Source organism: Luteibacter sp. NPDC031894 (assembly GCF_050273135.1).
In the GTDB taxonomy this organism is placed as follows: domain Bacteria; phylum Pseudomonadota; class Gammaproteobacteria; order Xanthomonadales; family Rhodanobacteraceae; genus Luteibacter.
Map to the genome: position 1 here is coordinate 1,069,391 of NZ_JBNNMV010000001.1, position 112,354 is coordinate 1,181,744.

The window sequence follows — 112,354 nt, forward strand, 5'->3', positions numbered from 1 at the left end:
TGACCCAGCGCGGGTTTCGCGTCACCGTCTACGAAAAGCGCTCCGATCCGCGAAAAGCCGGTTTCCTCGGCGGACGCTCGATCAACCTGGCCCTCGCCGAGCGCGGCCTGCACGCGCTGCGGGCCACCGGTCTGGCCGACCAGGTCCTCGAACAGGCCGTGATGATGCGCGGGCGCATGGTGCACGACCCGGCCGGTCACAGCGGCTTGCAGCGCTACGGCGTGGACGACTCCGAAGTGATCTGGTCGGTCTCGCGCGGCGGCCTCAACACCCTCATGCTGGATGCCGCGGAAGCCGCGGGCGCCACCGTCCATTTCGACCAGGGCCTCGTCGGCGCCGACCTCGAGGCGGGGACGCTGCGCCTGCGCGATGCCCAGGGTCACGAGCGCACGGTGGAGGCACCGGTGGTCATCGGCGCCGACGGTGCCGGCTCGGCCCTGCGAGCCGCGATGCATGCGCACGCGCCGCTGGGCGAGCGCGTCGAAGAACTCGGACATGGTTACAAGGAACTGGAAATACCGCCGGGCGTGGATCCGTCGGCACCCTTCGCGATCGAACGAAACGCCTTGCACATCTGGCCACGCGGCCACTACATGTGCATCGCGCTGCCCAACCGCGAAGGCAGCTTCACGGTCACGCTGTTCCTGCCGAACGACGGCGCGCACCCGAGTTTCCGCACCATTGCGGGGGTGGGTGCCGCGGAGGCCTTCTTCCGCACCGATTTTCCCGATGCGCTCGCGCTCATGCCGGATTTCGCGGCCGACTGGGCGGCGCACCCCGTCGGCACGCTGGGCACGCTCTACCTCGACCGCTGGCACATCGGCGGCCGCGCGCTGCTCATCGGCGATGCCGCGCACGCCATCGTGCCCTTCCATGGGCAAGGCATGAATTGCGGCTTCGAGGATGCGGCGGAACTGGCCGAGCTCTTCGCGGCGCAACCGGACGACGCCGCGGCGGTCTTCGCGGCGTTCGAAGCGAAGCGCAAGCCGAACGCCGACGCCATCGCGCAGATGGCGCTGGAGAATTACGTGGAAATGCGCGACTCGGTGGCGGATCCGCACTACCTGCGCAAGCGCGAGCTCGGTGCGCTGCTGGCGGAACGCTCGCCGACGCATTACCTGCCGCGCTATCGGATGGTCACCTTCACCCACCTGCCCTATGCGTACGCGCTGGAGCGGGGGCGCGCGCAGGACGTGCTGGTGGAGCAGTTGCTGAAGGGGCACGACACCGTGGCGTCGGTCGATCTGGACGCCGCGGTGCGCACCCTCGAGGCGACCCTGCCGACCTTGCCTGCGCAGGCCTTCGAACGCGGGTGACATCACGCTCCGCAGGCATCGCGGACAGGGTCCGCTCCCACCGAGCAAAGCCGATCGCGCCACTGTCCGCATCGCTGCAACGGAGCCAGCCTGGCGGGAGCCGGCCCTGTCGGCGATGGCGGCTCGATGACGCATGGACATCCACGCGTCCGCCCGCAACAATCTCCGGATGATTTCCGCCGCCGACCCCGCTCCCTTGCTCGAAGCCCGCGCCCTCAGCTTCCTGCGCCAGGACGAGCCGGTGTTCGGGCCGCTGGATTTCGCGTTGCATCCGGGTGAGATCGCGCTCGTCGAAGGCGACAACGGCAGTGGGAAGACCACGCTCATGCGCGTGCTCACCGGCATGCTGCGTCCGGGCGAAGGCGAGGTGCGACTGGACGGGGCCGCCTTCTCGCTGGACACGATGGCCGGGGCCGTCGCGTTCCTCGGCCACCACCTCGGCTTGAAACTCGACCTCTCCGCCCGCGAGAACCTGCGCGTGAGCGCGGGGCTCTACGGCCAGCGCGAAGGCACCGACGCCGCCTCGGCGCTGGCGGACGTGGGGCTCGCGGGCTTCGAAGACGAGCCGGTGCGCCGCTTGTCCGCCGGTCAGAAAAAGCGCGCCGCGCTGGCCCGCCTGCTGCTCGTGCCCGCGCGGGTGTGGCTGCTGGACGAGCCCTACGCCAACCTCGATCGCGAAGGCATCGCGCTGGTGAACCGCCTGCTCGAAGCCCATGCCGCACGCGGTGGCGCCGCGCTGGTCACCAGCCACGGCGCAGTGCGTTTCGCCGGCGGCGAACCTCGGCGCATCCGGTTGCACGCATGAGGCCCGGCAGCACGCCCGCCGCTTGCGCCGCGCTCCTGCGGCGCGACCTGACCCTGGCCTGGCGGCGCCGAGGCGACATCGCCATGCCGGTGCTCTACGCGCTGATCGTCGCCACGCTGTTCCCGTTCGCCCTCGGGCCCGAGCCCACCCTGCTCGCCCGCATCGCCGGCGGCGTGGTCTTTGTCACCGTGGTGCTCGCCGTGCTGCTCTCGCTGGACCACCTCTTCCGCGCGGACATCGACGATGGCTCGATGGAGCAGCTGATGCTCGCGCCGCAGCCCTTGGCGCTGCTCGTGGGCATGAAGATCCTCGCCCATTGGATCACGTCGTCGCTGCCACTGATCGTCGTCGCCCCGCTGCTTGCCGGCATGCTGAAGTTGCCGTCCGCGGCCATGCCGGTGCTGGTTTTCGCCCTCGTCCTCGCCACGCCGCTGCTCAGCCTGCTCGGCGCGGTGCTGGTGGCGCTAACGGCGGGATCGAGGCGCTCTGGTATGCTTCTGGCGCTCATGTTGCTGCCGTTGTGCGTGCCGGTCGTGATCTTCGCCGCCGGCGCCGTGGCCGCCGCCCAGGAAGGGCTGCCATGGATCGCGCCGATCGCCTGGCTGGGCGCCGGGCTCGTCTTGGCGGTGGTTCTCGCGCCGCTGGCCTGCGCCGCCGCGCTGCGCATCGCCATGGACACATGAACACGTGCAACCGTGCGGCCCGAAAGCGGGACACACGGTGTTTGAACGAACCTGCGAAGAGGATCGATGGCTAACTGGGTTCCGCTCTGGCTTCACCGCCTCGGCTCGCCGCCGGTGTTCTACCGTTTCGCCGGTGCCGTGAGGCCCTGGGCGCTGGGCCTTGCCCTCGTCCTGGGCGTCGTGGCGTTGTACGGCGGCCTTTTCGTCGCGCCAGCCGACTACCAGCAAGGCGACGCCTACCGGATCATCTTCATCCACGTGCCCAGTGCCTGGATGAGCCTTTTCATCTATGGCGCCATGGCCGTGGCCGCCTTCATCGGGCTGGTCTGGCGCATCAAGATCGCCGAAGTCGTGGCGATGGAATCCGCGCCGGTCGGCGCCGCGTTCACCTTCGTCACCCTCGTCACCGGCTCCCTGTGGGGCAAGCCGATGTGGGGCACGTGGTGGACCTGGGACGCGCGGCTCACCTCCGAACTGGTGCTGCTCTTCATCTATCTCGGCGTGATCGGTCTGTACCACTCGTTCGAGGACCGTCGCCAGGGCGCGCGCGCCGCCTCCTTCCTCGTGCTGGTCGGCGCGGTGAACGTGCCCATCGTGCATTTCTCGGTGAACTGGTGGAACACGCTGCACCAAGGCTCCACGGTGCGCCTGCTTGGCCCGTCGCATATCGAGGCCAGCATGCTCTGGCCGCTGCTGACCATGATGGCCGCCACCAAGCTTTACTACATCGCGAGCCTGTTCGCGCGCGTGCGCGCCGACCTCATCGCCTCCGAAGGTGGCAAGGGCTGGGTGCGCGAGTTGCTCGCTGCCCGCGGCGGGAGCGACGCCGCATGAGCCAGGCCTTCAGCATGGGCGCCTACGGCTTCTACGTCTGGTCCGCCGTCGCCGTCTTCTTCATCGTCCTCTTGATCGACACGCTGGCCCCGTTGGCCCGGCGCCGCCGCAACCTGCGCGAACTCCGCGCACGCATCGCGCGCCAGGAAAACCGTCGCCGGCCGGGAACCCCGCCAAGCAATGAATCCAACGCGTAAACGCCGCCTCGCCATCGTGATCTCGGTCGTCGTCGCCGCAGCGATCGCGGTCGGCCTCATCGTATTCGCCTTGCAGCGGAACATGAGCTACCTCTTCACGCCCAGCCAGGTGCAGGAAGGCCAGGCGACGCAGTACGCCACGTTCCGCCTCGGCGGCATGGTGAAGGCCGGCTCCATCCAGCGCGGCGCCGATACGCTGAAGGTGAGTTTCATCGTCGTCGACGACGCGGGCGCGATGCCCGTCGAGTACACGGGCATCCTTCCCGACCTGTTCCGCGACAACCAGTCCGTGATCGCCACCGGGCGCATGGACAGCGGCCGCTTCATCGCCAGCGAAGTGCTCGCCAAGCACGACGAGAACTACATGCCGAAGGAACTCAAGGACGCGATGGCCAAGGCGCACGAGAACCGCAAGATCGACGACAAGGCCATGAAGGATCCGCAGCCATGATCCCCGAGCTCGGCCAGTTCGCCCTCGTCCTCGCGCTGCTGCTCGCCATCGCACAGGGCGTGCTGCCGATCGTGGGCGCATGGCGGGGCAATGCCGCCCTGATCGCGATGGCGCGCCCCACGGCCGCGGGCCAGGGCGTGTTCGTGTTCGCCGCCATGGCGATCCTGATCTATGCCTTCCTGAGCTACGACTTTTCCGTGGCGTACGTCGCCGACAACTCGAACCTCGCCCTTCCTTGGTACTACCGCGTCACGGCGGTCTGGGGCGCGCACGAGGGCTCGATGCTGCTGTGGGTGTTCATCCTCAACGTCTGGTCGCTGGCGCTGGCCGCCTTCAGCCGCCACCTGCCCGACGTCTTCGTGGCCCGCGTGCTGGGCGTGCTCGGCCTGATCGGCGTCGGCTTCCTCGCCTTCATCCTGTTCACCTCGAACCCGTTCCTGCGCGAACTGCCGATGCCGGCCGACGGCGGTGACCTGAACCCGGTGCTGCAAGACCCGGGCATGACCTTCCATCCGCCCGTGCTCTACATGGGTTACGTGGGCTTCTCGGTGGCGTTCGCCTTCTCCATCGCCGCGCTCCTCGGCGGTGGCATGGAACAGGCATGGGTGCGGTGGGCGCGTCCGTGGACCAACGTGGCCTGGGCCTTCCTCACGCTCGGCATCGTCGCCGGTAGCTGGTGGGCCTATGCGGAGCTCGGCTGGGGCGGCTGGTGGTTCTGGGATCCCGTGGAGAACGCGTCGTTCATGCCCTGGCTTGTGGGCGTCGCGCTGATCCACGCACAGGCGGTGACGGAGAAACGCGGCTCGCTGCCGGCGTGGACCGTGCTGCTTTCGCTGTTGGCGTTCTCCCTCTCGCTGCTCGGCACCTTCCTCGTGCGCTCCGGCGTGCTGACGTCGGTGCATGCGTTCGCCTCCGACCCGCGCCGCGGCCTCTACATCCTCGCCTTCCTCGTCATCGTGATCGGCGGTTCGCTGCTGCTGTATGCGATCCGTGCGCCGAAGGTGGCCACCGGCAAGCCGTTCGCGCCGATGTCGCGCGAGACCGGCATCATGATCGCCAACCTGCTGTTCACGACGGCGGCGGCGATGGTGCTGCTCGGCACCTTGTTCCCGCTGATCGGCGACGCGTTGAACATCGGCCGCGTCTCGGTTGGCCCGCCTTATTTCGGGTTCCTCTTCGTGCTGCTGATGGCACCCGCCGTGTTGCTGCTGCCGTTCGGCCCGTACCTGCGCTGGGGTCGCGCCGAAGGCCACCAGCTCACGGCCATGGCGCTGCGTGCCGCCGTGGCCGCCGTCGTCTGCGCCATCGCCGCCGCCTTCTTCGTCCAGGGCCACCTGCGCGCGATCGCTGGCGTGGCCGGTGCCGTGTGGGTCGGCGCCGGTACGCTCGCCTACGTGATCAAACGGTGGCGCGAGATGCCGCGCGGCCGGCGCTATCCGGCGGAGATGGGCGGCATGCTGCTGGCCCATACGGGTGTCGCCATCTTCCTCATCGGCGTGATGCTTTCGGAATCCCTGAGTGTGGAGCGCGACGTGCGCCTCGCCCCGGGCCAGGTCGAAACCATCGGCGGCTACGACTTCCGCTTCGACGGCGTGGAAGAGACGGAAGGCCCCAATTGGCGCGCCGACGAAGGCATCGTCACGATCCTGCGTAACGGCGACACGGTCGGCACGATGCATCCGCAAAAGCGCACGTATTCGCGCGGGCAGGTGCAGACGGAGTCGGCGATCGATGCCGGCCTCTTCCGCGATATCTACGTTGCGCTGGGCGAGCCCATGGATGCCAACAACATCGGCGGTGCTTGGGCCGTGCGGCTCTACCACAAGCCCTTCGTGCGCTGGATCTGGCTGGGTGGCCTGTTCATGATGGCGGGCGGCTTCCTCGCCGCCTGCGAGCGGCGGTTCCGCGCCAGGAAAGTCGCTGCCGAAGCGACCGCGCCCCATCCGACGGCTGCCGGCCTGAAAGCGAAGGAAACGCCGGCATGAGTCGTCTGTTGCCACTCGTCGCGTTCCTCGTGCTCGTGGGCTTGTTCGGCTTCGGCATCTGGTGGAACACGCAGCACGACCAGCACGAGATCGTCTCGCCCTTGATCGACAAGCCGGCGCCGGCGTTCTCGTTGCCCGTGCTCGGCGAGCCGTCGCGCACGGTGGGCAAGGCCTCGCTGCTAGGCAAGCCGTACTTCCTCAACGTCTTCGCCAGCTGGTGCATCGAATGCGTGCATGAGCACCCGATGCTGATGACCGAGGTGAAGCAACTCGGTCTGCCCATCGTCGGCTTCAACTACAAGGACGATCCGCAAGCCGCCACGGCCTGGCTTGCCGAACACGGCAATCCCTTCGACGTGATCGTCGCCGATCGCGATGGTCGGGCCGGCATCGATTTTGGCGTGTACGCCGCACCGGAAACCTTCCTCGTCGATGCCAAGGGCGTGATCCGCTACAAGCGCATCGGCCCCATCACGCCGGACGTGCTGGAGAAAGAGATCCGACCCGCCCTCGCCGCGCTGGCAAAGGAAGCGCCGTGACGCGGTGCATCCTCCTCTGGCTGGTCCTGTGCATGGTGCCCGCGCTGGCCGTCGCGCAGGCGATCCAGCCGCTGCCCTTCCGCGACCGCGCGGAGGAAGTGCGCTTCCAGAGACTGAGCAGCGAACTGCGCTGCCCCATGTGCCAGAACGAAACGCTGGCGGATTCGAACGCCCCGATCGCGCACGACCTGCGCCGGCAGGTGTTCGAGATGATCCAGGCCGGCAAGAGCGACGACGAGATCAAGGCGTACCTCGTCGACCGCTACTCGCAATTCGTGCTGTACAAACCGCCGGTGGAACCGGCGACCTGGCTGCTCTGGTTCGGGCCGGCCGTGCTGCTGGTCGCGGGCGGCATCGTCGTCGCCATCCAGGTGCGCCGGCGCGCCCGACAGGCCCCGGCGTCCGCGCCGGTCAACGAAACCGAGGACGACTGGTGACTCTCGCGTTCTATCTCGTCGCGGGGGCGATGCTCGTCCTCGCGCTCGCCCTGCTGCTCGTGCCGCTCGTTCGCCAGGGGCGCCGTCACGGCCGCTCGCGCGCGGTGTTCGCCTTGGCGGTGGCCATCGCCGTGCTCGTGCCCCTGGGCAGCGCCGGCCTTTACCTCCTCGTCGGCACGCCGTCCACGCTGGGCGGCGTCGAGCCGGCGAAGGACATGACCATCGGTGAAGCGATCGACCAGCTCCTGGTACGCACGAAGGAGCATCCGGAGGACACCGAGGCATGGGTGTTGCTCGGAAAGACCTACGCCATGCTCAAGCAACCGGCCGACGCCCTCAGCGCCTATGACCATGCCTTGAAGGCGGATCCCAAGAATGTCGCGGCCATGGTCGGATGGGCGGAAGCCGACTCGCTCGTCCGCCCCGACCATCGCATCCAGGGCCGCGGGCTCGACCTGCTCCAGGGCGCCATCGCGATCGAGCCCGACAGCCAGCGGGCGTTGTGGCTGCTGGGCATCGCGCAGTTCCAGCAGGAGCGCTACGCCGATGCGGCGGCCACCTGGCGCAAACTGCAGCCGTTGCTCGATCCGGATTCCAACGTCGCGCATGCAGTCGCCCAGCAGATCGCCACCGCGGACAAGCGCGCCGCGGCGGGACAGCCCGATACCGCGCGTGGCACCATCGACGGCAACCCCTGAAAGGATCCACGCATGGGCGACGCGCGCCGCTACCACCTGCTCCCTTCGCCGTTTCGCATGAAACGTGGCGGCGAACTGCACGGCGCCCGTGTGGCCTTCGAGACGTGGGGCACACTCACGCCCGCGCGCGACAACGCCATCCTGATCCTCACCGGTCTTTCGCCAAGCGCGCACGCGGCAGCGAATGCCGAAGACCCGACGCCGGGGTGGTGGGACGAGATGATCGGACCCGGTCGTGCGTTCGACACCGATCGCTTCTTCGTGATCTGCGTCAATTCGCTCGGTAGCGACAAGGGTTCCACCTGCCCCGCCTCCATCGACCCCGCCACCGGCGAGCCTTACCGCCTGACCTTCCCCGAACTCTCGCTCGAGGACGTCGCCAACGCCGCGTACGAAACCGTCACCGGCCTGGGCATCGAGCAATTGGCGTGCCTCGTCGGCTGCTCGATGGGCGGCATGAGCGCGCTGGCGTACATGCTGCTGCATCCGGGCACCGTGCGTACGCATATCAGCGTGGATACGGCGCCGCAGGCACAACCCTTCGCCATCGCCATCCGCTCGCTGCAGCGCGAGGCGATCCGCCTCGATCCGCACTGGAAAGGCGGGCAGTACGACGGCGACGAATGGCCGGAACACGGCATGAGCATCGCGCGCAAGCTCGGCGTGATCACCTACCGCTCCGCGATGGAGTGGAACGGCCGCTTCGCCCGTATCCGCCTCGATCCCGACGAACGCGATGGAAGCTCGCCTTTCGGCTTCGAGTTCCAGGTGGAGTCCTACCTCGAAGGCCACGCGCGCCGCTTCAACCGCCAGTTCGACCCGAACAGCTACCTGTACCTCTCCCGCGCGAGTGACTGGTTCGACGTTGCGGAACACGGCGACGGCGACGTGATGCGCGGCCTCGCCCGCATCCACGTGGACCAGGCGCTCGTCATCGGCGTGAGCACCGACATCCTGTTTCCGCTGGAGCAGCAGGAAACCATCGCGAAGGGGTTGGAAACGGCCGGCGCGCGCGTGGCGTTCGTCGCACTCGATTCGCCGCAGGGGCACGATGCGTTCCTGGTGGATATCGAGAATTACAGCCGGGCGATCGGCGGGTTCCTGGCGACGATCTGATCCGACCCGCCCGATCGGACGTTTGTTCAAGGCGCCAACAGCCGGTTTGCTATGATTGGCGGCGACCGGCGTCCCCAACGCCACGCATCCAGAGGTTCCAGCCATGATCACGGTCGACTTCCCGGGCAGCCGCAAGCTCATCGAGGCCATCGACGCCTCGGTCATCCAGCCGAGCACCCCGGCCATCACCGATAACCTGCGGAACGCGCTGTGCCGGCTGATCCGGTCCCAGGAGGTGGAGCTGCCGCGGTGCGTGCTCGAGACCGCCGGCGACCACTACGCGCGCCGCGAGCTCTATCGCAGCGAGGAGCACGGCTACAGCGTGGTCGCCATGACCTGGGGCCCCGGCCAGGGGACCCTGATCCACGACCATTGCGGGATGTGGTGCGTCGAAGGCGTCTGGAACGGTGCCCTGGAGATCGTCCAGTACGAGCTGCTCGACCACGAGTCCGAGCGTTACCAGTTCCGCCCGGTCGGGTCGATCCAGGCCGGCCCTGGCTCCGCCGGCAGCCTGATTCCACCGCACGAGTACCACACCATCCGCAACCCGAGCGAAGACGCCGTGGCGGTCAGCCTGCACATCTACTCGGGCCGCATGACCCAGTGCGCCGTCTTCAACCCCCAGGGCGACGACTGGTACGTCCGCACCGAACGCCAGCTGGGACTCGACCGGGTGCATTGAATCCCGCATAATCGCGGTCCCCATGCCGAAATGGCGGAACCGGTAGACGCGGCAGACTCAAAATCTGTTTGTAGAAATACAGTGTGGGTTCGAGTCCCACTTTCGGCACCAGACCATGAAGAACCTCCGCGCAAGCGGAGGTTTTTTTTTTGGTTCCTCGCGGAACCCCCAGCGCCCTAGAAAAAGGCCGCCTGCGTGAGCAGGCGGCACTGGGGAAACACGCGATGGCCTCACGGGACATTCTAGTTATGGGCGAAGCGTCATTTAGAAGTCGTACGTAGCCGTCAGGCGGGCGTAGCGCGGGTTCTGGAAGTACTGACCGAGACCGTAGTTGTTGAGCACGGTCTGCGGCAGCGCTTCATACGTCGCGTAGCTGTTGAGCGGCTTCCGCTCGTTGGTGACGTTGAAGACCGACAGGCCGAAAGCGAGCTTGCCTTCGAAGTACGACGGACGGTAGGTCACCGCGAGGTCGAGCTGACGGTACCAGGGATTGCGCTTGTCGCCCGGGTGCGACGGCTGGCCGTTGCAGTTGTGGTACGACGAGCCGTAACCGATCGGGTCCGGAATCGCCTCGCCGTCTTCGAAGCCCAGGCACGACTTCGGCGCACCGGAGGCGAGACGCAGGTTGCCCGAGACCAGCCATTCGTCCGAGAGCTGGTAGGCACCGTAAGCCTTGATCTGGTGCGTACGATCGTTGGCCAGGAGACCATTGGCGTAACGCATCAACTCGGCGGAATCCCAGTCCTGCGTCTTCGAAATGTCGGTCTGGCCGATGTCCGACTTCGTCTGGCCTTCCGTGTTGCCGTAGGAACGCGAGAACGTGTAATCGAGGCGCCCCTGCCACTTGCCGTCGAACGGATGCTCCAGGTAGAGGTCCAGCGCGTAGTAGGACCGCTTGGCCTTCTGCGTGAAGCCCCAGTCTTCCTGGTTCATCTTTACTTCGGTGCGGCCGGAGCCATCGACGTTGGCCAGGCTGAACGTATTGGTGTCGCCAGGGTTGAAGATAATGCAGCCCGGGACGACCACGGAATCCGGATCGAGGCCTTCGCGGGTCATCTTGTCGGCGATCTTGCCCGTGTCGCACACATCGTCGATCGCCGTGCGCAACTTGCGCACCGTGACCTTGGCACCGGTGACCCAGTCGGAACCCAGAGTCTTGTCGAAGCCGAGGATGGCTTCATCCTGGTACTGCGACTTCAGGTCGCGTGCCGCGACGGACTGCGCGTCGATCGGCTGGCCAAACTCACCATCCGGCGACACGATGCCAGCGCCCAGCGGGGTAAGGCCGGTCGGACGGCCATTCGGGTCGATGCCCGTGTAGTTGAAGTACTCGTACGTATAGGTCGACGACGAAGCGCCGCGCACCGCGACGTTGTTCGGCAGCGCGAGGTAATAGCGGCCGAGGTTGCCGTAGATCTTCAGCGACGAGTCGCCGAACACATCCCAAGACGCACCGAGGCGCGGAGCCCACTGTGCCTGGTTGTTCACGTACGCCTTGTTCTTGTCGTTGAAGTTCTTGAAGCCGTCGTTACGCACGCCGATGCTCAGCAGCAGCTTGTCGTTGACCTGCCAGCGATCTTCCAGATACTGCGCACGCTGGTCGAGCGACATGTTCGTCACGCTCGTGAAGATGACGCGACGCACGTAGTAGCCGTCGCCGCCTGGCGCACCGACGCCCTGTCCGACGCTGATGGGAAGGCCAGGATTGGCGGAGTGGAAGTAGCGCCAGTAGTATCCCGGGCCGCTCGTCGAGGTGCCCTCGTCGATGCCCTTGTAATGCATGTTGTCGATACCGCCGGCGAGGTGGTGATCGCCCAACTGCCATTCCAGGTCGAGGCGGAGGCCGTGGGTACGGCTGCCGGCGCTCGGATCCTGGCTGGTCTGCGAGGAGTTGAGGTTCGTGATCGGGTTGCCACCGTTGAGCGCGGGATTCTGGAGCGCCGGGTTGTAGATGTAAGGCTGCTGGTCGATGTCCGGCGTCGGGTTGTGCAGGTAATCGTCCGTCCACCCCTTGGCATAGGTGGCCGAGAGCGTGATGTCATCGGTGATGTAGGACGTGTACTTGGCGATCGCGTACTTCGACGTGATCTTCGACGTATCCGCATCCGCGCCGGTACGGCCGGTGTTGGTGCGCGTGTCGTAGTCGTAGCCGGTGTAGTAGCCGCGCTGCTCGTCGGTCGAGTGGATGCCCGTCAACTCCAGGATGTTGCTGTCGTTGATGTTCCAGTCGATCTTGGCGTAGATCTTCGGCAGGTTATACGTGTAATGGTTATTGGCGACCGGGTTGGATTCGGCATTCGCGGTGCTGGTGCCTTCCGACTTCTCGGCCTCGGCGGCGAGGAAGAAGAACAGCTTGTCCTTGATGAGCGGGCCGCCGACGTAGGCGCTATAGGTCTGCGTCCACTTGGTGTTGTCCTGGCCATTGCGGTAAATGGCGCCCACCTTGCTCGTGTCCTGGTAGCCGTAACCGGCCGGCAACGGGCGGCTGCCGTAGTAGACGCTACCCGGATCGGAGGCGGCGAACTTCGGCTCCCAGAGAACCTGTGCGCCAAAATGCCATTCGTTGGTACCGCGCTTACCGACCTGCGAAATCACGCCACCGTCGGAGCGGCCGTACTTGGCGGAATACCCGCCCGTATAGACTTCCTGCTGATCGATCGCGCCATACGGCAGGCCGACGCCACCGAGGGCCTTGTACGGATCGGTCGTGTTGTAGCCGTTGACGTAGTACGCGTTCTCCGAGGCACCGGAGCCGCCGAACGACACCGTGCGGAAACGGCCATTGCCGAGCGTACTCTGGCCGGCGACGGCGCCAGGGGCGAGCAACGCGATGGCTTCCGCGTTGCGACCCAACGGCAAACGAGCCAGGGTCTGGGCATTCACGACGGTGCGCGAATCGACCGTCGAAGTATCGATGGGAGGCAGGGCGTTGGCGGAAACGGTGACGGACTCGAGCGACTGCGCACTCTCCGCGGTCGCGGCGCTCGCAAACGAGACGTCCGTGCTGCCACCCACCTTGATCTGGATGTTCTTGCGCGAATCGACGACCGCCCCATCGCGCTTCAGGCTGACGGTGTAATTGCCCAGCGGCAGGTTACCGACACGGTAACGGCCATCGGCATCGACCGGCACATCGCGCGTGAAACCGCTATCGCTCGTCACGGTAACGGATTCGCCCGCCGCGGCCGGCACCTGGCCGAAGATGGAACCACTGGTCGCCTGCGCGAAAACCGTGCAGGTGGCACCCATGCCCAGCGCCAGCGCGACAGCCAGCACCGACGGCCGCACCAACGTGCGCCGCTCGCTTCTCAAGAATTCCATGCTCTCCCCCAAAGGAAAAGTGATTCGAAATGTAAAAGTTGGCGATACCTGCAATGCACCGCTCCTGCTTCCCCAAGCAGAACGTGTCGTATCGCGTCGAATAGAGGTATCGGCTAACCGAGCAAACGATTTGGATGTCCAAATCTTTTACGGGTCGGGGGCAAGACTATGCGTCGGTAGGATGACAAGTCAATAGATGCTGAGGGTAATTTTGAACATCAGCAATAACTTGCGAAACGACATCGCGACCGCGAAATCTTTAAAGCTCTCGCACTACGCGGAAACCCACGCGTGCGTTGCGCAGATCCGCCGACGCCCCTTGCCGATAGGCCGACCGCACCATGTTCGGCGCGCTCCCCCACGAGCCACCGCGGATCACGCGACGCGCGCACCCCGGGTTCACCCATGCCTCCGCCGTGCGCGGCGCGCGCACGTAATTGTCGTGCCAGCAATCGGCGACCCATTCGGAAACATTGCCGCCCATGTCGTAGAGACCGAACGGATTGGGGGTGAAGCTCATGACGGGTGCGGGGCCCCAGTAACCGTCCTTGTAGCCCGTGAACGCGTTGCTCCAGCGTCGGCCAGAACCGGAACGGTCGTTGCCGCCGGTGAGGTTCTCGACGCGCGACGAAGGGTTGCCGTCGCCCCACCAGTAACGCGTCGTGCTCCCGGCACGCAACGCGTATTCGAATTCCGCTTCGCTCGGCAAGCGGTAGGTCTTGCCGCTGCGTTTGGACAACCAGTCGGCATACGCTTTCGCGTCATTCCATGACACGTTGATGACGGGAAGACGATCCTGGCCCGGCTTGCCGGCGTAGTCGTCCTGCCAGGTCGCGGAAGATTCATCGCGAAGACCGCCACTCTGCTCGTCGTAGACGCTGCCGCCACCGAGCGATTGCGACTGCGGCACATAACCCGTCGCTCGCACGAAGTCGCGGAACTGACCGATGGTGACGGAGCTTCGCGCCATGGCGAAGCCCTTCCACACGTCCACCTCGTGCGCAGGTGCCTCGTTGGCGTCGTGACCGGTCTCGCCTTCGGGAGACCCCATGACGAACTTGCCGGTCGGCACAACGACCATGGCGGGCGCCTGTCCCGCGGCATCGAGGAAGCGGTCCGCGAAGACCTGACCGGGTTTGTAGCTGGCATACAGACGGGCGTTCGTCATCCGCTCGTTGAACTCGTCGATGCCGGCGAGATCGGGACTGATCTGTTGCGCCTTGGTCGCCAGTTGCTGGGCAAGCTCGAGGTTACCGGCGTCCAACGCCGTCCGGGCCTGCGCGAGCATGGTCGTGGCATTCTGCCGGCGCATGCCCTCGATGCGTCCGCGCGTGTCCTGCAACGCCTGCGACTCGGGCGCGATCGTCCCCGCCTCGGCGAGTGCGGCATCGGCCGTCGCGAAGTCGTTCTGCGCCACAGCCGCCAGAGCCTTGTCGAGAACCGCGCGCTGGACGGTCGTGATGCCCTGCTCCGCGACGGCGTTCTCGGGATCCAGTTCGAGCACGGCGCGGTAGGTGTCGAGGGCGCTGTCGCCCTTCGGCTGCGTCGTCTTCCCGTCCTGCAACTGGGCGGCGGCCTTGCCAAGCAGCGGCCGCACCTTATCCAGCACGGCGAGCTTCTGCTGCAGCGGCGCAGCCACGGCGGCCGCGGATGGCAGTGCCTTGAGTGCCGCCAGCGATTCCCGCGCGGCCTCCGCATCGCCCAGGGCTATATCCTGTTCGATACCCGCGGCCAGACGGGCCCGTACCTCGTCCATACCCGCCAGCGCCCTGCGACTGTCCCCCTTCTCCTTCAGCGCGGCCTCGAAAAGCGCGGCGGCGCTTTCCTTTCCCCCCACCAGGTGCTCGGCAGCGAGAGCCTTGTCGCCACGGTCGAGCAAGGCTGCCAGTTCCGGCGAATCTGGCGTCTTTTGCGCGGGGAGCTGGATCTCGGTGCTCTTCTCGCGGTGCCGCGCGGCGATCACGGCCGCCGGCGCGAGCATCAGCGGCGGGCCCGCGTCGATCTCCGAGACCACCGCCGGTGGCGCCGCCTGTGGGCGCTGGTCGAAGCCCATCACCGCCGGCTGGCCCCGCAACGGCGACCTTGGGGTGTTTTGCGTCGGCTGGACGTGCAGGGCCTGCGGAAAGAAGTGATAGAACAGCGCGAAGCCGAGCACGGCGATACCGAGCGCGCCGCCTATGGCGCGCTGTCGGCGGACAGTCTCGGTGTTCGGCATGGTGGGCGGTTCCGTACGGGCCTGCTATCGTGCGCTGCCACCTTAGGGAATCGCGCGCGACAGGGCAACACGAAGGTCGACGCGGTCCCGGTACCACAAGGATTCCGCATGACATCGAGCGACGTCGCCCCCGACGCCCCCTGGATCGAACGCCGCGAGGTGCTCGACGCATGGCTAGCCCCTGTCGGGCCGGAGGCCGTCGTCGGCCTCGACACGGAGTTCATGCGACGCAACACGTTCTACCCACAGCTCGCCCTCCTCCAGCTGGCCCACGACGAGCGTTACGCGCTCATCGATCCGCTCGCCGTGCCCCTCCGCGAATCGCTGGAGCCGGTGTTCGCCGCACAGCCCGTCGTCACGGTGATGCACAGTGCCGGCGAGGACCTGGAAGCCCTCGCTCCCTACCTCCCGGACGGACCCCATACGCTGTTCGACACGCAGATCGCGGCCGCCTTCGTCGGCATGGGCCTTGGCATCAGCTATCGCGCCCTCGTCGCGGAACTGGTGGGCGCGGAGCTCGACAAGGGCGAGACGCGCAGCGACTGGTTGCAGCGTCCGCTCACCGACTCACAGAAGCTGTACGCGACGCTGGACGTGGTGCACCTGCACCCGGTCCACGCGATCCTGGCCGAGCGGCTGGCCGAGCGCGGCCGCGGTGCATGGCATGCGGAGGACTGCGCGCGCATGAAGCGCCGCGCGAGCCATCGCGAGGGAGACCCGCAACCGCAGCGGAGCTTCAAGGCAGCAAGCGAATGGCCGCCAGAGAAACAGGCCCTGCTCCGCCGCGTGCTGCGCTGGCGCGAAGCCACCGCGCGGGCGCTGGACAAGCCGCGCTCCTGGCTCCTCGAGGACGTGCAGGCGCTGGACCTCACGGGGAACATTCCGGACGCCCCTGCCAAGTTGGACGAACGAACCCGCGGCACGCGCGCGCTGCGCTCGCCGCAACGCCAGGACCTTTTCGAACTCCTCCGGCGTCCGGTCGAGGCCGCGGAGGTCGAAGCGACCGCGGCGATCATCGGCCACCCGCTTGGTGAGGCAAAGCGCGCGATCAACGAGATGCGCAGCGCCGTCGACACCCTGGCGACGCAACTGGACATCCCGCCCGGCCTGCTCTGCGCGCGCCGCTCGATGGAGGAGTTCGTGATGAGCGGCACGTGGCCCGAGGCACTGGAAGGCTGGCGCCGAGGCGTGCTGTTCGATCGACTGTCGGGGTTGCTTCCGGGCTGAGGGCGCGGCCACGTCCAGGCCATCGGTCACGTATGGTCGCCGCTGCCCGCTGCGTATGCTGGATGGATCATCCTGAGGGACCATCCCATGCGCCCTGTCGCGGCCGTACTCGCAGCATTCTTCGTGGGCCTCGCGTTATCCGGCACTGCCGCATTAGCCACAGGCGACAACGGCACCGCGGCCAGTACGTTCGCAGCCATCCGCAGAGCGAGTCTCGCAGGGGGCGTGGACGAAGCCGGGTATCGCCCCATCGGGGGCATCGAGCAGTGGGTCACGGTCCGCGGGCGTCACAAGGACGCGCCACTGCTCTTGTTCCTTCATGGCGGCCCCGGCTTCACGTCCACCCCGACCAGCTACGTCGAGACGGCGGGCTGGCAGGAATACTTCCTGGTGGCCGAATGGGACCAGCGCGGCGCCGGCAAGACCCTCGCGCGAGCGCCAGACAACCAGGGGCGCCTGACGATCGAGCGGATGGTTGACGATGCCGAAGCGATAGCTGCCGACCTGCGCCAGCGTTACCACCGCAAGACGATCGTGCTGATGGGGCACTCGTGGGGCACGGTGCTCGGCGTCGAGCTCGCCCGCCGGCATCCGGACTGGTTCAGCGTATACGTCGGCATGGGACAGTTTGTCGATTTCCAGACGAGCGAACGGATGGGTTTCGAGAAGACGCTCGCCGACGCCAAGGCGGCGGGCAACGCCGAGGCCGTGAAGGGATTGCAGGCCATCGCGCCCTATCCCGATCCCGCTCATCCGGAGCGCGACCTCGCCCATATCGAGGCCGAACGCGGTTACCTCAACACCTACCGCGGGGAATACTGGACGGGTGACGGTGCCACGTACGCCGGATTGGCGAACCTCAGCCCGGATGTGACTGGCGCCGACCTCGCCGTGCGCAACCGCGGCATGGCCTCGAGCATCCAGGCGCTGTGGCCAGCGGTCAGCCGGGTGAGCTTCGAGGACGATACCCGTTTCGAGCTTCCGATCGTCCTGATCGAGGGGCGCCACGATCGCGCCGTGTCGGCGGAGCTGGCAGCGGCCTGGTTCGGCCGCCTGCAGGCACCGCGGAAGCGGCTCGTATGGTTCGAGGACTCGGCACACCAGATGCCCAACGAGGAACCCGGCAAGCTGCTGGTGACGCTGGTGAACGAGGTGCTTCCGCTGGCGACGGACGGCCACACGCGCTCTCCCTGACCCCGTTGGCAGCATCGATTCCGGCTGATATAGTTATCGCTTCGTGGGGCGGTAGCTCAGCTGGGAGAGCGTCGCGTTCGCAATGCGAAGGTCGGGAGTTCGATCCTCCTCCGCTCCACCAACTCAAGTACATACGGAAAGGCCGAGGATGCGAACCCTCGGCCTTTTTGTTTTCCCGCCCCACCCGTTCCGTCAACCTGCCCTACTCAGGTCCGATCAGGCTCTCGGCGGGAATGCCCAGGTTGCGATGAAGGTTCCGGATCATCTCGATAGTGAGGCTACGCTTCCCGTTGAGCACCTCATACACGCGATTGGCACGACCAATATATGGAACGAGGTCTTTCGCGGTCAGCCCGCCCTGCTCCATCCGAAAGCGTATCGCCTCGATAGGATCCGGGGCCTCGACGGGAAAGTGGTTCGCCTCGTAGGCCTCAACCAAAGTCGCAAGGATCTCGAAACGGTCGCCATCCTCGGTGCCCATCTCCGGCTCGTTAGAGAAGTACGCCGACAGCTCTCGCAAGGCTGCCTTGTAATCGTTGTCAGTGTGGATAGGGCGGATATTCATAGATCCTCCACGGTCTTCGCATCGATCCGATCGTACTCAGCGTGAGTGCCGACAAACTTGATGTAGATAGTCCCAAGATGGGACTGTGGCAAGTCGATGCTATTTACGCCGGAAGCGCGGCCGCCAGCAGCGGTTTCGCCCACTCCGGTGTGCGCCGAAGGCCGTCGATGTCCGTTGGCCATGCGAGTGAGCCATCGGCGATCTCGGCCACGAGTAACGGATCCGGAATCGCCTCGCCCCGCGCCACGTCCATGCTGTTGTCGTACACCTGCAGCATGGCGATCGACGGCATCAAAGCGACGAGGTTTTCGAATGCCGAGACATAACGCTCGCGGATCTTCGCCTCGGGAATGTCGTGACCACCTGCCGCGACCCGCGCCTTGACCCGTGCGATGTGTTGTTCCGGCGACGACAAGCCACAGAACCACATCAACACGTCGTGCGTGCGCGAGGCCTCGGCGATCCTGAGGGGGACGGTGCGGCCGCCGAGCGTGGTCTCGAAAGCGTAGGTAGTACGGCGAGCCACGGCTTCGTCGAGGCGACGCATGCCCTCGTGCCATGCCTCGGCATTCGCTTCGGTCTGGGCGCACCCTGTCGCGGCCACGAGTTCACGGGCAAAGCTATCGGGATTGAACCACGCTAAACCCGCCTGCTGCAGCCGGTAACCACCGATCGAACTCTTGCCTGCGCCGTTGACGCCCGCCAGGACATAGAGGACGGGCCGTCGGCTCAATGCGTCTCCCCGGCTTTGACCTTGCCGGCCAGTCGGGTCGGGGACTGCATCAGCGCGCGCAGGCGATCGCTCGCATCTTCAGCCTGCAACGTGTCGAGGTGTTCGTCGAAGCGGCGCCGGAGAACATCGAGGGCGGACGCCTGCTGCGCGCCAGCATCGTTGAGGGCGCGCAGGATGAGTCCGTATTCCTCGGCGGAAAGGATGACCGCCTCGGGCTCGCTATGGTTCGTCACCACTACCTTGCCCCGGCGGCCGATGGCGCGCATCACGCCACGCCACCCCAGCTTTTTCACGTCGGAAGCGGGGGTTCGCGGAAGATCCTCGAGGGCGTCGAGCTTGAGCGTCAGGGCCATGGGACGATCCTGTGAGGGCTTTAGGGCCAATATACCCCAAATACCCTTTCTGGACCATGCCGCTACACCCGCCCACCACACGCCGCCGGGCATCCTCCCGGCACCCCAGATCGGAACCCGACCATGACGCCTCTCGACAAACCGCTCAAGCGCGAGCTCGAGGTCGATGGTCAGGCCTACACCCTGACAATCGATCCCGAGGGGTTGAAGCTCGTCGCCAAGGGCAAGCGCAACGGCATTGCGCTGGCATGGAAGGACGTGCTGAGCGGCGACGCCGGCTTGGCGGCAGCCCTGCAGGCGTCGGTCCGTTGATTCCCGCGCGACCGCTCGGCATCCACTGACAATCAACCGCGCCTATACCTTTCGGCCTATCTCCCCTGGCCATGTAAACGTATACCGCTTCGGGATGTCGCTGGCACGTTGTTTGCGGTGACAATATCGGGCTCGGTGCCCGACGTAGGGATGTCGCGACACTCAATTTTTACGCCCCCGCAGGAATGCATGTTCGTGGGGGCCGAAAGGAAGCTGCTGGCAGGATGAGACTGAATTCGACGACACACCCGCGCGCCGCGCGGGTGCCGGGGAGGCGTTTGTGCCTCGCCTTGCTCCTCGCCCTTTACGGCCCGCTGGCCCCGGCCGCGAACACGCTACCGGAACGCGACGCGCTGATGGCCATGGCGCGCCAGGAGCGCGACGCGGGACATCGCATCGACGCGCTCGCCCATTGCCAGGCGCTCCTCGACCGCTGGCCGGCCGACCGCGAAGCGCAGGCGCTCAACGTCACTCTATTGACTGAACTGGGCGCCAGTACGCGCGCCAACGAACTCGCGTCGGCGCTGCGGCCAGTGTCGACGGCCACTGAACGACATCACCTGGCCGCGGACCATGTCGCACAGGAAATTCGCTGGGCGGACGGCGAGCCCGCGGACCCGTTCCGGCCTTACGTGGCAGCGGACATCTCCGTGGACGACGCGCGCCGCGTCGCCGACGATCCTCTGCTCCCGGCCGACCTGCGTCAACGCGCGACTTTCGACCTGCTCGTCGCCTTGGCCCGGGCGGGCCGGCCGGATGAAGCCGTCGCCCAGTACGACGCGTTGCACGCACACGACGTCGCCTTGCCGGCTTACGTCGAACGCGCCGCCGCGGATGCGCTTCTGGCAAAGCGCCGACCGGCCGAAGCGGCGAAGCTGTACGAAGACAGCATCGCGCAGGATCCGGGCCCCTACGACGCGAACGAAAGCGAGCCGCGCATCGGGTTGATGTATGCGTACCTCGAATCGGGCGAGACCCGAAAAGCCTTGCAGACCATTGACGCACTTACCGCGAAGGAAACGCCCTGGATCCGCGTCCCCGGCATCGCCCTCCCCGTCGAGAACCAGCGCAAGCTCGATGCCGATCTCAACGCCGCGGCAGTACGCGACTATATCGACATGCACGCCGATGCCTATGGGCGGCTGGAGCCGCTGAACCGGGAGGCTCCGGCAAACGCGTCGCTGCGCAGCGAGCTCGGCATGGTGGAACTCGCCCGTGGCTGGCCACGGCGTGCCCTGGACGACTTCGCGATCGCGCTCACGCTCGACCCGCGCGAAGCCGGCGCCTATATCGGTAAGGCCAATGCCCGTCGTGTGCTCAACGATTACGCGCAAGTGGACGCGGACCTCGCCGTGGCTCGCTCGTTGGCATCCCGCGACGCGCGCGTGGACCGCGCGGAAGCATCGTGGCAGCGCGAACGTGGCTGGCAACTGGACGTCGAGGCCGAGCACGGCAAGGGGTCCAGTCCCGACTTCGGCGATCGCGACAGCACGACACAGGCGACGATCGCCAGCCCGTTGATCGACGACCACTGGCGCGTACTCGCCATCGGACGCTATTCCACGGCCGACCTGCCCGAGGGCGACGTGCGGCGCAGCCGCGCGGGGCTGGGCGTGCGCGGCTATGCGCTAGGCCTCCAGGCCTACGTGCAGGCCCTGCCCTCCACGGATCGCTATGTCGGCAAAACGGCGATCGAAGCCGGATTCAACTGGTCGATGAGCGACCGTTGGGCCTGGGCGGCCGACTACAGCACGGCAGGCGACGACACGCCGCTGCGCGCCCAGTTCTACGGCATCAGCGCGAAGACACTCGACACGACTGTCACCTGGCGTGCCAGCGAACTCACCCAGGCACAGCTCGGCCTGTCGCGCGACGACTTCAGCGACGGCAACCGCCGGACGGGTTGGCTGGCCTCGGTCGTCCAGCGCATGCATACCGCGCCATACCTCGCACTGGACGGGGGCCTCGAGCTGGCCGGCTCGATGAACACCGACAAGGACCGCCCGTACTTCAACCCACGGCGCGACTGGAGCTATGCCTTCACCGGCCGGCTCGAAAACGTGCTCGGCCAGTTCTACGAGCGCAACGTGACGCAGCGTATCGACGTTGCCCTGGGTCAGTATGCCGAGCGCGGTTACGCCACCGGTTGGATGGCCTCGCTCCGCTACGGCCAGGTCATTCAGACCGGACCCGGCTTCCACCTGGGCTGGGGCATCGGCTGGCACAACCAACCCTACGACGGACGGCGCGAGCATCGCGTGGTCCTCGACCTGACGCTGCACTGGGGAGAATGAGAGCATGCGCCCGCTGTTGATCCTGCTGGTCCTGCTGGGGCTCGCGCTTCCCGCGTTCGCGCAGCCGGTCGCCCCCGCGCGTCCGGCCTTGACCGTGCTCGCCTACCACGACGTCCGCGACGATGTCGGCCTCCACGCCGATCGCGACCCGGATGCCATCAGCACCGACCACCTCGTGGCCCATTTCGACTGGCTGAAAGCCAACGGCTACCACGTCGTCAGCCTCGAGCAGGTCGTGCAGGCGAGCCACGGCGGCGCGCCGCTACCGCCCGACGCCGTGCTGCTCACGTTCGACGACGGTCTCGAGAGTTTTTACACGCGCGTCTATCCCTTACTGCGTGCTTACCGGTATCCGGCCGTGCAGGCGCTGGTGGGCTCGTGGATCGACATGCCGGACGGCAAGCGCATGCCGTACAACGGCAGCGATTGCGACCGCTCCTGCTTCCTTACCTGGGACCAGGTGGCGGAGATGCACGCGTCCGGACTGGTCGAGATCGCCTCGCATTCATGGGGCATGCACCAGGGCCACGACGCCAATCCCCAAGGCAACCTCCTGCCGACCGCGGCGTCGCTGAGCTATGACGAAGCCCTGCATCGTTACGAAACCGCCGATGAATACCGTGCCCGCCTCCGCGCCGACCTCGACCGCAGCGCGAGCGAGATAGCCCGCCACATCGGCGTCCGTCCGCGCGCGCTCGCCTGGCCGTACGGCGAATACACCCGCGTCGGCCGCGACGTGGCCGCCGATGTCGGCATGACCGTCACCTTCAGCCTCAGTGACGATGCGCCGAAGCTCGAACCGGGCCGCACCGTGCCGCGGTTGCTGGTGAGCGACAACATCACCGCGAACCGGCTCGGATGGCTGATGCGCCACCAGGCACAGGTGGACGCGACGCGTGCGGTGCAGGTCGACCTGGACTACGTGTACGACGCCGATCCGGCCCAGCAAGACCGCAACCTGTCGAAGCTCCTCGACCGCATCAAGCGCATGCACGTCACGGACGTCTGGCTGCAGGCGTACGCCGATCCCGATGGCGACGGCGTCGCGGATGCCGTGTACTTTCCGAACCGCCACCTGCCGATGCGGGCCGACCTGTTCTCCCGCGTGTCGTGGCAGTTGCGCACCCGCGCCGGGGTTCGCGTCTACGCCTGGATGCCCGTCCTCGCCTTCCGCTTCCCCAACGGTCAATCGTTGCCGACGCTCGCCGGCGAGCCGAAGCCGGACGGCGATCATTACCGCCTGGCGCCGTACGACGCGAAGGTCCGCGCGATGATCGGCGACGTCTACGAAGACCTGGCGATGTACGCCGCCGAGGCCGGGGTGCTGTTCTCCGATGACGCGTACCTTCGCGACACCGATAACCTCGGTCCGTGGGCCAAGAACACGCCGGCGCAGAACACGCAGGCCCTGATCGACTTCACCCAGGCGCTGACCGATCGCATGAAGCGCTGGCGTCCGCAATTGCTCACCGCGCGCAACATCTACGCGCGGCCGATCCTGGAACCCGGTGCGGAAGCCTGGTTCGCGCAGAGCTTGCCGGCGTTCAACCGCGCCTACGGATTGACGGCGGTCATGGCGATGCCGCAACTCGACGACGCGCCCGATCGCCTGGCCTGGTATCGCAAGCTGGTCACCGCGGTGAAGGCCACGCCTGGCGCCATGGAACGCACGCTGTTCGAGTTCGCTGCACAGGACTGGCGCACGCACAAGCCGATCGCCGATCGCGACATCGCCGCCCGCTTGCGCGCGGTGCAGGTCCTGGGCGCGCGACACATCGGCTACTACCCGGACGACTTCGTCAACGACCGGCCGTCGCTCGAAGCCATACGCCCTGCCATATCGGCGTCCGACTATCCCTATCCGGAGCCTGCGCAATGAACGGCGGCATCCTCCACGCGTTGCTCGAGTTCGCCTTCTATTACCCGTTGGTGATGTCGCTCATCTGGATGAGCGGTGGCGTCATCTACTTCCTGCGCTGGGAACGCAAGGAGCCCTCGCGGGTGCGCCCGCGGCCGCTGCCCGACTACCCGATGGTGAGCCTCGTCGTGCCCTGCCACAACGAGGGGCCGCAGGTCCGCGAGACGATCGCCCACCTCGCCTCGCAGCAATACCCGAACTTCGAAATCATCGCGATCAACGACGGCTCGACCGACGACACCGGTACCCAACTCGACCAGCTGATGGCGCAGTATCCCGTGCTGCGGGTCATCCACATGTCCAGCAACCAGGGCAAGGCCATGGGGCTGCGCGCCGCGGCGCTCGCCTCGCGCTCGGACTTCCTCGTCTGCGTGGACGGCGACGCCCTGCTCGACGATTACGCCACGCACTGGATGATGATGCACATGCTGGAGAGCCCGCGCGTCGCGGCCGTCACCGGCAATCCGCGGATCCGCAACCGCTCCGCCCTGCTGGGCAAGCTCCAGGTGGGCGAGTTCTCGTCGATCATCGGACTGATCAAGCGCGCGCAGCGCGTGTACGGCCGCATCTTCACGGTGTCGGGCGTAATCGCCTGCTTCCGCAAGAGCGCGCTGCACGACGTCGGCTACTGGAACACCGACATGGTCACGGAGGACATCGACGTGAGCTGGCGCCTGCAGATGCGTCACTGGGAGATCCGCTATGAGCCCAATGCGCTCTGTTGGATCCTCATGCCGGAGACCGTGCGCGGCCTGTGGAAGCAGCGCCTGCGCTGGGCGCAAGGCGGCTCCGAAGTACTGCTCCGCTATACCGCGCAGCTGTTCAAGTGGCGCCAGCGACGGATGTGGCCCGTGGCGTTCGAATACGTGATGAGCCTGCTCTGGTCGTACACCATGTCGGCGATCATCGTGCTGTGGGTACTGGGCTGCTTCATGCCGTTGCCGCCCTCGCTGTATGTCGACACGCTGCTTCCGCAGTGGCACGGCGTGGTGCTCGGTGCCATCTGCCTCCTGCAGTTCCTCATCAGCCTGCTCGTCGACCGCCGGTACGAAACGCGCATCGGCCGCAACTATTACTGGATGATCTGGTACCCGCTGGTGTACTGGCTGCTCAACACGGCGACCTCGGTGGTCGCGCTGCCGAAGGCGATCCTGAAGCGCCGGGGCACGCGTGCCGTCTGGGTCAGCCCGGACCGGGGACTGCGATGAAAGCCGAAACGATCATCATCCAGCGGCCCGAGCGCCAGTCGACGACGCAACGGGCGGCCTTCGCCACCGTGACCGTGTTCGCATGGCTGTTCTGGGCCTTCCTCTGGCTGCCGCTGCTGACCCTCGGCGCATGGGCGTTCGGCCTACGCAACGCGTGGCTGCAGTTGCACGTGCTCAACCCCATCGGCGATGGGGGCGACATCAACATCATCCTGCTAGTGGCCGTGCTGTGCGCCGCCGTATTCAGCAGTTGGTCCGGCTATAACCACGCGCGCTTCGCCGGTAAGCAGAAGCGCCGCGGAAACAAGCCCGTGGACGTCGCACAAACGGCCGCCGCCATCGGCGCCACGACCCGCGATGCCCTGAAGATGCAGGGCATGCGCCGCACGGTGGTCAGCGTTACGCGGGACGGGTACATGACGGTGGAAGACGCAAGATAAACAGGGGGGCGCCCGACCCCCTGTTCAAAGCGCCTGCAGGACGTACACGCCGAACGCCGGATCGGCGGATATCCATTCGTTCTCGATCCGCCACCCGCCGGCCTCCGCCAGCCGGGCGAAGGATGCCGGCGTGAACTTGTGCGAGTTCTCGGTATGGATCGACTCGCCAGCGTCGAACGAGAACGCCTGCCCCGCCACGGTCACGCGCTGTGCTTCGCGGCTCACGAGGTGCATCTCGATGCGTTCGAACGCGGGATTCCAGATCGCCCGGTGGTCGAAGGACGCCGGATCCAGGTCGCCACCGAGTTCGCGATTGATCCTCACGAGCACGTTGCGGTTGAACGCCGCCGTCACGCCCGCGGCGTCGTCATAGGCGGCCAACAGCACGTCGAGGTCTTTTACCTGGTCGGCGCCGACGATGAAGCGCGCGTCGGAACCGAGCTGCCCGCGCACGGAACGAAGCAGCGCCACCGCCTCGTCCGGCGTGAAGTTGCCGATCGTCGACCCTGGGAAGAATGCCACTACCGGCCTGCCCGCCAGCGCTTTTGGCAGCGCGATGGCGTGGGTAAAGTCGCCCACCACCGGATGCACGACCAACGAGGGATACGCATCGCGAAGTCGCGCGACGGCGCCGTCCAGCGCGTCGGCACTGATGTCGACAGGCACGTACGCCGATATCCACGGCGCCGCATCGAGCAGCATGCGCGTCTTGTCGCTCGCGCCGCTTCCGAGTTCCAGTAAGACCGCACCGTCCGGAATGGCCTCGGCGAGCGCGGGAGCGATATCGCGCAGGAGGGCGGTTTCCGTGCGCGTCGGATAGTACTCGGGCGTAACGCAGATGGCCTCGAACAACGCGGACCCCGTTCCGTCGTAGAAGTACTTCGGTGAAAACGCCTTGGGCGAGGCCGAGAGACCGGCGAGCGTATCGCGCAGGAAGGCCAGTCGTTCGCGATCGGGCGAGGAACCCGCATCCCGTGCCAGTCGGACGCCACTGAACATCCAGCGCTGGCCGTGGCGGTAGAAGTTGCGGTACGACACGCGGGCATGTCCGGGCGGTGTCACGCTGGCGCCGCCACGCAATACCATCTGGCCGCTCATGAACTTGCCGTTGTACTCCCCCACGGCGTCGTCCGCCGCACGGAAGCCGGGGTACGGCGCATAGGCGCTCGACGTCCATTGCCACGCGACATCGGCGACCTGCTGCAGGTCGGCGCGGGTGCGTACGGCATGCTCCCATTCGGCCTCGGACGGCAAGCGCGCACCTGACCAGCGCGCGAACGCTTCCGCCTCGTAATAGCTGACATGGGTCACCGGCGCGTCCGGATCGACCGGCAGCCAGCCGCCCGGCGTCATGTGCGACCACGCCTCGCCATCATGCTGCCAATACAATGGCGCGTCCCAACCCTCGGCCTGGCACTGCGCCCATCCGTCCGACAGCCAGAGGTCGGCACGCCGATAGCCACCGAGGGCCATGAAGGCGAGCCACTGCCCGTTGGTGACGAGTCGGTCGGCGATCTCGAAAGGCTCCAGCCAAACCGTATGCGCGGGGCCCTCGTTGTCGAACGCGAAAGCCTCGTTCGCGACACCGACACGCACCGGACCGCCCGTCACCGAACGAAACCGCCCCGTCGGCCCAGCCACCGGGGCCGCCCACGACGGGTCGAACGCCGGTTTCAGCGGCGACTGGGCGAAGAGGTGCTGCACATCCATCACCAGCAGTTCCTGGTGCTGTTCCTCGTGGGCGAAGCCAAGGCGGATGAGCGCGTCCAGTTCGGCGGACAGGTCGCCGGCGAGGAAGATCCGCATGTGCCGGTCCACGTGGTGCCGGTAAGCCAGGACCCGCTGGCTGGTCGGCCGCGTGAGCAGGCCGCGCAACGGTCGGGGATGCCGCGGCCCGACAGCCTCGTAGTACGAATTGAAGAGATAGCCGAAGTCCTCGTCGAAGACCTCGTAGCCGGGCAGGTTCGGCCCGAGCACGAAGGTTTCGAAGAACCACGTCGTATGGGCGAGGTGCCATTTCGCCGGACTGGCATCGGGCATCGACTGGACGACCATGTCTTCGGGTCCGAGGCCGGCCACGAGGGCTTCGGTCCGGGCGCGCACGGCGTCGTACCGCTCGGCAAGCGAGAGGAGGACTGCAGAGGCGCGAGCGGTGGCGCCGGGCGCCATGGAGGTATCGACGAGGGCTTGCATGGGGGCTCCCTGGGTAACGCCGGTCAGTCCGGGGTGAACTCGATCTGCACGCGGTCCGGATAGAAGGCGAGATGCTCGCGGATCGAAGCGACGGATTCGTGCGGCGCTTCGTAACTCCAGATGGCGTTGATCGATCGCTCCTCGTCGCCCGGCAGGCTGAAGTACGACGCCTCCCCTTTGTATGGGCAATACGTGTGGTGCTCGGTCCGTTGCAGGGAAGCCATGTCGGCGTCCTCGCGTGGGATGTAGAACACGGCCGGATAGCTGGCCTCGCGCAGCGTCAGCGCGTTACGCGTGTCGGCGATGATGCGATCGCTCGAACGAACGACCACCCTTCCCCCCGACTTTTGCACCGTGATCGGATGATCGGGACCGGGAACCTTGACGGGACGTGAGGACATGGCGCACTCCTTCCTAACGGGTTGATCGGACATCCTGCGACCCGCGAGCCCGGAAACCAAGCCGACAAACGGGAACAGGTGACGTTACCGAAGCGCAAAGATCGGTTCTTGGACCGCACTGCGGTTTAACAAACGCCACCGGAGCCGGCCGTACCATGCCCCCATGGCGCTAAACATCCGCTCCGCCCGGCCGATGACCATAGTGTTGCAGGTGGCGGGAGGGTCGCCATGAAAGCGCTCATCGTCGCGGCGGCCGTCGTCGCGGCCCATGCCATCGCCCTGGTCGCCCTGCCCGCCCTGGGCATGTCGATCTCTTATGCGTTCTTCTTCTCGGTCGCGGCCCTTGCCATGGTCAGCGTGGTGGTGGCCTGGCGTCGCTCGGGGGCGCCAAGGGACCGTCGCTGGTGGCTGCTCCTTGCGAGCCTGGCGCTGTGGACAGTGGGCATGTCCCTGTCTGCCCGGCAGAACTACGTGCTGGAGAATTCGAATCCGGCGCCCGGCGACAGCATGTTCTTCTACATCCTCTACGTGTTGCCGGTGCTCGTGTCCGTGTCTTCGGCACCGGTCGCGGCGCGGAAGAAGTGGGCGATGGCCATCGACCTCGTCCTGGCGACCCTGCTCGGCGTGCTCTTCTACATGCGCACTTTCTCCATCGTGTCGCTGGAAGGTGCCATGGGGACGCAGGCGGCCGTGGACGTCGCTTACATGCTCGACTTCGAGAATGCGTGCCTGGCTGTTGCCGCCTTGTTGCGCTACGTGGCGACCGACCGGGCCGAGGATCACTATTTCTTCCGTGGCGTGACCGCCTTCTTCGTCACCTATGCGTTCTCCGGTTACTTCTACAACCACTACGTCGCCCTCGGAGGGCATCCCGAGTTCGGCACGTCGCCGTGGGACACCCTGCTCGACCTCCCGTTCCTGGTGCTCTTCGTCGCCGCCGTGACGCGCATGCCGCAGCGGCACTGGCATCCGCCGGTGTACCTCGTGCGCTTCGTGCAGAGCGCCAGCCCCACGTTCCTCGCGATGAGCGTGCTCGGTTTCGGCCTGATGTTGATTCCCGGCTACCCGGTGCTGGGTATCTGCGGGGCGATCGCGGCGGTCGTCGGCATCGGCCTGCGCGGCACGCTCGCCCAGGTGGACCTGGTGGAAGAGGAATTCCGGCTGGTGCGCAGCCGGGACGAATTGCAGGGCCTCGTCTTCGTCGACAGCCTGACCGGCCTCGCCAACCGCCGCGCACTCGACGAACGCCTGTTGCGCGAATGGCACCGGCCCGGACAGCAGGAGCCGATCGCCCTGTTGATGATCGACGTCGACCAGTTCAAGGAGTTCAACGACCGCTACGGTCACCTTGCCGGCGACGAATGCCTGCGCTCGCTCGCCACGGCACTGCTGGGCCATGGCCTGCGGGCCGGCGATTTCATCGCCCGGTTCGGAGGCGAGGAATTCGCCGTGGTCGCGCCGGGAACGCGCCTGCCCGCGGCCCTCGCGCTTGCCGACGAATTACGGCGGCAGGTCGAAGCGTTGGCCATGCCGCATCCGCAGGGGAAGTTAGGCGTCGTGACCATCAGCATCGGCGTGGCGGCGGCCCACGCCACATCCGAAAGCGGGCCGTTGGACCTCCTCAACGCCGCGGACCGCGCGCTTTATCGAGCCAAGCAATCGGGACGCAACCGCGTGGCCAGCCAGGACGACGCCTTGGCGAATACCGTGCGAATCGACGGCTCGCGCTACCTCGGTTAACCCCGTTTCGCCCGTCCCTGCGTTTCACCGTCATGTCCCCCACAAGGCCGTGCACGATGAACACGCTCCGAGTCACCCTCCCCCTGATCTTCGCCGGCCTGGTCCTCACGGCCGGTCTTTCCGCGCCTCATGGTGCCTCCGCCAGGGAACCCGTCGCTCGTCCCACGTCGGCGGCGGATTGCCAGCCCGGCGCCCTCGCGTACCGGCCGATCACGGGGCGCGTCATGTCGTCGCCCGTCCCCCTGCCGGCGCCGGGCGTGCCGGCACCCCGTGTCATGGCGGAAGCCAAGGTCGCCGGGGTGTCGGCTTTCTTGATGCCACCGCAGCTCGGCGAGGTCGACCGGGAGAACTATGCGCATCGCGAGGCGAATCCGGTACACCTCGCGGCCGCCGAACCCGTGTCGACGTTCGGACTCGACGTCGACACCGGGTCCTACACCAACGTGCGTCGCATGCTGCAGGAAGGCCGGCTGCCGCCCACGGATGCGGTGCGAACCGAGGAATTCATCAACTACTTCGACTACGGCTATGCGCTGCCCGCGACACAGGAGCAGCCTTTCAGCGTCACCACGGAGCTGGCCCCGGCACCGTGGAACGCCGACCGCCAGTTACTGCTCGTCGGCGTGCAGGGATACGACGTGCCCGCCACCGAGATGCCCGCCGCCAACCTTGTCTTCCTCGTGGATGTCTCCGGATCGATGAACGAAACGGACAAGCTGCCGCTGTTGAAGGCCTCGCTCAAGCAGATCGTGCCGAAGCTGCGCGCGCCGGATCGCATCTCGCTCGTGACCTATGCGGGCGCCACGTGCGTGGCCCTGCCATCGACGCCCGGCGACCAGCACGCGAAGATCGCGGCGGCCATCGACGAGCTCGGCGCGGGCGGCTCCACGAACGGCGCCGCCGGCATCGACCTCGCTTATGCACAGGCAGCGAAGGGCTTCATCAAAGGTGGCGTGAACCGGGTGATCCTGGCGACCGACGGGGACTTCAACGTCGGCACCGTCGGTGTCGGTGCCCTGAAGGACAGGATCGCCGAAAAGCGAAAGAGCGGCATCGCCTTGACGACGCTGGGCTTCGGCGAAGGCAACTACAACGACCAAATGGCCGTGGAACTCGCGGATGCGGGCAATGGCAGCCATCACTACATCGACAGTCTCGCCGAAGGCCGCCGCGTGCTCGTGGACGAAATGTCGGCGACGCTGCTGACGATTGCGAAGGACGTGAAAATCCAGGTCGAATTCAATCCAGCGATCGTGACCGAGTACCGCCTCGTCGGCTACGAGAAGCGTCTGCTGGCGCGCGAGGATTTCAACAACGACGCCGTGGACGCGGGCGACATCGGCGCCGGCGCGAACGTGACGGCGCTGTACGAAATCACGCTGAAAGACGCCAAGGGGGCACGCATCGATCCGCTCCGCTACGGCAGCGCGACGGCGACACGCGGATCGGGGGAGCTGGCATTCCTGCGGCTGCGTTACAAGGCGCCCGCCGGCGGTGCGAGCCGGTTGATCGAACGACCGATCGGCGCGAGCGTTGCGCCGACCGCGAGCGATCGCCTGCGTTTCGCCGCGGCGGTTGCCGCGTTCGCCGAAAACCTCCGCGGCGGCAAGTATGCAGACGGCTTCGGCTATGACAAGGTCGCCGCGCTCGCGCACGATGCACTGGGCAAGGACGAAGGTGGGTATCGCGCGGGCATGGTCAAGCTGGCGGAAATGGCCGGCGCCATGCAGACGCAGACGCCTCCGATGCCGTAACCTCCCCCGCCATGGACGCACCCCTGGCCGACGATGGCGGTTTGATGCTCGCCTGGGTGGGCGGGGACGCGGCCGCCTTCGCGACGTTGTATACGCGGCACAAGGGACCGCTCTATCGTTTCCTGCTGAAGACCGTGAAGGATCGCGCGATCGCCGACGAGTTGTTCCAGGAAACCTGGAGCCGCGTGATCGCCGTTCGCCAGCGCTATCGTGCCGAAGCGAAGTTCGGCACCTGGCTGTTGCAGATCGCGCACAACCTGGCGATCGACAGCTTCCGTCGCCAACGGCCCCAAGCGGGTCCGGCGGAGACGGAAGCGGTGTTCGCCAGGCAAGCGGCGCCCGAGCGCGAACAACCGGAGCATGCGTTGTCGGATTTCGAACTTCGCCGGCGGATGCAGCGCGCGATCGCATCGCTGCCCGACGAACAGCGCACGGCCTTCGTGCTACGCATGGAGAACGAACTTTCCCTGGAGGACATCGCCGCCGTGACCGGCGTTGGCAAGGAGACCGCGAAATCGCGTCTTCGCTACGCCATGGCGCGGGTCCGAGAACTCGTGGCCGACTGACATGAATCCGAACACGCCACCGCCCAGCGACGACGACGACCTGCCCGACGAGCGCGAACTGGCGGCGCTCTATGCGCGCCTGCCGAAGGAGGAACCGGGGTCCGCGCTCGATGCCGCCATCGTGGCACGGGCGGCACAGGCGGTGCCGGCACGACGCCATCGTCGCTGGCCCGCCGCCCTCGCGTCCGCGGCGGTGCTGGTCCTGGCCGTGGGCCTCGCCTGGCAGCTACGGGACATGCGACCGAAGACTGCCACGGCACCCGCCGCCGTCCAGGAACGCATACCTGCCCCGGTGCCGGTGCCTGCTCCCGCGCCCGCGCCTGCGGCAGTAGATATGCCACTGGTGGCGCCGAGGGTCGCGAAGAAGGTCGCCCCGGTCCGGGCCCTCCCACAGGTGATGACGGCCGCGCCCATGCTCGCGCCGCGGCGCGTGGACCTCCCTCCGGACGATCGCGTGGGCGAGATACGCCGCCTGCTCGACCACGGCCAGCGCGAGGAAGCATTGCGCCGCTTGCATGACCTGCGTCTTCGCTATCCGCGGTACGACCTTCCCCAAGACCTTCGCGACCTGGAACCTTGAGCAACCCGCTGGACACACTGGCTGCTCCCTGGCGGCACGAGGAAGACATCAGGAAGAGCCGCTTCCTGGCCCAGGCCGCACCGGTCGACACGCCGGCCGCGGCCCTGGCTTGGCTGGAGGCAGCCGGCGATCCCGCGGCGACGCACAATTGCTGGGCGTACCGGGTCGGCGACGCCTACCGTTTCAACGACGACGGCGAACCCGGCGGCACGGCCGGCCGACCCATCCTCGCCGCGATCGACGGCCAGGGCTGCGACCGCGTGGCGGTGCTGGTCACGCGCTGGTACGGGGGCATCAAGCTCGGTGCAGGAGGTCTCGCCCGCGCCTACGGTGGCACGGCCGCCGAGTGCCTGCGCCTGGCGCCTCGGACGCCGATCGTCGCCACCGGGCGCTTGTCCGTGCGCTGCGAGTTCGGCGAGTTGGCGCTCGTCAGCGCGCGGCTGCGCGACATGGAGGCGATCGTGGAGCAGGAAGATTTCACGTCCGACGGGGTGGAGCTGGTGGTTTCGGCGCCGCTGGACAGGCTCGCATCCATCTCGGCACGCCTGGTGGACCTGACCCGGGGAAAGGCACGGCCCCGCCGCCTCGACTAGCCGTTGAATACCGTACCGGCCGGCCCCATTCGTTGGCGAATCGCCTGGAATGAGCCGAAGTGAGCATGAGCGACGAACGCAGGGAGAAGTCACGCAAGATCGGCGCGCTGCGCAACCTATGGCCGTTCCTGAAGCCGCACAAGGGCCTTGCCATCGGGTGGCTCGTGTTCCTGGGTATTTCGTCGAGCGCGTCGCTACTCTTGCCAGTGGCCGTGCGGCACATCATCGACCATGGCTTCCTCGCCTCGAACCTCGCCACGATCAACGGCACCTTCCTCGGCCTGTTCGGGGTGGCCGTGGTACTGGCCATCGCCACCGCCGCTCGCTATTACTGCATCGCCCTGCTCGGCGAGCGCTCGCTCGCCTCCCTGCGCACGTCGCTGTACGAGCATGTGATCCAGCTCGACGTCGGCTTCTACGAAGGCACCCGCGTCGGCGAACTCACCTCCCGCCTCGGTACCGACACCGAAGTGGTGCAGACGCTGGTCGGCTCCGGTATTTCCGTGGCACTGCGCAGCGCGGTGATGCTGATCGGCGCGGCGGCCGCCATGGCCTGGACCAGCCCGCGTCTCGCCGGCCTCACCGCGCTGGTGATTCCCGCCGTGATGCTGCCGATCCTGGTCTTCGGCCGTCGAGTGCAGAAGCTGTCCCGGCACAGCCAGGACCGTATCGCCGACGCCGCCGCGGTCGCGAACGAAACGCTGAACGCCGCCCAGGCGGTGAAAGCTTATGCGCGCGAACCGATCGAGAGCCGCCGTTATGCCTCCGCCATCGGTCTCGCGCTGGCCACGGCGCGCCGTCGCATCGGCATGCGCTCGCTCCTTACCGCCGCGGTGATCGTGCTGATCTTCGGCGCAATCACCCTCGTGCTCTGGGCCGGCGCCCGCGACGTGATCGCCGGCGACCTCCAGCCGGGCGTGCTCAGCCAGTTCGTCCTGTACGCAATCTTCGCCGCGGGGTCGGTCGCCGGCCTTTCCGAAGTCTGGGGCGACGTACTCCGCGCAGCAGGCGCCATGGAGCGGATCGGAGAACTGTTCGCGGAACGTCCGCAGATCCGCACCCCGGACGCGCCGGAGCCGTTGCCGCGTCCGGTGACCGGCGCGTTGCGCTTCGAACACGTGGAATTCCGCTATCCCTCGCGACCGGACGTCGCCGCGCTTTCCGACTTCGACCTCGACATCGCACCCGGCGAAACGGTCGCGCTGGTGGGGCCGTCCGGTGCCGGCAAGAGCACGGTCTTCAGCCTGTTGCTGCGTTTCCACGATCCGCTTTCGGGCGCCATTCGCTTCGACGGCGTCGACCTGCGCGCGCTCGCGCTGCCGGAACTGCGCGGTGCGATCGCCCTCGTGCCGCAGGAAACGGTGATCTTCGGCGGCAGCGCCGCGGACAATATCCGCTTCGGTCGCGCCGACGCCAGCGACGACGAGGTGCGTGAGGCCGCGCGGCTTGCCGAGGCGGACGGGTTCATCGCGGCGTTGCCCGATGGCTACGAAGCCGCACTGGGTGAACGCGGCGTCCGCCTCTCCGGCGGCCAGAAACAGCGCGTGGCGATCGCGCGCGCGATCTTGCGCGACGCGCCGCTGCTGCTCCTGGACGAGGCCACGTCGGCGCTCGATGCGCAATCCGAGGCGGCGATCCAGCATGCCCTGGAGCGCCTGGAGAAGGGTCGCACGACCCTGGTGATCGCGCATCGCCTCGCCACGGTACAGCGAGCCGACCGCATCGTGGTGATGGACGGTGGCCGCATCGTCGCCCAAGGCACGCACGACAGCCTGCTCGCGGAAGGTGGCCTCTACGCTGAACTGGCCCGCCTGCAATTCGTGGCCTGACCCTCTCTGTAGCGAGGGAGCCGCTATAGCGGCGAGAAGCCAACGGAGCGATGACGCGCGAAACGTTTTCACCGTGTTGACGGGGCACCACCTAACGTCGCCGGGTGGACAACGACCTGCTGCTACCTCGCCCCGAAGGGCTGTACTGCCCCGCGGGCGATTTTTTCATCGACCCCATGCAACCCGTGGCGCGGGCCGTCGTCACGCACGCGCACGGCGACCACGCGCGCTCGGGTAGCTCGCTTTACCACGTCGCCGCGACGGGCAGTGCGCTGATGCGCGAGCGCCTCGGCGCGGGCTCGGCCATCCACGAGCACGCATGGAGCGAACGCTTCACGCTCGGTGACACCCGCGTCTCCTTGCACCCGTCGGGTCACATCCTCGGTGCGGCGCAGGTGCGCATCGAAGGCCACGGGAAGGTCGTTGTCGTGTCCGGCGACTACAAGCGCGATCCCGATCCGACCTGCGCACCGTTCGAGCCCGTGCCCTGCGACGTCTTCGTCACCGAGTCCACCTTCGGCCTGCCGATCTACCGATGGCCCCCGATGAGCAAGGTCGTGGACGACATCCTCGGCTGGGTCGACGAGTGCCGTGTGCGCGGCGTTCCCGCCGTGCTGTTCTGCTATGCGCTCGGCAAGGCGCAGCGCCTGCTCGCGGAACTGGCGACGCGCAGCGATCGCACGGTACACCTGCACGGCGCCATGCTGCGCCTCGTGGAGGCCTATCGCGACGCCGGCGTACCCATGCTGCCGACCGTCGCGGTGAGCGAATCGGCGCGGGGCAAGGATTTCGCCGGCGAGTTGGTCATGGCGCCGCCCTCGGCCGCCGGTTCTCCGTGGATGCGGCGCTTCGGGAAGGCGTCCACCGGCTTCGCGTCGGGCTGGATGCAAGTGCGTGGCGCGCGGCGGCGGCGTGGCTACGACCGCGGTTTCGTCGTCTCGGACCATGCCGACTGGCCAAGCCTCCTGCGCAGCGTCGACGACTGCGGGGCGAAGCGCGTGTATGTCACGCATGGCGATGGCGAGGCGCTGGTCCGACACCTGCGCGACACGGGACACGAGGCATTCCTGCTGCGTTCCCTCGGCGGGACGATGCCCGAATCGCGCAGCAGCGAGGAAGGCGATTGATGCGCCGCTTCGCCGCCCTCTTCGAAGCACTCGACCGCACCTCGGCCACCTCCGCCAAGCGAGACGCGATGGCGGCATACTTCGCGGAAGCGCCACCGGCAGACGCGGCATGGGCGATTTACGTGCTCGGCGGCGGCAAACTCAAACGCACTGCGTCCTCGACGGAACTGCGGCTCGCGCTCGCGGCCGAAACCGGCTACGCGGATTGGTTGATCGACGAGAGCTACCAGCATGTCGGCGATTTGGCCGAAACGATCGCCCTCATGTTGCCGTCCATCGAGGATGGTGGCGAGGACGTTCCGCTGCACGTGTGGATGGAAGCGCGGCTACCGTCGCTAGGCCGGCTGGAGCCGGCGGAGCGAATCGAGCTGTTGCGCGAATGGTGGCGTCCCCTGCCGCGTGACCAGGTCTTCCTCGTCAACAAGCTGCTCACCGGTTCCCTGCGCGTCGGCGTATCGCACCGCCTCGTCGTGCAAGCCCTCGCGCAGTGGGCGAGCTTGCCCACGGATCTCATCGCGCACCGGCTCAGCGGCACCTGGAAGCCCAGCGCCGAGGGCTTCCTCGCACTTGCCGGTCCGGAACGCGCGGACGAGCACGCCGGCGAACGGCCCTACCCCTTCTTCCTCGCTTCCCCACTCGAACAGGATGTCACCGCGCTGGGCGACGTGGGCGACTGGCTCGCGGAATGGAAGTGGGACGGCATCCGCGCGCAGCTGATGCGCCGGGCCGACGGCGCCCTGCTCTGGTCGCGCGGCGAGGAGCGGCTGGATGGCCGTTTCCCCGAAATCGAACTGGCCGCCCGTGACCTGCCCGACGGTTGCGTGCTCGACGGCGAAATCCTGGCCTGGACCCTGGACGAAGACCATCCCCTGCCGTTCGCCGCGCTGCAGAAGCGTATCGGGAAACTCAAGCCCGGGCCGAAATTGCTGGCCGACACACCCGTCCGCCTGATGACGTACGACCTGCTCGAAAGCGATGGACAGGACCTGCGCGAACGGCCCCTCGCCGAACGCCGTGCCATGCTCGAGGCACTGATCGAGGGACGCGGGCCCACACTCATGCTGTCGCCGGCCGTCGACGCGCCCGACTGGAACACATTGGCCGCCGTGCGTGGCGAATCGCGCGAGCGGCGCACCGAGGGGCTGATGCTGAAGCGCCTCGACTCCCCTTACCGGGTGGGCCGCAAGCGTGGCGACTGGTGGAAGTGGAAGGTCGATCCGTACACCATCGACGCGGTGCTGCTCTATGCGCAACCCGGCCATGGCCGCCGTTCCGGGTTGTTCACCGACTACACCCTCGGCGTGTGGGAAGGCGACACGCTGGTCCCGGTGGCGAAGGCGTATTCCGGCCTGGACGATAGCGAGATCGGACGGCTCGATCGCTGGATCCGCGCCCACACGATCGAGCGGTTCGGGCCGGTGCGCTCGGTCGAGCCCACGCACGTGTTCGAACTCGCCTTCGAGGCGATCCAGGCCTCGGGCCGTCACAAGGCCGGCGTGGCGGTGCGCTTCCCGCGCATCCTGCGCTGGCGTACCGATCTCGCGATCCGCGATGCCGACAAGCTCGACGACCTCCGCCGCCTGGCGTCGGGCTGAGGCCCGCCTGCTGGCGTGGTTCGCCTCGCAGGAGCGCCGCGCCGCGCCGTTCCAGCGCGCGGCATGGCGCGCCTGGCATGAAGGACGGAACGGCCTGATCCATGCGCCCACCGGCACCGGCAAGACGCTCGCCGCGGCGGGCGGCCCGCTTATCGACGCGGTGCTGCGTCCCCAGACGGGCTTGCAGTTGCTGTGGATCACACCGCTGCGCTCGCTCGCCACCGATACGGCGCAACACCTCGCGGCGGCGGTGGAGGCCATGGAGCTCCCGTGGCGCGTCCTGCGCCGCACCGGCGACAGTGGTAGCGCCGAACGCGCGCGCCTTAGCCGTGGCGCGTGCGAATTGCTGGTGACCACGCCAGAGAGCCTGGCCCTGCTGCTCAGCTACCCCGATGCGAAGGAGCGCTTCTCGGCCTTGCGCGGCATCGTGGTCGACGAGTGGCACGAACTGGTCGGCAACAAGCGCGGTACGCTGCTGCAACTGGGGCTGACCCGCCTGCGCCACTGGCTGCCGAACCTGCGCACCTGGGGTCTGTCCGCGACGCTGGGCAACCTCGACGAGGCCCTGCGCGCGCTGGCGAACGACGGCGTGCTCATCGGTGCCACGACGAAGAAGAAAACCGTGATAGAAACCGCTCTGCCCGACAGCGGCGAACGCTTTCCCTGGGCGGGTCACCTCGGACTGTCCCAGCTTCCCCGCGTACTCGCCGCCGTGCTCGGCGCGCGCAGCAGCCTCGTGTTCGCCAACACGCGTTCGCAGGCCGAACTCTGGCATGAGGCCCTGGCGTCGGTCTGGCCGGAATCGCCAGCGACGTTGGCCCTGCACCACGGTTCGATCGATCCCAAGTTGCGCTTCGCGACAGAAGAAGGCTTGCGCGTGGGCGCGCTCCGCTGCGTGGTCGCCACGTCCAGCCTCGACCTCGGCGTGGATTTCTCCAGCGTCGAGCGCGTCATCCAGATCGGCAGCCCCAAGAGCGCCGCCCGGCTGCTGCAGCGCGCCGGCCGCAGCGGACATCGTCCCGGCGCACCGTCGCGCATCCTCTGCGTGCCCACGCACCTCCTCGAACTCGCCGAGGTCGCGGCCGCCCGCCATGCGCTCGACGAGGGTCACCTCGAGCCGCGACGTCCCATGCGCGGCTGCCTCGACGTACTCGCGCAACACCTGCTCACGATGGCCCTGGGCGGTGGCTTCGCCGCCGACGATGCGTATGCCGAGATCACGTCGTCGCTCGCGTACTCGCGCCTGCCGCGCGAACGCTTCGACGCCGTGCTGGCCTACCTGCGCACGGGCGGTTCCGCGCTCGCGAGCTACCCCGAATACCAGAAGCTGGTCGAAACGGACGGCCGCTATCACGTGGAGAGCCCGCGCATCGCGCGCATGCACCGTTTGTCCATCGGCACGATCACGTCCGATGGAAGCCTGCACGTGCGCTACATGAAAGGCCCGAAGCTCGGCTCGGTAGAGGAAAGTTTCCTGTCGCGCCTGCGCCCCGGCGACCGCTTCCTTTTTGCGGGACGGAACCTCGAACTGGTTCGGGTACGCGACATGACGGCCTATGTCCGCGCGGCACCGAACCGGCGCGGCGGCGTGCCCCGCTGGATGGGTGGACGCCTGCCGCTATCGGGTGAACTCTCCGACGAGCTGCGCGATACGCTCGCCGGCGGCGGGAAGGAGTCGGCGGAGATGCGCGCCCTCGCTCCCCTGCTCGACGTGCAACGCCGGCAATCCTCGATTCCCGCCATCGGCGAAACGTTGTGCGAACGGACCCGCACGCGCGAGGGCGACTACCTCTTTGTCTTTCCCTTCGCCGGGCGGCTCGCGCATGAAGGCCTGGCGGCGGTCCTCGCCTACCGCCTCTCGCGCATCCAGCCGGCCGATTACGGCTATGCCGTGAACGACTACGGCCTGACGCTCACCGCGGCGCGCATGCCGCCACTGGATGCGGAAGCAATGCGCCTGCTGTTGCACCCGCTGGGCTTGCGCAGCGACATCCGCGCCAGCGTGAACCTGTCGGAGCTCGCACGGCGGCAGTTCCGTGAGATCGCGCGCGTCGCGGGCCTCGTCTTCAACGGCTACCCCGCGCATGGGAAGACGCTTCGCCAGTTGCAAGCGTCGAGCGGTCTGTTGTTCGACGTACTGCGCCGCCACGACCCGGAGCACCCCCTGCTCTGGCAAGCGGAACGCGAGGTGCTCGACCAGCAGCTGGATTATTCGCGCCTGCGCGCATGCCTCCTTCGCGTGTCGCGCTCGCGGCTGTTGTGGCGCGAAACGAAGCGGCTCAGTCCGCTCGCGTTCCCGCTGTGGGTGGAACGGCTGCGTGGCGGCATCGCCGGCGACGATTGGAAGACACGCGTGGAGCGCATGCTGGCGACGCTCGAGCCGGGAGCCGACGCATGATGACGCGGGACATCGAGGTAGCGGGCGAACGCTTGACCCTGCATGCGCAGCGCGCGATCCACTGGGCCGCGCAGCGTACCGTGCTTGTCGCCGACGTCCATTTCGGGAAGGGCGCCGTCTTTCGACGTGCCGGCATCGCGGTACCCAGCGGCGACACGGAAGACGACCTGGCCCGCCTCGACGCATTGATCGCGACGTTCGCTCCCCTGAGACTGGTGGTGCTCGGTGACCTCGTCCATGGCGCCGCGACGGAGCGCAGCGCCTGGGTGGAGCGCGTTCGCGCATGGCGACTGGGCCACCCTGGCGTGGCGGTCGAACTCGTCGCTGGCAATCACGATCGGCACTTCGACGTCGCGTCACTCGGCATCGAGGTACGTCCGGGACAGGTGCACACGCCGCCCTTCGTGTTCTCGCACCACCCGGGGGTCCATACGGAAGGCTATACGCTCGCCGGGCATGTCCATCCTGGCGTGACGGTCCGCGACGGCTGGCGCAGGCATCGCCTGCCGGCCTTCGTGTTCGATGACGACGTGGGCATGCTGCCGGCGTTCGGTACGCTCACCGGCTTGCACGAGGTGATGCCGGAAAAGGGCCGGCGGATCGTGGCGGTAACGCCGGCGGGGCTGCTGCCGACGCAGCGTCCAGGGCGGTCAGGCCAAGGCTGATGCCAGTGCGCGCACGGTTTCGACGTCGCTACGGGTTTCGCCCGCACCCATGCCGAGGGCGTCGCCGGGCGCGCGTCGCATGGCCGACGGCAGGCGACGCTTCGCCGAGGCATGGAATTCGCGGGCGCGAGTCGCTTCGCGCAGCGCCACGACATTCCCCGGCTCGATGCCGGCACCAGGCATGACGACGATGCGTCCACCCGCCTGCGCAACCAGCCGCGCGATGGACGAAGCGCCGGCGACCGCGCTCTGCATGCCGCCGGACGTCAGCACCCGCTCGAACCCCAGTTCGATCAATGTCTCCAGGGCCTCGTGCCGGTCCGGCACGAGGTCGAAGGCGCGATGGAAAGTCACGCCCATGCCTTCCGCCGCGCGCAGGAACAGCCCACAGGCCTCCCTGTCCACGTCGCCTTCGGCCGTCAGCGCGCCGACCACGACGCCGTCACAACCAAGTGCCCGGCAATGGGCGATGTCGTCGAGCATCGCTTCGATCTCGGCGTTCTCGTAGAGGAAATCTCCCGGCCTAGGGCGAATGAGCACGTATAAGGGGATGGAGAGGCCTTCGCGCGCGAGCGCGATCGTGCCGTGCGATGGCGTGACGCCACCCTCCTCGAGACAGGCACACAGTTCCACGCGACCTGCGCCGCCTTCCTGCGCCGCGAAGGCCGACGCTACCGAGTTCGCCGCGATCTCGAGCAGGGCCACGGTCAGTACGTGCTCTTGCCGGGGATCAGGGCATCTTGTTTGTGCGCATCGCACACGGCATAGGAAAAACCCTTCTGGATCGCCCAGGCGCCGACATTGCCTTTCTTGTCCATCGCGAGGAAACCCACCTGGAGGTCCTTCGCATCCGGCTTGCGGCGCACGATGCGCTCGACTGCCTCGCGGCAGGCGTCCTCCGGGGAACGCCCCTGGCGCATCAGTTCCACGACCAGGAAGCTGCCGACATTGCGGATCACTTCCTCGCCCACGCCGGTGGACGTGGCACCGCCCACCTCGTTGTCCACATACAGGCCCGCGCCGATGATCGGGCTGTCGCCCACGCGCCCGTGCAGCTTCCAGGCCATGCCGCTGGTGGTGCAGGCGCCGGAGAGGTTGCCCTTCGCATCGATCGCCAGCATGCCGATGGTGTCGTGGTTGCTCGCGTCGCCCGGCGTGCCACCCGGTCCGGCGTTGTAACTCTTGACCTCGCTGTTGGCGACCGGCTTGTACTTCGCCGTCTTCAGCCATTCGTGCCAGGCCTTCTCCGACTCCGGCGTCAGCAGTTCCTCACGTGGGAAACCTTGCTCGATGGCGAACTGGAGCGCCCCGTCACCGACAAGCAGCACGTGCGGCGTCCGCTCCATGACGCGTCGTGCAACCGAGATCGGATGGGCGATGTGCTCGATCGCCGCCACGGCGCCGCAATTGCCGTGCTCGTCCATGATGCTGGCATCCAGCGTCACCTTGCCGTCGCGGTCCGGGTAGCCCGCGCGGCCCACACTGTGGTTGCGCAGGTCGGCCTCCGGCACGCGTGCCCCCTGCTCCACCGCGTCCAAGGCTCGCCCGCCGGTGGAAAGCACCTTCCACGCCGCCTGGTTGGCGGCCACGCCGAAGTCCCAGGTGGAGCACACGCGCGGGACCGTGCCGCCCGACGCGCTAGTCGCCGGAACCTTGGCGATGCCCTTGGCGGTCAAGGCCACACCCGAGGCGATCGTCGCCCCCTGGAGAAATCGTCTGCGGTCCATGGGTCCCCTCATCGGACGACGCGCCTTCCGCGCCATCGCCGATGGTCGCACGCACGCCACCGGCCATGCCACCTTCCCGGTCCCGCGAGGCGCAGGCTTCCGATTCCGCCCGCAGGAAGTCGTGCGCCGCCAGCATGCGTGACGTGGCCGAGCGGGACAGCGACGCGCCGAGGATCGCCATCATCGCGAGGACTGCCAGGACCACGACCAGGATGGCGCCACGTTCAGCGCGCATGTCCGGGGCGGCTCGTGGTGCGTGCATAACGGCCATCTTTCATCCAGAGGCTCACTTCAACGGCATCGGCGCCATCGCCATGCCTTTCCGATAGCCAGGTTCGCGTCACGTCTCCATCTATCGCGGAAGGAATATCTGCGAGGAACATGGCCGACGCGATCCCTTCGAGATACTTGTCGCACGGGTGCCCCCCGTCGCAGCGCCAGAGGTCGCCGTCGGCGGACCAGCGGACGCTGCCCGCGACGAGCGCGGTCGAGGGCCGATGTGTCGTGTGCCCCTTGCAGGAATCGGTCCCGAGGCACCCGTTCCATGTCGGAGCAGCGACCAGATCGCGCGAGATCGCGGCAAGCGCCAGCCACGCCGCATCGCGCTCGCGGCCGTCCGCAAGCTGCCGCTCCGTGACGATTCCGGACATCGACAGCGCCGCCATCGCGATCGCCGCCACCATGCCGGCAATGGCAAGTCCGACAAGGCATTCGATCAAGGACATGCCGCGCGGGATCACGGACGGAAAACCCAACGGACGATCGAACGGTCCAGCCACGCGACGGAGATCGTGCAGACCGAACCCTCCCCACACGCCACGTTCCATGAGGCGCTCGAACCGATGTGCCGCATCAAGTCGGCGTGGAATGACCGCAAGTCACCGGCCGCACGGCGGCGCGCGTCGCATGCTCCCAAACAAGGTGCGACGGCTGGTCGGTGGTCGTAGTGACCCGCGATGACGCCCGCCCTGTTGACTCGCATGCGCGCTTCCAGGCTCACCACGATCGTCGTGGCGGCAATCAGTCGCGATGCCCGCGCATTGGTCGCCATCGACTGCATCATCCATGTGCCGTTGCACGCGGCGCCCACGGCGAACACCGCGAGCGCAGTTACTGATTCGATGAGGGAGGAACCGGTGATGAACCGCATCGTTGCAGACTCGTATCCGCAACGATTCCGTTCCATCGGAAGCCCTCGCGAATCACCGTGCGCCTTCGGCAGACGTGCGTGTAGCGGTCGCCCGGAAAGGTGACTACCCCGCTGTCACCCGATGGCCAGCCGAACTGGCTTTCCAATCCGACTCAACATCTCTACGAGAGTGTCGATCGTGAACTTGGCCGTCTTTTTGTTCACCACATCGGACACGCGCGGACGCGACACCATCAGAATCACCGCGGCCTCGGTCTGCTTCAAGTGATGCTGTGCAATCCACTCCGCCAGCTCCGACATCAATTGCTCCTTGAGCTTTCGCGTGTCGTTGATCTGTTGACGGGACGCCGCTTGCAATCGCGCGGCTTCTTCAGTCGAGAACCCCAGTTCGAGAAACAAGTTCACCCGGGGCTTCGTGACATGGCGAACGGTGGTGTCGATCTTCATGGCCTGCCCTTCATCGCGTTGACCACGGCACGATAACGCGCTGCGGCGATCTCCTTGTCCCTTTGGCTGGTAGCGCGCGTTTTCTTCTGGAAGCAGTGCAGGACATACACAGCCTCCTCAAACTTTGCGACGTACATCACCCGGAAAATGCCACCATGATCGCGAATGCGAATCTCCCGCGTCCCGGCGCCGACGATGTCGAAAGCCTTCCAGTCTTCCGGTTCAAGGCCAGCCTGGACCTTGCTCAACTGAAAACCCGCATCCCGGCGCGGATCGCCCGGAAATCTCAATAAATCGTCGTAGGCCGATCCAACCCAGCGGATTTCCTTATCTTCCTGCATCCGTTATCCTGTATAAAATTTTATACCATGCACGCCGGGGCGTAAAGCTGGCACGGGTCAGGATAAGGAAGATGTTGTGGCGGGCATCGCTCCGTTGACCTCACCGAGCGGTCATCTTGTCTCGCCACTCGAGTAGTCCTAGTGGAAGACAGCAATAAAAAAAACCCCGCGCGAATGCGCGGGGTTTTTCAACCAGCAGAAGTGGAAGCGATCAGGCGGCGATTTCGACACCCGACGCCTGGGCACCCTTCGGGCCCGTGGTCACTTCGAACTTCACACGCTGGCCTTCCTGGAGACTACGGAACCCCTTCGAATTGATCGCAGAAAAGTGGACGAACACGTCCTCCCCACCGTCCTCGGGCGCGATGAAACCGAAACCCTTGGCGTCGTTGAACCACTTGACCGTACCGAAACGCATTGCGGAAACCTCTGGGACATGGATTGGAAGCACCCGGATGGCGAGGCGTTCCCCATGGATCCCCTTGGCCTGCCCCCGCGGCGCAGCGGAAGTATCATCATGTTTCCGGGCAAAGCGCAACTGGGACGATTTCCGATGTCACCCCATGGCGAGCAGTCGGCCCAGGATCGGAGGCACGTTCGCCGTAGCCGCCGCCAGGTGCGCGAAGATTTCCTCGATGCTGATCTCGGCTTCGTCCCCCGCGCCCGCCGCGAAATTCGCAACGAGGGCGAGGCAGGCGAACTCGAGATCCAGCTCGCGGGCGAGTACCGCTTCCGGCATGCCGGTCATGCCGACCAGATCGCAACCGTCCCGCTTCATGCGCGCAATTTCGGCACGCGTCTCGAGGCGCGGCCCCTGGGTCACCCCGTGGACGCCGCCGTCAACGATGGCCAGCCCTTCGGCGCGGGCCGCGGCGAGGATCGCCTGGCGCAGGCTCTCCGTGTAGGGCTCGCTGAAGTCGATATGGCGAACCTCAGCGCCTTCGACGTCGTTGAAACTCGTGTAGCGCCCATGCGTGTAGTCGATGACCTGGTCAGGCACCACGAGCGTGCGCGGACCCATGTCGTCGCGGATGCCGCCCACCGCATTCACCGCCACGACCTTGCGCGCGCCCAGCGAATGCAATGCCCAGAGGTTGGCGCGATAGTTCACCCGATGCGGGGGCACGGTGTGGCTTTCGCCATGGCGGGCCAGGAAGGCCAGGCGCTTGCCACGGAAGCGACCGGTGACGATGTCGCCCGAAGCGGCGCCGAACGGCGTGTCCACGGCGTGGCGCTCGGTGTTCTCCAGGCCTTCGAATGCATACAGGCCGCTGCCACCGATGACGGCGAGGTCGATACTCATCGGACTCAGTCCTTCAATGCGTAGATGCCCGGCAGGTTGCGGGCCTGTTCGTTGTAGTCCATGCCGTAGCCGAAGACGTAGCGGTCCGGCAGGTCCACACCGTTGAAGTCGGCCTCGATGCCATGCGCACGGCGGCCATGCAGCTTCGTGCACAGCACGGCCAGCAGGACGCGCTTCGCGCCCATCTCGAGACAGGCGTCGCGCACCGCCTTCAGGGTGTGGCCTTCATCGAGGATGTCGTCGACGAGCAGCACGGTGCGTCCCTGGAGCGGAACTTCCGGGCGGCGCAGCCATTGCAGGTCGCTGCCACTGGTCTGGCCGCGGTAACGGGTGGCATGGACGTAGTCGAATTCGAGGTCGGTCCGGATCGACAGCGCCAGCTGTCCTGCGAAGATCAGCGCGCCATGCATGACGGTGAGGAAGACGGGGCGCTCTCCCGCGAGGGTGCGATCGATCTCGCGGCCCATGCGGGCGATTTCGATGTCGAGCTGTTCACGACTGAACAGGAGGTCGGCGCTTACGAGCGCTTCTTCGAACGAGGCGGCTGTCACGAGTGGTCAGGCTCCAGGGCGGTCACGCGGGCGATAAAACGCTCGCGTTGGGGGTTGTCGACGAGGCCTTCCCAGGTCGAGCCGATCGCGCCGCGTAACGGGGCGATGCGCTCGGGCGGCGACGGACGGCGGTCCTTGACCGCCGCGATCGCCTCGGGAACGACCTCGGGAAAACACGCGAGCACGAGATCGCAGCCCGCATCGAGGTGGGCGGCGGCACGCGCCGCGATGCCGCCGACGCTGCCGGCCGCGGCCATGCTGATGTCATCGCCGAACACGCAGCCACGGAAGCCGAGCTCGCCGCGCAGGACCTCTTCGATCCATACGTGCGAGTAGCCGGCGGGGCGGTCGTCCACGGCGGTATAGGTCACGTGTGCCGCCATGACGGCTTCGGCGTGGGCTTCCATGCCGGCGAGGAACGGCAGCAGGTCATTGCTGAATATGTCGTCCTTGCCGCGCGGATCGATCGCGGCGGACGTGTGCGTGTCCTCGAGGACTGACCCGTGTCCCGGGAAGTGTTTCAGCACGGCGGCCATGCCGCCAAGGTGCATGCCGCGCACGTAGGCCTGGACGAGCTCCGCCGCCACGGCCGGATCGGCGTGGAAGGCACGGTCGCCGATGACCCGGCTGCCACGATCGATGTCGGCTACCGGGGCGAAGCTGAAATCCACGCCCACGGCGCGCAGTTCGCTTGCCATGATCCAGGCATGCTCCTCGGCGCGGTTCACCGCTTCCACCGGTTCGGTGTCGTAGAGCCGACCGATGGCGGCCACCGGCGGAAGGCGCGTAAAGCCGTCACGGAAGCGCTGCACGCGACCGCCTTCCTGGTCGACGCAGACCAGGAAGGCGTCGCCCGCGACGTCGCGAATGGATTCGATCAAGGCAGCGACCTGTTCGCGGGACTGGAAATTACGCGAGAAAAGGATGGTGCCCACCACGCCGGGAGCAGTCAGCCAATCGCGCTCGTGCGCAGCCAGTTCGGTGCCACTCAACCCGACGATCAGCATGACGCGCCTCCGTTCCCTTCCTTCTCCGCGGTCGACCATCGACTGAAAGGATGGTCCACCAGGTTCACGTTGTAATAGCGCGATTGATCGCTGACCTCGCGGCCCAACCAGGTCGGCCGCGGAAAGGTCGCGTCGGCTGTCTCCAGTTCGATTTCGGCGACGACCAGGCCCGCATTGTCGCCGAGGAACTCGTCGATCTCGAAGTGCGCGCCGTCGAGCATGACATGGTGACGAACCTTCTCCAGCACGCCATCCGACAGTTGATGGAGCAGGTGCTCCGCGTCCTCGAGGGGGATCGGATACTCGAACTCGTGGCGTTCGACGCCGAGCGTGGCCGACTTGATGTTGAGCCAGCCCTTGTCGTCGGACAAGCGTACGCGCACGGAGCACTTCGCCTGTCCCGCGGCGATGGCGGCGCCGGACACGAGGTATCCCTGCGCGATGCGCTCGCTGCGCTCGACGACAGCGCGCCAACCGTCGCCGGCGAGGAGGAACTTGCGTTCGATTTCGATGCCCATGGGCGATCTCCTCAGCGGCGCTCGAACAGCGCGATGGATTCGACGTGGGCCGTGTGCGGGAACATGTCCATCACGCCGGCGGACACGAGACGGAAGCCGTGTTTCTCGACGAGGAGGCCCGCGTCACGCGCCAGCGATCCGGGATGGCAGGACACGTAGACGATCCGGTCCGTACCCTTCCGAGGCAGGTACTCCAGCACCTTGTCGGCGCCGGCTCGCGGTGGATCAAGCAGGATCTTGTCCCAGGACTGCATGGCCCACGGTTCGTTCCGCTGGTCGTCGAAGAGGTTGGCGACACGGAAGGACGCATTCCCCAGTCCGTTGCGCGCGGCATTGCCGGCGGCACGCTCCACCAAGCCATGCTCGCCTTCGACACCGACCACCTCTGCCACGTGACGCGCGATCGGCAGGGTGAAGTTGCCGAGGCCGCAGAAGAGGTCGAGCACGCGATCGGTCGGCTTCAGGTCGAGGAGTTCCAGAGTGCGCGCCAGCATGTGCTGGTTCATGCCGGCATTCACCTGCACGAAGTCGAGCGGCAGGAATTCCAGCTCCACATGCTCCGCCGGTATCGCGAACGCCAGCCGCGGCGCTTCCGGCCAGAGCGGATGCACGGTGCTGTGGTTGCCCGGCTGCAGGTAGATCGCGAGCCCGTGCTCCTTGCCGAAGGCGACGAGCGCGGCGCGGTCCCGCTCCGACAGCGGCGAGAGGTGGCGGAAAACGAGCGCCACCGTATCGTCGCCGGCCGCGAACTCGACTTGCGGGATGTCGCGCGCCGCATCGAGGCCGCCAATGAGGGTGGCCAGCATCCCGACCTTCGGTCCAATGGCCGGATGGATGACGTCGCAGACCTCGATGTCGGCCACGAAACGTGGATTGGATTCCTCGCGGAACCCGACCAGCACGCGCTCCTTCTTCGCCACGTAGCGGACGGAGAAGCGACCCTTGCGGCGATAACCCCACGGCTGGTCGACCAGCGGGGGCAACCATGCCTCCGGCGTGACCTTGCCGATGCGCTCGAAGTTCTCGGCGAGCACGCGCTGCTTCGCGGCGATCTGCGCCGCCGGCGCAAGGTGCTGCAGGGAGCAGCCGCTGCACTGGCCGAAATGGCGGCACACCGGCTCGACGCGCTCAGGCGAGGGCTCGAGCACGCGCACGACCTCGGCGTCGTCATAGTTGCGGTGGCGCTTGCGGTACTTCAGCAGCACACGTTCGCCCGGCAGCGCGCCGGAGACGAAGGTGGCCTTGTTGTCGATGCGGGCGACGCCCCGGCCGTCGTGGCTGAGGTCGGTAATGGTGGCTTCGAATTCGGTCATGCGCTCAAAAACGTAAAACCCGGACCGCCGACGGCCCGGGTGGCTGGGGAGGATGCCGCGAAGGCGGCGTGGGAAGCATGCTTCCCACAGATGCCTTACTTGCGCTTCCAGGCGCCCGAGGCATCGCGATAATACCAGCCCGGCGGGGCCCGCTGGACCCACCCTTCCGCGAAGGTCTTGCGAATCTGGGGCTCCCATTCCGGATGACCATTTGCCACGGCGACGGCACGATAAAGGGCATCGCGGTCGTTGTTTTCCTGCTTGACGACGCCGTTCGCCGCCGAGCGCTGGTCGAGGGGCAACGCCGCGGCATCGCGCACGGCCACCAGGCCGTCGGTGGTGAAGCCCACGGCGCCGCTGTCGAACAGCGCCTTCAACTGTCCGCCGAAACGCGCCTTCATACGCGAACGGATCGCGTCGGTTTCCGGCGTGCTTATCCGGATATCCGGCGATTCCGCGGCATGCGCGGCCGGGATCACCAGGTCGAGGAGCGAGGCGGAAGGCTGCGGGCCCGGCGGGGGCGGCTTGGCGTCCTTGCCGGCCGATGGCGGGGCCGCGCCGCTGTCGTCGAGCACGTTGCCGATGAATTGGTCGGCGGCTTTTTGCGCGGCCGCCTCGGGGAAGTAGACGTTGATGGTGACGCAGCCGGCCAGGACGGTCAGTGCGGTCATGAATATCAGCAGCTTACGCATACATCCTCCTCCGAATACAAGATCGTTCGACGTCAGCGCACGACGGGACCGTCACCTTCGGTGGCCGCCTTGAGGCGACGGACGAGCGTGGGCCAGTCTACCTCGCGTTGGTGTCCGACCACGCTCAGGCGCGGCAGTCCGCTGCCCTCGACGATAGCGTAGCCATCCTTCGCCGTTCCGAGCCCACCCATGCTGCAGACATCGCCCTTGAGCGTGCAGGACAGTCCGATCCGCTTGTAGCCGAAGGTCTTGAACAGCTTCAGCATGGTGCCTTGCAGGCCACCCGCGATGCCGCCGCCGCCCACCGACGTCAGGTTGTTCACCGCCTTCTGGCTGATGCGGCCCCCTTCGTCGGCGACGAGGCTCGCTCTGAAGGCGGCCGGCGCCCAAGCGACGAGGCGCAGCCCCTCGATGCTTCCGTGCAAGCGGCCAGTGATGCTTCCGAAATCGAACACCGACGTGAGCAAGGCGAGGTCGAGTTGGCGCAGGGCGATGTTGCCGGTGAGCACCGGCGCGGCCCCGAATGGCTGCGCAAGTGTCATGCCGGTGATGTCGACGAAGCCGTCGAAGACATTGAGCGACAGGCCGCCTCCGAGCTCCACGCGGTCGTCCACGTAGCGCAGCGACGGCACCGCACCGCCGAGCGTGCCGGGGAACTCCGGCCAGCCGAGGGCGCGGCAGAACGCGGCCATGTCGACGCCGGTCAATGCGAGGGACGTCTGCAGGCGCTCGCCGGTCGCCGCCGACGGACGCAGGCTCATCCCGAGCACGCGGAGTTGGCCGTCGAGCACCGGGATGGCGAACGGCTTCTCCAACTTGAGGACGCCACCGGTGCTGCGCCACGATGCCTCGGCCGCCCCATTCGGTATGCGGTAGACCCGCAGCGCCCGCCAGCCGAGGCGGGTGGGCGGACGATTGTCGGAGGCATTCCAATCGACAGTGCCGTGGAGGCCATCGATACCCAGACGGCCGTCGGCCAGCCCGAGGTCGAGGCCCCCGGTCTGCATGGAGAAGGCCTTCAGAGCCCCTCCTTCCATTGAGAGATGCCCGGCCATGTCGCCCCGCACGTCCAGCGCGTCGATGCCGACGTCTTGCAGGAGGCCTTTTCCGTAACGGGCATAGGCCGCGGGGAAACGCGCGTTGAATCGGTCGAGCCGCAGGCGCGACAGGTCGCCGTTCGCGTTGAAACCCACCTCGCCCTCGAGTTGCAGTGCGTCCGGGTCGCCAAGGCGCAGGCGGCGGATCGCCAATTCGCCCTTCTTGGTGCGGGCCCCGAGCGAAAGCTGCACGGCGTGGTCGGGTAGCTTCGCGTAAAGCGCGCCCAGCAGCACGTCGCCACCGCGAAGCGTGGCATCGAGGTCGATCGACGCCCCGTCCGTCTGACTGTCGAGGCCGAGACGGCCCGTGGCCGAGATGCCCTGCCCGGCCAGCTTCCCACCCGGGCTGTCGAAGCCGACCCCATTGAGCGAAAACTGACCCGCCGCCTGCACACCGCCGTCGAGGACGTCGAGCGCGAGGTCCGCATCGACGCGACCGGCGGTCGCTCGTCCGGACCATACCGTCGACAGCAGGCCCTGCAGCCATCCGGCGGGAAGCCCGGTCAGGGTGATCTGGGCATGGCTTGGCTGGTCCATCGGCAGCGCCACCTTGGCCGCCGCCTTCTCCTGGCTCAGCGAGACTTCGAGCGTGTTGGCCGCCTCGTCCGCCACGACACGGACACTCGCGGCCCCCAAGGCGCCACCGGGAGCCCCCCGCAGACGCACCGTCCCGTCGAAGACCCAGCGCCCGAGTTCGTCCCGGTCAAGCGCGCCTTCGAGGCGCAGCCCAAGCTTGCGCCAGCCAAGGGCGGGCACATCGGCCCGCTCGGCCGACAACGTGACGTCCAGCCCCTTCCCATCGGTTGCCGGGTCGATGTCGGCTTGCATGCCGCTCATCGACATCCCAGGGATGGAAAGCGTGTCGGCCTCCACCGAGAGTCCCGCGCACGCACCACCCGTCCAGGCGAGCGCGGCCAGGGCGACGAGGACCAGGGTGAATGTACGGGTTGATACGGGGAGCATGCTCGGCCATTCTGCCAAATCCAGATGAACGACACGGAACGTTACTATGTCGCAGACCCCCTTCCCCCCTCGCCGGCGGGACGGCCAACGGCAGCTGCTCGTCGCGGACGACGATCCCTCGACGCGACAATTCCTCGCCGGTGCGCTCGCGTCCCACGGCTATCAGGTCGCGGTGGCGGCCGACGGCGAGGAGGCCTTGGCGATGGCGCGGACGGTGCGCTTCGATGCCCTGCTCCTGGACTGCCGGATGCCGCGCGCCGGCGCGATCGACGTGTTGTCGACGCTACGACGGGAGACCGGCGCTGCCTCGCACGAGGCAACGGCCCTGGCGACGAGCGCGGAAGTACCGGCCAGCCTGCGTACGGCTTTGCTCGAGGCGGGATTTGCCGGTGTGATCGAAAAGCCGTGCCGCGTCGCCTCACTGGTCGACGCGCTCGCGGCGACGCTGGGCGTCGGTGACGCTATGCGCATCCTCGATGACGATGCCGGACTCACCGCGGCAGGCGACCCCCAGACGATGCAGGCCCTGCGCCAGCTCCTCCGGGCGGAACTCACGGAACTCTCCGTCGCCCTCGCGGCCCTGGCGACCGACCCGGCGGAACTCGTGGAACGCCTGCACCGACTACGCTCCGCCTGCGGATTCTGCGGCGCCGTGCGCCTGGGCGCACAGGCGAAGGTGCTCCAGGGCCATGCACGCGAAACGCGGGCGGTGGTACCCGATGCCCTGGCCCGATTCCGCGCGGAACTCGAAGCGACGCGGACGGCTCTCGACGCGGGATCGCCCAGCCTCCGATAGGAGGCGTCAGCGCAGCACCCGCCACGCCCGCAATTCGCCTCCGCCGAGGTGGAAAGTGATTACCTGGCGCATCATCCGGCGCAACGAGGAGAGCCCGGCGGCATCGGGCGGGCGATCTTCCGCCAGGGCAAGGAGGTCGGCGCCACGGATCGCATGGGCGCCGCCGGCGCGTCCGGGCGTGGCGCCCGACTCGGGATCGTAGACATAGGTGGCCGCGGGATCGAGCGGCTGGCCGTCGCTCGCATCGGCATCCAATTGCAGCGCATAGCCCAGCGAATCCAGCATGTCACGCTCGAAGCGGCGCAAGGTCCACGCTAAGGGCTCGCCAGCGGACATGCGCTGCAAGGTACGCTCGTAATGATCGAACAGTTCCGGATTCGGATCCTGCCGGCCGGTGAGCCGTACCACCAGTTCGTTGAGGTAGAGCCCGGCGAGGCCCGCGTCACCGGTCAGGCGCAGCACGGGCCCTGACGACTCGGCGGTGCGCAGGGTCGCCAGTTCACCCCTCATCATCAGGTCCAACGCGACGCGCTGGAACGGTTCGAGCTGCGCGCGCTGCAACCGCGTCCGCTCCTTGCGGACGCCGCGCGCGACCACGCCGATACGGCCGTGGTCGCGGGTCAGGCACTCGACCAGCAGCGAGGTTTCCCGGTATGGGCGGGCGTGCAGGACGAAGGCAGGCTGTTGCTCGACGCGCATGGCGACCGACGCTCCGCCGGGTTATTCGTAGCCGAAACGCTTGAGCAGGTTCTCGTCGTCGGCCCAGCCTTCGCGGACCTTCACCCAGAGCTTGAGGAACACCTTGCGCTCGAACAGGTTTTCCATCTGCCGCCGCGCGGACGTGCCGATGGCCTTGAGCTGCGCCCCGGCGTTACCGATGACGATGGCCTTCTGCCCGTCGCGCTCGACCCAGATCACGGCGTGGATTTCTGCCACGCCATCGGGACGGTCCTCGAATCGCTCGATCTCCACCGTGGTGGCGTACGGCAGTTCCTGGTCGAGTCGCAGCATCAACTGCTCGCGCACCATCTCCGCGGCGAGGAAGCGTTCGCTGCGATCGGTGATTTCGTCCTCGCCGTAGATCGCGGGCTGCTCGGGCAGGCGCTTGAGGATCCCTTTTTCGAGACCGGCAAGTCCCTTGGATTTCAGCGCGCTGACGTAGTACACGTCGTCGAACGGATGCTTCTGCATCAGGTCGGCGACGAAGGGAAGCATGGCGGTCTTGTCTTTCTGCAAGTCGACCTTGTTGATCGCCAGCAGCCGGGGCATGTCCTTTTGTTCCGCCATGGCGGCGTACATGGCCATGTCTTCGTCCGTCCAGCGCCCCGCCTCGATGACCTGCACAGCGACATCCACTTCGCTGATCGCCGCGCGCGCGGCACGGTTGAGGCTGCGGTTCATCGCCCGCTTGGCACCCCGATGGAGGCCGGGCGTGTCGACGTAGAGGATCTGCCCCTGCGGCTTGCTGGAAATGCCGAGGATGCGGTGCCGCGTGGTCTGCGGCCGGTGGCTGACGATGCTGAGGCGCACGCCGATGAGGGCGTTCAGCAGCGTCGACTTGCCTACGTTCGGGCGGCCGGCCAGCGCCACGTAGCCGCAGCGAAAATCGTCGTCGACGAGGGAATCTTCTTGCTCGGTGGTATCGATGTCATTCATTTCTTTTCTTCCAGCAGGCGGCGAAGGATGGCTTCGGCCGCGTCCTGCTCGGCGGCGCGCCGGCTGCCGCCGCGTCCCTCGACGCGGATCGACTCGGGCTCGTCGATGGAGCAGCTGACATCGAAGACCTTCGCGTGGTCTTCGCCGTAGCTGCCAGTGAGTTCGTAGACGGGCAGCGCCAGGCCCTTGCCCTGGAGCCATTCCTGCAGGCGGGTCTTGGCATCCTTGCTGGAGCGCTTGATTTCTGCCACGCGCGGCGTGAACAACCTGCGCACGACCTGGCGGCAGGCGTCGTATCCATCGTCGAGGTAGACGGCGGCCACGAGGGCCTCGAACGCGTCGGCGAGGATGGAGTCCCGGCGGAAACCACCGCTTTTCAGTTCGCCGGGCCCCAGCTTCAGGACATCCCCCAGCTCCAGCTCGCGGGCGATCACGGCCAGCGCCTGCCCGTTGACCAACTGGGCGCGCAACCGCGAAAGCTCGCCTTCGCTGGCCTTGGGGTGGGCCTCGAACAGCAGTTCCGCCACCGTGGCGCCCAGCAGGGCGTCGCCGAGGAACTCCAGGCGCTCGTTGTTCGGTTTCCCGGCGCTGCGATGGGTCAGCGCCAGGTTCGCGAGGTCGGGATTACGGAAGGAATGGGGAAACTGCACGATCGTTCGTTACATGGACGCATTCCTCAACTGCACCGAATTTTCGAAATGCAGGAGGAAGTCGATGTTGTAGATGAAGGGAATCTGCTTGTCGTACTCGACACGCAGGACGGCGCCATTGTTGGCCCGATCCAGCGTGATGTCCTTGGGTTGGATCGTGGCGTCATCCACGTACTGGAAGCCCATCTTGAAGATCAGCTCCCGACGGAGGCTGTCCAGGTCCTGGGCGTTTCCGCTCGTGGCCATCTGGCTCATCGCCTTCTTGACCCCGAAATATTCGATGTAGGACGGAACGAGCTTCATGGCCATGAAGGCGAAGAAGCCCAGCACCAGCAGCACGATGACGAAGCCGATGAGGGTAATGCCCGATTGCCTGGATTTCATGGTCATGTCTCCGCCGCCACGGCGGCTCCCCTGTCAAGACGTTGAATGCGCGCGGGGCGCGATGCGCGCCCCGCAGCGGAGATTACCTTGTCCGACGGCATCCGCAACGCCCTCCGGCGTGATGGAGGCCACCGTTCGGTCAATGGATGACCTTGCCCATCTTGGAGAAATCCAGCCAGCCGTTGCCCGGACCGCGCCACGCCAGCCAGACGAAGAAGGCCTTGCCGACGAGATTTTGCTCCGGCATGCAGCCCCACCAGCGGCTGTCGGTGCTGTTCATCCGGTTGTCGCCCATCACGATGTAACAGCCCTTCGGCACTTCCGAGGGCACCACCGCGTTGGGGATGTCCTGCGGCATGTTGTACGCCGGAGTGAGGGCGATGGTGTGATTGATGCTGCCCAGGTGCTCGGTATAGAGCTTCGACCCGAAGGTCATCAGAAGGCGGTCTTCGGGACGGCTCATGCTGCCCTTGAAGGAACCGATCTCGTCGGCACCCACGCGCTCGCCATTGATGTACAGGTCGCTGCCACGCGTCTCGATGCGGTCGCCCGGCAGGCCGATCACGCGCTTGATCCAGTTTTCGCTGGCCACCGGGGCGTGCGGGTCCTGGCAGGTCATGTCGCCGCTGCGGACGATGTCGCCCTTGTCGTCCTTGCAGAGGAAGCCCGGGAAACGGAAGACGACGACGTCGCCGCGGCGCGGCTCGCCATTCTCGACCAGCTTATTGTTGAAGGCCGGCATGCGCAGGCCGTACGCGAACTTGTTGACCAGGATGAAATCGCCGACGTCGAGGGTGGGCATCATCGAGCCGGAGGGAATCCGGAAGGGTTCGGCCACGAACGAGCGCAGGATCAGCACGACCAGGATCACCGGGAACAGCGAGCGCGCCCAGTCCACGGGCCAGGGCTCCGGTTGCTCCGTGCCGGAAGCCTCGGCTCGGGCACGGCGCGCCCGCGCCAGGAACAGGCGATCGAACAGCCACACCAGTCCGAAGAGGACCGTGAGGCCGAGGAGGATCGCCGAAAAATCGAATGCCGCCATGCCAACTCCGTTAGTCGAATCGAGGGGCCACGAGGCCCATTCCGGCGCATCCGGCGCCGGGGTTCCATAGGTGAAAGGTCATGCCGCCCTGGCGGTGCTCACTTGTCCACCTTGAGCACGGCCAGGAACGCTTCCTGCGGGATCTCCACGCTGCCGACCTGCTTCATGCGCTTCTTGCCTTCCTTCTGCTTCTCCAGCAGCTTCTTCTTGCGCGAGACGTCGCCGCCGTAGCACTTCGCCAGCACGTTCTTGCGCAAAGCCTTGACGGTGGAGCGCGCAATGACGGCCGCGCCGACGGCCGCCTGGATCGCCACGTCGAACTGCTGGCGCGGAATCAGATCCTTCATGCGTTCCACAAGTTCCCGGCCGCGGCGCTCGGCGTGCGAGCGATGCACGATCAGGCTCAAGGCGTCGACGCGGTCGCCGTTGATGAGGATGTCCACGCGCACGAAGGGACCCGCGTCGAAGCGCTCGAGGTGGTAGTCCATCGACGCATAGCCGCGGGACACCGACTTCAGGCGATCGAAGAAGTCCAGCACGACCTCCGCCAGGGGCAACTCGTAAGTCACCTGCACCTGGGTGGCCAGGTACTGGATGGAGCGCTGTACCCCGCGCTTTTCCTCGCACAGCTTGATGACGTTACCGACGTAGTCGCCAGGGGTGAGGATGGTGGCGACGATGATCGGCTCGCGGATCTCGGCGATCTGCTGCGGCGGGGGCAGCTTCGCCGGGTTGTCCATATCGAGCACGGTGCCGTCGGTTTTCGCTACTTCGTAGACGACGGTGGGTGCGGTCGTGATGAGGTTGAGGTCGTACTCGCGCTCGAGGCGTTCCTGCACGATCTCCATGTGCAACATGCCCAGGAAGCCGCAACGGAAGCCGAAGCCCATGGCCTCGGAACTTTCCGGCTCGAAGAACATGGCGGCGTCATTGAGACGCAGCTTGTCCAGCGCCTCGCGCAAGGCCGGGTAATCGTCGGCGGAGACGGGGAACAGGCCCGCGAACACGCGCGGCTGCATCGTCTGGAAGCCGGGCAGCGGTTCTTCCGCCGGCTTGCCGGCATGGGTGAGCGTGTCGCCGACGGGCGCACCGTGCACGTCCTTGATGGACGCGTTGATCCAGCCCACTTCGCCCGCGGCGAGTCGCTCGAGCTTCTTCCGCTTCGGCGTGAACACGCCCACGTCGTCGACGAGGTGGGTGCGGCCGGTGGACATGACCAGGATCTTGTCGCCCGGCCGGATCTCGCCCTGCATCACGCGCACGAGCGATACGACGCCGAGGTAGTTGTCGAACCAGGAATCGATGATCAGCGCCTGCAGCTTGTCCGTGCCCCGCGGCTTCGGCGGCGGGATGCGGTGGATGATCGCCTCCAGCACCTCGATCACGTTCTGGCCCGTCTTGGCACTGACCGCGATCGCGTCGCTCGCATCGAGCCCGATCACGGCCTCGATCTCGGCCTTGGCCTTTTCGATATCCGCCGTGGGCAGGTCGATCTTGTTGAGGACAGGAATGACCTCGAGGCCCTGTTCGATAGCGGTGTAGCAGTTGGCTACCGACTGCGCCTCGACGCCCTGCGCGGCGTCGACCACGAGCAGCGCGCCCTCGCACGCGGAGAGCGAGCGGCTGACCTCGTAGGAGAAGTCGACGTGGCCCGGGGTGTCGATGAAATTCAGCTGGTACGTCTTGCCGTCGCGCGCCTTGTAGGGCAACGACACGGACTGCGCCTTGATCGTGATGCCGCGCTCGCGCTCGATGGGATTGTTGTCCAGCACCTGCGCTTCCATTTCGCGCTCGGACAACCCGCCGCACAGCTGGATGATGCGGTCGGCAAGGGTCGACTTGCCGTGGTCGATGTGGGCAATGATGGAGAAGTTGCGGATGAGTTCCATGGAGCGCCGTGGTCACGTTCACCATCGCTCGCGGCGCGAACGACGCGCGCCAGTCCTTTTGGCCAGCGCGAATCCCGCATTATCGCATGGAAGGCGGGCCGCCGCCGAGCGGCGGCCCGCGGTGGGACTCAGCGTTCGCTGGGCACCGTGATGCCGACGAAACGCGTGGAATCGTCGCGCCGGACCAGCAGCATGGCGGTATCGCCGGGCTTGATGCCCTTTACCGCGTCGCGGAAGGCGGCGGCGCTGCCTACACGCTTCTGGTTGACCATCAGGATCACGTCGCCCGATCGCAGGCCCGCGCTGGCGGCGGCGCTGCCGGTGATCCGGCTGACCACGACGCCCTCCCCGGCCTTGAGCCCAAGCTCCGACCGCGCCGAGGCATCGATGTCCTGCACGGACATGCCCAGCGCGGCGGCCGAACCGCCCGCGCTGTCCCCTTCTCCGCCGGCCGCGGCCAGTGCATCCTTGTCGCGCGGCAGCTCGCCCACCTTGACGTCGACGGTCTGCTTCTTGTGGTCGCGAAGGATCTCGACCTTCGCGATCGAGCCCGGCTTCGTGATGCCCACGAGCGGCGGCAGGTCCGGCGACGAGGTGATCGGGGTGCCGTTGAAGGACAGGATCACGTCACCTTGCTTGAGGCCGGCCTTTTCGGCGCCGCTACCTGGCGTGACCTGGGCGACCAGGGCACCGTTGGCGTCCGGCAGGTCGAGGTTCTTCACGAACTGGTCCACGGGCTGCACGGTCACGCCAAGCATGCCGCGCGAGACGTAGCCCTTCTCCTTGATCTGCTGCACGACGTTCATCGCCACGTCGATCGGGATCGAGAACGACAGCCCCTGGTAGCCGCCCGACGTGGAGTAGATCTGCGAGTTGATACCGATCACCTGGCCCTGCAGGTTGAACAAGGGTCCGCCGGAGTTGCCGCGGTTGATGGGCACGTCCGTCTGGATGAACGAGGTGTACGGCTGGTCGCCGCTGCCGAGGTTGCGACCGACCGCGCTGATGATGCCGTGGGTCACGGTGGCGTCGAGCCCGAAGGGTGAGCCAATCGCCAGGGCCCACTGACCGCGCTTGACCGTGCGGGAATCGCCGATGGTGACGGTGGGAAGCGCCTTGCCGTCGATCTTCAGAAGGGCGATGTCGTACTGCGGGTCCTTGCCGACGACTTTCGCGGTGAAGGTGCGGCGATCCTGCAGGCGGATCTTCACTTCGTCGGCGTCGTCCACCACATGGTCGTTGGTGAGCACGTAGCCATCGGCCGAAATGATGAAGCCCGAGCCCAGCGACGTCTGCTCCCGCGGCTGCATGGGCATGCCCGGCATGCCGAAGAACCGGCGCAGGAGTTCCTCCTGGTCGTCCGGCATGTCGCCGGGGCGACCGCGCGTCTTGTGCGATGCGCCGCCGCTCTTCGCCTCCACATGGACCACGGCCGGCGCGTTCTTTTCGACCACACCGGTGAAATCCGGCAGGGACTGCGCCTGAGCGCCCGCGCCTGCCACCAACAGCGCGCCACCCAGGAGCGCGCGTGCTTGCCAGAGAGCCATCGATTTCCTCCTTTTTACCTAACCACGGCTGCCCGTGCGGATGACACCGCACGGATTGTTACCAAACAGGGAGATGCGCGCCGCGGAGCCTGCGGCACGCGGGCACACGCCGCGGCTCAGCGAGCCTGCGGCGCGGCCACCGGCTGCACATAACGGCTGCCGTCGGGACGGATCAGCAGCATGTAGCCGTTGCTTTCCGGAGCCGAGGCGGCTCGGGCGCGGTGAATCTGGTACGGGGTGGAACGCGGCAGGTAGGCCGCGGCACCGGCATCGTTCGAACTGTCGAACGCCGCCTTCTGGGTGAAGCGCGACGCCATGTTGCCGCTGAGCCACTGCGGGGCCACCGGCGCAGTCGCCTGCGTGGCTGCCACGTTGGCCATCTGGGCGTCCCCCATCAGCGGCGCATGCTGGGCGACATCCGGTGCCGCCGCGGGGTTGCCGGCGGGCTGCGACAGCATCAAGGCAGCCACCGCGACGCTCGCGGCGATGGCGCCACCGGCCGACCAATGCAGCCAGCGGCGACGCGGCAGGCCCGACGCGGCCGGCTCGGCCTCGATGGCGGCCAGCACCCGGCTGGCGAAATCGACCGAGGCCAGAGGGGCGCCTTCGCGGCGCAGCCCGTCACGCGCTACATGGAACCGCGACCAGGTGTCGGCGAGGACCGGATCGGCTTCGAGCCGACGCAGCAGGAAGCGGATTTCCTCCCGTGACAGCTCTCCGTCCATGCCGGCGGAGAGAATTTCCCGATTGGCTTCGCTCATGGGTTGTGGTCCTCGCGGTCTGACAAAAGCGGCCGCAGTTTCTGGTCGATGGCTTCGCGAGCCCTGAAAATACGCGAACGGACGGTACCGATGGGGCAGTCCATGATGGCGGCAATATCCTCGTAGCTCTTGCCTTCCACCTCGCGCAGGGTGATCGCGACCCGAAGTTCCTCAGGCAGGGCTTGGACAGTGGAAAACACCGTTTGTTCCACCTGTTCCCGCATCATTTCGCGCTCGGGCGTGGCGCTTTCGTGCATGCGGGTGGCCCCGGGGACGTAAACGGCGTCCTCGATGTCGATATCGCCCGTGGGCGGCCGGCGGCCCATCGCCACCAGGTGGTTCTTGGCCGTGTTGACGGCGATCTTGTACAGCCAGGTATAGAAAGCGCTTTCCCCGCGGAACGATCCCAGGGCGCGCCACGCGCGCACGAAGGCCTCCTGGGCGATGTCCTCGCACTCGGTCCGGTCGTGCACGTAGCGCGAGATCAGCGCGATGACCTTGTGCTGGTACTTACGGACAAGCAGGTCGAACGCGCGGCGATCCCCTTGCTGCACGCGTTCGACAAGTGCTTGATCCAGTTCGTTTTCGCCCATCCGGGCCGTCTCCTTAAAGCGTTCGAGGCCAGTCGCGGGCGCAGCTGAGACAAGTCGGCGCGGCGCAAGTTCACTCCCACCGTGCCGACGTCGTCCCTCGAAAAGTATGTGGGTTGGCCTCTGAACCTCAAGCTCCGGCTATGCCGGCATGGCATGGCCTTCCGTCACCAGGCGCTCGCGCTCGGCCAGCAGTTTGTCGAACGTGACGCTGGGCAGAGGGCGACTGAAGAGGTAGCCCTGCAGTTCGTCGCAACCGTTCGCGCGCAGGAAATGCAGGTGCTGCTCGATTTCCACGCCCTCGGCGACCACGCCGCGCTTGAGCCGGTGCGCCATGTCGATGGTAGCCCGGACGATCGCCTCGTCGTCGGGATCCACGCCGATGTTGCGGACGAAGCTCTGGTCGATCTTGATGCGGTCCGCCGGCAGCCGGCGCAGGTAGTCCAGCGACGCCGCGCCCGTGCCGAAATCGTCGATGGCGATACGGCAGCCCATGGCATGCAGCGCATCCAGCGTCTCCACGAGGTGCGGCACGGTCTTCACGCTGATGCTCTCGGTCACCTCGAGTTCGAGCTGGCCAGGCTCCAGCCCCGTATCGCGGAGCGCGGTCGCGACGACGCCGGCGAGGTTGGGCTGCATCAGTTGTACCGCCGAGAGGTTCACCCCCAGGCGGAGGCCGAGTCCATAGCGATCGTCCCAGGCCTTCGCCTGGGCGCACGCGGTGCGCAGTACCCACTCGCCGATGGGAACGATGAGGCCGCTGGCTTCCGCGAGCGGGATGAAGAAGCCAGGACTGATCATGCCCAGTTCCGGATGCTCCCAGCGCACCAGCGCCTCCATGCCGACGATGTCCTCGCTGGCCGCCTCCACCTGGGGCTGGTAGAACACCCGCAGTTCCTCGTTGCGCACCGCATGACGCAGGCGCACCTTCAATTCGGCCTGTTGCTGCTGCGCGGTGTCCACGTTGGCCGCGTACACCTGGTAGTTGTTGCGGCCGAGGCTCTTCGCGCCGTACATGGCTTCGTCCGCGTGGCGCAGCAACAGCTCGCCATCGGCCGCGTCGTCCGGAAAAAACGAGACGCCGACGGAGATGGTGACCTGGAGCTCCGAGCCATCCGCGAGCGACAGCGGCATCTCCATGGCCTGCGCGATCTTTTCGGCGATGCGCAGCACGTCGTCGCGCTTGATGATGTGGCGCAGGATGAGCGTGAACTCATCGCCGGCGTAGCGCGCCACGGTGTCCGATGCACGGACGCTGGCGCGTAGCCGCTTCGCGACCGAGGTCAGGACCTGGTCGCCGACGGCGTGGCCGAGGGTTTCGTTGATGCCCTTGAAGCGATCGAGGTCGACCAGCAACGTGGCGAAGCATTCGCCCGTGCGTTCGGCTTCGCGGATCGTGCTGTCGAGGCGGTCGTTGAAGAGCAGCCGGTTGGGCAACCCGGTAAGCGTGTCGATGAGCCCGCTCGCGCGGCCCTGTTCGCGCGCGCGGCGCAGCTCGAGCGCCGACGCGAAGCGAGCCGTCGCCGCGCGCAGCGCGGGTGCGAGTACCCGGCCATCGTTCGCGGTGCGACATCGGCCGGCCAGCATGGCGCCCAGCACGCTTCGCCGTTCGTCGAGCAGCGGAAGCAGGACGTATGAGCGCAGCCCGAGCGCCTCGATGAGGGGATCCGCAAGCGGCGCATCGCCAGCGTCGTCCAGGCGCACGAGCGGCTCGCCGCCGAGGCATACCTTCAGCAGCGGCAGGTCGGCGGCGTCCGGCCATTCGACGGGTGCGGGACCGTTCCAGATCCGGGCGATCACTTCGGGACCGGACTCGCTTTCGGGCAGGGCCGACCAGACGGCCACGACGTCGAGTTCCAGCGCATCGGCCAGCAAGGCCGCCGCTTCGCCCATGCCGTCATCGTCGCTCGGGCAGGCATCGAGCACGGCCAGTAACGAAAGCGCGCGCTCGGCGATATCCACCGTGCGCAAGTCGCGGAAGGCGACGGCGATGCGGTGCGCGCCGTGCTCGACGATGTGGCGCACGTCCACCTCGCCGCCGATCTCGACACCGTCCGGCCGACGAAGCGCGCATGCCACCGCGTCCCCGTCCGGAACGGGCCAGCTCGCGCCATGTGGCAGCGTGAATACCTCGGAAAGCAGGCGGCCCTGCACCGGTCCGTTCCCCGCCCACAACCGTTCCATGGCGGCACCGCTGTCCAGGATGCATCCGTCGGGTGTCGAGGCGACGACCCAGGCCGCGCCCGCGTCGAACGCGAAACGCCAGTCACTCCGGGGCACTTTCACCGCAGCTGGTAGCGGAGGCGCCTGAAGCGCCGCTCGCACGCGCTGGGCAAGCTCCGCCGCGATGGCGCCGGCGCGCAGCCAGTCGAGCGCGCCTTCCGGTGCCACGCCCGGCGTGTCATCCACGACGTAGACGACGGGCAGCGAGGCATACGCCGACGACGCGCGCAGGATGCGCAGGCCCTGCGCGGTCTCGGCACTGCCGTCGGCACCGACCACCGCCACGTGCAAGGGCGGTGCATCCGCCAGCAGGGCTTCGAGCTGCGCAGGGTCGCGCGCGCTCAGCAGGACGAAGTCGCCGTCCACATCCAGCGCGTCGAAGACCGCGCGGCGTACGTCGCGCCGCGCCGTGAAGATGAGGACGCCGCTCGGCTCGATCATGGTCGCCATCGTCAGACCACCCAGCGGCCGTCGCGGAGTCTCGGTGCGGCGGCGCGCGCCTGCCAGTCGGCGTCCACGCTAACGACGTCGTTCTCGAACGTGGCGAGCAGGCTGGGGCTTGCCCCGAGCAGGACGACCCGGCGGACGTGTCCGGTCTGGGTGCGCGAAAGTTGCCGTAAAAGCGCACCGTCCGTCGCACTCGGAGGCCCGGCCGGCATGTCCAGGAGGTACACGCCGAAGTGCAGGCTCTGCAGGATATAGCGCAGGGCGTCCCCGAGACGCACACACCCCGGGACACGCATCTGCGCGTCCCGGAGGCTGACCAGCCCCTCCGCGTGGCGCCACAGGTACACAGCTTGCCCGGTGCGCCGGGCGACCAGCCGGAACTGCTCGACGAGCAGCCCGGTGTCGTTCGTCTTCAGCGCCACCAGCGGCCCCGGGGCCGACAGGATGCGATCGAAGATATCGTGTCCTACGTTGGAATCCATGGGGTGTTCGGCGGCCTGGCAGGCGCGAAGTATCCGCCCAACGCGGGGCCGTGCGCCAGCCGTGCGGCGCCGGATCCCGGCGACCATACGGGGTGGTATCTCGCATTCGGCCCGGGGGGGAGGTATGGTGATGCGCTCATTCGCCACCGCACGATCAGCCATGTTCGAAGGACTTCGATTCAAGCACTGGAAGACCAGCGAGGGCGACGATGGCATCGTCGTCCTCACCCTCGACCGCGAGGGCGCCAGCGCGAACGCGTTGTCGCGCGAGGTGCTGGACGAACTGGACACCCTCGTCGAGCGGCTCGCCATCGAGAACCCGCGCGGCGTCGTCATCCACTCCGCTAAGCCCATGGGCTTCGCCGTGGGTGCCGATATCCGCGAGTTCGTGGAATACGCCCAGACCGGCACCGTGCTCGAAAACATCGAGAACGGCCAGCGCGTGTTCGAGAACCTGGCCCGACTGCCCTGCCCGACCGTGGCCGCCATCCATGGTGCCTGCATGGGCGGCGGCACCGAGCTCGTACTGGCCTGCCGGCTGCGCATCGCCGCCGACGACGACAGCACCCGGATCGGCCTGCCCGAGGTGATGCTGGGCATCCACCCCGGTTGGGGCGGCAGCGCCCGCCTCCCGCGTCTGATCGGCGCGCCGGACGCGCTGCCGGCGATGCTGACGGGTAAACCGTTCAGCGCTCGCCGTGCAAAGGCCGTGGGCCTGGTGGACCGCCTGGCCCGGCCGGACGAACTGCTTGCCGAGGCGCGAGAACTGGCACGTCGGCCGGCGGTGCGTCCGTTCGCGCAGCGAGCAAAGGGCTGGGCCACCAACACCGCCATCGCGCGCGCCATCCTCGCACCGATGGTGCGCAAGCAGACGGCGGCCAAGGTCCGCAAGGAACACTATCCCGCGCCCTTCGCCCTCATCGACACGTGGGCCCGCGGCGGCGGCAATATCCACCAGCGACTGCGGCTCGAGGCGAAGTCGGTCGCGAAACTCGCCACGACGCCGACGGCGCGCAACCTCATTCGCATCTTCTTCCTGCAGGAACGCCTCAAGGGACTCGGCGGCGGCATCGACCACGGCATCTCGCACGTGCATGTCGTCGGTGCGGGCACCATGGGCGGCGACATCGCCGCCTGGTCGGCGTTGAAAGGCTTCCAGGTCACGCTGCAGGACCGCGAGGCGCGCTTCGTCGAGCCGGCCATCGCCCGGGCACGCGCGCTGTACGAGAAAAAACTGAAGGCGCCCGCGAAGGTCGAGGCAGCCATGGCCCGTCTTCGCGCCGATGTCGAAGGCAGCGGCGTCGCCGATGCCGACCTCGCTATCGAGGCCATCTTCGAGAATCCCGAAGCCAAACACGCGCTCTACGCCGCGATCGAACCGCAGTTCGCCGCCGACGAGATCCTCGCGAGCAACACCTCGTCCATTCCGCTCGACGAACTTCGCCAGGGACTGAAGGCGCCACAGCGTTTCCTCGGCCTGCATTTCTTCAACCCCGTGGCGCAGATGCCGCTGGTGGAAGTCGTGCGGCACGACGCACTCGATCCCGCCATCGAAAAGCGCGCCCTCGCCTTCTGCAAGGCCATCGGCAAGCTACCGGTGCCGGTGAAGGGCACGCCGGGCTTCCTCGTCAACCGCATCCTCATGCCTTACCTGATGGAAGCCATGCGCCTCTATAACGAGGGCGTGCCCGGGCCGGTACTGGATCGCGAGGCGAAGAAATTCGGCATGCCGATGGGGCCCATCGAACTCGCCGACACGGTCGGCCTGGATGTCTGTGCCTCGGTGGGCCGTGAACTCGCGCCCTTCCTCGGCCTGGAGGTTCCGCAAGGGCTCGAGGAGAAGCTTGCCGCGAACAAGCGCGGCAAAAAGGACGGCGAAGGCCTGTATGTCTGGAAGGATGGCAAGCCGGAAAAGCCCGACGTCGACCCCGATTACGTGCCGCCGTCGGACATCCAGGACCGGATGATCCTGCCCATGGTCAACGAGGCTATCGCGTGCCTCGCGGAAAACGTGGTGGACGACGCGGACCTGCTCGACGCCGGCGTGATCTTCGGCACGGGCTTCGCTCCGTTCCGTGGCGGCCCGATCCAGTACGTGCGCAGCGAAGGCCTGGCCGTGGTGCGCGAGCGACTCGCGAAGCTGGAGCAGGCACATGGCGTGCGCTTCGCGAAGAAGGAAGGCTGGGACAACCCGGAGCTTTCTGCTCCGGTCAGCTGAGAAGCCTCGCCGCTATAGCGGCGAGCGCCCTTGGTCTCACCACATCAGGTCGTCGGGCACGCCGTCGTCCGACTCGTTCACCGCGTTGGGATCGACCAGTAACGCGATGAACTCCGGGGCGATGCCGCGCAGGTCCTCGATCACCGCTTTCTCGACCACGAGGTAGCGTCCACCCTGCTGCACGACGCCGAGTTCGCCCGCATTCAAGGCGACGAGCTGCTTCGCATCCACGTACACGCGGCGGATCTTCTCGCCGTACGGGAAGTGACGCACCTGGTCGGCGTCGGGAAGGTTGAGCGCCTTTCCTTTCAACAGGTCCTCCACCTTGCGCTTCTTCTCCTTGCGCAGCCGTGCCTGTTCGGCCGCCTCCGCTTCGGCCTGCTTCCGCTCCGTGGCCTCCTTCTGGGCACGGATGGCGTACGCCTTGGCAAGGTCGATCTCGCCGTCCTTCCGGGCGCGATCCGCACCGGCTCCCGGCTTGCCACCCTGCTGCGGGCGACCGCCCTGGTTGGGTCGGCCACCACCCTGCGGTTTGCCTGCATGGCCCGGCCGGCCGCCTTGTGGCGCCCCGGAAGGATTCGGCCTGCCGCCGCCTTGCGGCTTTCCGCCCTGCTTCGGCCGGGGGCCCGCATAGGGCTGGCCGCTCGCCGAAGCGTTACCGCCCTGGCGTGGTGACGTGGACGTCCGTTTCTCCTCGCGAATTTCCTTCACGAGGCCACTCTTCAACAATTGATCGCGCAGGGACTCTGCCATGTTCGGTAAGGCTCGTTCGATGCTTCAGTAATGCGGCGGCGGCGGTTCGGTCGTGGGATCGCTACCCAGCCCCGCGCGCATGTTCACCAGGTCCGAGCGCAGGTCGCGCACGGTGCGTTCCAGCAGGTCGAGCCGGCGTGCGATCTCCGCATCCGCCGACGACAGGGCATTCACCGTATCGTCGACAAAAGCGAGGCGCACTTCGAGCTCGGTCAGGCGCTCTTCGAGATCACCCATGGTCGCGCCCGGTCAGGCTGCGGCCACGACCGATGCCGTAATAGGCGATACCCGCCTCCTCGACCGCGACGGGATCGTACAGGTTGCGCCCGTCGAAGATCGCCGGCGTACTCAGCAACGATTTGACGCGGGCGAAGTCGGGACTGCGGAAGGCTTTCCATTCGGTGACGATGACCAATGCATCGGCACCTTCCAGCGCTTCGTAAGGACGTCCGACAAGCACGAGATCCTCACGCTCGCCGTAGATGCGTCGCGCCTCGTCCGCGGCTTCCGGGTCGAACGCACGCACGCGCGCACCGGCATCCCACAGCTGCTCCATGAGGCGGCGACTGGAGGCTTCGCGCATATCGTCGGTGTTCGGCTTGAACGCAAGGCCCCAGATCGCCACCGTGCGACCCTCGAGCTTGCCGCCGAAGTGCCTGGACAGCAGCGCGAACAGCCGCGACTTCTGCGCGTCGTTCACCGTTTCCACGGCATTGAGAAGGCGTGCGTCGTAGCCGACCGAATGGGCCGTGCGAGCCAGCGCCTGCACGTCTTTCGGGAAGCACGAGCCGCCGTAACCGGCGCCGGGATAGATGAAGTGGTAACCGATGCGCGGATCCGCGCCGATACCCTGGCGCACGAGCTCGACGTCCGCGCCCACGTGCTCCGCGATGTTCGCGATTTCGTTCATGAAACTGATCTTCGTCGCCAGCATCGCGTTGGCGGCGTATTTGGTCAGCTCGGCAGAGCGCTCGTCCATCACCACCATGCGATCGTGGTTGCGGTTGAACGGCGCATAGAGCTTCCGCAGCACGCCGATCGCCTTCGCGCTGGACGCGCCGACGACGATGCGGTCCGGGCGCAGGCAGTCCTCGACCGCGTCGCCTTCCTTCAGGAATTCGGGATTGGACACGACGTCGAACGGCACGTCGACGCCACGTGCCTTGATGCGGGCGGCCACGGCTTCGCGCACACGGTCGGCCGTGCCGACCGGGACGGTCGACTTGTTCACGACGACGGTATAGCGGTCGATGTGGTCGCCGATGGTCTTCGCGACCGCCAGCACATATTGCAGGTCGGCGCTGCCATCCTCGTCGGGCGGCGTGCCCACGGCGATGAACACGATCTCGCCATGCGCGATGGCCGGCGCGGCATCGGTGGTGAACGCCAGGCGCCCTTCGGCATGATTGCGGATGACCATCGGTTCCAGGCCGGGCTCGAAGATCGGGACGTCGCCGCCCTTCAGCCGTTCGACTTTCCTCGCGTCCACGTCGACGCAGACGACGTGGTTACCCATCTCGGCGAGGCAGGCGCCCGTAACGAGGCCTACGTAGCCGGTTCCGAAGATCGTGACTTTCATGAAGCTCCCTGAGCTTTCGACGTCGGTCGTCGTAACGGACGATTGTAGTCCGGCGGGGAGCGGGAGCAAATGAACCCCACGTGGAATAGTTCAGCGAAAACTGTCTTCCACATAAAAAAAGGGCGCGGATGGCTCCGCGCCCTTCGGGTGTTACACGAGGCCGGGGCTTACTTGCCGCCCTTGTCCTTCACGTTGCCCGGGGCAGCGCCTGCCGGCGTCGCTTCCGTCTTCAGCAGTTCGACGTCGAAGATGATCGTCGCATTCGGCGGGAAGCCATTTTCCGGCTTCGCACCGTAGGCGATGCTCGACGGGATGAACAGCTTGTACTTGCCGCCCGTCTGCATCAGCTGCAGGCCTTCGCGGAAGCCCGGGATCACCGCGGCGAGCGGAATCTTCGCCGGGCCGGCCGGCTGGTGGTCGGCCGAGGAGTCGAACTTCTCGCCGTTCACGAAGGTGCCGGTGTAGTTGACGGTGACCGTGTCGTTAGGACCCGGACGCTGGCCGGTGCCGGCCTGGACGACCTGGTACTGCAGGCCCGACGAGGTGACCTTCACGCCGGCGGCGCTCTTGTTCTTGGCGAGGAAGGCATCGCCCTCCTGCTTGTTCTGCGACGCGACCTTGTTGTACTCGGCCTCGGCCTTGACCTTCAGCTGGGCCACGAAGGCTTCGCGAACCGACTTGGCCTCGGCTTCCGACATGGTCGGCTTCTGGCCCGAGAGCGCAGCCTGCAGTGCCTTGGCGACCGTGGCGGCATCGACTTCCTTCGCCACGAGCGGCGGAAGCGAGCTGGCCAGGTCCCAACCCACGACGTAGCTGGCCTTCTGTTTGTCGACCGGTGCCGCGGAGGCAGCCGGCTTGGCGGCCTGGGCGGATGCGCCCGCGGCCGTACCCAGCGCAACCGCCAGGGCGACGGCCGTCATCGTGGGACGCAAAAAGTGCTTCATTCGATACTCCCTCTCTTGGAAAGATTCGGCGACGCCGCCGGTACACCTCCTTGTGGAGGCGGAAACGCCATTGTGCGGTGGTTCGCGCCCAGCTTGCAATGACGGGGCGAGAGACAGGCTTTCACACGAAAAGTTCAGCAATCTTTCATGGATTGAGGACTTCATCACTCCTCGTGGTCCTGGCCCGGCTTTTCGAGGGTGTCCCGGATGGCCGCCTGGAGCCGGGCATGGACCTGCACCAGCACCCGCCAGAGCAGCCAGATGAGCCCGATGCCGATCAGGACCAGTACCAGCGCCACTTCCCGCGGCGGGAGGATGGTGGAGGCCAGCGCGGCCACGAGCAGGCCCATGATCAGCATGACCGCCAGGGGAATGATCCGTCCCAGGACGGAGCGGATTCGGAAAGTCCGCGCCCCGAACCGGTCCGGGATCGACAGTTCGGCGAGGAGCATGCCCAGGGCACCGGCCTTCCGGTAGGCCGCGACGATCATCGGTAGGGAGAGCAGCGCCGCCACGGACCAGGCCAGGCTGCGGCGCACCGTCGGCTCGTCGCTGAACAGGTCCAGGTGCAGGAAGCCTCGCCGGTAAGCGAATGCCACGATGATGAACACCGCCACCACCAGTGCCGTGTTGATGACCACGTGCCAGACCAGCCGCCGGATCATCTTCATGACGATGGCGCCCTGCCCCTGCAGGCCCAGGTTGCCCATCCATTCCGTATAGGCACTGAAGACGCCGGTGACCCGGTTCGGCAGCGCCCGCCCGAGGAAGCGCGCCAGCGGGTCGGAGGAGCGGATCAGATAGGGCGTAAGGAAGGTCGTGATCGCCGATACGGCAACGGCAACCGGGTAGAGGAAGCCGCTGGTCACCTTCAGGGTGAGTCCGAGGGACGCGATGACGAACGAGAACTCGCCGATCTGCGCCAGGCCCATGCCCACGCGCAAGGATGTCCGCCCGTCGTTGCCGGCGACGAAACTGCCGAAGCTGCAGGTGATCACCTTGCCCACCACGACCGCGATGGTGACCACGGTGATCGGCCACGCGTATTCGAGCAGCAGGTCGGGATCGATCAGCATGCCGATGGCCACGAAGAACACCGCGCTGAACATGTCGCGCACAGGCGTCACGATGTGCTCGATCCTCGCCACGCTTTCCGACTCGGCCACGATCGCGCCGATCATGAAGGCGCCAAGCGCCACGCTGTAACCCAATTCGGTGACCAGCAGGCAAAAGCCGAAGCAAATGCCGAGGACGGCGACGAGGAGCACGTCGTTGCGGCTCACCCGGGCGATGTAATCGACGACGCGCGGCACGAGGAGCAGGCCGACCACGAGCGACACCGCCATGAACAGGCCAAGCCGGCCGACGGCAGCGAGCGCCTCTCCCGCCTCGACGCCGCCCGTGCTCGCGATACCCGTGAGCAGGGCCATGAGCACGATCGCCAGCAAGTCTTCAACGATGAGGATGCCGAACATCAGCTGCGCGAAACGTTCGCGCTTGAGGCCGAGGTCCTCGAGCGCCTTCATGATGATCGTCGTCGACGAGATGGAAAGCATGGCGCCGAGGAACAGCGAATCCATGGCCGACCAGCCGAAGAACCGGCCGATCTCGTAGCCGATCCACACCATGAGCACGATTTCGGCGAATGCCGCGACGAGCGCGGCACCTCCGACCGCACGCAGCTTCTTGAGGCTGAACTCCAGACCCAGCGCGAAGAGGAGCAGGATCATGCCCATCTCCGACAACGTGCGGATCGTTTCCTCGTCGTGGATGAAGATCACTGGCAGCGTGTGCGGGCCCACGACCATGCCGGCGATGATGTAGCCCAGCACGACAGGCTGCCTGAGGCGCTGGAAAAGCACCGTGGTGAGTCCGGCCACGAGCATCACCGTGGCCAGGTCCTGGATGAAGACGATGCCGTGCATGCCGTTCCCTGTGAGTACGTAGGGACAGGTTACCCTTTCGAAAATAAATTCAAAAAAAATGTAATGAATGCTTGACGGAAACGCGGCCCGGACGTAATCTTTGCGGCTTCCAGCAGGGGGCCATAGCTCAGCTGGGAGAGCGCCTGCATGGCATGCAGGAGGTCGCCGGTTCGATCCCGGCTGGCTCCACCAACTTCTAGTACGTCCCCATCGTCTAGAGGCCTAGGACATCACCCTTTCACGGTGGCGACCGGGGTTCGAATCCCCGTGGGGACGCCACTTTCCGGTCCGCCGGAGAGTGTAAAGGACGAAGGAAGTTGGTTGTTGTTGGAAGTTGGAACGTAAGTGTGGAGCGGTAGTTCAGTCGGTTAGAATGCTGGCCTGTCACGCCGGAGGTCGCGGGTTCGAGTCCCGTCCGCTCCGCCATTACTTCCAAAGAAGAATCCGCCGATTGGCGGATTTTTTTTGCCTGGAATCTGGTCTTGCCGCTCACCCCACGACATCCGCGCCTGATGGGTGGGAGCCGACCCTGTCGGCGATAGCACGGCTGCCGCGAGCACCCATCGCCGACAGGGTCGGCTCCCACCAGAGCTGAAAGCTCCGCTATTCGACCCGTTCCAGCGTCCCGATCGAATGCCCCTGCTCCGCCAGGAACTCCAGCCAGCGGCTGAGGAAGCCGTTCATGCGCAGGCGGTGCTGGAGAACGGTGTGTGCCGGCGGGAACGGACCCAGCACGTGCGTGAGCTTCCGGCCGGGATGGCAGTGCATCGCTTCGGCCACGTGCGCATCGGTGTACATGCGCAGCTGGGCGGAGGGCGACGGTTGGCCGGTGGTTTCGTCGACGAAGTCGTAGGTCAGCTCGAGTTCGAGCGTGTACGGATGCTTTTCCTGCACATCGAGCAGCACCTTCAGTCCGTCGTCCACGTCGGAAACATAGCGCCCCGGCGCCAGGCGCTGCGGCGCGAACAGCCGCGCCAGGCGGTGGTAGTTCTCCGCATAGAGGCCCATCAGGAATTCGAAGCGTCCTGGAATGAGGGCGATGGGGCGTTCGATGACGGCGGTCATGGGTGAGGCACAGGCTCCGTAAGGTTCTCGTTTAGTACATGTGGCGCTCGATACCGAGGTACTCGAAGATCTTGCTCGAAATTTCCTCGATCGACGTATGCGTGGTGTTGAGGACCGGTATGTTTTCCCGTCGCATCAGCCTGTCGGCCTGCTCCAGTTCCCAACGGCATTGTTTCAACGTGGCGTAGCGGCTGCCGGGGCGGCGCTGCTCGCGGATCTGCGCCAGGCGGACGGGATCGATGGTGAGCCCGAACAGCCGGCTGCGATAAGGGCGGAGGCGCGTCGGCAGTTCCAGCTTGTCGAGGTCGTCGTCCGTGAGGGGATAATTGGCGGCGCAGACGCCGTAATGCAAGGCCATGTACAGGCAGGTGGGCGTCTTGCCCGAGCGGGACACGCCGACCAGCACCACGTCGGACTGGTTGTAATCCACGTCCAGCCCGTCGTCGTGGGCCAGGGCGTAATTGGTGGCCTCGATACGGGCCTCGTAACGCTCGAAATCCACCAGGCCGTGGGAACGGTTGACGGCGCCCGACTGCTTGGCGCCCAGCTCGGCCTCCAGGGGCTCGATAAAGGGGGCGAACACGTCCAGCATCAGCGCCCCGCTGCCGGCGACGATGTCGCAGAGGGCCCTGGACGTCATCGTATTGACCACGATGGGACGCTGCCCGTCCTGGGCGTACTTGGTCTTGATCCGCAGGCACGCCGATTCCGCCTTGGCGGCATTATCGATGAACGGCAACCGGTGGGTGTCGAACTGGACCCCCTCGAACTGGGCCAGCATGCTGTTGCCGATGGTTTCGGCCGTGATGCCGGTGGAGTCGGAGATGAAGAACACGGTGCGGCGCATCGGGTGTTTTCCCTGCGGGTGGTCCATGGAGCCACCTTATCTCAAGACGCCCCGATGACAATCCACCCCGCATGATCGCTGAACGTTTGTGCGTCGCGCCTTGTTTCGCCGGCACCCTGCCCCCGACAATGCCGGGATTTTATCGCGCGGCCCGCCGCAAAACCGACGACCGATTGTGAGGATGATCCCTTGAGCGACCTGGTACTTTGGCTCGACGCGCTGCGCATGACCGACCTGGGCAAGGTGGGCGGCAAGAACGCCTCCCTTGGCGAGATGATCGGCAACCTGGCGAAACTGGGTGTCTCCGTGCCGGGCGGCTTCGCCACCACGGCCGACGCCTTCCAGACCTACCTCGAGAAGAGCGGCCTCGCGAAGCGCATCGCCGAGCGCCTGGCCACCCTCGATGTGGACGACGTGGACGAACTGACCCGCGGCGGCAAGGAAATCCGCGGCTGGATCGTCGACACCGCCCTCCCCGCCGACCTCGAGCAGGCCATCCGCGAGGCTTACATCAAGCTCTGCAAGGATGCCGGCGCCACCGACATCGCGGTGGCCGTGCGCTCCTCCGCCACTGCCGAGGACCTTCCCGACGCCTCGTTCGCCGGCCAGCAGGAAACCTTCCTCAACGTCGTCGGCATCGACGACGTGCTGCACAAGGTGAAGGAAGTCTTCGCCTCGTTGTACAACGATCGTGCCATTGCCTACCGCGTGCACCAGGGCTTCAAGCACGAGGACGTGTTCCTCTCTGCAGGCGTGCAGCTGATGGTGCGTTCGGATGTCGGTTCCTCGGGCGTGCTCTTCACCCTCGACACCGAATCCGGTTTCCGCGACGTGGTGTTCGTCACCGGCTCCTACGGCCTCGGCGAGATGGTCGTGCAGGGTGCCGTGAACCCCGATGAGTTCTACGTGTTCAAGCCGACCCTGCGCGAAGGCAAGCCCGCCGTGCTTCGCCGCAGCCTGGGTGCGAAGCAGCAGCGCATGGTCTACTCCGATCAGCCCGGCGAGCGCGTGCGCATCGAGGAAACACCGGTGCAGGATCGCCACCGCTTCTGCATCGACGATGCCGACGTGGAAGAACTGTCGCGCCAGGCGCTGGTCATCGAGAAGCACTACGGCCGCCCGATGGATATCGAGTGGGCCAAGGACGGTCACACCGGCAAGCTGTACATCGTGCAGGCGCGCCCGGAAACGGTGAAGTCGCGCTCCCATGCGACCACGCTGGAGCGCTTCCAACTCGGCGAGAAGGGCAAGGTGCTCACCGAAGGCCGGGCCATCGGCCAGAAGATCGGCGCCGGCAAGGCGCGCGTGATCCGCTCGCTCGCCGACATGAACAAGGTTCAGCCCGGCGACGTGCTCGTGGCCGACATGACCGATCCCGACTGGGAGCCGGTGATGAAGCGTGCGGCCGCGATCGTCACCAACCGCGGTGGCCGTACCTGCCACGCCGCGATCATCGCGCGCGAACTCGGTGTGCCGGCGGTCGTCGGTTGCGGTAACGCGCTGGACACCATTCCGGACGGCGCCGACGTCACCGTGTCCTGTGCCGAGGGCGACACCGGCACGATCTACGAAGGCATCCTGAAGTTCGATCGCATCACCGCCGACCTGGGCGCGATGCCCGAGGCGCCGTTGAAGATCATGATGAACGTGGCCAACCCGGAACGCGCGTTCGACTTCGGCATGTTGCCGAATGCCGGCATCGGTCTGGCCCGTCTCGAGATGATCATCGCCAGCCACATCGGCGTGCATCCGAAGGCGTTGCTGGAATATGCCAAGCAGGACGCCGAAACCAAGGCGCGTATCGACGCGCGCATCGCCGGCTACAAGGATCCGGTGTCGTTCTATGTCGATCGCCTCGGCGAAGGCATCGCCACCATCGCCGCGTCGGTGTATCCGAAGCCGGTGATCGTGCGCCTGTCCGACTTCAAGTCGAACGAATACGCCGGCCTGCTCGGCGGCTCGCGGTACGAGCCGCATGAAGAGAACCCGATGATCGGCTACCGCGGCGCCAGCCGTTACGTCGATCCGGGCTTCGCCGAATCCTTCGCGCTCGAGTGCAAGGCGGTGAAGCACGTGCGCGAAACGATGGGCCTCACCAATGTGTGGGTGATGATCCCGTTCGTGCGCACGCTGGACGAAGGCCGCAAGGTGGTCGAGGTACTGCGCCAGAACGGTCTGGTCCAGGGCGAGCACGACCTGAAGGTCATCATGATGTGCGAAGTCCCGTCGAACGCCCTCCTGGCCGACGAATTCCTCGACATCTTCGACGGCTTCTCGATCGGCTCGAACGACCTGACCCAGCTCACCCTCGGCCTCGACCGCGATTCGAGCATCGTCGCCCACCTGTTCGACGAGCGCGACGCGGCGGTGAAGAAGCTGCTCGCCATGGCGATCCGAACGGCGCGCGAGAAGGGCAAGTACGTCGGCATCTGCGGCCAGGGTCCGTCGGACCACCCGGACCTTGCCGAATGGTTGATGGAACAGGGCATCGAATCGATGTCGTTGAACCCGGATACCGTGGTGGATACCTGGCTGCGGCTGGCAAAGAAGAAGGCCGGCTAAGGGCTTCAAAAGCATCGCCGACAGGGTCGGCTCCCACCAGGCACTGCAACCTGCTCGGTGGGAGCCGACCCTGTCGGCGATTACATGTGCACGGTCACGCCCGCCGCGCGATAGCGCGCCACCACCGCCGGATCCGTATCGCTCGCCACCACCAGATGCGTGATGCCCGTGATCGGCGCCGTGTGATGCGTCGCCGAGGCCACCAGCTTGTCGGGCGTGGCGATGGCCACCGTCTCTCCGCTGGCCTCGATGATGGCCTGCTTGAACACGGTCTCCTCCTCGTCGAAGGTCCATAGCCCGCGCTCGGGATCGATCGCGCATACCCCCGGAAAGCAGAGGTCGGCGCGAATGTCCTGGGCCTGCCGCACCGTGCGCGAGCCGATCGCGCCGCCAATCCGCGGGTCCACGCGTCCGCCGAGCAGGATCACTTCGAACCCAGGCCTGCCCAGCACCGCGGTCGCCACGTCCGGCGCGTTGGTCACCACCGTGAGGTCGCGATGGTCCGGCAGTGCCTTGGCCAACGCGGTGTTGGTCGAACCGGCATCGACGAAGAGGATCTGTCCTTCGCCGACCAATGCCGCGGCCACGCGGGCAAGCGCGCGCTTCAACTCCGCCCGCTCGCGATGGCGCTCATCGAGCGGTGCGACGTGTTGCATGAGCAAGGCGCCGCCATACACGCGCCGGCACAACCCCTGTGCCGCGAGGTCGCGCAAATCGCGACGGATGGAATCCTCCGAGACCCGGAATTCCTGGGCGAGATCGGCGGCGACCACCTTGCCGTCGCGACCCAGCCGGTCGAGGATCAGCTGTTGTCGCTCGCGTGGCAGCGTGGTGTCGAACGGCGCGTTCATCGCGGCAGGAAGCCCAGCTCGATCAACTCCGTCCGCAGCTGCGCCGGCGCATGGAAGTGGATGCCATGGATGCCGAGGGCTTCCGCGGCGTCCACGTTCGCCTTGTTGTCGTCGATGAAGACGGCGCGCGATGGGTCGATGTCGTAGCGCTCGAGCAGGGTCTCGTAGAGCTTCGGATCGGGCTTGATCATGCCTTCCTTCCCGGACACGACGATACCGTCGAAGAGGGAGAGGAAATCGAAACGTTCTTCCGCCACGGGAAAGGTCTCCTGCGACCAGTTGGTGAGGCCGTAGAGCGGATGTCCGGCCTCCTTCAACTCGCGCAGGATGTGCAGGCTGTCGTCGATGGGGCCGCCGAGCGTTTCCTCCCAGCGATGCTGGTAGGCGGCAATGAGATCCGCCTTGGTCGGGTGCTCCGCCGTGAGCAGGCGCACGGCCTCGTCCCATGAGCGCCCCGCGTCCTGCTGCAGGTTCCATTCGGGCGTGGTCACTTCCGCGAGGAAGGCTTCCATCGCCGCTTCGTCGTCGCCGAACAGCTTGCGATAGAGGTAGCGCGGGTTCCAGTCGATAAGGACACCGCCGAAATCGAAGATGACGACATCGCGTTTACTGTGCATGGTGGATTCCTTGTGGCGATTAACGCCGCGCGATGGACGCGCAGGCCGAGACGACGACGAGCAGCACGGCCACGCCGCAAAGGGCGATGGAGAGGCTGCTGTGCTGGGCCGCGAAGCCGATGGCCGCCGGCCCGGCGAGCATGCCCGCGTAGCCGAGCGACGTGACCGTGGCGATAGCGATGCCCGGCGAGGTACGGGGCTGCCGGCCGGCGGCGCTGAACAGCACCGGGACGATGTTCGATGCGCCGAGTCCGACGAGGACGAAACCCACCAGCGCCATCGGCCCCCATGGCAACACGGTGGCGAGGAAGAAGCCCAGGGCCGCGAGGAAGGCGCCGGCGCGGACGATCGTCACCGGGCCCAACGAGGCCGTGATGCGATCGCCGAGGAGCCGCCCGCACGCCATGGCGACGGAGAACGCCGCATAACCGAGACCCGCCAGCGAAGGATCGAAGCCGCGCGAATAGCGAAGGAAGACCGCGCTCCAGTCCAGCATCGCGCCTTCGGCGAGGAACACGACCAGGCAGAGGAACCCGAGCAGGAGCACGGCAGCGGAAGGAAGGCGGAAGATGGAATGCGTTTCGTCGGTGTCGTGCAGGCGGACGATGAAATGCCGCCACTGCGTGGCCACGATCGCCAGCAAGCCCCCCGACACGGCCAGCGCGCCGCCGGTGAGCGGCATGCCCGCTTTCAGCAAGGCGGCCATGCCAGCCGAACCGACCAGGCCACCGACGCTGAAGAGGCCATGGAAGCCGGACATCATCGGTTTGCCGGCATGCTTCTCGACATCCACGGCGTGCGCGTTCATGGCGACGTCGACCACGCCCAGCGAGGCCCCGAAGAACAGCAGGGCCGCACCCAGCCAGTACGCGTCCGGCGCGATCGTCAGCAAGGGCAAGGCCACGCAGACCATCAACGCGCTGACACCGATCACGTCGCGATTGCCGTAGCGATGGGTCAGGAACCCCGCCAGCGGCATGGCCGCGACCGCGCCGCAACCCATGCACAGCAACACGAGGCCCAGCGTGGCCTCGTCGAGGCCGAGTTTCGCCTTGGCGTACGGGACCATCGGGGCCCAGCTGGCCATGCCGATACCGGAGAGGAGGAAGACGAGACGGGTGGCTCGCGCTGGTCGCATGGGGCGTCCTTTCGAGGATGACGATTCGGGCATCAATGTATTGAATCGTGCACAAACGTGCAACTCATTTCTCTCTTGCGTACCGCAGCGTAGACCTGTACAAATGTACACATGTCGACTCCCCTTACAGACCGTCAGCAAAAGACCCTCGCGTTCCTGCGGGAATACCTGCAGAGCCAAGGTCTTCCTCCCACGCTGCGCGAGATCGCCGACGCCTTGGGTTTCTCCAGCCACAGTTCCGCCCAGGCCTGCGTAGAATCGCTGGTAAAGAAAGGGGTGCTGGAGCGCTCGCCGCAGCATCGCGGCCTGCGCCTGCCGGCGGGCGACACGGGCTTCCGCGGCCTGGCGGCGGCGAACGACCTCCCCTTGATCGGCCGCGTCGCCGCGGGTTCGCCCATCCTCGCCGAGGAAAACATCGAGTCACAGCTCGAAGTGGATCCGGCGCTGTTCCGTCCCCGCGCCGACTACCTCCTTCGCGTGGTGGGCATGAGCATGCGCGACGCCGGCATCCTCGACGGCGACCTGCTCGCCGTGCACAAGACCGCCACGGCGAACGACGGACAGATCGTCGTCGCCCGGCTCGATGACGAAGTCACCGTGAAGCGCCTGAAGCACGAACGCGACCGCCTCCTGTTGTTACCCGAAAACCCCGACTTCGATCCCATCGAAGTCGACCCACGCCGCCATGCGTTCGCCATCGAAGGGCGTTACGTCGGCATCATCCGCAGGACCTGACCATGAACGCCATCGTTACCCCGAACCTTGCCCAGGTGCTCGACCATCCCGGTATCTGGCGGCGGTCAGCCGATCGCCAGCCGCGCGTGCGTGCGTTGACGACGGGCTGGACCTCGTTGGATGCGAAACTTCCCGGTGGCGGCTGGCCGCAGGGCGCGTTGAGCGAGATCCTGTTCGAACACGACGGCCTGGGTGAACTGGACCTGGTGATGCCCGCGCTGGCCGCGCTCACCCAGGAACACCGCCGGGTGATCTTCGTCGCCCCGCCCTACCAGCCTTATGCGCCCGCCCTCGCGGCGGCCGGCGTGGACCTGCGCTTCCTGCACGAGATCCACGCCGGCAGCACCGAGGCCGCATGGAGCATGGAGCAGTGCCTGCGCTCGGGTTGCTGCGGCGCCGTGGTCGGCTGGCTACCTGACATCGATTACCGCAGCCTGCGCCGCCTGCAGCTGGCCGCCGAAAGCGGCGATGCCTGCGCCATGATCTTCCGGCCCGCCGCGCACGCCGCGCAGAACAGCCCGGCCGCGCTCCGCCTCAAGGTCAGCAACAGCGACGAAGCCACTTACGTGGACGTGCTCAAGTCACGGGGTCTGCTGACCACCACCGCTCCGCTGCTGCGCATGCGGGCCTGATGGAAGTCCTCATGACGAAGCGTATGCCACGCCGTCATGACGGACGCACCGTCGTCGCCACTCTTACGCAGCCATGCTTTGGGCCTGTCTCCGTTTTCCCGGCCTGGCGTTCTCCGCCGCCTTCGCCGCGACACCGGAGGCAGGCCCCTCCGCCCTGCTGGATCACAAGGCGCGCCAGCGCCTGATTGCCGCGGCGAACACAGAGGCCTCATCCCTCGGTGTTCGTCGCGGTCAAAGCCTCGCCGCTGCGCGCGCCTTGTGTCCCGCTCTCGATGTACGCCCGCGCGATCCCGACGCGGAAGAACGCCTGCTCACCGAACTGGCCGCGTGGTGCTACCAGTTCAGTGGCCACGTGAGCCTCGTGCCGCCGAACGCGATCCTGATGGAAGTCGGCGCCAGCCTGCGCCTGTTCGACGGCTGGCCGGTACTGGCCGAACGGCTGCGCGCCGGGCTTAACGAACAAGGTCACGCGCATACGCTGGCGGCCACGCCGTTCGCCGCCGCGTCCTGGGTCTTCGCCGCCAGTGCCGACGGCATGGTGTTGCCCGAGCATGAAGGCGTGCGGCGCATGCTTGGCGCCTTGTCCCTGAAACAGAGCGGCCTGCCCGCCGCCACGGTGACGTCGCTGCAGGCGATGGGCTTCCGTCGCCTCGACGAGGTATTCCGCCTGCCGCGCCCCGAACTCACGCGACGCATCGGGCGCGAGGGCGTGAACTGGCTCGACCGCATCCAAGGACAGGCTTCCGACGTGTTGCCCGCATGGCAGCCTCCGGCGAGCTTCCGGCAGAAGATCGAGTTCGACGGCGAACTGGACGGCAGCCAGCCGTTGCTCTTCCCGCTGCGCCGCCTCACCCGCGCGCTCGCCAACCTGCTCGCCGCACGCGACGGCGGCGTGCAGCGCTTCACCCTTACCCTCGAGCACGCCCGTGGCGAAACCACGCTCATTCCTGTCGCCATGGCCGCGCCGCAGCGCGATGCCGAGCGATTGTTCGAGCTGGCGCGCACGCGCCTGGAACGCGCCTCCCTGCCCGCTCCGGCGCGAGCGATCGAACTGGACGCCGCCGAGCTGCCGGTATTCCGCCCGCCCGTGCGCGACCTTTTCGAGCCCGTGCGCGGCGACGGCCTGGACTGGCCCACGCTCGACGAACGCCTGCGCGCCCGCCTCGGCGACGCGGCGCTGCGGCAGATCGCGCTGGTGGCCGATCACCGACCCGAATACGCGTCCCGTTACGGCAAACCTTCGGGCACGGTATCGCCGCCGCGACGTCGTCGCCCCCTCTGGCTGCTGCCGCGGCCGATGCCGATGCGACCGGAACCCGCCGCCGTGCTCGCTGGTCCCGAACGCATCGAAAGTGGCTGGTGGGACGGTTTCGACACGCGCCGTGATTACTACATCGTGCGTACCGTGCACGGACAGCAAGCCTGGGCCTACCTGCCTCCGGGCACCCTCGACGGCTGGATGCTGCACGGCTGGTTCGCCTGACATGCCGATCGACACGGCCCACCTGCTTCCGGCAAACGACGGAGATATCGACGTCCCCGCCTATGCCGAACTGCATGCACTCAGCGACTTCAGCTTCCAGCGCGGCGCATCGAGTGCGCGCGAGTTGTTCGAACGGGCGAAAGCCATCGGTTATACGGCGCTCGCCATCACCGACGAGTGTTCGCTCTCCGGCATCGTGCGCGGGCTGGAGGCCTCGATCGAGACCGGACTGCCGCTGATCGTCGGCAGCGAGTTCCGGCTTACCGACGGCACCGTCGTGGTCCTCCTGGTCGAGGACCAGGCGGGATACACGGAGTTGTGCCGGCTGATAACACTGGCGCGGCGGCGTGCACCGAAGGGCCATTACGAGATCCATCGCGGCGACCTGGAAACACTCGGCCCCGGCCTCTGCCTCCTCTGGGCACCCGGCCCTTACGGCGCCACGGAAGCGGCCACGCATGAAGACCGCGCCGCGTGGGTCGCGGCCCATTTCAGCGGACGCGCGTGGCTGGCCGTGGAGTTGCACCGCGGCCAGCACGACGTTGCCGAACTGGCCGCGATGCGTGAACTGGGAACGCGCCATGCGTTGCCTTGCGTCGCCGCGGGAGACGTCCACATGCATGTGCGGAGCCGCCGCGCCTTGCAGGACGTGATGACCGCGATCCGGCTCAACAAACCGTTGTCCGAAGCCGGGCATGCGCTGTTCCCGAATGGCGAGCGCCACCTGCGCAGGCGCGAGACCATCGCCCGTATCTATCCGCGCGACATCGTGGAGGAAACCCTCGTCGTCGCCGCGCGCTGCACGGGTTTCGACATCCGGCGGATCAACTATGTCTACCCCCGCGAACTGGTGCCGGAGGGCCTCGACGCCACGACGTACCTGCGCCGGCTGACCTACGAGGGCGCCGCGAAGCGCTGGCCCGAAGGCGTTGCGCCCGGCATCGTGCAACGCATCGAGAAGGAGCTCGAGCTCGTCGCGCAGAAGCAATACGAAGCCTTTTTCCTCACCGTGGAGGACATCGTCCGTTTCGCGCGTTCGAAGGACATCCTCTGCCAGGGCCGCGGCTCGGCGGCGAACTCCGTGGTCTGCTTCTGCCTGCACATCACCGAGGTGAATCCTTCGCAGGTATCGACCTTGTTCGAACGTTTCATCTCCATCGAGCGCGACGAGCCGCCGGACATCGACGTCGATTTCGAGCACGAGCGCCGGGAGGAAGTCCTCCAGTACGTGTTCGAAAAATACGGACGCGAACGCGCCGCGCTGGCCGCCACGGTCATCAGCTACCGCGACAAGAGCGCGGCGCGCGACGTCGGCCGCGCGCTGGGGCTTTCCGAAGACCAGCTGGACCAGCTCAGCCGCGCTTTTTCGCAGGCCCATGGCGACGTGGACATCCGCGAACGCCTGGCCGAGCGCGGCTTCGATGTCACCAGCCGCACCATCCGCCAGCTCATCCTGCTGGTGGACGAACTCATCGGCATGCCGCGACACCTCTCGCAACACGTCGGCGGCTTCGTCATTTCGGACACGCCACTGCACCACCTCGTGCCGGTGGAGAATGCCGCGATGGACAACCGCACGATCATCCAGTGGGACAAGGACGACCTGGAAACCATGAAGCTGCTCAAGGTCGACTGCCTCGCGCTGGGCATGCTCACGTGCATGCGCAAGGCGATCGACCTGCTGCGTGCGCAGGACGGGCCGGATTACCGGCGGCTTGCGGACATCCCCGACAAGGACGGCCCCACTTACGAAATGATCCAGAAAGCGGACACCATGGGCGTGTTCCAGATCGAATCCCGCGCGCAGATGTCCATGCTTCCACGCCTCCGGCCGAGGGAGTATTACGACCTGGTGATCCAGGTGGCGATCGTCCGTCCCGGTCCCATCCAGGGCGGCATGGTCCATCCGTACCTGGAGCGGCGCAAGTTGAAGGCGGATGAGATCGTCTACGAGAAGAATGTCGAGGAAGTCCTGGGGCGCACGCTTGGCGTGCCCATCTTCCAGGAGCAGGTCATGGCGCTCCTGCAGAAGGTGGCCGATTTCAGCCCGGGGGAAGCGGACCATCTTCGTCGTTCCATGGCGGCATGGAAACGGCGCGGCGGCCTGGAAAAATTCGACGGGAAGATACGCCGGAACATGGCGAAGAACGGTTACTCCCCCGAGTTCATCCAGCAGATCATCGACCAGATCAAGGGCTTCGGCAGCTACGGCTTTCCCGAGTCGCATGCGGCGGGCTTCGCGCTTATCGCGTATGCGTCCTCGTACATGAAATGCCACCACCCCGAAGTCTTTACCTGCGCCCTGCTCAACAGCCAGCCCATGGGTTTCTACGCGCCGGCGCAACTCGTCGCCGACGCGCGCAAGCATCACGTGGAAGTACGACCGCCCGACGTCACCGCCAGCCATTGGGACTGCACGCTGGAGCCCATCGACCGGCGTCCCGGCAAGCATGCCCTGCGACTCGGCCTGCGCCTCGTGAGCGGGCTATCCGCCCGCCTTGGCGAGCGCATCGTGGCCGCGCGCGAGGAAGCACCCTTCCGCGACCTCGCCGACCTCTCACGCCGCGCGGACCTGACCCGCTTCGAGCGCGAGCGCCTTGCCGACGCCGGTGCCCTGCGCGTGTTGAGCGGACATCGTCACCGCGCGCGTTGGGAGAGTTCCGGCATCGAACGCACCCTGCCCCTGCTCGATGCCGTCACCGAAGCACGCCCCACGCTCCGCCCACCCACCCTGGCGGAAAACGTCTTCGCCGACTACGCCACCCACGGGCTTTCGCTCACCGCGCATCCCCTTCGGCTGATTCGCAAGAACTTGCTGGCCCGGCGCGCACGACGTGCAAGCGACCTCGAGCGCGAACGCAACGGCACCTGGTTGCGCCACGCCGGCCTCGTCACGGTGCGGCAGCGTCCGCAGACCGCCAGCGGCATCACCTTCGTCACGCTGGAAGACGAGACCGGCCAAGTCAACGTGATCGTCCGTCCAAAGGTCGCGGAGGCCTGCCGCCACGCCTTGCTGGATGCGGTCCTGCTCGCCGTCGACGGCCAATGGCAGGCGATCGATGGCGTGTGCCACCTCGTGGCCACTCGCCTCCACGACTTCAGCGACCTGCTGCCGGACCTCGGCTCCGTCTCGCGCGATTTCCACTAGCGATCGAGACACCTCGGTTCACCCTGGTTTAACAGCGACGCATCCCTCCTGAACGGTTGCCCACGATTTGCTGCTTTGCAAAGAGCACGCACGCCGGAAAAGGAATAGCGTCAGCAAACCCCGGACCGTCCGGTCTTACCCGTGAGCGATGCCTTCGCGCCGAACATCGCGATGCTTACCAAGGCGCCACCGTTGTTCCAGGAGATTCGTCATGCGCAACACGAAACTGATCGTCGCGATGCTCGCGGGCTGTATGGCCGTAAGCGGCGCAGCCCTCGCCCAGGACGCTTCGCAAACTTCCCCCACGCCGGCATCGACCGCCGCCACGCCAACGCATACCAGCCACGATTCGATGAAGAAGTCCGGCGACTCGATGAGCCACGGCACGATGGGCAACGACTCGATGAAGTCCGACGAGAGCGGCTCGATGAAGTCCACCCATAAGAAACACAAGATGAAGAAGGACGGCTCCACGTCCGAGCCCGCGAAGTCCTCGACGTCAGGCATGTAACGCCCTCGCCTGAACGAAAGAACCCGTCACCTTGAACTGCACCCCAGAGATTGGACGGGTGTCCAACTTCTGGGGCGCACCTCAACCTCCAGGGCCCTTTACAGCGACCGCCCCATGCTCATCTGGGCCTGCTGCGCGCGTACCTCTTCCAGAATCTGAGCCTGCCGCTGGTCATGTTGCTCGATCTGCTCGATAGCCTGCTCAGGCCGGGGCGGTTCGCTATCCAGGTCGATCTTCGCCGGCATGGTCCGGAATCCGGTCCCGATGAATTCGATCGTCGACTTCTCCTCGTCCAGGCGGACCTCCGATAAGTTATCGGCGTCGATCCGGCTCGCGTGGCAGGCGACGGTGAATTGCATCAAACGGTCTTCCGAAGCTTGCGGTACGCAGCGTTCCAGTTCCTTGAAGAGCCGATGATTGGGATTCTCCGGGTGGCGTGGGTCATGCGGGCCGACGCCAAGATCAGGGGACATCGCAAGACCTGGCGAGCGGGCCTGAGTTCCCGCCAGCATCGGAGCCGGTTCCTGCACCCTGTCAAAATCGTGCATGGCAGTGGACCACTGGTCGGCACTGCGGGCCATCGTCGTGTTCATCGACGCCACCACCGACACCTCGCTGCGCTTCTCCGGCGCGCCAAACGGTGCCTCGACGACCGTCAGCAGGGAAGCATCCTTGCCCAGTTCGATGCGGTCGATGCGATGAAGGCCGTCCGAGCGGGCGGCGACGACCAGGGCGGCGCTGAGGTTGTCGCTGCGCTGGTCGGGCGTTCTATTAAATTGGCGGTCGAGGTCGTGGACGTGTGCCTGCGCGTCCAGGTACAGGCCGTGGTCGGGATGGCTCGGATCGTCGAGCCGAATGACCGGCAGAACTGACGGTGGCGTCGGCGCGGGCGCGGGCATCGGAGCGGGCATCGCCTGCGCTGCGACGGATCGCGTTACCTCGATCGCCTCCGGCAGTCGCGGCGGTGGCTCGGGGACGTGCGGGGTCACACGCTGCCAGTCGAACCGATTCGCCAGCGCCAGGTCCACCGGCTCGGCATCGCGGCAGATGTCGACGATGGTGCAGTTGGCCAGCTCGTCGCGGAGATCGCGCTGGCCGTCCTTGTCCATGCGCAGTCCGAAGGCCGCGGTCGCGCCGGTCGCCTGGAAGATCGTGAACTGCGCCGGATCGTCCGGCACGCGACGATGAGTGAACAACGGCCGGTCGGTCAGCGCGTTGAGGTAATCGGCCATGCCGTTGAAGGCCAGTGTCTCGAGCCCCGCCTCATCATTGCCGCCGCCGACGTTTGAATGGCCTCCGGGAACGGTGGCACTGAGGAACCGGCCATCATCGGACCAGTCGGGATCGAGGATGGTCTGGTGCGCGAACAGCTCGCGCTGCTCGTCGCGGGCAAGTTGCGAGAAGCCGGAGAGCACGGACTTGGGCAGGCGTGCGTCGTAGTTCTTCGGCAGGTTCGTGCCGACCGGGTCGAACAGGCCGACGGCCTGGGCGACTTCGCCGGGTGGCACGAGCGTGCGTGGCGATTTGACGGTGAGGTTGCCGTGGGTGTCACGGCCAAATTCCATGCCTTCAGGATCGACGATTCCGAACTTGTCGACAAGTCGGGCGAATCCCGGCACCAGAACGGCGCCGCGGCTGTAGCCGGCACCGACCACGCGAATCTGCGCCTGCGGGTCTTGATCCATCCATCGCTGCGTCTGATCGGCGAGATTCCGGTAGACCTTCCGGATCTTGTCGTCCCACGTATAAGGAAAGGCGCCGTCGATGGCGCGGGTCAGCGGATTTTTCTGCGTGCCGATACCTTCGGCGTAGCCGACGCCGATCCGACGGTCTGGGCGAAGTTTTAGTACCTCGGCTTGTTCCTTCAACTCACCGATGTTCGTCAATAATCGATCATCATAAGCGCTCTGCCCGGTGCCATCGAACAGCGCGATGAACAGGTATTCGTGCGGCCGATCTCGATGTTGCAGAACCGGTACGGTCTGCTTCGCCTGCTGTTCGCGCATCCGCTCGTAGGCGTCCAGATCGCTCGCGCTGGCAGGGCGAGCCGTGCCACCGGAAAGAAGATGTCCCATGGATCACACTCCGTGTGTCTAATAGTGGTAGGTCTTGGCAAGGATCAAATCATTACGGTAGCCGCTGTATGGATTACCCGGGACTCGAAGATGCTTCGTCGGGACAGACATTCGCATATACACACGAATCGTCCGGTCGTTGACCTCCAGCAGAATCAACGGGTCGAGCGTGAGCTCTCCGTGGGGGGAATCGGCTACCTCGTTTCTTGGCACATGGTGTAGAACCAGCCGATCGCGAAAAATCGCGCCGATGTCGATATGGGCCTGATGCTCCGTACCATCCATGGAGCGCCATGTGATCTCCGCCGGGTCGGGGAAATTAGCGATACCAACGTGCCCTCCCATGATGTGATCGAGGTACTTTGGACCATAGTCGGTGGAGGGTGGCGATGGTTTACGAAACCCCGACCACGCACCTGCGTACCAGACCCTGCATATCTGCGTGCTGTAGCAGACTGTCGTGAGGGTGTGCTCTTTGAACTTCAACGGCCACTTGACGGGTTGAAGGTGAAATTCGGCGCGCATGGCTGCGTCGGGATCGTTCGAAGGTGCTGGTGTGGATGATGCGCAAGCAGTAAGCCCGGTGGCGCCGGCGGCGACGAGCGCCACCATGGCAAGGTCGCGAGGTTTCATTTCTTCCCCTTCCTTCTCGGGTTTCTGTTGGAGCGCAGGGCGTGCTGGCGGCCCCAGCTCACGCCGCACCTGCTCGTTGATGATCGCCACGTCGCGAAGTAGCTGCATGTCATGCAGCGGGTCGCGCGTGGACAGCTTGTGTATGGGGATGAGTGATGAAGGGCGCGCGCCCTCATCGCCAAAGTCGTCTTCCGGCGCCATGATTCTTCCTTGGGTTGGTCGAACTAGCAGGTCACCGGGGCGGTAGACCGCCGCTCCAGCTTGGCGGCGCATCCGAACGGGGCCACCCCGGCTTTTGCCGGGGTCCGCGCCGGTTCGGCAGCCTGTGCCGCGCATGGGACGTCCGCCGGAGGTAAGCCGGCCCTTTGCTTGAACGTCTTGTCCTTGAAGAACCAGTTCTTCTTCGCCCGTATGGGCTTGCAGCCTTCGTAGAAGATCAGCTCATCGTCGGCCGGCAGTTCCTTGATTTCCTGCGGTAGAAGCAACGCCCGGCGCTCTTCCACGTGGCTGGTCGAGACTTGTCGCCCGCCGCCGCCGTGGCTGGTGCTGCGTTGTTGCTTGCGTACAGTGCGATAGCCCAGCATGTCGCTGTACGCGTTCGCATCGGCCTGTTCGCGCGGCGCGAACACGATCTGCGCGCCGTGGTTGGTGATGAAGTTTTGTGCGTCGTTCTCGCCGTACGTACCGCTTAACTGGGCCCGGCTCTGGATGATGCAGAGGTCCCGTACGCCGTAGCTGGCCGCGATGGAAATACGCTTCGCCCACACATCTACCCGGCCCATGGCGGTGAACTCGTCCATGAGCATCAGCATCTGGTATTTCAGGTCGGGCTCTTCGCCCAGCTGCTTGTCGAGGTTGTTGCCGATGACCGTGCTGAAGAAGATGTTCAGCAGCTTGCTGCTTTCGTCCAGCTTGTTCGTCGGGATATTGACGTAGAGCGTCGTCGGCTTCTTCCGCAGGCGACGGATGTCGAAGTCCGTCGCGTTGGTTGCCGCCGCGAGGATCGGGCTCAGGAACTGCTGCAAGGGCGCCTGCATAGCGGCGATCACCGAGGAAAATGTTTCGTCGGCTAATCCCGCGAGGTTGGCGAACACGGTGCGCGTCTGCGGACTGATATCGCCCGGTTTCGCCTCTCTCAGGATGCTGCCGAGCATGTCCCGCGTGGTCTCCCCATCGCTGCCACTGGAGAAACGCAGGAGGCGCTCGAAGCTCGGGAAGTCCTCCGACGTATTGACCAACGATGCCAGGGCTCCTGCGCTTCCCGGATGCTTCCGCTCCCAGGCTTCGAACAGGTACGAGGCGAAGGCGGTGAACGCTGCACGGCTCTGCGTGGTCCAGAACGGGTCGGCTCCCGGCTGGTCCGGGTAGAGGATGGCGGCGACGGTCTGCAATTCCCCGATCCGCCTGGCGGGGTTCGAGCCCGCCAGCAGGGTCATCGGGTTGAAACGGTGCGTCTTGCCGTCTTCGTCATACGGCGCCCAGACCAGGACATCCTGGCCCATCGCCTTGCGCTGTCCGCTGGTGGCCTTGTAAAGCTCGCCCTTCAGGTCGAGCACGACGATCGTGTGCTCGTAGGTCAGCAGCACCGGGATGACGAGACTGGTGGTCTTGCCCGAACGGGTCGGGCTGATGGTGATGACGTGCTGGGCGCCACCGATCCACAGCTTGCGGCCCCTGAATGTCCCGATGAGGATGCTTTCCGGCTTGCGTGTCAGCAGGCCGGCTTTCTTCAGGTCGGCCAGCGTGGCAAAGCAGGCATCGCCGTGGGTGGAGGGGGCGGAGGCTCCATGCCGGAACAGCGCCACCACCGCTGCGCATCCGCCGAGGAACGGCACACCGCAACCGATGCCGAGCGCCAGCTTGATGCGCCAAGCGTAAGGCTGGAAGTTCGGTGCATCGATCTCCTGCAAGTATCGCCACGCGGTGTTCCATTGCACGGCGTGTCCGTCGATGCCGAGTAGCTGATAGATGAGATGGCCCGATCCGTAGGCCGCCGCAGCGAGGGAAATGGGGATTGCAGCGACGGCGACGGCCGCCTTCCATGGATGCATGAGGAGCACTCCTTGCGAGGTCGGCAGGAATGCTCAAGTAAGTGGCTCGACTCAGCAATAGGTGATTGCCATCGTGCGCTGTAGGCCGCGTTATGGGAGGTTCGCGCCAATCCCTTGAGGCATTCGCGTTCCGTCTTTGCGTTCAGATGTTTCGGAAGACGAAGGCGCAGAGGTTTCTCGAATAGCGTTACGGACGCGCTGGATGATGCGATGAAAGCGAACGGCGGCTGGGATTGGGCCTGAACGAAAGAACCCGGCGCCTCGCGGCGCCGGGTTCTTCTTTTGTGGACGACGTTGGAGGCTTGTCAGTCGACTTCGGGAAGGATGCTGATTTCCTCATCGCCGATCGTCACTACCTGGCCCGCACGCACCTTGTACGTCTTGCGTAGTTCCTGCACGCCATCGACGGCGACGAGGCCATCGGCGACCATGTGCTTGCCTTCGCCACCGCTGGACGCGATGCCCGTCAGCTTCAGTAGGAGGTTGAGTTCGACATAGTCGCCCTCGAGGCGGAATTCATGAAACGGCATGGCGGACCTCAGTAGACGATGACGGAACGGATGGCCTTGCCCTCATGCATGAGGTCGAAGGCGCGATTGATGTCTTCAAGGCCCATCGTGTACGTGATCATCGGATCGATCTTGATCTCGCCACCCATGTAGCGCTCCACGTAACCCGGAAGCTGGCTGCGGCCCTTCACGCCGCCGAACGCGGAGCCGCGCCAGACGCGACCCGTCACCAACTGGAACGGACGCGTGCGGATCTCCTGCCCCGCTCCGGCAACGCCGATGATGATCGATTCGCCCCACCCCTTGTGGCAGCACTCCAACGCGGCGCGCATCACGTCCACGTTGCCGATGCACTCGAAGGAATAATCGACACCGCCATCGGTGAGGTCGACGATCACCTGCTGGATCGGCGTGTCCGGGTAGTCGCGCGGGTTCACGCAATCGGTGGCGCCGAGCATCTTCGCCATCTCGAACTTCGACGGATTCGTGTCGACCACCACGATGCGCCCGGCCTTCGCCATGACCGCACCCTGTACCACCGACAGGCCGATGCCGCCCAGGCCAAACACGGCGACGGTAGCGCCGGGTTCCACCTTGGCGGTGTTGAGCACCGCGCCGATGCCGGTGGTGATCCCGCAGCCGAGCAGGCAGACCTTCTCCAGCGGAGCGTCCTTGTTGATCTTCGCCAGCGAGATCTCCGGCAGCACGGTGTACTCGCTGAAGGTGCTGGTGCCCATGTAGTGCAGCAGCGGCTTGCCGTTCAACGAAAAGCGCGAGGTACCGTCCGGCATCAGGCCCTGGCCCTGGGTGACGCGGATCTTCTGGCAAAGGTTGGTCTTGCCCGAACGGCAGAACTTGCACTCGCCGCATTCGGGCGTATAGAGCGGAATGACGTGGTCGCCCGGCTTGAGCGACGTGACGCCCTCGCCCACCTCCTCCACGATGCCGCCCCCCTCATGCCCGAGGATCACCGGGAACGCGCCCTCCGGATCGTCGCCGGACAAGGTATACGCGTCCGTATGGCACACGCCGGTCGCGACGATGCGAACAAGGACTTCTCCCGCTTTAGGGCCTTGGACGTCGATCTCCTCGATCGAAAGCGGCTTTCCTGCTTCCCAGGCAACGGCGGCGCGAGACTTCATGGCGGGGCATTCCTCGATAAGACAGGCCGGGGATTCTAGCCCGTGTGCCTGCGTTGGCGGCGCTCGCGAAGCCGAACGTGAACGCTTCCACGCTCTCCCCAGTAGCGCGGGAGGCGGCCTTGAGTTAAACTTGAGTTAACGGACTCGACCCCTGAGGCGAACGAAAGGCTCGGATAAGGGTTCGAGGAAGACACGGAACTGTTTCGTTTGAGGATTTCCTTGAACCTTTTGCTTACAAACGCTGTCGAACCTTTTGATGCCCTGGAGCCCTTGTAAAGCCCCAGGTCGCCCATAGAAAAGGGACATAGGAAACTCGTTAGTTCAGAAATTCGGCCCAAAGCCGCGTGACGAAAGCCTAACGAACCGATTGTTCACCCAACGAAACGGACCAGTGCACCTGAGCGACTTCTTCGAAGCGACCAGGCAGCGTAAGGTTCCCGCCACGCCAGAGACCGGCGGCGTTGGCGCCAGAGAATAGAAACATCCGGTCGGCATTGACTGGGAGACACGACATGAACGAACTGCGCAACGAATACGGCATCTCGACCTATGAATTCGCCGCTGGCGCCGATAACGGCGGCAGCTTCGACCTCTTTGGCGGCGAGATGGATGGTTACGACTGGCTGGGCGAAGTCGCCAGCCGGCTGAGCGGCGACGCCGTCTAACTTTCGCGTCCCCTCATACGGAAGGCCCGCCTCGCGGCGGGCCTTCTTTTGTCAGGACGCCTTCCGCGCCCTGGTTCTTGCCGCTTTCTTCGCGGCCGTTTTCCGGCCTGCCGCACCCTTCGTACGCGCCGCTTTCTTCGCGGCCGCCGAACGGCTGCTGGCGCTGCGCTTCGAGGCTGCTTTATGCCCTTGCGCGGACAGCGCCCGCTTGGACGTGGCGGAACGGCCCTCGCGCTTCAGCGCACGCGTGCTCGCCTGTGACCGCGCCGACGACTTCTTCGCCGTCGATTTCCGGGCGGTCGTCTTCTTCGCGGTGGATTTCCGGGCCGAGGAACCGGCGGCGCGCTTGCGTGCCGTGGATTTCTTCGCCGCCGTTCCCGACGAGCGCTTTCGCGTGGCGGCGCGGGAATCCTGCGCAGCCTTCTTCTTCGTCGCCTTGCTCGCGGTCTTCGAGGGTTTTGCCTTGACGCCGGCCCGTCGGGCCTTGGACAGCCCTATCGCGATAGCCTGCTTGGCCGAGCGTGCGCCGTGCTTTCCTTCGCGCACATGCTCGATCTCCTCGCGTACGTATTCGCCGGCCTGCGTCGAGGCCGCCTTCCCTTCGCGCTTGTCTTTCTGTGCCCTGGCAGTGGTTTTTTTCTCAGGCATGACGGTTTCTCCTCCGGGGAGTAGCGGTGTCGTCAGCGGACGAGACTGCGCGGACAAACGTGATGCGGACGTCTCCTGCATGTCAGGGACCAGGAATGCACCGGGGAGGTGAAGCCAGGCGCACGCCTGCTTCACGAATCGCTAAGCCACATCGGACGTACACCAGTCGCACTGCGAATGTCGCAGCACCGAGGAGGCAACCGTGGACAAGAACCGTACCGAAGGCATGAAACACGAGGTCAAGGGCAGCATGAAGGAAGCGGCCGGCAAGATCACCGGAAACCATGCGAAGGAAGCGGCCGGCAACGTCGAGAAGAACGCCGGCAAGGTGCAGCGTGAGGTCGGCAAGGCGGCCGACAACGTCCGAGACAAGAATCGCCATCATTGATATCCACCGCGGGAGCCGACGGCTCCCGCGCCGGCGTCAGGCGGCGGTGACGACCCCGACGCGGCGCGCATGGAACCATGCGCGCAGGCGTCGATTCGCCGGCGCGGAGAAGCCGCGGGCGACCAGCCAGCCCAAGCCCCACGATACGGCCACAGCGGGCACATGCCAGATCCAGCCCCAGGCCTTGTCGGTCGACGTTAGTCGGGCCAGCCCCACCATGGAAAACACCACGAACATGTGGGTCAGGTAGATCTCGTAACTCGCCCTCCCCATCGTCCGCAACCAGCCAAGGCCGCGCCACGGCCTCCCGCCCTCCGGCGCCGCCAGGACGAGGCACGACGCCGCACCGATCAGCACGAGCATGTAGCCGTCGTGGATAGCGTGCCAGAGCCATCCGCCGGAAAACATGACGAGGAGCAGCCCTGCCGTGCCGACGATGCCGAGCGCCGCACGCCGGCGCGCGTGGGACGCCAAGGCGGGCCAGCGCGTCGTGGCGACGGCGGCGAGCACCCCCGCGGCAATCGCCCCCATCCCCGGTAGATAGGCCTTTTCTTGCCAGATCTCGTTATCGACGATGGCGGCGCGGGTGAAGGGAACAGACAGGACCAGGACGGCGAGCAACGGCACGAGCCAGCGCGTCCGACCGACCGTCAGGCACAGCAGCGGAAAGGCCAGGTAGAAGACCTCCTCGATCGAGAGGGACCACAGCACGTCCCAGCCGCCCGGTAACCACCCCGTACGGCCTTCATAGACATTCAAAGTGAACGTCAATGCGGACAGCGTCGCTCCCCACGACGACTGACCGTCTCGTTCGATAACGTAGTTCGGTATCCCCAAGGCGTGGCAGGCAAGCAGCACCGCCACCAGGGCCAGGAGGCACGGAACGATTCGCGCGACGCGGCGCGCGTAGAAGGCCCGCCAGTCGATTGCCGCCAAGCCGCCGTCGCGCTCCAGGGTATGCCGGGCGATAAGGAATCCGGAGACGACGAAAAACACGAAGACGGCTTCGTAGCCGTTATAGACCAGGCCCTTCAGGAACGGCACCGGCAGGAACAGTGCAGCGTCTGTCTTATGCAGCGGGAGGCGCAGGCCAAGGTGGTGCACGACGACGAGCAGGATGCTGCCACCACGCAGCAGGTCGATGCCGGGGCTGCGTGGCAGGATCGATTCGGACATGGTGGCTCCCCCGGGGCGACGGAGGAGCATATCGGGATTCGGAACGCGGGGCGCGATGCGGTCCGTGCATCGGCGCCCACCGCGCCATGCCCTGCCTCAGGTACAGCCGCGTACCAGGGCGATGAGGATCAGGATCGGAATGGGCACGCCCAGGATCCACAGCAAGATGTAGCCGATGCCGCCTTTCTGCTTGCCGGGCTGCGGCGTGAAGTCTTCGTTCATGCATGTCCCTCCTCGGGGTGGATACGTGAACGACGTTCCATGGAACCACGTGGATCGCGCGTGACAGTCGCGCCACGACAGGATTCGCAACGACGCCGCCTTCGCGGGGTGTGCATTATTCCGGAAGCCAGGCTGATGGCCCCGGACATGTCGAATAGTCGCTACCCCGATCCTTTTGCGTTCCTTCCCACCGATTCGCCGACGGCAGCCGAAATCCGCGCCTTCGACTGGGACACGTCCCCACTCGGGCCGGTGGAGACGTGGTCCACGGCCTTGCGCGCCATGCTCGCGACCATGTTCGATTCGCCGCAGCCGATGTTCGTTTCGGTAGAACCTGGGCGCATCTTTCTCTTCAACGACCCTTACCGGGCCATGCTCGGGAAGCGCCTCTCGGGTGCCATCGGGAAGCGTTTCGAGGAGCTGTGGGCCGACGTATGGGACGATGTCGCCGACCACGTGGAACAAGCGCTCGCCGGCAAGGGCAGCATGCACCGCGACCTCCCGCTGGCGATGACCCGGCACGGCTTCGTCGAAAGCACCTGGTGGACGTTCTCGTACGCTCCCCTGCGCGACGAGTGCGGCAGGGTCATCGGCATGTACGCCGTCACGAACGAGACGACGCGTGGCGTCCGTTCGGCGATGACGCTACGCGAACTCAATGCGTCGCTCGAGCGCGAGATCAACGCACGTACCCGCGAACGGGACCAGATCTGGGCCGTCTCCCCCGACCTCTATATCGTGATGGCGCGCGACGGCCGCTATCGCAACGTCAATCCGGCCTGGCAGCGCGACCTGGGCTACGAGGTCAGCGAACTCACCAGCATGGCCTTCGGCGACCTCGTCCATCCCGACGACCTCGACCGTGCCCGGGACGCGATGACCCAGCTCCTGGACGGAGAAACGGTCGAAGACCTGGAAGTCCGCCTGCGTGCCAAGGATGGCAGCCATCGCTGGTTCGCCTGGAATAGCGTGCCCGACGGCGAGGTCGTCTACGGCATGGGGCGCGACGTGCAACGGCGGCGCGACATGGAAGACCAGTTGCGCCACGCGCAGAAGCTCGAGGCCCTCGGCCGGCTCACCGGCGGCATCGCGCACGACTTCAACAACATCCTGGGCGGGATCGGCGGCGCCATCGAAATCGTGAGCGAGCGCATCGAGAGTGGCCGGCTCGAGAACACGCGGCGCCTGCTCGATGCCGCGCACGGCGCGGTCAACCGCGCCGCCGGCCTCACCCACCGCCTGCTCGCCTATGCACGCCAGCAGGCCCTGTCGCTGTCGGATGTCGATGCCAACGCCATCGTGCGCGGATTGAACCTGCTCCTGCGGCCGTTACTCGGCGAGCAGGTGTTTCTCGAGTTGCACATGCAGCAGGACTTGTGGCGGACGCTGTCGGATGCGAGCCAACTGGAAAGCGCGATCCTCAACCTCGCCATCAATGCCCGCGACGCGATGCCCGGTGGTGGCACGCTGTGCATCTCGACGCGCAATGCGCCGGCGCAGGACATCGGCATGGGGGTCGCCGATTATGTCGTGATCGCCGTGGCCGATACGGGCACGGGCATGTCACGCACCGTGGTCGAGAAAGCCTTCGATCCTTTCTTCACGACGAAATCCATCGGCCAGGGCACGGGACTCGGACTCTCGATGGTCGACGGTTTCGCGCGGCAGACGGGTGGCCGGGCCATCATCGAATCCGAGCCCGGCAAGGGAAGCACGGTCAGTCTGTGGCTGCCCCGCCACGCCGGCGAACCCGCCGTCGCGCACGCGCACATCGATCGCGAAGCCTGCCATGGGGCGGGTCGACGGGTGCTCCTGGTGGAAGACGAGCACATGCTCCGTTCGCTGGCGCGCGAGGTACTCGAGGAAGCGGGCTACACCGTGGACGACCACGCCGAAGCCGCGGTGGCCCTGCGCAGCCTCCGTGCCGCCGCGAGACCGGACATCCTCGTCACCGACATCGGCCTGCCGGGCATGGACGGCCGGCAGCTGGCGCAGTTCGCGCGCGAGGCCCTGCCTGACCTGCCCGTCCTCTTCATCACGGGGTATGCCTGGGAAGCGTTCGCCGACGCACCGCGGCTGCCGCCGAGGGCGTCGATCCTCGGGAAGCCGTTCTCGCTGCACGCGCTCGTGGCGGCCGTGGGCGACCTGCTCGACGGCACGAACCCGTAACACCCGGCATCCATTTCCTTGACCGAAGGCCCCCGAGACTCGCGGGGTCCAAAGAGCGCCCGATGAACCGTTCGCGTTACTACGCCCGATCGCGCTGATCGTCGCGATGATCGCCATCTTCGTGGTGGGTGCCATCCACCGCGGCGGCCCGGCGGGCGACGTGCCCGACAATGGCGAACGCGCGCCCGCGGCCCGGCCGACGGGCCGCTAGGTCCTACGCCGGCTCGGTTTCGAAAGGCACCTGCGCCGCATCGTGCGCGACGGCGGCGCGCTGCATGGCCACCAGGAAATCGGTGCCGTAGCGCATGACGAACGGCGCGACCGTGCCCGGCATGAAGCCGTCCGGCCATGCGGTCGTATCCGTGCCGGGTAGCGCTTCGATCGAGCTGACTTGCGTGTATTGACGTGCCATGGCCTAGACGGCCCCCTGTTGGTATTCCCCCAGGGAGCCGTACTAAAGCAAAACACCGGAGCCGTCAATGCCTCGACCGCGCCCGTCTATAGCTTCACCCGCACGCCAAGCGTGTAAAACCGACCGATCACGCCGTTCTGCGCGTAGGTCGGGTTGTAGTTCAGCGCCGCGTAGTTGAGCGGATCAAACGGGGCCTTCTTGTCGAACACGTTCATCACCGAACCCGTGATCGCCACCTTGTCGGAGATGTCGTAGCGACCGGTCAGGTCGAAGTCGGTGAACGAGGCCATCCGGCAATCGCCCGGCACGTTCGCACCAGTGTCCGTATTGGTCGAGAAACAGCCCGTCGTAATGTCCGGCGCGGTCAGCTTGATGCCGCTCGTGTAATACAGCGTGCCGGTAATCGTCGCCTTGCCGAACTGGATCGTATTGGCCCAGGAACCGCGGTAGCGTGGCGTGCCCGCACCGGACGAGACGCCGTACGGACCGTGCGTGCCCACGAACTCGAGCTTGGTGCCGTCCTCGAGCGTGAGCTTCCAACTGATGATCTTCGTCAGGTTCAGTTCGCTGGTGAAGCGCACGTTCTCGCTGAAGTCGTGGCCGGCCTTCAAGTTGAGGTCCACGCCGTTCGTTTCGAGCGCGTCCTGGTTGACGTAGGGCGCGGACACGATCAGCGGTCGCGGCAACGCACCGGGTGCCGCGGGATCGGGCACGTCGGGCACGATCGCCGACGCCTCCGGCAATGGCAGGCCGGCGTAGTACGCGTCGAGCACGGCGCTCGGGCTCTGCTGGGAGATCACACCCGTCTTCTTGATCCGGTAGTAGTCCAGCGAGGCGCTGAGGTCGGGTGTCGGCTGATAAAGCACGCCGAAGGTCCAGCTCTTCGAGCGCTCGGGCTTCACGTTCGGATTCGCCCGCGTCAGGAACGCGAGGCCATACGGCTGCACGTAGCCGCTGTTGTTGTGCGCGGCCTGGAAATCCTCCGGCGGTGTATAGGTAGCGAAGCCCTGCGCCTCGCTCGATCCGTTCTCCGCGAAACTCGGCGCGCGGAATCCCTTCGAGAACGTGCCGCGCAGGGCGAGCTCCTCGATCGGCTTCCATTTGATGCCGATCTTCGGCGAGAAATTCTTGCCGAAGTCGGAGTAGTGGTCGTAGCGCCCGGATATGTCGACTTCCAGCGCCTCGGTGAACGGCGCGTCCAGTTCCGCGTAGACACCCGACACCGTGCGGTCGCCTTTCACGTGCGCGATACCTAGACCCAGCGCCGCGAGGTTTGGGTTGAGGTCCGGATCGTCCTGTTCTTCGTGACGCACGTCGACGCCCGCGGCTAAGCCCAGTGCCCCGCCGCCGAGGTCCGCCAGCGGCCGCGTCACGCGGAAGTCGAACTGCTGCAGGTCGCTGGTCGAGGTCTTCTTGAGTTGCGGCGCCAGCGAAGCGAGCAACTGGGGCGAATTCGCGCTCGGGTCGAGGAAGTTGTACGTGCCGTTGGTGACGACGTCGATCAACCGGTTGTAATTGAGGAAACCGTTCAGGCGGGTGTCCAGCGAGGAATGGTTGAACACAAGGGCGGTGTCGTAACCCCAGTCGCCCCAATAGCCGCTGAGTCCCCCGACGATGCGCAGGTTGTGGTTGTCGCTCTCGCCACTGCCCAGGGCGCTCGGGAAGCCGAAGTTGATCAGTGCCGCCCTGCCCTGCGCCGCGAACGGATTGTTGGGATTGAGCGAGCCGTCGGGCAACGTGGCCGGCAAGGCGATCGAATTGGTGTTGCGCGGCGTCCCGGCCTGGATCTGCGCCGGCACGCCCGGGAACGTCGTCTTCACCTCGTAATAGCTCGCGGAGACGTACGCCTTCGAGCGATCGGCGACCTTGACGGTGAGGCGACCATAGATGCCGCGACGATCGGTCGTCGGCTGGATCGCTGTGTAGTTCGCGAAGTTCTGCGCACAGTAACTGCCGGGATTGGCCGGGTCGTCCGACACCAGGCTGCTTTGCGGACCGCACGCCGCCAGGGGCTGCGCCACCGCACCGGGATCGGGAACGCCCGATGTGACGTCGCCGGGGCGCGAAAGCGTGCCGGGCGTCACCGTGCCGTAGATGGACCCGGAGTTCTGCGATGGTTGGCCGCCGATGAGGTTATTGCCGCCACTGCGCCGGATGTCGGCGGTGTTGTACGGGTAGCCTCGGTCGCGCGTGAGGATCTTCTCGTCACGCTGGTATTCGGCGCTGAGGTAGGCGTTCCAGCCATCCTTCTCGAGATCGCCGCCGCCGAACAGGACGGTGGCGCGCTTCGTCGTACCGCCACCGTGCTGTGAGGTGCCGATATCGGCCGTGAATTCCGTTCCCTGGTAACCGGGCCGCAGGATGACATTGACGACACCGGCGATGGCGTCGGCACCGTACAACGACGAGGCGCCATCCTTCAGCACCTCGATCCGCTCGATGGCATTCGAAGGAATCGTGTTGAGGTCGACGAACGAACGCTGCCCGTCATCGGTGAGCGGGTAATTCGCCGCGCGCCTTCCGTCGATCAGCACCAGCGTGGAATTGACCGTGAGGCCGCGCAGGGCGACGCCCGAGGAACCCGCCGCGAACCCCGCGGTAAACGATGCGGGTATCGATCCGCTGTTATCCGCGGAAATCGCCCGCACCACATCCGACACGGTGGTTAGGCCGCTCTTCTGGATCTGGTCGGCGGTGATCGTGGTCACGGGCGACGGCGTCTCCACATCGATGCGGGGGAGCGCGGAGCCCGTCACGGTGACGGTGGCCAGCTCGGTGGTCTGTCCCTGCGCGTTCTGAGGCGCTTGCGCAGCTTGCGGCGAAGGCGGGGGCGCGTCCTGTGCCGCTACCTGACCACAGGCGAGCGCCGTGGCGATGGACAAAGCGAGGCCTTGGCGCCGAAGCACCTTTTGCGACGTTTTCATGGTGAGTCTCCGAAGCCTTAGGGGAGTGGGGCTGGGACTGGCGGCTCCGCGAACGGATCGCAACGCTTCATTCACAGGGACGCAAGGAAAACTTACGCCGTGTAAACAGGGCGCACCATCGGCCATTCGGAATATATTGCGGGGACGGAATACAGGGGCGCGTGGCACGCCCTATGCAGTGTCGCTGGACGGCTATTGGTCGCCGGGATCGAATCCCTCACGTTCTTTCATGAGTTGGCGCGCCGCCTTGATTCCCGCCTTCATGCCTTCCTCGCAGGCATCGTCCTCGTTCTCGTGCAGGCTCGGGCAGAGCTTCTCCTGGAGCTCTTCGCCGTCTTCGCTGATGACGTATTTGCCGCGCCAGCGGCCCGGCTTCGCGACATAGCACGTGCCTTCCACGTCGAAGTAACCGATCTTTCGATGCGTCATGGGTGGGGTGATCCTCCGTATCTGCCCCCCATCCTATGCATCGCGCATCAACGCGACGTGCAGCGCTATTGCAACCCGTTGACGGGCCGCTTCGCGTTCGACTCGAACTCGCGCCAGATGCCGTCGGCACCCTCCACCGAAACGAGCACCTGCAGGCCGTTTTGCACGCCCAGCAGCTTCGACTGCTGTACTGCGTACGCGATGGCGGCGATGCGCGTCTCGAAGTTCTCCGTCGGCACGCCATTCATCTGCACGTGCCAGAGGCCCGCCATATCGGGATGGAAGGGAATGTCGTAGATCACCATGGCCATGGAAGAAGGTGGGTAACCTCGCAAGGCGTAGGGCCGGCGATCCCAAGACGAGGGGTGACACGGCGATACCAACTGTGGCGCAAGATTATCCGTTCCCTCTCGTTCCGACAACGGAAGATGCGTATGCCCTTCCTTCACGCGAGGCTCACCAGCGACCTCAGCGCGGATCGTCGAACGTACCGGGACTGTCGCCGGTAGCACGCCACTCCGGGCGCCGCTCGCGTTGCGCATCGAGCAGACCCTTGCGCACACCTTCGAGATCGCGATCGGCCGTATAAACGGGCGAGCCCGGCTGTTGCCGCCAGGACTCGGCCAGTGTCCCCGCATCCACGCCATCGAAGCCCAGTTCGTCGACGAGCTTGAGAACCTTCGCCTTGGCGTTGGCATCGTCGCCCGCGACCGGAAGCGCGATCCTTCCTTCCGCCGTGGCAGGCTTTCCACGCGTACCGAGGTGTTCGGCGAAGATGTTGTTGAATGCCTTGATAACGGGGCGCCGAATCTGGTCCGACACCCATTGGCTCTCCGGCACGCCGTCTTCGATGGGCCCGATGCGGCCATCGCGCTCTCGCGGATAGTAGTTGCCCGTATCCACCACCACCGTTTCCGTCGGCACGCCGTCGAACAGGTCGGAAGGCAGGTTCGTCACCTTCGACTCGGGAATCGTCAGGATCACGACCTCCACGCCGCGCGCGGCCTCATGCGACGTGACGGCGATCGCGCCCGTTTCCTGTTCGATGTGCGTCAGCGTTTCCGGCCCCCGCGAGTTCGCGATCAGCACGTCATGTCCCAATTCGCGTAAACGCCGCGCGAGGGTATGCCCGATGTTGCCGGCGCCGATGATTCCGATCTTCATGAAAGGTCTCCGTGGAGTGACGCCACCCATCTTCGCCGCGTCGCGTGAATGTCGGGCGAGCGAAGTGAGTTACTGCCTGCAACGCACGGTTATCGGGCTGGCGGTATACCGCGGCGGATTGCGGCCGAGAAATCGTCTTCCGGACCCGTCGCTTTCGCACGCGCCGTCACCCGCCCGAGTTGTCGCCATGTATCGACCCCGAACCGCCCGTCCAACGCGCCGGCATCGTGCAGGTATTCCGGGAGATAACCGGTCAGCAACAGTCGCACGTCGAACGGAAGCGCGCCATCGATACGTTTCGCCATCCGATAGACCAGCGTCGTGCAGTTCGACGTCACGGTGTTGTAGAAGCGCGGCGCACGATGCAGGTCGTTCGCTGCCGCCACGTAGGACACGAACAGCGAGCGCATGGCGTCGGGCGTCATCCGCAAGGGGAACACGTAGGCATCTTCCCCGCGCACATTCGTGCGCACTCGCACGATATCGCGTTCCTCCGCGGCGATCAGCACCAGTTCGAACTGACGGAAGAACCCGCCGATTTCCGAGAACGCCTCGTCGCGCTTGCGACGTATCTCCACCGAGAACACGACGTGGCTACCATCGTCGAACGCGAACGACAGCATGGCGTGCGCGATGGCCTGTCCGGCCCAATAGGAAAGTATCGCGTCGACGCCCCGCAGGCGGTCGAGGTCGTATTCCCGGCGTTCCCAGCGCACGTCGTAATCGTCGTCGCCACGCCATGCGAAATCCCGCACGTTGTGCAGCACGACATGGGACCCGCGCACGTCACCGTGCAGCAGGCAGGCGACGTCGTCAGCCCAGATGCGGTCATTGCGCGGGCGAATCGATACCCACCAGCCAAGCAGCAGCGCATGGGCGATGGCAAGGCCGGGCAAGGCCCACCCTGCCCGCCAGCCCATCCACGCAGTCCACGCCACGAGGCACGCCATCATCCACATGCCTGCCACGACCAGGCGTGGCAAGCGCGGCGCCGGGAGCCGGATCGCCAGCGCGAAAGCACCCCAGCCGCCCGACAGGAACAACAGCGCGCCCGCCATGAGGCCGGCAGCGCCGCGGAGGAGCATGCCGCCTCGGGTCATGGGAAGAAGATCATCGCGCACCGGGAAGGAAAGTGTTCACGAACTTTCCCATGGCGTTGACGCGCGGGCAACACGCATTGCATGCGTTGGCGCGAACACTGCGCCTATCCTTCACTGCGGGAGTTCGCCATGAGCCGCTTCGATGATCGCCACGACAGGAATCGCCAGGCCGGCGAGGAGCCCGTTTGGACGAGGCCACGTACGCGTCGCGACGACGACACCCGCTATCCCGGAGACGAGTTCGGCGGCACCTACGGGCACCGCGATACTCGCGACCGCGGCGGCAGCCCCTACGACGTGGGCCATGACGTCGCCGGCGGGAGGGACTATGGCCCCGGCGATGACTTCTCCGGCGGCGGCTGGGCGGGACAGCGGGACTACCAGCGCGGCGACCCGCGCTACCCGGGGCACCGTGAGTTTGGCGGACACCACCGCTATGGCGGCGAGTCTCCCCGACCGGGACACCGCGACTTCGGTCGCGGCGACGAGGGGCGACGGGAGTGGAGCGGCTCGGGCTACCCCGGCGGGTTCCGCGGCGTCGGACCCAAGGGCTACGAGCGTGGCGACGAGCGCATTCGAGAGGACATTTGCGAGCGGCTGACCGAGCACGACGCCATCGACGCCTCGGCCATCGAGGTACGCGTGTCCGAAGGCGTCGTCCACCTCAGTGGCGAGGTCCCCGAGCGCTACATGAAGCACCTGGCCGAGGACGCCGTTGCCGACGCCGTCGGCGTCAAGGATGTCGAGAACACCTTGCGGGTGCGTGGCAGGAGTGGCCCCGGAGAACGGGGCATGTTCGAGGCGCCCTCGCTTGGCTGAGGGCGCCGTCGCTCAATCGGCGCGCGCCAGGCTGGCCTCACGGATGGCGCTCTCCAGCTGGTGGGCGCTGTAAGGCTTGCGCACCAGCGGCGCCTGGTAGCGGCGTGGAATGTCCACGGCCATCGACCCCGTGGCGAGGACATACGGGATGCCGCGTCGCTTGAGTTCGTCCAGCGCGGGATAGGCCATGACGCCCTGGAGGTCGAGGTCGACCACGGCCACGTCGCACGGCTCCACATGGGCCACGCGAATGGCCTCTTCGATGGAGTCGGCGCAGGCGGCCACGTCATAGCCGAGTCGCTCGGCGAGGAGATCGGTCAGCGCGGAGGCCAAGCCGGAGTGGTCTTCGAAAACGATCGCGCGGGGCGAGGCTGCAATGCTCATTGAAAACCCCCGAACAAGTGGCCAGTACTCAAACCTACTCCCGTTTTCGCGTCGCTTCCATAGATTGTGGACGAAATCGGCTAAGAAAATTTGAGGGTTTTCACGAATGTAACAATTCGATGGATTTAGCACGATTTAAGTGCTTTCCCTTCACCAGAGGTCATGTTTCTGCAATGCCTCGAGAATCTTCCGCGACGTGAAATCGAGCAGTTTGCGCCTCGCATACGTGCGCCACGCGAGCCACGTAAGCAGCTTGTCCTTCCACTGCGCCGTCGCCACCGTGTAGAGCGCGTCCAAACGCTTCCGTATCGCCGGCAACACGCTTGCCGGATCGAACGCTCCCTTCGGCCAGTCGGGTAACGTGTCTTCACGCTGCGCGGGGTCGCACTCGCCGACCAGGGGAATCACCGGCGCGTGGACCACCCCATCCCTTACGCGAAGGTAGTGGGCCAGCGCGGGATCCGCGGCCCAGGTCGCGACGATGGGATTATTGGCTGGGACGAGGAAATGTTCCGCCAGGAAGCGCTGCGCGTTGCGGCGTCCGAGCAGGAAGTCGTGACGTCGATAGGCCTCGGAGAAGAAGCCGGAAAAGCCGCCCAGCGCACCGGCGGCGATGGCACGACCTCCCAGCCAGCGGGCCGCACCGTCCCGCGACGGTCGCGTCGGCGCGATCAGGAAACGGCTGTAGACGGCATCGTCCATGGCCAGCGCGATCTCGCGTGGCTTGAACCGTGCCTGCTGTTTCCATGAGGCGAACAGCGCGGTGAGCGCCTCCACGACATTGATCGATGCCGCAAACTCCGGGCCCAGGTCGTCCGGTTCCGGGAAAGGGTCGACCATGAGCACGATACGGTTTACCTCGTCGCCGCGACGCGGATTGCGGCCAAGCGTGCCGGCGAGTTCGGTGCGGGCGAGCTCGAACGGCTCGTTGTCCATGGCCCCGCCGTCGACGCCGACAAAACGATAGGTCGGCCCTTTCCGATCCCATGCATCGCGACGTGGCTCGATCGGCACGACCTGCGACGCGCCATGTTCGTCCGGCACGACCACGCTGCGCTGCATGTAATCGCTCCAGCGTCGCTCCACCTCCCGATAACGCAAGCCGCCCGGAAATGCGGAGGAAGCGAGCGCGGCGTTCATGAGCGACGTCCACGCACGGTCGGGCAGTTGCTTGGGATGCGGTACGTACAAGTCGTCAGGGTACTGCCAGGCGCGGTCGTACGGCCCCTGCCCCGTATCCACCGCAAAGCGCAGGTAATCCTCATGCGCCACCATGCTGTGAACGGCATCCGCGCTGCCCCCTGCGAAGGGCACGGCATAGGGCACGCCACGCAGGTTCGTGACGGTGAAGACGAGCTTGAGCGGGTTGGCGATGTACGGGCGCGCGAGCGGCTTGCCGGTGAACTGCAGGACACCGGCGGCGATGTCGTCGAGGCGGCGCGTATCCAGCAGGGAGGCGATCGGGACGTTCTTGTCCTTCAAGTCGTCCGTGCCGAGGAATCCGTCTATGTCGACTTGCTTGACCCACACGTCGTAGAACGGGTTCGCCGGCGTCGCCATGGCTTGGGTTATGTGGACATGGGGGAACGCGTACGGCAGCGCGACGGCCGAGATGACGCCATTGATGCTGCCGGCCGATGCGCCCGACACGTCCCGCAAGAGGACGTCGTGTGTCGGCACCGGCAACGTGCCCCCCTTCGCGGCATACCAGCGCTCCAGCGCCTCGTAGATGAAATCGAGGACACCGGCGGCATAGGCACCGCCGGAGACGGCTCCCGCTAGGGCGAAGCCCAGTTCGAACGTGCGCGCCCGCGGAGGTGGCGTGATGTCCGGGTGCGCCAGGGGCAGGTCCGTATCAGGCATGTCCGCTCCATCGCCTCAGGTTCCGGCATTATGGCAACGGTTCGGCTCGCGAATGCGAACGCCTCCCACGTTTTGCTATCGCGCCACCCACTGCGCGGCCAAGGCCACGGCGGCGGGCAAGGCCTGCACATAGAGGATTCGCCGGCTCGCGGTGAACGTGCCCCACAGGCCCGCCGCGACGACGCAGCCGAGGCCGTAGAAGACGAACGCGCTGGCGAATGGCTCACGCATCGCGAGGCCCAGCACCAGGGCGACCACCAGGAACCCGTTGTAGAGGCCCTGGTTGGAGGCGAGCGATGCGCTGTCGTGGGCGAATTGCCGGGTGATCCCAAAGACCTTCGGACCCCGCGTGCGCCAGAGCACCATCTCCAGCACGACGATGTACACGTGGATCGCGACGACCAGGAGGGTCAGCAGGGTGGCGACGAGGGTCATGCGTTGTCCGTGCGCGAGGGGTTGCGGGCGAGGATAGCCCTAAAAAGCTTCTTAGGCCGGATGGCGGATTGCGCCTGCGCCACCGTCCGGCACTATGGGAACGATGTGCAAGGACACGGCAGCCCAGGAGATCTCCCTGGAGGCCCTCGGGCTTCTCCAGGCGTTGCTGCACCACGATTACGACGAAGCCTTGTTGCGGGCCAACCACATGGCCCGCCGTGCCCTCCAGCACGACCACCTCAAGGTCGCCGACGCCGCCGAAAAGATCGAGGCCTTGCTGGCTGGCGGTTGTCCGAATTCCATGGAACTGCGTATTGCCTTACGCTCGCTGACGACGTCGGTCGACAGGATGCAGGCAGCCGCACCGCCCTCCTCCGGCCGCCCCTCGTAACCGCGCGCGGAGCAACCATGAAAAGAGAACACGACGGCATCGACCCTTCGGTGCCACCCAGCGGAACCGGCTGCGTCGAATGCGAGCAGGACGGCGGCTGGTGGTTCCACCTTCGCCGTTGCGCCGAGTGCGGGCACGTTGGGTGCTGCGACGATTCGCTGTCGAAGCACGCCACGAAACATGCGAACGAAACGGGTCACCCGATCATCCAGAGCTTCGAGCCGGGCGAGGACTGGTTCTACGATTACCGGACCGGGGAGGGTTTCGACGGTCCTTCGCTCGCCCCGCCGCATAGCCATCCGGCGACCCAGACGGCACCGGGGCCCGAGGAACGCGTTCCCCCGAACTGGCAACGCGTGCTGTTGCGCGCGCAGCATCGCTAGCGAGGCCGCCGACGCTCAGGCGAAGAAGCCTCCGTCGATCTCGACGGCCAAGGGCTCGTGCAGGCGCACGGGCGTTTCTTCGCCGGGAAGGAGGTCGTAAGGCACGTACACCATGCGAGCGAATCCGGGCGCTTCCACGTGTACGCGGATACCGTTTTCGGCAGCCGCTGCGAGTTCCTGGGGAATGACGACATCGGCAACGAGCGCCACGGCCACCACATTGCCGCTCGACGCCGCGGATGCGAGGCCCTTCGCCACCAGCTCGTACACCGCCTGCGCCTCTGGATGCTCCGAGTCGTCCGGTTCGCCCGCGGCCGCTGCGATCTCCCCGGCCTCTGTGATCGATCCTCCGAACGGGAAGAATTCGCCGCTCCTGGCCAGCATTTGCTCGGCAAACTCGACCACGAAACCGAACAGGCGGTTCACCGGATTCTGCGTCTCTTCCATCGTTTACATCCCAAGGGCGACAGGCGAGCCATCCTACGCCATCGGATGAGTACTGGCGTTTTCCACGCACACAAAAAAACCCGCTTTCGCGGGTTCTTTGCGATCCGGTTGAGGTTGTCCGGATCTTGCGTTGGTGCCCAAGGGGGGACTCGAACCCCCACGACCTAAGCCGCTACCACCTCAAGGTAGTGCGTCTACCAATTCCGCCACCTGGGCATAACTTTTACTGCGTGCTGCGTAGTTTACTTCTTGGCCGGTTGGGCGGGAGCCTGGGTGGCATCCTGCTTCGGGGCCGGAACATCGTTGTTCGCCGCCGGCGCCGTAGCGGCCGGGGTGTCACCGTTGGCGGCGGGTGCGCGAGGCACGTCCGACGCGGCCGGAGCCACCGGGGCGTTGTTGGCGGGAGCCGCCGGGGTGGTGACACCCGACATCACGCCAAGATCCGCGGCCGGCTGGGGATTGCCCGTGCGACCGAGGTACATGCCCATGCCGAGGCTGAGCAGGAAGAACAAAGTGGCGAGGACACCGGTGGCGCGCGTCATGAAGCTCGACGACCCGCGCGCACCGAAGACCGTGGCGGATGCACCGCCGCCGAATCCAGAACCTGCCTCCGCACCGGCGCCGCGCTGCATGAGAATCAGCACGATCATCGCCGCGGCGATCAGGATATAAAAAACGCTGAAGAGAATGAACATGTCTTCTTGGTTTGCCGTGTCGCGATTATCGACGCGCCGCGGCGCATATATCCAGGAAATCGGAAGCCACCAGTGAGGCGCCGCCGATGAGTCCCCCGTCCACGTCCGGCTGGGCGAAAAGTTCGGCCGCGTTGGCCGGCTTGACGCTTCCGCCGTAAAGCACCCGGGTCAGGAGCGAGATATTAGCATCCTTTTTTGCCAGTTGGCTACGGATCGCCGCATGAATTTTCTGCGCTTTGTCGGGGGTCGCCGTGAGGCCCGAACCGATGGCCCACACCGGCTCATACGCAATGGCGCCATCGCGGAAGCTCTCGATACCGCAGCATTCGAGCACCGCGCCGAGCTGGCGCGCGATGACCTCCTCAGCGCGCCCCGCCTCGTGTTCCTCCAGCGTCTCGCCGACGCAAAGGATCGGCCTCAGTCCAGCCTTGCACGCGGCCCCGAATTTCCTCGAGAGCAGCGCGTCGTCTTCGTGCTGGTACTGACGGCGCTCGGAGTGGCCCACCAGGACCCAGCTCGCGCCGACATCGCGGAGCATGGCGCCTGCGACCTCGCCGGTATAGGCGCCCTGCACATGGTGTTCGCACAGGTCCTGCGCGCCGAAGCCGAGGCCCCGATCGGCGTAGCGGTCGCTCAATTCGGCCAGGTACACGTCCGGAGGGAAGACCAGCACGTCCACGCCGTCGGGCAGGTTCTCGACGATCTCTCGGACGAGGTCGTTGGCCATGGCGCGGGACCCATGCATCTTCCAGTTACCGGCAACCAGCTTCTTGCGCATGGGAGGCATCCAGGCGTGGAGAAAGGGGCGGCAGGATAGCGGCGGCTCCCCTCACGGCAAAGCTGCATTGCCGCATGGAGCGCCCGCGCACGCCGTTCACCGAGGGTAACGCATCGATCCGGCATTTGACCTGACGGATACCGCCTTCGATCATCCCCCCATGCGCCTACTGAGAATCTTCTTCATCGCCCTGCTCCTGGCCTGCTCCGGCGGCGTCCTGGCGCAGACGGACGCCGTCAGTCCTGCCCAGCAGATCGACGACCTGCGCGGCCAGCTCGACAAGATCGAGAAGGCGATGAAGGACGACAGGATCTCCAATCCGGACATCGACGACCTGCGCGGCAAGGCCGCCGACGTGGTTAGTGCCGCGCAGAAGCTGTCGGGCGCGCTGCAACCGGACCGCGATGCCGCGAAAGCCCGCCTGGACCAGTTGGGCCCGGCGCCCGCGGCGGGTGCGAAGGAGGCGCCGGAACTGGCATCGGCCCGCCGGGACGCCCAGAAGGCCTTCGACGCGGCCGATGCCCGGATCAAACAGGCGGATGGGCTCGCGCTGGAGGCCCAGCAGACCGGCAACCAGCTGGCGGACCTGCGCCGCACGCGTTTCCAGGAGACGATTTCGCAGCGGACGAACTCGCCGTTATCCCGGCCTTTCTGGTCGGACCCCGCGGCGGCCTTCCCACGCGATTCGGCGAACCTGCAGGCATTCGCCGGCACGGTGCGCAACGACCTCGCCAGTAGCTGGACCGCCGGCAACCGCACCGCGCTGATCACCTGCGTCGTGCTCGGTCTGCTGTTGATGACGGGGGTACGCTTCTATATCGAGTCGCGGATTCGCAGCCTCACGGCCAATCGGATGCCGCCCGGGCGCCTCCGGCGGTCGGCGCTGATCCTCGGCATCGCCCTCACGTCCACGCTGACGACCGGCCTGGGCACGCAACTGCTCTACCTGGGACTCAATTGGAACGACGTCTTCAGCGACAAGACGGACGAGATCGCGCACGCCATCGTACGGATCGTGTTCTTCGGTGCCTTCGTGGCCGGTCTTGGACGCGCGCTGATTTCCGCGAAGCGGCCCTCGTGGCGACTGCCCGCCATCCCCGACGAGACGGCCCTGGCGCTGCGCCGGTTCCCCATGCTGATCTCGCTGGCGGTCGTGCTGTTCTATTTCCTCAAGGAATTGAACCGGACGATCGGAACGAGCCTGGCCGCCACCGTGGTCACCAGCAGTCTCCAGGCGATCGTGCTGACCGTGCTCGCCGCGGTGGCGCTGCAGCGGTTGAGCCGCACCCACCACGACGCGGAGGACGGCACGCCTCCTCCGCCGCGGCCCATCTGGGCGAGCCTGTTCATCGCCGCGGCCTGGATCGCGATCGTCGCGTCGTGGATCGGCTTGCTCACCGGTTTCATCGCGTTCGCGTCGTTCATGGCGGGCCAGGTGGTGTGGACGGCGATCGTGATCGCCGCGACCTACCTCGCGATGCGCCTCGTCGACGATTTGTTCGAGACCCTGCTTTCCGAGAAGGGGCCGATGAGCGCGCGGGCGCAAGCCGTATTCGGCACGCATCCAAAATTGCTCGACCAGGCGGGCGTGCTGCTGTCGGGCGTCGTGCGACTTGGCCTCTTCCTGTTCGGCCTCACGGCGGTGATGTCCGGTTTCGGTGCCGGGGCCTCGGACATCCTGGCGTTGGGCAGCAAGCTGCAATCGCTGAAGATCTACAACGTCGAGCTCAAGCCGAGCCAGATCCTGAGCTCGATCGCCCTGTTCTTCCTCGGGCTGCTTGCCGTGCGCGTCATCAAGAACTGGATGTCGGAACAGTACCTGCCGCGGACCAACCTCGATCCCGGCATGCGCAGTTCGCTGACCACGCTGCTCGGGTACGTCGGCATCGTCGTCGTGGTGGCCATCGCGCTGCTGGCGATGGGGCTTTCCGTGCAGAACGTTGCCTGGGTCGCTTCCGCGCTATCGGTCGGTATCGGCTTCGGCCTGCAGGCGATCGTGCAGAACTTCATCTCGGGACTGATCCTGCTGGCGGAACGTCCCGTGAAGGTCGGCGACTGGGTCGTGCTCGACGATGCCGAAGGCGATATCCGCCGGATCAACGTGCGTGCCACGGAGATCCAGGTGGCCGATCGCTCGACCATCATCGTGCCGAATTCCTCCTTCATCACGAAGCCGGTGCGGAACATGACGATGGCCAACCCGCAGGGCCGCGTGCTGTTCAAGCTGCCGATGCCGCTGGACACGGACCCTGTCGAAGTGCGTAGCCACATGCTCGAGGCGATGCGCAACCATGCGTCGGTGCAGGAAGCCCCGGCACCGCTAGTGATGCTGGACAACATCGACCACGCCGCGATGACCTTCATGGCCATCTGCTATGTGGGCAGCCCACGCGATGTCGGCGGCGTGAAAAGCGACCTGCTCTTCGACATCATCGCGCGCCTGCGCGGCGCCGACATTCCGCTGCTGCGGCCACAGGACCTGGTGTTGCGTTCCGGCGGGAGCGTCGGCGACATCGTCGGCCCGACCGCATCGGGCGCACCCCAGGCGTCGACCGACCCGGATAGCTCTAGCTGATCCGGCGGTAAGGCGAGCACCCGCAGGTCAGTCCTTGACCGGCACCAGGCGGAGGTCCTGGAAGTCGAAGCTGAAGTCGGTCAGTGGCGACACGGGCTCCATGCGTACTTCGCGCACCTTGCCGTCCGGATCCAGCGCGAAGTTCACGAAGGCATCGCCGTTGAGCGAGCGATCGTTCCAGTGGGCGATGAAGGTGTCGTGCTGCCATGGCTGCAGTTCACCCTTCAACTGGGCGGTCTTGCTGAAGCTCATCACCAGCTTGCCGCCCTCCTTCGTCACCTTGACGTCGCCGTACCAGGGATCGCGATACGTGCCGGCGTAGCCGTCCA

The 112,354-nt window shown here is 66.3% G+C and carries 108 protein-coding genes and 6 tRNA genes (2 of these 114 cut by a window edge); 49 read left to right on the forward strand and 65 right to left on the reverse strand.

Features of this window, described 5'->3' with window-relative positions; translation table 11 throughout:
* From ACQKIE_RS05130 to ACQKIE_RS05190, 13 genes are all read left to right on the forward strand, one after another.
* A protein-coding gene (locus ACQKIE_RS05130) for an FAD-dependent oxidoreductase (protein WP_427456449.1) crosses the window boundary here: on the forward strand, positions 1–1,316 show its 3' portion. It extends 64 nt beyond the left edge of the window; 1,316 of the gene's 1,380 nt are visible here — the last part of the coding sequence; its start codon lies beyond the left edge, outside the window; it ends in the stop codon at positions 1,314–1,316.
* Between the two features lie 169 nt (positions 1,317–1,485).
* Positions 1,486–2,121 carry a cytochrome c biogenesis heme-transporting ATPase CcmA gene (gene ccmA / locus ACQKIE_RS05135; RefSeq protein WP_427456812.1) on the forward strand — a complete coding sequence of 212 codons (636 nt, stop codon included), beginning with the start codon at positions 1,486–1,488 and terminating at the stop codon, positions 2,119–2,121.
* Positions 2,118–2,804: a heme exporter protein CcmB gene (ccmB, locus tag ACQKIE_RS05140; protein ID WP_427456451.1), complete on the forward strand. Its 687-nt coding sequence runs from the start codon at positions 2,118–2,120 to the stop codon at positions 2,802–2,804. Before ccmA ends, ccmB begins: the two co-directional genes overlap by 4 nt.
* 66 nt (positions 2,805–2,870) lie before the next feature.
* A complete protein-coding gene (locus tag ACQKIE_RS05145) occupies positions 2,871–3,638 on the forward strand; it encodes a heme ABC transporter permease (protein WP_427456453.1) in 768 nt (255 codons plus the stop codon).
* A complete protein-coding gene (gene ccmD / locus ACQKIE_RS05150) occupies positions 3,635–3,835 on the forward strand; it encodes a heme exporter protein CcmD (protein WP_427456455.1) in 201 nt (66 codons plus the stop codon). The genes ACQKIE_RS05145 and ccmD overlap by 4 nt, the downstream gene beginning before the upstream one ends.
* Positions 3,819–4,286 (forward strand): cytochrome c maturation protein CcmE, encoded by a 468-nt coding sequence (gene ccmE, locus ACQKIE_RS05155; protein ID WP_427456457.1) that lies wholly within the window; start codon positions 3,819–3,821, stop codon positions 4,284–4,286. Before ccmD ends, ccmE begins: the two co-directional genes overlap by 17 nt.
* Positions 4,283–6,271 (forward strand): heme lyase CcmF/NrfE family subunit, encoded by a 1,989-nt coding sequence (locus ACQKIE_RS05160; RefSeq protein ID WP_427456459.1) that lies wholly within the window; start codon positions 4,283–4,285, stop codon positions 6,269–6,271. The genes ccmE and ACQKIE_RS05160 overlap by 4 nt, the downstream gene beginning before the upstream one ends.
* On the forward strand, positions 6,268–6,810 hold the full coding sequence (locus ACQKIE_RS05165) for a DsbE family thiol:disulfide interchange protein (RefSeq protein WP_427456461.1): 543 nt from the start codon (positions 6,268–6,270) through the stop codon (positions 6,808–6,810). Before ACQKIE_RS05160 ends, ACQKIE_RS05165 begins: the two co-directional genes overlap by 4 nt.
* 32 nt (positions 6,811–6,842) lie before the next feature.
* Positions 6,843–7,247 carry a cytochrome c-type biogenesis protein gene (locus ACQKIE_RS05170; protein WP_427456814.1) on the forward strand — a complete coding sequence of 135 codons (405 nt, stop codon included), beginning with the start codon at positions 6,843–6,845 and terminating at the stop codon, positions 7,245–7,247.
* The gene (locus tag ACQKIE_RS05175; RefSeq protein WP_427456463.1) at positions 7,244–7,945 is read left to right on the forward strand and encodes a tetratricopeptide repeat protein; all 702 of its coding nucleotides are present in this window, start codon (positions 7,244–7,246) and stop codon (positions 7,943–7,945) included. The genes ACQKIE_RS05170 and ACQKIE_RS05175 overlap by 4 nt, the downstream gene beginning before the upstream one ends.
* A gap of 12 nt (positions 7,946–7,957) precedes the next feature.
* Entirely contained in the window at positions 7,958–9,061 is a 1,104-nt protein-coding gene (gene metX / locus ACQKIE_RS05180; protein WP_427456465.1) for a homoserine O-acetyltransferase MetX, read from the forward strand.
* A gap of 103 nt (positions 9,062–9,164) precedes the next feature.
* Positions 9,165–9,743 carry a cysteine dioxygenase gene (locus ACQKIE_RS05185; RefSeq protein ID WP_427456467.1) on the forward strand — a complete coding sequence of 193 codons (579 nt, stop codon included), beginning with the start codon at positions 9,165–9,167 and terminating at the stop codon, positions 9,741–9,743.
* Between the two features lie 24 nt (positions 9,744–9,767).
* A tRNA-Leu gene (locus tag ACQKIE_RS05190) sits at positions 9,768–9,854 on the forward strand.
* Between the two features lie 153 nt (positions 9,855–10,007).
* Here ACQKIE_RS05190 and ACQKIE_RS05195 read toward each other — a convergent pair.
* Together ACQKIE_RS05195 and ACQKIE_RS05200 are read right to left on the reverse strand one after the other, a co-directional pair.
* The gene (locus ACQKIE_RS05195) at positions 10,008–13,064 is read right to left on the reverse strand and encodes a TonB-dependent receptor (protein ID WP_427456469.1); all 3,057 of its coding nucleotides are present in this window, start codon (positions 13,062–13,064) and stop codon (positions 10,008–10,010) included.
* A gap of 259 nt (positions 13,065–13,323) precedes the next feature.
* On the reverse strand, positions 13,324–15,279 hold the full coding sequence (locus ACQKIE_RS05200; protein ID WP_427456471.1) for a formylglycine-generating enzyme family protein: 1,956 nt from the start codon (positions 15,277–15,279) through the stop codon (positions 13,324–13,326).
* Positions 15,280–15,387: 108 nt separating this feature from the next.
* On the opposite strand from ACQKIE_RS05200, the gene ACQKIE_RS05205 reads away from it, so the two are divergent.
* From ACQKIE_RS05205 to ACQKIE_RS05215, 3 genes are all read left to right on the forward strand, one after another.
* Positions 15,388–16,506 (forward strand): ribonuclease D, encoded by a 1,119-nt coding sequence (locus ACQKIE_RS05205; RefSeq protein ID WP_427456473.1) that lies wholly within the window; start codon positions 15,388–15,390, stop codon positions 16,504–16,506.
* Positions 16,507–16,593: 87 nt separating this feature from the next.
* Positions 16,594–17,700, forward strand: a complete 1,107-nt coding sequence (locus tag ACQKIE_RS05210; RefSeq protein WP_427456475.1) for an alpha/beta fold hydrolase — start codon at positions 16,594–16,596, stop codon at positions 17,698–17,700.
* Between the two features lie 45 nt (positions 17,701–17,745).
* A tRNA-Ala gene (locus ACQKIE_RS05215) sits at positions 17,746–17,821 on the forward strand.
* Between the two features lie 81 nt (positions 17,822–17,902).
* On the opposite strand, the gene ACQKIE_RS05220 is transcribed toward ACQKIE_RS05215, so the two are convergent.
* The 3 genes from ACQKIE_RS05220 to ACQKIE_RS05230 all read right to left on the reverse strand — a co-directional run bounded on the left by ACQKIE_RS05220 (position 17,903) and on the right by ACQKIE_RS05230 (position 19,351).
* Complete coding sequence (locus ACQKIE_RS05220; protein ID WP_427456477.1) at positions 17,903–18,265, reverse strand: helix-turn-helix domain-containing protein; 363 nt, start codon at positions 18,263–18,265, stop codon at positions 17,903–17,905.
* A 103-nt stretch (positions 18,266–18,368) separates the two neighbouring features.
* The gene (locus ACQKIE_RS05225; RefSeq protein ID WP_427456479.1) at positions 18,369–18,998 is read right to left on the reverse strand and encodes a hypothetical protein; all 630 of its coding nucleotides are present in this window, start codon (positions 18,996–18,998) and stop codon (positions 18,369–18,371) included.
* Complete coding sequence (locus tag ACQKIE_RS05230) at positions 18,995–19,351, reverse strand: type II toxin-antitoxin system prevent-host-death family antitoxin (protein WP_427456481.1); 357 nt, start codon at positions 19,349–19,351, stop codon at positions 18,995–18,997. Before ACQKIE_RS05230 ends, ACQKIE_RS05225 begins: the two co-directional genes overlap by 4 nt.
* 123 nt (positions 19,352–19,474) lie before the next feature.
* Here ACQKIE_RS05230 and ACQKIE_RS05235 point away from each other — a divergent pair, with 123 nt between their 5' ends.
* From ACQKIE_RS05235 to pgaD, 5 genes are all read left to right on the forward strand, one after another.
* Positions 19,475–19,663, forward strand: coding sequence for a hypothetical protein (locus ACQKIE_RS05235; RefSeq protein ID WP_427456483.1), 189 nt, complete (start codon positions 19,475–19,477; stop codon positions 19,661–19,663).
* 224 nt (positions 19,664–19,887) lie between these two features.
* A complete protein-coding gene (gene pgaA, locus ACQKIE_RS05240; RefSeq protein WP_427456485.1) occupies positions 19,888–21,957 on the forward strand; it encodes a poly-beta-1,6 N-acetyl-D-glucosamine export porin PgaA in 2,070 nt (689 codons plus the stop codon).
* Between the two features lie 4 nt (positions 21,958–21,961).
* Complete coding sequence (gene pgaB, locus ACQKIE_RS05245; protein ID WP_427456487.1) at positions 21,962–23,836, forward strand: poly-beta-1,6-N-acetyl-D-glucosamine N-deacetylase PgaB; 1,875 nt, start codon at positions 21,962–21,964, stop codon at positions 23,834–23,836.
* Complete coding sequence (pgaC, locus tag ACQKIE_RS05250; RefSeq protein ID WP_427456489.1) at positions 23,833–25,083, forward strand: poly-beta-1,6-N-acetyl-D-glucosamine synthase; 1,251 nt, start codon at positions 23,833–23,835, stop codon at positions 25,081–25,083. The genes pgaB and pgaC overlap by 4 nt, the downstream gene beginning before the upstream one ends.
* On the forward strand, positions 25,080–25,523 hold the full coding sequence (gene pgaD / locus ACQKIE_RS05255) for a poly-beta-1,6-N-acetyl-D-glucosamine biosynthesis protein PgaD (RefSeq protein WP_427456491.1): 444 nt from the start codon (positions 25,080–25,082) through the stop codon (positions 25,521–25,523). Before pgaC ends, pgaD begins: the two co-directional genes overlap by 4 nt.
* A 24-nt stretch (positions 25,524–25,547) precedes the next feature.
* Here the strand turns inward: pgaD and egtB are convergent, their stop codons facing one another.
* Positions 25,548–27,716, reverse strand: a complete 2,169-nt coding sequence (gene egtB / locus ACQKIE_RS05260) for an ergothioneine biosynthesis protein EgtB (protein WP_427456493.1) — start codon at positions 27,714–27,716, stop codon at positions 25,548–25,550.
* Positions 27,717–27,739: 23 nt separating this feature from the next.
* The gene (locus ACQKIE_RS05265) at positions 27,740–28,117 is read right to left on the reverse strand and encodes a DUF427 domain-containing protein (protein WP_427456495.1); all 378 of its coding nucleotides are present in this window, start codon (positions 28,115–28,117) and stop codon (positions 27,740–27,742) included.
* A 1,047-nt stretch (positions 28,118–29,164) separates the two neighbouring features.
* Here ACQKIE_RS05265 and ACQKIE_RS05270 point away from each other — a divergent pair.
* From ACQKIE_RS05270 to pdeM, 10 genes are all read left to right on the forward strand, one after another.
* Positions 29,165–29,857 (forward strand): GGDEF domain-containing protein, encoded by a 693-nt coding sequence (locus ACQKIE_RS05270; RefSeq protein WP_427456816.1) that lies wholly within the window; start codon positions 29,165–29,167, stop codon positions 29,855–29,857.
* A gap of 56 nt (positions 29,858–29,913) precedes the next feature.
* Positions 29,914–31,611: a vWA domain-containing protein gene (locus ACQKIE_RS05275; protein WP_427456497.1), complete on the forward strand. Its 1,698-nt coding sequence runs from the start codon at positions 29,914–29,916 to the stop codon at positions 31,609–31,611.
* A gap of 11 nt (positions 31,612–31,622) precedes the next feature.
* The gene (locus ACQKIE_RS05280) at positions 31,623–32,177 is read left to right on the forward strand and encodes an RNA polymerase sigma factor (RefSeq protein WP_427456499.1); all 555 of its coding nucleotides are present in this window, start codon (positions 31,623–31,625) and stop codon (positions 32,175–32,177) included.
* 1 nt (position 32,178) lies between these two features.
* Positions 32,179–32,757, forward strand: coding sequence for a hypothetical protein (locus tag ACQKIE_RS05285; RefSeq protein WP_427456501.1), 579 nt, complete (start codon positions 32,179–32,181; stop codon positions 32,755–32,757).
* Positions 32,754–33,350: an IMPACT family protein gene (locus ACQKIE_RS05290; RefSeq protein WP_427456503.1), complete on the forward strand. Its 597-nt coding sequence runs from the start codon at positions 32,754–32,756 to the stop codon at positions 33,348–33,350. Before ACQKIE_RS05285 ends, ACQKIE_RS05290 begins: the two co-directional genes overlap by 4 nt.
* 65 nt (positions 33,351–33,415) lie before the next feature.
* On the forward strand, positions 33,416–35,179 hold the full coding sequence (locus ACQKIE_RS05295; protein WP_427456505.1) for an ABC transporter transmembrane domain-containing protein: 1,764 nt from the start codon (positions 33,416–33,418) through the stop codon (positions 35,177–35,179).
* Positions 35,180–35,283: 104 nt separating this feature from the next.
* Entirely contained in the window at positions 35,284–36,306 is a 1,023-nt protein-coding gene (locus ACQKIE_RS05300) for a ligase-associated DNA damage response exonuclease (RefSeq protein WP_427456507.1), read from the forward strand.
* Complete coding sequence (locus tag ACQKIE_RS05305; RefSeq protein WP_427456509.1) at positions 36,306–37,901, forward strand: ATP-dependent DNA ligase; 1,596 nt, start codon at positions 36,306–36,308, stop codon at positions 37,899–37,901. The genes ACQKIE_RS05300 and ACQKIE_RS05305 overlap by 1 nt, the downstream gene beginning before the upstream one ends.
* Positions 37,858–40,299, forward strand: coding sequence for a ligase-associated DNA damage response DEXH box helicase (locus ACQKIE_RS05310; RefSeq protein ID WP_427456511.1), 2,442 nt, complete (start codon positions 37,858–37,860; stop codon positions 40,297–40,299). The genes ACQKIE_RS05305 and ACQKIE_RS05310 overlap by 44 nt, the downstream gene beginning before the upstream one ends.
* Positions 40,296–40,964, forward strand: coding sequence for a ligase-associated DNA damage response endonuclease PdeM (gene pdeM / locus ACQKIE_RS05315; protein ID WP_427456513.1), 669 nt, complete (start codon positions 40,296–40,298; stop codon positions 40,962–40,964). The genes ACQKIE_RS05310 and pdeM overlap by 4 nt, the downstream gene beginning before the upstream one ends.
* Here pdeM and ACQKIE_RS05320 read toward each other — a convergent pair.
* The 15 genes from ACQKIE_RS05320 to ACQKIE_RS05390 all read right to left on the reverse strand — a co-directional run bounded on the left by ACQKIE_RS05320 (position 40,950) and on the right by ACQKIE_RS05390 (position 52,073).
* A complete protein-coding gene (locus ACQKIE_RS05320; protein WP_427456818.1) occupies positions 40,950–41,675 on the reverse strand; it encodes a copper homeostasis protein CutC in 726 nt (241 codons plus the stop codon). The genes pdeM and ACQKIE_RS05320 overlap by 15 nt on opposite strands.
* Complete coding sequence (locus ACQKIE_RS05325; RefSeq protein ID WP_427456515.1) at positions 41,672–42,691, reverse strand: N(4)-(beta-N-acetylglucosaminyl)-L-asparaginase; 1,020 nt, start codon at positions 42,689–42,691, stop codon at positions 41,672–41,674. Before ACQKIE_RS05325 ends, ACQKIE_RS05320 begins: the two co-directional genes overlap by 4 nt.
* Positions 42,603–42,926, reverse strand: a complete 324-nt coding sequence (locus ACQKIE_RS05330; RefSeq protein WP_427456517.1) for a hypothetical protein — start codon at positions 42,924–42,926, stop codon at positions 42,603–42,605. Before ACQKIE_RS05330 ends, ACQKIE_RS05325 begins: the two co-directional genes overlap by 89 nt.
* Complete coding sequence (locus ACQKIE_RS05335; protein ID WP_427456519.1) at positions 42,916–43,431, reverse strand: PulJ/GspJ family protein; 516 nt, start codon at positions 43,429–43,431, stop codon at positions 42,916–42,918. The genes ACQKIE_RS05330 and ACQKIE_RS05335 overlap by 11 nt, the downstream gene beginning before the upstream one ends.
* Positions 43,428–43,841: a type IV pilus modification PilV family protein gene (locus ACQKIE_RS05340; RefSeq protein ID WP_427456521.1), complete on the reverse strand. Its 414-nt coding sequence runs from the start codon at positions 43,839–43,841 to the stop codon at positions 43,428–43,430. The genes ACQKIE_RS05335 and ACQKIE_RS05340 overlap by 4 nt, the downstream gene beginning before the upstream one ends.
* Positions 43,842–43,955: 114 nt before the next feature.
* The gene (locus ACQKIE_RS05345; RefSeq protein ID WP_427456523.1) at positions 43,956–44,288 is read right to left on the reverse strand and encodes a helix-turn-helix domain-containing protein; all 333 of its coding nucleotides are present in this window, start codon (positions 44,286–44,288) and stop codon (positions 43,956–43,958) included.
* Positions 44,285–44,629, reverse strand: a complete 345-nt coding sequence (locus ACQKIE_RS05350) for a type II toxin-antitoxin system RelE/ParE family toxin (protein WP_427456525.1) — start codon at positions 44,627–44,629, stop codon at positions 44,285–44,287. The genes ACQKIE_RS05345 and ACQKIE_RS05350 overlap by 4 nt, the downstream gene beginning before the upstream one ends.
* Positions 44,630–44,840: 211 nt before the next feature.
* On the reverse strand, positions 44,841–45,047 hold the full coding sequence (locus tag ACQKIE_RS05355; RefSeq protein ID WP_036117760.1) for a cold-shock protein: 207 nt from the start codon (positions 45,045–45,047) through the stop codon (positions 44,841–44,843).
* Positions 45,048–45,185: 138 nt separating this feature from the next.
* Complete coding sequence (locus tag ACQKIE_RS05360) at positions 45,186–45,932, reverse strand: S-methyl-5'-thioinosine phosphorylase (protein WP_427456528.1); 747 nt, start codon at positions 45,930–45,932, stop codon at positions 45,186–45,188.
* Positions 45,933–45,937: 5 nt separating this feature from the next.
* Positions 45,938–46,483, reverse strand: a complete 546-nt coding sequence (locus ACQKIE_RS05365) for a hypoxanthine-guanine phosphoribosyltransferase (RefSeq protein ID WP_427456530.1) — start codon at positions 46,481–46,483, stop codon at positions 45,938–45,940.
* Complete coding sequence (gene nagZ / locus ACQKIE_RS05370; RefSeq protein WP_427456532.1) at positions 46,480–47,490, reverse strand: beta-N-acetylhexosaminidase; 1,011 nt, start codon at positions 47,488–47,490, stop codon at positions 46,480–46,482. Before nagZ ends, ACQKIE_RS05365 begins: the two co-directional genes overlap by 4 nt.
* Entirely contained in the window at positions 47,484–48,008 is a 525-nt protein-coding gene (locus tag ACQKIE_RS05375) for a CYTH domain-containing protein (RefSeq protein ID WP_427456534.1), read from the reverse strand. The genes nagZ and ACQKIE_RS05375 overlap by 7 nt, the downstream gene beginning before the upstream one ends.
* 11 nt (positions 48,009–48,019) lie before the next feature.
* Positions 48,020–49,321, reverse strand: a complete 1,302-nt coding sequence (gene rlmD, locus ACQKIE_RS05380; protein ID WP_427456536.1) for a 23S rRNA (uracil(1939)-C(5))-methyltransferase RlmD — start codon at positions 49,319–49,321, stop codon at positions 48,020–48,022.
* 95 nt (positions 49,322–49,416) lie between these two features.
* A complete protein-coding gene (locus ACQKIE_RS05385) occupies positions 49,417–50,013 on the reverse strand; it encodes a YdbL family protein (protein WP_427456538.1) in 597 nt (198 codons plus the stop codon).
* A gap of 32 nt (positions 50,014–50,045) precedes the next feature.
* The gene (locus ACQKIE_RS05390; protein ID WP_427456540.1) at positions 50,046–52,073 is read right to left on the reverse strand and encodes a hypothetical protein; all 2,028 of its coding nucleotides are present in this window, start codon (positions 52,071–52,073) and stop codon (positions 50,046–50,048) included.
* Between the two features lie 46 nt (positions 52,074–52,119).
* Between ACQKIE_RS05390 and ACQKIE_RS05395 the strand changes: the two genes are divergently transcribed.
* Positions 52,120–52,869 carry a response regulator gene (locus ACQKIE_RS05395; RefSeq protein WP_427456542.1) on the forward strand — a complete coding sequence of 250 codons (750 nt, stop codon included), beginning with the start codon at positions 52,120–52,122 and terminating at the stop codon, positions 52,867–52,869.
* A 6-nt stretch (positions 52,870–52,875) separates the two neighbouring features.
* Here ACQKIE_RS05395 and recO read toward each other — a convergent pair whose 3' ends face one another.
* The 11 genes from recO to ACQKIE_RS05450 form a co-directional block, all read right to left on the reverse strand.
* On the reverse strand, positions 52,876–53,568 hold the full coding sequence (recO, locus tag ACQKIE_RS05400) for a DNA repair protein RecO (protein WP_427456544.1): 693 nt from the start codon (positions 53,566–53,568) through the stop codon (positions 52,876–52,878).
* Positions 53,569–53,589: 21 nt separating this feature from the next.
* Positions 53,590–54,525: a GTPase Era gene (gene era, locus ACQKIE_RS05405; protein ID WP_427456546.1), complete on the reverse strand. Its 936-nt coding sequence runs from the start codon at positions 54,523–54,525 to the stop codon at positions 53,590–53,592.
* A complete protein-coding gene (rnc, locus tag ACQKIE_RS05410) occupies positions 54,522–55,175 on the reverse strand; it encodes a ribonuclease III (RefSeq protein ID WP_427456548.1) in 654 nt (217 codons plus the stop codon). The genes era and rnc overlap by 4 nt, the downstream gene beginning before the upstream one ends.
* A gap of 9 nt (positions 55,176–55,184) precedes the next feature.
* Positions 55,185–55,559, reverse strand: coding sequence for a DUF4845 domain-containing protein (locus tag ACQKIE_RS05415; RefSeq protein WP_427456550.1), 375 nt, complete (start codon positions 55,557–55,559; stop codon positions 55,185–55,187).
* Positions 55,560–55,698: 139 nt separating this feature from the next.
* Positions 55,699–56,601, reverse strand: a complete 903-nt coding sequence (gene lepB / locus ACQKIE_RS05420; protein ID WP_427456552.1) for a signal peptidase I — start codon at positions 56,599–56,601, stop codon at positions 55,699–55,701.
* Positions 56,602–56,699: 98 nt separating this feature from the next.
* Positions 56,700–58,490: a translation elongation factor 4 gene (gene lepA, locus ACQKIE_RS05425; RefSeq protein WP_427456554.1), complete on the reverse strand. Its 1,791-nt coding sequence runs from the start codon at positions 58,488–58,490 to the stop codon at positions 56,700–56,702.
* A 128-nt stretch (positions 58,491–58,618) separates the two neighbouring features.
* Positions 58,619–60,037, reverse strand: coding sequence for a DegQ family serine endoprotease (locus tag ACQKIE_RS05430; protein ID WP_427456556.1), 1,419 nt, complete (start codon positions 60,035–60,037; stop codon positions 58,619–58,621).
* 116 nt (positions 60,038–60,153) lie between these two features.
* Entirely contained in the window at positions 60,154–60,798 is a 645-nt protein-coding gene (locus ACQKIE_RS05435; protein ID WP_427456558.1) for a sigma-E factor negative regulatory protein, read from the reverse strand.
* Positions 60,795–61,391, reverse strand: a complete 597-nt coding sequence (rpoE, locus tag ACQKIE_RS05440) for an RNA polymerase sigma factor RpoE (RefSeq protein ID WP_427456560.1) — start codon at positions 61,389–61,391, stop codon at positions 60,795–60,797. Before rpoE ends, ACQKIE_RS05435 begins: the two co-directional genes overlap by 4 nt.
* A gap of 138 nt (positions 61,392–61,529) precedes the next feature.
* Positions 61,530–64,052: a putative bifunctional diguanylate cyclase/phosphodiesterase gene (locus ACQKIE_RS05445; RefSeq protein ID WP_427456562.1), complete on the reverse strand. Its 2,523-nt coding sequence runs from the start codon at positions 64,050–64,052 to the stop codon at positions 61,530–61,532.
* A gap of 11 nt (positions 64,053–64,063) precedes the next feature.
* Positions 64,064–64,540 (reverse strand): hypothetical protein, encoded by a 477-nt coding sequence (locus ACQKIE_RS05450; RefSeq protein ID WP_427456564.1) that lies wholly within the window; start codon positions 64,538–64,540, stop codon positions 64,064–64,066.
* Between the two features lie 160 nt (positions 64,541–64,700).
* Here ACQKIE_RS05450 and ACQKIE_RS05455 point away from each other — a divergent pair, with 160 nt between their 5' ends.
* Complete coding sequence (locus ACQKIE_RS05455) at positions 64,701–66,758, forward strand: 3-hydroxyacyl-CoA dehydrogenase NAD-binding domain-containing protein (protein WP_427456566.1); 2,058 nt, start codon at positions 64,701–64,703, stop codon at positions 66,756–66,758.
* Between the two features lie 36 nt (positions 66,759–66,794).
* Here ACQKIE_RS05455 and ACQKIE_RS05460 read toward each other — a convergent pair whose 3' ends face one another.
* The 5 genes from ACQKIE_RS05460 to ACQKIE_RS05480 form a co-directional block, all read right to left on the reverse strand.
* A complete protein-coding gene (locus ACQKIE_RS05460; protein ID WP_427456568.1) occupies positions 66,795–67,511 on the reverse strand; it encodes a DUF2058 family protein in 717 nt (238 codons plus the stop codon).
* Positions 67,512–67,535: 24 nt separating this feature from the next.
* Complete coding sequence (locus ACQKIE_RS05465; RefSeq protein ID WP_427456570.1) at positions 67,536–67,748, reverse strand: SlyX family protein; 213 nt, start codon at positions 67,746–67,748, stop codon at positions 67,536–67,538.
* Positions 67,741–69,090 (reverse strand): UDP-glucose dehydrogenase family protein, encoded by a 1,350-nt coding sequence (locus ACQKIE_RS05470; RefSeq protein WP_427456572.1) that lies wholly within the window; start codon positions 69,088–69,090, stop codon positions 67,741–67,743. Before ACQKIE_RS05470 ends, ACQKIE_RS05465 begins: the two co-directional genes overlap by 8 nt.
* A 167-nt stretch (positions 69,091–69,257) precedes the next feature.
* Positions 69,258–70,034: an FKBP-type peptidyl-prolyl cis-trans isomerase gene (locus ACQKIE_RS05475; protein WP_427456574.1), complete on the reverse strand. Its 777-nt coding sequence runs from the start codon at positions 70,032–70,034 to the stop codon at positions 69,258–69,260.
* Between the two features lie 164 nt (positions 70,035–70,198).
* Positions 70,199–71,959 carry a cation:proton antiporter gene (locus ACQKIE_RS05480; protein WP_427456576.1) on the reverse strand — a complete coding sequence of 587 codons (1,761 nt, stop codon included), beginning with the start codon at positions 71,957–71,959 and terminating at the stop codon, positions 70,199–70,201.
* A 116-nt stretch (positions 71,960–72,075) separates the two neighbouring features.
* On the opposite strand from ACQKIE_RS05480, the gene ACQKIE_RS05485 reads away from it, so the two are divergent.
* From ACQKIE_RS05485 to ACQKIE_RS05495, 3 genes are all read left to right on the forward strand, one after another.
* A tRNA-Ala gene (locus ACQKIE_RS05485) sits at positions 72,076–72,151 on the forward strand.
* An 11-nt stretch (positions 72,152–72,162) separates the two neighbouring features.
* Positions 72,163–72,238, forward strand: a tRNA-Glu gene (locus ACQKIE_RS05490).
* Positions 72,239–72,308: 70 nt separating this feature from the next.
* Positions 72,309–72,385 (forward strand) — tRNA-Asp (locus ACQKIE_RS05495).
* 177 nt (positions 72,386–72,562) lie between these two features.
* Here ACQKIE_RS05495 and ACQKIE_RS05500 read toward each other — a convergent pair.
* Together ACQKIE_RS05500 and ppsR are read right to left on the reverse strand one after the other, a co-directional pair.
* A complete protein-coding gene (locus ACQKIE_RS05500) occupies positions 72,563–73,024 on the reverse strand; it encodes a DUF1249 domain-containing protein (RefSeq protein ID WP_427456578.1) in 462 nt (153 codons plus the stop codon).
* A 31-nt stretch (positions 73,025–73,055) separates the two neighbouring features.
* Complete coding sequence (gene ppsR, locus ACQKIE_RS05505; protein WP_427456820.1) at positions 73,056–73,871, reverse strand: posphoenolpyruvate synthetase regulatory kinase/phosphorylase PpsR; 816 nt, start codon at positions 73,869–73,871, stop codon at positions 73,056–73,058.
* A gap of 189 nt (positions 73,872–74,060) precedes the next feature.
* Between ppsR and ppsA the strand changes: the two genes are divergently transcribed.
* Entirely contained in the window at positions 74,061–76,433 is a 2,373-nt protein-coding gene (gene ppsA / locus ACQKIE_RS05510; RefSeq protein ID WP_427456580.1) for a phosphoenolpyruvate synthase, read from the forward strand.
* A gap of 80 nt (positions 76,434–76,513) precedes the next feature.
* Here ppsA and ACQKIE_RS05515 read toward each other — a convergent pair whose 3' ends face one another.
* The 3 genes from ACQKIE_RS05515 to ACQKIE_RS05525 are packed head-to-tail and all read right to left on the reverse strand — an operon-like array spanning position 76,514 to position 79,039.
* Positions 76,514–77,284 carry a DeoR/GlpR family DNA-binding transcription regulator gene (locus ACQKIE_RS05515; protein WP_427456582.1) on the reverse strand — a complete coding sequence of 257 codons (771 nt, stop codon included), beginning with the start codon at positions 77,282–77,284 and terminating at the stop codon, positions 76,514–76,516.
* Entirely contained in the window at positions 77,281–77,901 is a 621-nt protein-coding gene (locus tag ACQKIE_RS05520; protein WP_427456584.1) for an HAD family hydrolase, read from the reverse strand. The genes ACQKIE_RS05515 and ACQKIE_RS05520 overlap by 4 nt, the downstream gene beginning before the upstream one ends.
* 19 nt (positions 77,902–77,920) lie before the next feature.
* Positions 77,921–79,039, reverse strand: a complete 1,119-nt coding sequence (locus ACQKIE_RS05525) for an MFS transporter (protein ID WP_427456586.1) — start codon at positions 79,037–79,039, stop codon at positions 77,921–77,923.
* Between the two features lie 111 nt (positions 79,040–79,150).
* Here ACQKIE_RS05525 and lexA point away from each other — a divergent pair, with 111 nt between their 5' ends.
* The 5 genes from lexA (at position 79,151) to ACQKIE_RS05550 (ending at position 85,548) form a co-directional block, all read left to right on the forward strand.
* The gene (gene lexA / locus ACQKIE_RS05530; RefSeq protein WP_427456588.1) at positions 79,151–79,774 is read left to right on the forward strand and encodes a transcriptional repressor LexA; all 624 of its coding nucleotides are present in this window, start codon (positions 79,151–79,153) and stop codon (positions 79,772–79,774) included.
* Positions 79,775–79,776: 2 nt separating this feature from the next.
* Entirely contained in the window at positions 79,777–80,406 is a 630-nt protein-coding gene (gene imuA, locus ACQKIE_RS05535) for a translesion DNA synthesis-associated protein ImuA (RefSeq protein ID WP_427456590.1), read from the forward strand.
* Between the two features lie 73 nt (positions 80,407–80,479).
* Positions 80,480–81,889, forward strand: a complete 1,410-nt coding sequence (locus ACQKIE_RS05540) for a Y-family DNA polymerase (RefSeq protein WP_427456592.1) — start codon at positions 80,480–80,482, stop codon at positions 81,887–81,889.
* 1 nt (position 81,890) lies between these two features.
* Positions 81,891–85,037 (forward strand): error-prone DNA polymerase, encoded by a 3,147-nt coding sequence (locus tag ACQKIE_RS05545; RefSeq protein WP_427456594.1) that lies wholly within the window; start codon positions 81,891–81,893, stop codon positions 85,035–85,037.
* A 211-nt stretch (positions 85,038–85,248) separates the two neighbouring features.
* Positions 85,249–85,548 (forward strand): hypothetical protein, encoded by a 300-nt coding sequence (locus tag ACQKIE_RS05550; protein WP_427456596.1) that lies wholly within the window; start codon positions 85,249–85,251, stop codon positions 85,546–85,548.
* 98 nt (positions 85,549–85,646) lie between these two features.
* Here the strand turns inward: ACQKIE_RS05550 and ACQKIE_RS05555 are convergent, their stop codons facing one another.
* From ACQKIE_RS05555 to ACQKIE_RS05575, 5 genes are all read right to left on the reverse strand, one after another.
* Positions 85,647–87,623: an XVIPCD domain-containing protein gene (locus ACQKIE_RS05555; RefSeq protein WP_427456598.1), complete on the reverse strand. Its 1,977-nt coding sequence runs from the start codon at positions 87,621–87,623 to the stop codon at positions 85,647–85,649.
* 18 nt (positions 87,624–87,641) lie between these two features.
* Positions 87,642–88,457, reverse strand: a complete 816-nt coding sequence (locus ACQKIE_RS05560) for a hypothetical protein (RefSeq protein ID WP_427456600.1) — start codon at positions 88,455–88,457, stop codon at positions 87,642–87,644.
* A gap of 23 nt (positions 88,458–88,480) precedes the next feature.
* The gene (locus ACQKIE_RS05565; RefSeq protein ID WP_427456602.1) at positions 88,481–90,307 is read right to left on the reverse strand and encodes a type IV secretory system conjugative DNA transfer family protein; all 1,827 of its coding nucleotides are present in this window, start codon (positions 90,305–90,307) and stop codon (positions 88,481–88,483) included.
* 305 nt (positions 90,308–90,612) lie between these two features.
* Positions 90,613–90,837, reverse strand: a complete 225-nt coding sequence (locus tag ACQKIE_RS05570) for an RNA-binding S4 domain-containing protein (protein ID WP_427456604.1) — start codon at positions 90,835–90,837, stop codon at positions 90,613–90,615.
* Positions 90,838–90,845: 8 nt separating this feature from the next.
* Positions 90,846–91,958, reverse strand: a complete 1,113-nt coding sequence (locus tag ACQKIE_RS05575) for an S-(hydroxymethyl)glutathione dehydrogenase/class III alcohol dehydrogenase (protein ID WP_427456606.1) — start codon at positions 91,956–91,958, stop codon at positions 90,846–90,848.
* Positions 91,959–92,470: 512 nt separating this feature from the next.
* On the opposite strand from ACQKIE_RS05575, the gene ACQKIE_RS05580 reads away from it, so the two are divergent.
* The gene (locus ACQKIE_RS05580; protein WP_427456608.1) at positions 92,471–92,623 is read left to right on the forward strand and encodes a hypothetical protein; all 153 of its coding nucleotides are present in this window, start codon (positions 92,471–92,473) and stop codon (positions 92,621–92,623) included.
* A 51-nt stretch (positions 92,624–92,674) separates the two neighbouring features.
* Here the strand turns inward: ACQKIE_RS05580 and ACQKIE_RS05585 are convergent, their stop codons facing one another.
* Positions 92,675–93,271 (reverse strand): DNA-binding protein, encoded by a 597-nt coding sequence (locus ACQKIE_RS05585; protein WP_427456610.1) that lies wholly within the window; start codon positions 93,269–93,271, stop codon positions 92,675–92,677.
* A gap of 202 nt (positions 93,272–93,473) precedes the next feature.
* Between ACQKIE_RS05585 and ACQKIE_RS05590 the strand changes: the two genes are divergently transcribed.
* On the forward strand, positions 93,474–93,659 hold the full coding sequence (locus tag ACQKIE_RS05590; protein ID WP_427456612.1) for a CsbD family protein: 186 nt from the start codon (positions 93,474–93,476) through the stop codon (positions 93,657–93,659).
* 36 nt (positions 93,660–93,695) lie between these two features.
* Here the strand turns inward: ACQKIE_RS05590 and ACQKIE_RS05595 are convergent, their stop codons facing one another.
* Entirely contained in the window at positions 93,696–94,835 is a 1,140-nt protein-coding gene (locus ACQKIE_RS05595) for an acyltransferase family protein (protein WP_427456614.1), read from the reverse strand.
* 96 nt (positions 94,836–94,931) lie between these two features.
* Positions 94,932–95,057, reverse strand: a complete 126-nt coding sequence (locus tag ACQKIE_RS05600) for a hypothetical protein (RefSeq protein WP_427456616.1) — start codon at positions 95,055–95,057, stop codon at positions 94,932–94,934.
* Between the two features lie 147 nt (positions 95,058–95,204).
* Here ACQKIE_RS05600 and ACQKIE_RS05605 point away from each other — a divergent pair, with 147 nt between their 5' ends.
* Positions 95,205–97,226: a PAS domain-containing protein gene (locus ACQKIE_RS05605; RefSeq protein ID WP_427456618.1), complete on the forward strand. Its 2,022-nt coding sequence runs from the start codon at positions 95,205–95,207 to the stop codon at positions 97,224–97,226.
* Between the two features lie 214 nt (positions 97,227–97,440).
* Here ACQKIE_RS05605 and ACQKIE_RS05610 read toward each other — a convergent pair whose 3' ends face one another.
* The 6 genes from ACQKIE_RS05610 to ACQKIE_RS05635 all read right to left on the reverse strand — a co-directional run bounded on the left by ACQKIE_RS05610 (position 97,441) and on the right by ACQKIE_RS05635 (position 103,240).
* Entirely contained in the window at positions 97,441–97,638 is a 198-nt protein-coding gene (locus ACQKIE_RS05610; RefSeq protein WP_427456620.1) for a hypothetical protein, read from the reverse strand.
* Between the two features lie 86 nt (positions 97,639–97,724).
* On the reverse strand, positions 97,725–100,562 hold the full coding sequence (locus ACQKIE_RS05615; protein ID WP_427456622.1) for a TonB-dependent receptor plug domain-containing protein: 2,838 nt from the start codon (positions 100,560–100,562) through the stop codon (positions 97,725–97,727).
* 192 nt (positions 100,563–100,754) lie between these two features.
* Positions 100,755–100,991, reverse strand: a complete 237-nt coding sequence (locus tag ACQKIE_RS05620; RefSeq protein ID WP_427456624.1) for a hypothetical protein — start codon at positions 100,989–100,991, stop codon at positions 100,755–100,757.
* 65 nt (positions 100,992–101,056) lie between these two features.
* Complete coding sequence (locus ACQKIE_RS05625; protein ID WP_427456626.1) at positions 101,057–101,302, reverse strand: DUF2188 domain-containing protein; 246 nt, start codon at positions 101,300–101,302, stop codon at positions 101,057–101,059.
* A 157-nt stretch (positions 101,303–101,459) separates the two neighbouring features.
* Positions 101,460–102,155: an NADPH-dependent F420 reductase gene (locus tag ACQKIE_RS05630; protein WP_427456628.1), complete on the reverse strand. Its 696-nt coding sequence runs from the start codon at positions 102,153–102,155 to the stop codon at positions 101,460–101,462.
* Between the two features lie 89 nt (positions 102,156–102,244).
* Complete coding sequence (locus ACQKIE_RS05635; protein ID WP_427456630.1) at positions 102,245–103,240, reverse strand: DUF4105 domain-containing protein; 996 nt, start codon at positions 103,238–103,240, stop codon at positions 102,245–102,247.
* Between the two features lie 144 nt (positions 103,241–103,384).
* Between ACQKIE_RS05635 and ACQKIE_RS05640 the strand changes: the two genes are divergently transcribed.
* On the forward strand, positions 103,385–104,074 hold the full coding sequence (locus ACQKIE_RS05640; protein WP_427456632.1) for a BON domain-containing protein: 690 nt from the start codon (positions 103,385–103,387) through the stop codon (positions 104,072–104,074).
* Between the two features lie 12 nt (positions 104,075–104,086).
* Here ACQKIE_RS05640 and ACQKIE_RS05645 read toward each other — a convergent pair whose 3' ends face one another.
* From ACQKIE_RS05645 to ACQKIE_RS05655, 3 genes are all read right to left on the reverse strand, one after another.
* Positions 104,087–104,458 carry a response regulator gene (locus ACQKIE_RS05645; RefSeq protein WP_427456634.1) on the reverse strand — a complete coding sequence of 124 codons (372 nt, stop codon included), beginning with the start codon at positions 104,456–104,458 and terminating at the stop codon, positions 104,087–104,089.
* 150 nt (positions 104,459–104,608) lie between these two features.
* On the reverse strand, positions 104,609–106,321 hold the full coding sequence (locus ACQKIE_RS05650) for a patatin-like phospholipase family protein (RefSeq protein ID WP_427456636.1): 1,713 nt from the start codon (positions 106,319–106,321) through the stop codon (positions 104,609–104,611).
* 75 nt (positions 106,322–106,396) lie between these two features.
* Positions 106,397–106,756 carry a DUF1304 domain-containing protein gene (locus tag ACQKIE_RS05655; protein WP_427456638.1) on the reverse strand — a complete coding sequence of 120 codons (360 nt, stop codon included), beginning with the start codon at positions 106,754–106,756 and terminating at the stop codon, positions 106,397–106,399.
* A 103-nt stretch (positions 106,757–106,859) separates the two neighbouring features.
* Between ACQKIE_RS05655 and ACQKIE_RS05660 the strand changes: the two genes are divergently transcribed.
* Positions 106,860–107,147: a hypothetical protein gene (locus ACQKIE_RS05660; RefSeq protein ID WP_427456640.1), complete on the forward strand. Its 288-nt coding sequence runs from the start codon at positions 106,860–106,862 to the stop codon at positions 107,145–107,147.
* A 17-nt stretch (positions 107,148–107,164) separates the two neighbouring features.
* Positions 107,165–107,530 (forward strand): UBP-type zinc finger domain-containing protein, encoded by a 366-nt coding sequence (locus tag ACQKIE_RS05665; protein ID WP_427456642.1) that lies wholly within the window; start codon positions 107,165–107,167, stop codon positions 107,528–107,530.
* 15 nt (positions 107,531–107,545) lie between these two features.
* Here ACQKIE_RS05665 and ACQKIE_RS05670 read toward each other — a convergent pair whose 3' ends face one another.
* The 4 genes from ACQKIE_RS05670 to tpiA form a co-directional block, all read right to left on the reverse strand.
* Positions 107,546–107,977, reverse strand: coding sequence for a hypothetical protein (locus tag ACQKIE_RS05670; RefSeq protein WP_427456644.1), 432 nt, complete (start codon positions 107,975–107,977; stop codon positions 107,546–107,548).
* Between the two features lie 131 nt (positions 107,978–108,108).
* A tRNA-Leu gene (locus tag ACQKIE_RS05675) sits at positions 108,109–108,193 on the reverse strand.
* Positions 108,194–108,219: 26 nt separating this feature from the next.
* Positions 108,220–108,672 carry a preprotein translocase subunit SecG gene (gene secG / locus ACQKIE_RS05680; protein ID WP_427456646.1) on the reverse strand — a complete coding sequence of 151 codons (453 nt, stop codon included), beginning with the start codon at positions 108,670–108,672 and terminating at the stop codon, positions 108,220–108,222.
* A 25-nt stretch (positions 108,673–108,697) separates the two neighbouring features.
* Entirely contained in the window at positions 108,698–109,450 is a 753-nt protein-coding gene (gene tpiA / locus ACQKIE_RS05685; protein ID WP_427456648.1) for a triose-phosphate isomerase, read from the reverse strand.
* 160 nt (positions 109,451–109,610) lie between these two features.
* Between tpiA and ACQKIE_RS05690 the strand changes: the two genes are divergently transcribed.
* Entirely contained in the window at positions 109,611–112,025 is a 2,415-nt protein-coding gene (locus tag ACQKIE_RS05690; protein WP_427456650.1) for a DUF3772 domain-containing protein, read from the forward strand.
* A gap of 27 nt (positions 112,026–112,052) precedes the next feature.
* On the opposite strand, the gene ACQKIE_RS05695 is transcribed toward ACQKIE_RS05690, so the two are convergent.
* On the reverse strand, positions 112,053–112,354 hold the final stretch of the coding sequence (locus ACQKIE_RS05695) for a serine hydrolase (protein ID WP_427456652.1). Its footprint extends 1,333 nt past the window's final position; the window shows 302 of its 1,635 coding nt (coding positions 1,334–1,635); the start codon falls outside the window, past its right edge — the gene reads right to left on this strand; it ends in the stop codon at positions 112,053–112,055.

Bases quoted from the DNA above. Each gene is read 5' to 3' on its own strand.
- ccmA (WP_427456812.1), top strand. From the start codon at position 1,486: ATGATTTCCGCCGCCGACCCCGCTCCCTTGCTCGAAGCCCGCGCCCTC.
- ccmB (WP_427456451.1), top strand. From the start codon at position 2,118: ATGAGGCCCGGCAGCACGCCCGCCGCTTGCGCCGCGCTCCTGCGGCGC.
- ACQKIE_RS05145 (WP_427456453.1), top strand. From the start codon at position 2,871: ATGGCTAACTGGGTTCCGCTCTGGCTTCACCGCCTCGGCTCGCCGCCG.
- ccmD (WP_427456455.1), top strand. From the start codon at position 3,635: ATGAGCCAGGCCTTCAGCATGGGCGCCTACGGCTTCTACGTCTGGTCC.
- ccmE (WP_427456457.1), top strand. From the start codon at position 3,819: ATGAATCCAACGCGTAAACGCCGCCTCGCCATCGTGATCTCGGTCGTC.
- ACQKIE_RS05160 (WP_427456459.1), top strand. From the start codon at position 4,283: ATGATCCCCGAGCTCGGCCAGTTCGCCCTCGTCCTCGCGCTGCTGCTC.
- ACQKIE_RS05165 (WP_427456461.1), top strand. From the start codon at position 6,268: ATGAGTCGTCTGTTGCCACTCGTCGCGTTCCTCGTGCTCGTGGGCTTG.
- ACQKIE_RS05170 (WP_427456814.1), top strand. From the start codon at position 6,843: ATGGTGCCCGCGCTGGCCGTCGCGCAGGCGATCCAGCCGCTGCCCTTC.
- metX (WP_427456465.1), top strand. From the start codon at position 7,958: ATGGGCGACGCGCGCCGCTACCACCTGCTCCCTTCGCCGTTTCGCATG.
- ACQKIE_RS05185 (WP_427456467.1), top strand. From the start codon at position 9,165: ATGATCACGGTCGACTTCCCGGGCAGCCGCAAGCTCATCGAGGCCATC.
- ACQKIE_RS05195 (WP_427456469.1), bottom strand. From the start codon at position 13,064: ATGGAATTCTTGAGAAGCGAGCGGCGCACGTTGGTGCGGCCGTCGGTG.
- ACQKIE_RS05200 (WP_427456471.1), bottom strand. From the start codon at position 15,279: ATGCCGAACACCGAGACTGTCCGCCGACAGCGCGCCATAGGCGGCGCG.
- ACQKIE_RS05205 (WP_427456473.1), top strand. From the start codon at position 15,388: ATGACATCGAGCGACGTCGCCCCCGACGCCCCCTGGATCGAACGCCGC.
- ACQKIE_RS05210 (WP_427456475.1), top strand. From the start codon at position 16,594: ATGCGCCCTGTCGCGGCCGTACTCGCAGCATTCTTCGTGGGCCTCGCG.
- ACQKIE_RS05220 (WP_427456477.1), bottom strand. From the start codon at position 18,265: ATGAATATCCGCCCTATCCACACTGACAACGATTACAAGGCAGCCTTG.
- ACQKIE_RS05230 (WP_427456481.1), bottom strand. From the start codon at position 19,351: ATGGCCCTGACGCTCAAGCTCGACGCCCTCGAGGATCTTCCGCGAACC.
- ACQKIE_RS05235 (WP_427456483.1), top strand. From the start codon at position 19,475: ATGACGCCTCTCGACAAACCGCTCAAGCGCGAGCTCGAGGTCGATGGT.
- pgaA (WP_427456485.1), top strand. From the start codon at position 19,888: ATGAGACTGAATTCGACGACACACCCGCGCGCCGCGCGGGTGCCGGGG.
- pgaB (WP_427456487.1), top strand. From the start codon at position 21,962: ATGCGCCCGCTGTTGATCCTGCTGGTCCTGCTGGGGCTCGCGCTTCCC.
- pgaC (WP_427456489.1), top strand. From the start codon at position 23,833: ATGAACGGCGGCATCCTCCACGCGTTGCTCGAGTTCGCCTTCTATTAC.
- pgaD (WP_427456491.1), top strand. From the start codon at position 25,080: ATGAAAGCCGAAACGATCATCATCCAGCGGCCCGAGCGCCAGTCGACG.
- egtB (WP_427456493.1), bottom strand. From the start codon at position 27,716: ATGCAAGCCCTCGTCGATACCTCCATGGCGCCCGGCGCCACCGCTCGC.
- ACQKIE_RS05265 (WP_427456495.1), bottom strand. From the start codon at position 28,117: ATGTCCTCACGTCCCGTCAAGGTTCCCGGTCCCGATCATCCGATCACG.
- ACQKIE_RS05270 (WP_427456816.1), top strand. From the start codon at position 29,165: ATGTTGATTCCCGGCTACCCGGTGCTGGGTATCTGCGGGGCGATCGCG.
- ACQKIE_RS05275 (WP_427456497.1), top strand. From the start codon at position 29,914: ATGAACACGCTCCGAGTCACCCTCCCCCTGATCTTCGCCGGCCTGGTC.
- ACQKIE_RS05280 (WP_427456499.1), top strand. From the start codon at position 31,623: ATGGACGCACCCCTGGCCGACGATGGCGGTTTGATGCTCGCCTGGGTG.
- ACQKIE_RS05285 (WP_427456501.1), top strand. From the start codon at position 32,179: ATGAATCCGAACACGCCACCGCCCAGCGACGACGACGACCTGCCCGAC.
- ACQKIE_RS05295 (WP_427456505.1), top strand. From the start codon at position 33,416: ATGAGCGACGAACGCAGGGAGAAGTCACGCAAGATCGGCGCGCTGCGC.
- ACQKIE_RS05305 (WP_427456509.1), top strand. From the start codon at position 36,306: ATGCGCCGCTTCGCCGCCCTCTTCGAAGCACTCGACCGCACCTCGGCC.
- ACQKIE_RS05310 (WP_427456511.1), top strand. From the start codon at position 37,858: ATGCCGACAAGCTCGACGACCTCCGCCGCCTGGCGTCGGGCTGAGGCC.
- pdeM (WP_427456513.1), top strand. From the start codon at position 40,296: ATGATGACGCGGGACATCGAGGTAGCGGGCGAACGCTTGACCCTGCAT.
- ACQKIE_RS05325 (WP_427456515.1), bottom strand. From the start codon at position 42,691: ATGGACCGCAGACGATTTCTCCAGGGGGCGACGATCGCCTCGGGTGTG.
- ACQKIE_RS05330 (WP_427456517.1), bottom strand. From the start codon at position 42,926: ATGCGCGCTGAACGTGGCGCCATCCTGGTCGTGGTCCTGGCAGTCCTC.
- ACQKIE_RS05340 (WP_427456521.1), bottom strand. From the start codon at position 43,841: ATGCGGTTCATCACCGGTTCCTCCCTCATCGAATCAGTAACTGCGCTC.
- ACQKIE_RS05345 (WP_427456523.1), bottom strand. From the start codon at position 44,288: ATGAAGATCGACACCACCGTTCGCCATGTCACGAAGCCCCGGGTGAAC.
- ACQKIE_RS05350 (WP_427456525.1), bottom strand. From the start codon at position 44,629: ATGCAGGAAGATAAGGAAATCCGCTGGGTTGGATCGGCCTACGACGAT.
- ACQKIE_RS05355 (WP_036117760.1), bottom strand. From the start codon at position 45,047: ATGCGTTTCGGTACGGTCAAGTGGTTCAACGACGCCAAGGGTTTCGGT.
- ACQKIE_RS05360 (WP_427456528.1), bottom strand. From the start codon at position 45,932: ATGAGTATCGACCTCGCCGTCATCGGTGGCAGCGGCCTGTATGCATTC.
- nagZ (WP_427456532.1), bottom strand. From the start codon at position 47,490: ATGCTGATCGTCGGGTTGAGTGGCACCGAACTGGCTGCGCACGAGCGC.
- ACQKIE_RS05375 (WP_427456534.1), bottom strand. From the start codon at position 48,008: ATGGGCATCGAAATCGAACGCAAGTTCCTCCTCGCCGGCGACGGTTGG.
- rlmD (WP_427456536.1), bottom strand. From the start codon at position 49,321: ATGACCGAATTCGAAGCCACCATTACCGACCTCAGCCACGACGGCCGG.
- ACQKIE_RS05385 (WP_427456538.1), bottom strand. From the start codon at position 50,013: ATGCGTAAGCTGCTGATATTCATGACCGCACTGACCGTCCTGGCCGGC.
- ACQKIE_RS05390 (WP_427456540.1), bottom strand. From the start codon at position 52,073: ATGCTCCCCGTATCAACCCGTACATTCACCCTGGTCCTCGTCGCCCTG.
- ACQKIE_RS05395 (WP_427456542.1), top strand. From the start codon at position 52,120: ATGTCGCAGACCCCCTTCCCCCCTCGCCGGCGGGACGGCCAACGGCAG.
- recO (WP_427456544.1), bottom strand. From the start codon at position 53,568: ATGCGCGTCGAGCAACAGCCTGCCTTCGTCCTGCACGCCCGCCCATAC.
- era (WP_427456546.1), bottom strand. From the start codon at position 54,525: ATGAATGACATCGATACCACCGAGCAAGAAGATTCCCTCGTCGACGAC.
- ACQKIE_RS05415 (WP_427456550.1), bottom strand. From the start codon at position 55,559: ATGAAATCCAGGCAATCGGGCATTACCCTCATCGGCTTCGTCATCGTG.
- lepB (WP_427456552.1), bottom strand. From the start codon at position 56,601: ATGGCGGCATTCGATTTTTCGGCGATCCTCCTCGGCCTCACGGTCCTC.
- lepA (WP_427456554.1), bottom strand. From the start codon at position 58,490: ATGGAACTCATCCGCAACTTCTCCATCATTGCCCACATCGACCACGGC.
- ACQKIE_RS05430 (WP_427456556.1), bottom strand. From the start codon at position 60,037: ATGGCTCTCTGGCAAGCACGCGCGCTCCTGGGTGGCGCGCTGTTGGTG.
- ACQKIE_RS05435 (WP_427456558.1), bottom strand. From the start codon at position 60,798: ATGAGCGAAGCCAATCGGGAAATTCTCTCCGCCGGCATGGACGGAGAG.
- rpoE (WP_427456560.1), bottom strand. From the start codon at position 61,391: ATGGGCGAAAACGAACTGGATCAAGCACTTGTCGAACGCGTGCAGCAA.
- ACQKIE_RS05445 (WP_427456562.1), bottom strand. From the start codon at position 64,052: ATGATCGAGCCGAGCGGCGTCCTCATCTTCACGGCGCGGCGCGACGTA.
- ACQKIE_RS05450 (WP_427456564.1), bottom strand. From the start codon at position 64,540: ATGGATTCCAACGTAGGACACGATATCTTCGATCGCATCCTGTCGGCC.
- ACQKIE_RS05455 (WP_427456566.1), top strand. From the start codon at position 64,701: ATGTTCGAAGGACTTCGATTCAAGCACTGGAAGACCAGCGAGGGCGAC.
- ACQKIE_RS05460 (WP_427456568.1), bottom strand. From the start codon at position 67,511: ATGGCAGAGTCCCTGCGCGATCAATTGTTGAAGAGTGGCCTCGTGAAG.
- ACQKIE_RS05465 (WP_427456570.1), bottom strand. From the start codon at position 67,748: ATGGGTGATCTCGAAGAGCGCCTGACCGAGCTCGAAGTGCGCCTCGCT.
- ACQKIE_RS05470 (WP_427456572.1), bottom strand. From the start codon at position 69,090: ATGAAAGTCACGATCTTCGGAACCGGCTACGTAGGCCTCGTTACGGGC.
- ACQKIE_RS05475 (WP_427456574.1), bottom strand. From the start codon at position 70,034: ATGAAGCACTTTTTGCGTCCCACGATGACGGCCGTCGCCCTGGCGGTT.
- ACQKIE_RS05480 (WP_427456576.1), bottom strand. From the start codon at position 71,959: ATGCACGGCATCGTCTTCATCCAGGACCTGGCCACGGTGATGCTCGTG.
- ACQKIE_RS05500 (WP_427456578.1), bottom strand. From the start codon at position 73,024: ATGACCGCCGTCATCGAACGCCCCATCGCCCTCATTCCAGGACGCTTC.
- ppsR (WP_427456820.1), bottom strand. From the start codon at position 73,871: ATGCGCCGCACCGTGTTCTTCATCTCCGACTCCACCGGCATCACGGCC.
- ACQKIE_RS05515 (WP_427456582.1), bottom strand. From the start codon at position 77,284: ATGAACGCGCCGTTCGACACCACGCTGCCACGCGAGCGACAACAGCTG.
- ACQKIE_RS05520 (WP_427456584.1), bottom strand. From the start codon at position 77,901: ATGCACAGTAAACGCGATGTCGTCATCTTCGATTTCGGCGGTGTCCTT.
- ACQKIE_RS05525 (WP_427456586.1), bottom strand. From the start codon at position 79,039: ATGCGACCAGCGCGAGCCACCCGTCTCGTCTTCCTCCTCTCCGGTATC.
- lexA (WP_427456588.1), top strand. From the start codon at position 79,151: ATGTCGACTCCCCTTACAGACCGTCAGCAAAAGACCCTCGCGTTCCTG.
- imuA (WP_427456590.1), top strand. From the start codon at position 79,777: ATGAACGCCATCGTTACCCCGAACCTTGCCCAGGTGCTCGACCATCCC.
- ACQKIE_RS05540 (WP_427456592.1), top strand. From the start codon at position 80,480: ATGCTTTGGGCCTGTCTCCGTTTTCCCGGCCTGGCGTTCTCCGCCGCC.
- ACQKIE_RS05545 (WP_427456594.1), top strand. From the start codon at position 81,891: ATGCCGATCGACACGGCCCACCTGCTTCCGGCAAACGACGGAGATATC.
- ACQKIE_RS05550 (WP_427456596.1), top strand. From the start codon at position 85,249: ATGCGCAACACGAAACTGATCGTCGCGATGCTCGCGGGCTGTATGGCC.
- ACQKIE_RS05555 (WP_427456598.1), bottom strand. From the start codon at position 87,623: ATGGGACATCTTCTTTCCGGTGGCACGGCTCGCCCTGCCAGCGCGAGC.
- ACQKIE_RS05560 (WP_427456600.1), bottom strand. From the start codon at position 88,457: ATGGCGCCGGAAGACGACTTTGGCGATGAGGGCGCGCGCCCTTCATCA.
- ACQKIE_RS05565 (WP_427456602.1), bottom strand. From the start codon at position 90,307: ATGCATCCATGGAAGGCGGCCGTCGCCGTCGCTGCAATCCCCATTTCC.
- ACQKIE_RS05570 (WP_427456604.1), bottom strand. From the start codon at position 90,837: ATGCCGTTTCATGAATTCCGCCTCGAGGGCGACTATGTCGAACTCAAC.
- ACQKIE_RS05575 (WP_427456606.1), bottom strand. From the start codon at position 91,958: ATGAAGTCTCGCGCCGCCGTTGCCTGGGAAGCAGGAAAGCCGCTTTCG.
- ACQKIE_RS05580 (WP_427456608.1), top strand. From the start codon at position 92,471: ATGAACGAACTGCGCAACGAATACGGCATCTCGACCTATGAATTCGCC.
- ACQKIE_RS05585 (WP_427456610.1), bottom strand. From the start codon at position 93,271: ATGCCTGAGAAAAAAACCACTGCCAGGGCACAGAAAGACAAGCGCGAA.
- ACQKIE_RS05595 (WP_427456614.1), bottom strand. From the start codon at position 94,835: ATGTCCGAATCGATCCTGCCACGCAGCCCCGGCATCGACCTGCTGCGT.
- ACQKIE_RS05600 (WP_427456616.1), bottom strand. From the start codon at position 95,057: ATGAACGAAGACTTCACGCCGCAGCCCGGCAAGCAGAAAGGCGGCATC.
- ACQKIE_RS05605 (WP_427456618.1), top strand. From the start codon at position 95,205: ATGTCGAATAGTCGCTACCCCGATCCTTTTGCGTTCCTTCCCACCGAT.
- ACQKIE_RS05610 (WP_427456620.1), bottom strand. From the start codon at position 97,638: ATGGCACGTCAATACACGCAAGTCAGCTCGATCGAAGCGCTACCCGGC.
- ACQKIE_RS05615 (WP_427456622.1), bottom strand. From the start codon at position 100,562: ATGAAAACGTCGCAAAAGGTGCTTCGGCGCCAAGGCCTCGCTTTGTCC.
- ACQKIE_RS05620 (WP_427456624.1), bottom strand. From the start codon at position 100,991: ATGACGCATCGAAAGATCGGTTACTTCGACGTGGAAGGCACGTGCTAT.
- ACQKIE_RS05625 (WP_427456626.1), bottom strand. From the start codon at position 101,302: ATGGCCATGGTGATCTACGACATTCCCTTCCATCCCGATATGGCGGGC.
- ACQKIE_RS05630 (WP_427456628.1), bottom strand. From the start codon at position 102,155: ATGAAGATCGGAATCATCGGCGCCGGCAACATCGGGCATACCCTCGCG.
- ACQKIE_RS05635 (WP_427456630.1), bottom strand. From the start codon at position 103,240: ATGCTCCTCCGCGGCGCTGCCGGCCTCATGGCGGGCGCGCTGTTGTTC.
- ACQKIE_RS05640 (WP_427456632.1), top strand. From the start codon at position 103,385: ATGAGCCGCTTCGATGATCGCCACGACAGGAATCGCCAGGCCGGCGAG.
- ACQKIE_RS05645 (WP_427456634.1), bottom strand. From the start codon at position 104,458: ATGAGCATTGCAGCCTCGCCCCGCGCGATCGTTTTCGAAGACCACTCC.
- ACQKIE_RS05650 (WP_427456636.1), bottom strand. From the start codon at position 106,321: ATGCCTGATACGGACCTGCCCCTGGCGCACCCGGACATCACGCCACCT.
- ACQKIE_RS05655 (WP_427456638.1), bottom strand. From the start codon at position 106,756: ATGACCCTCGTCGCCACCCTGCTGACCCTCCTGGTCGTCGCGATCCAC.
- ACQKIE_RS05660 (WP_427456640.1), top strand. From the start codon at position 106,860: ATGTGCAAGGACACGGCAGCCCAGGAGATCTCCCTGGAGGCCCTCGGG.
- ACQKIE_RS05665 (WP_427456642.1), top strand. From the start codon at position 107,165: ATGAAAAGAGAACACGACGGCATCGACCCTTCGGTGCCACCCAGCGGA.
- ACQKIE_RS05670 (WP_427456644.1), bottom strand. From the start codon at position 107,977: ATGGAAGAGACGCAGAATCCGGTGAACCGCCTGTTCGGTTTCGTGGTC.
- secG (WP_427456646.1), bottom strand. From the start codon at position 108,672: ATGTTCATTCTCTTCAGCGTTTTTTATATCCTGATCGCCGCGGCGATG.
- tpiA (WP_427456648.1), bottom strand. From the start codon at position 109,450: ATGCGCAAGAAGCTGGTTGCCGGTAACTGGAAGATGCATGGGTCCCGC.
- ACQKIE_RS05690 (WP_427456650.1), top strand. From the start codon at position 109,611: ATGCGCCTACTGAGAATCTTCTTCATCGCCCTGCTCCTGGCCTGCTCC.